At 73.9% G+C, this 114094-nt stretch carries 97 protein-coding genes (2 of these 97 only partly in view); 72 read left to right on the forward strand and 25 right to left on the reverse strand.

What is annotated here, in order from left to right; all coding sequences use genetic code 11:
• A protein-coding gene (locus ACFVUH_RS26110; protein WP_355365130.1) for an ATP-dependent DNA helicase crosses the window boundary here: on the forward strand, positions 1–1912 show its 3' portion. It extends 221 nt beyond the left edge of the window; only the last 1912 of its 2133 coding nucleotides appear in the window; the start codon falls outside the window, past its left edge; its stop codon occupies positions 1910–1912.
• Positions 1913–1989: 77 nt separating this feature from the next.
• Here ACFVUH_RS26110 and lexA read toward each other — a convergent pair whose 3' ends face one another.
• Positions 1990–2775 carry a transcriptional repressor LexA gene (lexA, locus tag ACFVUH_RS26115; protein WP_380279596.1) on the reverse strand — a complete coding sequence of 262 codons (786 nt, stop codon included), beginning with the start codon at positions 2773–2775 and terminating at the stop codon, positions 1990–1992.
• A 437-nt stretch (positions 2776–3212) separates the two neighbouring features.
• Between lexA and nrdR the strand changes: the two genes are divergently transcribed.
• The 7 genes from nrdR to ACFVUH_RS26150 all read left to right on the forward strand — a co-directional run bounded on the left by nrdR (position 3213) and on the right by ACFVUH_RS26150 (position 16085).
• Entirely contained in the window at positions 3213–3710 is a 498-nt protein-coding gene (gene nrdR, locus ACFVUH_RS26120; protein WP_355365127.1) for a transcriptional regulator NrdR, read from the forward strand.
• 215 nt (positions 3711–3925) lie between these two features.
• Positions 3926–6808, forward strand: a complete 2883-nt coding sequence (locus ACFVUH_RS26125) for a vitamin B12-dependent ribonucleotide reductase (RefSeq protein WP_387915621.1) — start codon at positions 3926–3928, stop codon at positions 6806–6808.
• 366 nt (positions 6809–7174) lie between these two features.
• The gene (locus ACFVUH_RS26130; RefSeq protein WP_387915622.1) at positions 7175–8599 is read left to right on the forward strand and encodes an ABC transporter substrate-binding protein; all 1425 of its coding nucleotides are present in this window, start codon (positions 7175–7177) and stop codon (positions 8597–8599) included.
• A gap of 226 nt (positions 8600–8825) precedes the next feature.
• Positions 8826–9818: a sugar ABC transporter permease gene (locus tag ACFVUH_RS26135; RefSeq protein ID WP_355365112.1), complete on the forward strand. Its 993-nt coding sequence runs from the start codon at positions 8826–8828 to the stop codon at positions 9816–9818.
• Positions 9815–10732 (forward strand): carbohydrate ABC transporter permease, encoded by a 918-nt coding sequence (locus ACFVUH_RS26140; RefSeq protein WP_387915623.1) that lies wholly within the window; start codon positions 9815–9817, stop codon positions 10730–10732. The genes ACFVUH_RS26135 and ACFVUH_RS26140 overlap by 4 nt, the downstream gene beginning before the upstream one ends.
• A 250-nt stretch (positions 10733–10982) precedes the next feature.
• Entirely contained in the window at positions 10983–14102 is a 3120-nt protein-coding gene (locus tag ACFVUH_RS26145; RefSeq protein WP_387915625.1) for an Ig-like domain-containing protein, read from the forward strand.
• Between the two features lie 255 nt (positions 14103–14357).
• Positions 14358–16085, forward strand: a complete 1728-nt coding sequence (locus ACFVUH_RS26150) for a DUF4153 domain-containing protein (protein ID WP_387915627.1) — start codon at positions 14358–14360, stop codon at positions 16083–16085.
• Between the two features lie 191 nt (positions 16086–16276).
• Here the strand turns inward: ACFVUH_RS26150 and ACFVUH_RS26155 are convergent, their stop codons facing one another.
• The gene (locus tag ACFVUH_RS26155) at positions 16277–17824 is read right to left on the reverse strand and encodes an MFS transporter (protein ID WP_387915629.1); all 1548 of its coding nucleotides are present in this window, start codon (positions 17822–17824) and stop codon (positions 16277–16279) included.
• Positions 17825–17985: 161 nt separating this feature from the next.
• Here ACFVUH_RS26155 and ACFVUH_RS26160 point away from each other — a divergent pair, with 161 nt between their 5' ends.
• The 3 genes from ACFVUH_RS26160 (at position 17986) to ACFVUH_RS26170 (ending at position 20415) form a co-directional block, all read left to right on the forward strand.
• Complete coding sequence (locus ACFVUH_RS26160) at positions 17986–18738, forward strand: TetR/AcrR family transcriptional regulator (RefSeq protein WP_387915631.1); 753 nt, start codon at positions 17986–17988, stop codon at positions 18736–18738.
• 146 nt (positions 18739–18884) lie between these two features.
• On the forward strand, positions 18885–19595 hold the full coding sequence (locus tag ACFVUH_RS26165; RefSeq protein WP_387915633.1) for a ribonuclease HII: 711 nt from the start codon (positions 18885–18887) through the stop codon (positions 19593–19595).
• A 100-nt stretch (positions 19596–19695) separates the two neighbouring features.
• Positions 19696–20415, forward strand: coding sequence for a hypothetical protein (locus tag ACFVUH_RS26170; protein ID WP_387915635.1), 720 nt, complete (start codon positions 19696–19698; stop codon positions 20413–20415).
• 193 nt (positions 20416–20608) lie between these two features.
• On the opposite strand, the gene ACFVUH_RS26175 is transcribed toward ACFVUH_RS26170, so the two are convergent.
• Together ACFVUH_RS26175 and ACFVUH_RS26180 are read right to left on the reverse strand one after the other, a co-directional pair.
• The gene (locus ACFVUH_RS26175; protein WP_355365091.1) at positions 20609–21202 is read right to left on the reverse strand and encodes a hypothetical protein; all 594 of its coding nucleotides are present in this window, start codon (positions 21200–21202) and stop codon (positions 20609–20611) included.
• Positions 21203–21710: 508 nt separating this feature from the next.
• On the reverse strand, positions 21711–23909 hold the full coding sequence (locus ACFVUH_RS26180) for a RecQ family ATP-dependent DNA helicase (protein ID WP_387915637.1): 2199 nt from the start codon (positions 23907–23909) through the stop codon (positions 21711–21713).
• A 231-nt stretch (positions 23910–24140) separates the two neighbouring features.
• On the opposite strand from ACFVUH_RS26180, the gene ACFVUH_RS26185 reads away from it, so the two are divergent.
• The gene (locus ACFVUH_RS26185) at positions 24141–25811 is read left to right on the forward strand and encodes a DUF4192 domain-containing protein (protein WP_387915639.1); all 1671 of its coding nucleotides are present in this window, start codon (positions 24141–24143) and stop codon (positions 25809–25811) included.
• A 133-nt stretch (positions 25812–25944) separates the two neighbouring features.
• On the opposite strand, the gene ACFVUH_RS26190 is transcribed toward ACFVUH_RS26185, so the two are convergent.
• Positions 25945–27261, reverse strand: a complete 1317-nt coding sequence (locus ACFVUH_RS26190) for an alpha/beta fold hydrolase (RefSeq protein ID WP_387915640.1) — start codon at positions 27259–27261, stop codon at positions 25945–25947.
• A 795-nt stretch (positions 27262–28056) separates the two neighbouring features.
• Between ACFVUH_RS26190 and ACFVUH_RS26195 the strand changes: the two genes are divergently transcribed.
• The 7 genes from ACFVUH_RS26195 to ACFVUH_RS26225 all read left to right on the forward strand — a co-directional run bounded on the left by ACFVUH_RS26195 (position 28057) and on the right by ACFVUH_RS26225 (position 38064).
• On the forward strand, positions 28057–30006 hold the full coding sequence (locus tag ACFVUH_RS26195; RefSeq protein WP_387915716.1) for a glycogen debranching N-terminal domain-containing protein: 1950 nt from the start codon (positions 28057–28059) through the stop codon (positions 30004–30006).
• Between the two features lie 139 nt (positions 30007–30145).
• On the forward strand, positions 30146–30904 hold the full coding sequence (locus tag ACFVUH_RS26200) for an NUDIX domain-containing protein (protein WP_355365076.1): 759 nt from the start codon (positions 30146–30148) through the stop codon (positions 30902–30904).
• Between the two features lie 228 nt (positions 30905–31132).
• The gene (locus ACFVUH_RS26205) at positions 31133–32788 is read left to right on the forward strand and encodes an ATP-binding cassette domain-containing protein (protein ID WP_387915643.1); all 1656 of its coding nucleotides are present in this window, start codon (positions 31133–31135) and stop codon (positions 32786–32788) included.
• A 3-nt stretch (positions 32789–32791) separates the two neighbouring features.
• Positions 32792–33697 (forward strand): hypothetical protein, encoded by a 906-nt coding sequence (locus ACFVUH_RS26210; RefSeq protein ID WP_355365070.1) that lies wholly within the window; start codon positions 32792–32794, stop codon positions 33695–33697.
• Positions 33698–33817: 120 nt separating this feature from the next.
• Entirely contained in the window at positions 33818–34750 is a 933-nt protein-coding gene (locus ACFVUH_RS26215) for a FadR/GntR family transcriptional regulator (protein WP_387915644.1), read from the forward strand.
• A 521-nt stretch (positions 34751–35271) separates the two neighbouring features.
• The gene (locus ACFVUH_RS26220) at positions 35272–36921 is read left to right on the forward strand and encodes an RNA polymerase sigma factor (RefSeq protein ID WP_387915646.1); all 1650 of its coding nucleotides are present in this window, start codon (positions 35272–35274) and stop codon (positions 36919–36921) included.
• A gap of 342 nt (positions 36922–37263) precedes the next feature.
• A complete protein-coding gene (locus ACFVUH_RS26225) occupies positions 37264–38064 on the forward strand; it encodes a S1 family peptidase (protein ID WP_387915718.1) in 801 nt (266 codons plus the stop codon).
• 191 nt (positions 38065–38255) lie between these two features.
• Here the strand turns inward: ACFVUH_RS26225 and ACFVUH_RS26230 are convergent, their stop codons facing one another.
• Positions 38256–38486, reverse strand: coding sequence for a hypothetical protein (locus ACFVUH_RS26230; protein WP_355365061.1), 231 nt, complete (start codon positions 38484–38486; stop codon positions 38256–38258).
• Between the two features lie 540 nt (positions 38487–39026).
• Between ACFVUH_RS26230 and ACFVUH_RS26235 the strand changes: the two genes are divergently transcribed.
• The 6 genes from ACFVUH_RS26235 (at position 39027) to ACFVUH_RS26260 (ending at position 46118) form a co-directional block, all read left to right on the forward strand.
• Positions 39027–41138 (forward strand): type IIA DNA topoisomerase subunit B, encoded by a 2112-nt coding sequence (locus tag ACFVUH_RS26235; RefSeq protein ID WP_387915648.1) that lies wholly within the window; start codon positions 39027–39029, stop codon positions 41136–41138.
• Between the two features lie 155 nt (positions 41139–41293).
• On the forward strand, positions 41294–41779 hold the full coding sequence (locus ACFVUH_RS26240; RefSeq protein ID WP_387915650.1) for a DUF1453 domain-containing protein: 486 nt from the start codon (positions 41294–41296) through the stop codon (positions 41777–41779).
• A gap of 30 nt (positions 41780–41809) precedes the next feature.
• Positions 41810–42979: a sensor histidine kinase gene (locus ACFVUH_RS26245; protein WP_387915652.1), complete on the forward strand. Its 1170-nt coding sequence runs from the start codon at positions 41810–41812 to the stop codon at positions 42977–42979.
• Complete coding sequence (locus ACFVUH_RS26250) at positions 42976–43704, forward strand: response regulator (RefSeq protein WP_387915654.1); 729 nt, start codon at positions 42976–42978, stop codon at positions 43702–43704. The genes ACFVUH_RS26245 and ACFVUH_RS26250 overlap by 4 nt, the downstream gene beginning before the upstream one ends.
• Before the next feature lie 126 nt (positions 43705–43830).
• Positions 43831–44331 carry a DUF485 domain-containing protein gene (locus ACFVUH_RS26255; protein WP_387915656.1) on the forward strand — a complete coding sequence of 167 codons (501 nt, stop codon included), beginning with the start codon at positions 43831–43833 and terminating at the stop codon, positions 44329–44331.
• Positions 44328–46118, forward strand: a complete 1791-nt coding sequence (locus ACFVUH_RS26260) for a cation acetate symporter (protein WP_387915657.1) — start codon at positions 44328–44330, stop codon at positions 46116–46118. Before ACFVUH_RS26255 ends, ACFVUH_RS26260 begins: the two co-directional genes overlap by 4 nt.
• A gap of 68 nt (positions 46119–46186) precedes the next feature.
• Here the strand turns inward: ACFVUH_RS26260 and ACFVUH_RS26265 are convergent, their stop codons facing one another.
• Positions 46187–47095, reverse strand: coding sequence for a sucrase ferredoxin (locus ACFVUH_RS26265; RefSeq protein WP_387915659.1), 909 nt, complete (start codon positions 47093–47095; stop codon positions 46187–46189).
• Positions 47096–47237: 142 nt separating this feature from the next.
• On the reverse strand, positions 47238–49688 hold the full coding sequence (locus ACFVUH_RS26270) for a DNA topoisomerase (ATP-hydrolyzing) subunit A (protein WP_387915661.1): 2451 nt from the start codon (positions 49686–49688) through the stop codon (positions 47238–47240).
• A 261-nt stretch (positions 49689–49949) separates the two neighbouring features.
• On the opposite strand from ACFVUH_RS26270, the gene ACFVUH_RS26275 reads away from it, so the two are divergent.
• The 3 genes from ACFVUH_RS26275 to ACFVUH_RS26285 all read left to right on the forward strand — a co-directional run bounded on the left by ACFVUH_RS26275 (position 49950) and on the right by ACFVUH_RS26285 (position 54228).
• On the forward strand, positions 49950–51305 hold the full coding sequence (locus ACFVUH_RS26275) for a M16 family metallopeptidase (RefSeq protein ID WP_387915662.1): 1356 nt from the start codon (positions 49950–49952) through the stop codon (positions 51303–51305).
• Positions 51306–51325: 20 nt separating this feature from the next.
• Positions 51326–52693, forward strand: coding sequence for a M16 family metallopeptidase (locus ACFVUH_RS26280; RefSeq protein ID WP_387915720.1), 1368 nt, complete (start codon positions 51326–51328; stop codon positions 52691–52693).
• Between the two features lie 341 nt (positions 52694–53034).
• Positions 53035–54228, forward strand: a complete 1194-nt coding sequence (locus ACFVUH_RS26285; RefSeq protein ID WP_355365030.1) for an RtcB family protein — start codon at positions 53035–53037, stop codon at positions 54226–54228.
• A 110-nt stretch (positions 54229–54338) separates the two neighbouring features.
• Here ACFVUH_RS26285 and ACFVUH_RS26290 read toward each other — a convergent pair whose 3' ends face one another.
• Positions 54339–54854 (reverse strand): MarR family winged helix-turn-helix transcriptional regulator, encoded by a 516-nt coding sequence (locus ACFVUH_RS26290; protein WP_355365027.1) that lies wholly within the window; start codon positions 54852–54854, stop codon positions 54339–54341.
• A gap of 130 nt (positions 54855–54984) precedes the next feature.
• Between ACFVUH_RS26290 and ACFVUH_RS26295 the strand changes: the two genes are divergently transcribed.
• The gene (locus ACFVUH_RS26295) at positions 54985–55701 is read left to right on the forward strand and encodes a DUF4386 domain-containing protein (RefSeq protein WP_355365024.1); all 717 of its coding nucleotides are present in this window, start codon (positions 54985–54987) and stop codon (positions 55699–55701) included.
• A gap of 355 nt (positions 55702–56056) precedes the next feature.
• On the opposite strand, the gene ACFVUH_RS26300 is transcribed toward ACFVUH_RS26295, so the two are convergent.
• Entirely contained in the window at positions 56057–56686 is a 630-nt protein-coding gene (locus tag ACFVUH_RS26300; RefSeq protein ID WP_355365021.1) for a helix-turn-helix domain-containing protein, read from the reverse strand.
• 182 nt (positions 56687–56868) lie between these two features.
• Here ACFVUH_RS26300 and ACFVUH_RS26305 point away from each other — a divergent pair, with 182 nt between their 5' ends.
• Positions 56869–57876, forward strand: a complete 1008-nt coding sequence (locus tag ACFVUH_RS26305) for a medium chain dehydrogenase/reductase family protein (protein WP_387915665.1) — start codon at positions 56869–56871, stop codon at positions 57874–57876.
• Positions 57877–58084: 208 nt separating this feature from the next.
• The gene (locus ACFVUH_RS26310; protein ID WP_355365015.1) at positions 58085–58354 is read left to right on the forward strand and encodes a hypothetical protein; all 270 of its coding nucleotides are present in this window, start codon (positions 58085–58087) and stop codon (positions 58352–58354) included.
• Between the two features lie 22 nt (positions 58355–58376).
• Here ACFVUH_RS26310 and ACFVUH_RS26315 read toward each other — a convergent pair whose 3' ends face one another.
• Positions 58377–59033: a response regulator transcription factor gene (locus ACFVUH_RS26315; RefSeq protein ID WP_355365012.1), complete on the reverse strand. Its 657-nt coding sequence runs from the start codon at positions 59031–59033 to the stop codon at positions 58377–58379.
• A 122-nt stretch (positions 59034–59155) separates the two neighbouring features.
• Positions 59156–60064 (reverse strand): histidine kinase, encoded by a 909-nt coding sequence (locus ACFVUH_RS26320; protein ID WP_355365009.1) that lies wholly within the window; start codon positions 60062–60064, stop codon positions 59156–59158.
• 361 nt (positions 60065–60425) lie between these two features.
• Between ACFVUH_RS26320 and ACFVUH_RS26325 the strand changes: the two genes are divergently transcribed.
• From ACFVUH_RS26325 to ACFVUH_RS26340, 4 genes are all read left to right on the forward strand, one after another.
• Positions 60426–61412 (forward strand): thiamine pyrophosphate-dependent dehydrogenase E1 component subunit alpha, encoded by a 987-nt coding sequence (locus tag ACFVUH_RS26325; protein ID WP_387915667.1) that lies wholly within the window; start codon positions 60426–60428, stop codon positions 61410–61412.
• Between the two features lie 22 nt (positions 61413–61434).
• Positions 61435–62412 carry a transketolase C-terminal domain-containing protein gene (locus tag ACFVUH_RS26330; protein ID WP_355365003.1) on the forward strand — a complete coding sequence of 326 codons (978 nt, stop codon included), beginning with the start codon at positions 61435–61437 and terminating at the stop codon, positions 62410–62412.
• A 98-nt stretch (positions 62413–62510) separates the two neighbouring features.
• Complete coding sequence (locus ACFVUH_RS26335; RefSeq protein ID WP_387915668.1) at positions 62511–63017, forward strand: quercetin 2,3-dioxygenase; 507 nt, start codon at positions 62511–62513, stop codon at positions 63015–63017.
• Positions 63018–63184: 167 nt separating this feature from the next.
• Positions 63185–63820: a TetR/AcrR family transcriptional regulator gene (locus ACFVUH_RS26340; protein WP_355364997.1), complete on the forward strand. Its 636-nt coding sequence runs from the start codon at positions 63185–63187 to the stop codon at positions 63818–63820.
• A gap of 162 nt (positions 63821–63982) precedes the next feature.
• Here the strand turns inward: ACFVUH_RS26340 and ACFVUH_RS26345 are convergent, their stop codons facing one another.
• The 4 genes from ACFVUH_RS26345 to ACFVUH_RS26360 form a co-directional block, all read right to left on the reverse strand.
• A complete protein-coding gene (locus tag ACFVUH_RS26345) occupies positions 63983–64855 on the reverse strand; it encodes an LLM class flavin-dependent oxidoreductase (protein ID WP_355364994.1) in 873 nt (290 codons plus the stop codon).
• A gap of 1 nt (position 64856) precedes the next feature.
• The gene (locus tag ACFVUH_RS26350) at positions 64857–65237 is read right to left on the reverse strand and encodes a SchA/CurD-like domain-containing protein (RefSeq protein WP_355364991.1); all 381 of its coding nucleotides are present in this window, start codon (positions 65235–65237) and stop codon (positions 64857–64859) included.
• Between the two features lie 62 nt (positions 65238–65299).
• Positions 65300–66214, reverse strand: coding sequence for an SDR family NAD(P)-dependent oxidoreductase (locus ACFVUH_RS26355; RefSeq protein ID WP_387915671.1), 915 nt, complete (start codon positions 66212–66214; stop codon positions 65300–65302).
• A gap of 61 nt (positions 66215–66275) precedes the next feature.
• A complete protein-coding gene (locus tag ACFVUH_RS26360; RefSeq protein ID WP_387915673.1) occupies positions 66276–67337 on the reverse strand; it encodes an amidohydrolase family protein in 1062 nt (353 codons plus the stop codon).
• A gap of 408 nt (positions 67338–67745) precedes the next feature.
• Here ACFVUH_RS26360 and ACFVUH_RS26365 point away from each other — a divergent pair, with 408 nt between their 5' ends.
• The 13 genes from ACFVUH_RS26365 to ACFVUH_RS26425 all read left to right on the forward strand — a co-directional run bounded on the left by ACFVUH_RS26365 (position 67746) and on the right by ACFVUH_RS26425 (position 77688).
• The gene (locus tag ACFVUH_RS26365; RefSeq protein ID WP_355364982.1) at positions 67746–68210 is read left to right on the forward strand and encodes a hypothetical protein; all 465 of its coding nucleotides are present in this window, start codon (positions 67746–67748) and stop codon (positions 68208–68210) included.
• A 90-nt stretch (positions 68211–68300) separates the two neighbouring features.
• Positions 68301–68756: an ester cyclase gene (locus ACFVUH_RS26370; protein WP_355364979.1), complete on the forward strand. Its 456-nt coding sequence runs from the start codon at positions 68301–68303 to the stop codon at positions 68754–68756.
• A gap of 62 nt (positions 68757–68818) precedes the next feature.
• Positions 68819–69151: a TcmI family type II polyketide cyclase gene (locus ACFVUH_RS26375; RefSeq protein WP_355364976.1), complete on the forward strand. Its 333-nt coding sequence runs from the start codon at positions 68819–68821 to the stop codon at positions 69149–69151.
• 102 nt (positions 69152–69253) lie between these two features.
• Positions 69254–69523 carry an acyl carrier protein gene (locus tag ACFVUH_RS26380; RefSeq protein WP_355364973.1) on the forward strand — a complete coding sequence of 90 codons (270 nt, stop codon included), beginning with the start codon at positions 69254–69256 and terminating at the stop codon, positions 69521–69523.
• Positions 69524–69525: 2 nt separating this feature from the next.
• Positions 69526–70017, forward strand: coding sequence for an SRPBCC family protein (locus tag ACFVUH_RS26385; RefSeq protein WP_387915676.1), 492 nt, complete (start codon positions 69526–69528; stop codon positions 70015–70017).
• Between the two features lie 5 nt (positions 70018–70022).
• A complete protein-coding gene (locus tag ACFVUH_RS26390) occupies positions 70023–70451 on the forward strand; it encodes a cupin domain-containing protein (RefSeq protein WP_355364967.1) in 429 nt (142 codons plus the stop codon).
• Entirely contained in the window at positions 70448–71734 is a 1287-nt protein-coding gene (locus ACFVUH_RS26395; RefSeq protein WP_387915678.1) for a beta-ketoacyl-[acyl-carrier-protein] synthase family protein, read from the forward strand. Before ACFVUH_RS26390 ends, ACFVUH_RS26395 begins: the two co-directional genes overlap by 4 nt.
• The gene (locus tag ACFVUH_RS26400) at positions 71731–72966 is read left to right on the forward strand and encodes a beta-ketoacyl synthase N-terminal-like domain-containing protein (RefSeq protein WP_387915680.1); all 1236 of its coding nucleotides are present in this window, start codon (positions 71731–71733) and stop codon (positions 72964–72966) included. Before ACFVUH_RS26395 ends, ACFVUH_RS26400 begins: the two co-directional genes overlap by 4 nt.
• Positions 72967–72999: 33 nt before the next feature.
• Positions 73000–73365: an antibiotic biosynthesis monooxygenase family protein gene (locus ACFVUH_RS26405; RefSeq protein ID WP_355364958.1), complete on the forward strand. Its 366-nt coding sequence runs from the start codon at positions 73000–73002 to the stop codon at positions 73363–73365.
• Between the two features lie 4 nt (positions 73366–73369).
• Positions 73370–74797, forward strand: coding sequence for an FAD-dependent oxidoreductase (locus tag ACFVUH_RS26410; protein WP_387915682.1), 1428 nt, complete (start codon positions 73370–73372; stop codon positions 74795–74797).
• Positions 74798–74877: 80 nt separating this feature from the next.
• Positions 74878–75276 (forward strand): nuclear transport factor 2 family protein, encoded by a 399-nt coding sequence (locus ACFVUH_RS26415; protein WP_355364953.1) that lies wholly within the window; start codon positions 74878–74880, stop codon positions 75274–75276.
• A 34-nt stretch (positions 75277–75310) separates the two neighbouring features.
• Positions 75311–76489, forward strand: a complete 1179-nt coding sequence (locus ACFVUH_RS26420; RefSeq protein ID WP_387915683.1) for an RCC1 domain-containing protein — start codon at positions 75311–75313, stop codon at positions 76487–76489.
• A gap of 149 nt (positions 76490–76638) precedes the next feature.
• A complete protein-coding gene (locus ACFVUH_RS26425) occupies positions 76639–77688 on the forward strand; it encodes an ArsR family transcriptional regulator (protein ID WP_355364947.1) in 1050 nt (349 codons plus the stop codon).
• Positions 77689–77867: 179 nt separating this feature from the next.
• On the opposite strand, the gene ACFVUH_RS26430 is transcribed toward ACFVUH_RS26425, so the two are convergent.
• Together ACFVUH_RS26430 and ACFVUH_RS26435 are read right to left on the reverse strand one after the other, a co-directional pair.
• Positions 77868–78620 carry a GNAT family N-acetyltransferase gene (locus ACFVUH_RS26430; RefSeq protein ID WP_387915685.1) on the reverse strand — a complete coding sequence of 251 codons (753 nt, stop codon included), beginning with the start codon at positions 78618–78620 and terminating at the stop codon, positions 77868–77870.
• A 170-nt stretch (positions 78621–78790) separates the two neighbouring features.
• Entirely contained in the window at positions 78791–79636 is an 846-nt protein-coding gene (locus ACFVUH_RS26435) for an SDR family NAD(P)-dependent oxidoreductase (protein ID WP_387915686.1), read from the reverse strand.
• Between the two features lie 219 nt (positions 79637–79855).
• Between ACFVUH_RS26435 and ACFVUH_RS26440 the strand changes: the two genes are divergently transcribed.
• The 11 genes from ACFVUH_RS26440 to ACFVUH_RS26490 all read left to right on the forward strand — a co-directional run bounded on the left by ACFVUH_RS26440 (position 79856) and on the right by ACFVUH_RS26490 (position 92735).
• On the forward strand, positions 79856–81511 hold the full coding sequence (locus tag ACFVUH_RS26440) for an MDR family MFS transporter (RefSeq protein ID WP_387915688.1): 1656 nt from the start codon (positions 79856–79858) through the stop codon (positions 81509–81511).
• 336 nt (positions 81512–81847) lie between these two features.
• Positions 81848–82822, forward strand: coding sequence for an NAD(P)-dependent oxidoreductase (locus ACFVUH_RS26445; RefSeq protein ID WP_355364935.1), 975 nt, complete (start codon positions 81848–81850; stop codon positions 82820–82822).
• A 31-nt stretch (positions 82823–82853) separates the two neighbouring features.
• Positions 82854–84485 (forward strand): PQQ-binding-like beta-propeller repeat protein, encoded by a 1632-nt coding sequence (locus ACFVUH_RS26450; protein WP_387915690.1) that lies wholly within the window; start codon positions 82854–82856, stop codon positions 84483–84485.
• Between the two features lie 77 nt (positions 84486–84562).
• On the forward strand, positions 84563–85192 hold the full coding sequence (locus tag ACFVUH_RS26455; protein ID WP_355364929.1) for an NAD(P)H-binding protein: 630 nt from the start codon (positions 84563–84565) through the stop codon (positions 85190–85192).
• 127 nt (positions 85193–85319) lie between these two features.
• Complete coding sequence (locus ACFVUH_RS26460) at positions 85320–85958, forward strand: NAD(P)-dependent oxidoreductase (RefSeq protein WP_387915692.1); 639 nt, start codon at positions 85320–85322, stop codon at positions 85956–85958.
• Between the two features lie 223 nt (positions 85959–86181).
• Positions 86182–86847 carry a DUF2269 domain-containing protein gene (locus tag ACFVUH_RS26465; protein ID WP_355364923.1) on the forward strand — a complete coding sequence of 222 codons (666 nt, stop codon included), beginning with the start codon at positions 86182–86184 and terminating at the stop codon, positions 86845–86847.
• Positions 86848–86860: 13 nt separating this feature from the next.
• Positions 86861–88069, forward strand: coding sequence for a sensor histidine kinase (locus ACFVUH_RS26470; protein WP_387915694.1), 1209 nt, complete (start codon positions 86861–86863; stop codon positions 88067–88069).
• A complete protein-coding gene (locus tag ACFVUH_RS26475) occupies positions 88066–88731 on the forward strand; it encodes a response regulator transcription factor (RefSeq protein WP_355364917.1) in 666 nt (221 codons plus the stop codon). Before ACFVUH_RS26470 ends, ACFVUH_RS26475 begins: the two co-directional genes overlap by 4 nt.
• Positions 88732–88981: 250 nt before the next feature.
• A complete protein-coding gene (locus tag ACFVUH_RS26480; RefSeq protein ID WP_387915696.1) occupies positions 88982–89371 on the forward strand; it encodes an SHOCT domain-containing protein in 390 nt (129 codons plus the stop codon).
• A gap of 38 nt (positions 89372–89409) precedes the next feature.
• Complete coding sequence (locus ACFVUH_RS26485) at positions 89410–90162, forward strand: ABC transporter ATP-binding protein (protein ID WP_355365251.1); 753 nt, start codon at positions 89410–89412, stop codon at positions 90160–90162.
• Positions 90159–92735: an ABC transporter permease gene (locus tag ACFVUH_RS26490; protein ID WP_387915698.1), complete on the forward strand. Its 2577-nt coding sequence runs from the start codon at positions 90159–90161 to the stop codon at positions 92733–92735. Before ACFVUH_RS26485 ends, ACFVUH_RS26490 begins: the two co-directional genes overlap by 4 nt.
• 72 nt (positions 92736–92807) lie before the next feature.
• Here the strand turns inward: ACFVUH_RS26490 and ACFVUH_RS26495 are convergent, their stop codons facing one another.
• Positions 92808–93089, reverse strand: a complete 282-nt coding sequence (locus ACFVUH_RS26495) for an HPr family phosphocarrier protein (RefSeq protein ID WP_355364908.1) — start codon at positions 93087–93089, stop codon at positions 92808–92810.
• 239 nt (positions 93090–93328) lie between these two features.
• On the opposite strand from ACFVUH_RS26495, the gene ACFVUH_RS26500 reads away from it, so the two are divergent.
• The 4 genes from ACFVUH_RS26500 to ACFVUH_RS26515 all read left to right on the forward strand — a co-directional run bounded on the left by ACFVUH_RS26500 (position 93329) and on the right by ACFVUH_RS26515 (position 98856).
• A complete protein-coding gene (locus ACFVUH_RS26500) occupies positions 93329–96142 on the forward strand; it encodes a GNAT family N-acetyltransferase (protein ID WP_355364905.1) in 2814 nt (937 codons plus the stop codon).
• A 93-nt stretch (positions 96143–96235) separates the two neighbouring features.
• A complete protein-coding gene (locus ACFVUH_RS26505; protein ID WP_355364902.1) occupies positions 96236–96835 on the forward strand; it encodes a DUF5998 family protein in 600 nt (199 codons plus the stop codon).
• Between the two features lie 146 nt (positions 96836–96981).
• Positions 96982–98166: a nucleotide pyrophosphatase/phosphodiesterase family protein gene (locus tag ACFVUH_RS26510; protein WP_355364899.1), complete on the forward strand. Its 1185-nt coding sequence runs from the start codon at positions 96982–96984 to the stop codon at positions 98164–98166.
• Between the two features lie 33 nt (positions 98167–98199).
• Complete coding sequence (locus ACFVUH_RS26515; RefSeq protein ID WP_355364896.1) at positions 98200–98856, forward strand: thymidine kinase; 657 nt, start codon at positions 98200–98202, stop codon at positions 98854–98856.
• 8 nt (positions 98857–98864) lie between these two features.
• On the opposite strand, the gene ACFVUH_RS26520 is transcribed toward ACFVUH_RS26515, so the two are convergent.
• Positions 98865–99614 carry a VOC family protein gene (locus ACFVUH_RS26520; RefSeq protein WP_355364893.1) on the reverse strand — a complete coding sequence of 250 codons (750 nt, stop codon included), beginning with the start codon at positions 99612–99614 and terminating at the stop codon, positions 98865–98867.
• A gap of 155 nt (positions 99615–99769) precedes the next feature.
• Here ACFVUH_RS26520 and ACFVUH_RS26525 point away from each other — a divergent pair, with 155 nt between their 5' ends.
• Entirely contained in the window at positions 99770–100630 is an 861-nt protein-coding gene (locus ACFVUH_RS26525) for a sulfurtransferase (protein WP_387915700.1), read from the forward strand.
• A 57-nt stretch (positions 100631–100687) separates the two neighbouring features.
• Here ACFVUH_RS26525 and sepH read toward each other — a convergent pair whose 3' ends face one another.
• Positions 100688–101764, reverse strand: a complete 1077-nt coding sequence (gene sepH / locus ACFVUH_RS26530; protein WP_355364887.1) for a septation protein SepH — start codon at positions 101762–101764, stop codon at positions 100688–100690.
• Positions 101765–102344: 580 nt separating this feature from the next.
• Between sepH and ACFVUH_RS26535 the strand changes: the two genes are divergently transcribed.
• On the forward strand, positions 102345–103187 hold the full coding sequence (locus ACFVUH_RS26535) for a hypothetical protein (protein WP_387915702.1): 843 nt from the start codon (positions 102345–102347) through the stop codon (positions 103185–103187).
• Here the strand turns inward: ACFVUH_RS26535 and ACFVUH_RS26540 are convergent.
• Together ACFVUH_RS26540 and ACFVUH_RS26545 are read right to left on the reverse strand one after the other, a co-directional pair.
• Positions 103184–104506: a D-arabinono-1,4-lactone oxidase gene (locus tag ACFVUH_RS26540; RefSeq protein ID WP_387915703.1), complete on the reverse strand. Its 1323-nt coding sequence runs from the start codon at positions 104504–104506 to the stop codon at positions 103184–103186. The two genes, ACFVUH_RS26535 and ACFVUH_RS26540, sit on opposite strands and share 4 nt — an antisense overlap.
• Before the next feature lie 92 nt (positions 104507–104598).
• Positions 104599–105867, reverse strand: coding sequence for an MFS transporter (locus tag ACFVUH_RS26545; protein WP_355364879.1), 1269 nt, complete (start codon positions 105865–105867; stop codon positions 104599–104601).
• A gap of 133 nt (positions 105868–106000) precedes the next feature.
• Between ACFVUH_RS26545 and ACFVUH_RS26550 the strand changes: the two genes are divergently transcribed.
• Both ACFVUH_RS26550 and ACFVUH_RS26555 read left to right on the forward strand, forming a co-directional pair.
• Positions 106001–107143, forward strand: a complete 1143-nt coding sequence (locus ACFVUH_RS26550) for a ferrochelatase (RefSeq protein WP_387915705.1) — start codon at positions 106001–106003, stop codon at positions 107141–107143.
• A 42-nt stretch (positions 107144–107185) separates the two neighbouring features.
• Entirely contained in the window at positions 107186–107989 is an 804-nt protein-coding gene (locus ACFVUH_RS26555) for an inositol monophosphatase family protein (protein ID WP_355365248.1), read from the forward strand.
• A gap of 200 nt (positions 107990–108189) precedes the next feature.
• On the opposite strand, the gene ACFVUH_RS26560 is transcribed toward ACFVUH_RS26555, so the two are convergent.
• On the reverse strand, positions 108190–108375 hold the full coding sequence (locus ACFVUH_RS26560; RefSeq protein WP_030301315.1) for a hypothetical protein: 186 nt from the start codon (positions 108373–108375) through the stop codon (positions 108190–108192).
• A 454-nt stretch (positions 108376–108829) separates the two neighbouring features.
• Between ACFVUH_RS26560 and ACFVUH_RS26565 the strand changes: the two genes are divergently transcribed.
• The 4 genes from ACFVUH_RS26565 to ACFVUH_RS26580 all read left to right on the forward strand — a co-directional run bounded on the left by ACFVUH_RS26565 (position 108830) and on the right by ACFVUH_RS26580 (position 112944).
• On the forward strand, positions 108830–109483 hold the full coding sequence (locus ACFVUH_RS26565) for a response regulator transcription factor (protein ID WP_355364871.1): 654 nt from the start codon (positions 108830–108832) through the stop codon (positions 109481–109483).
• Between the two features lie 94 nt (positions 109484–109577).
• A complete protein-coding gene (locus ACFVUH_RS26570) occupies positions 109578–110888 on the forward strand; it encodes a sensor histidine kinase (RefSeq protein WP_387915707.1) in 1311 nt (436 codons plus the stop codon).
• A 321-nt stretch (positions 110889–111209) separates the two neighbouring features.
• A complete protein-coding gene (locus ACFVUH_RS26575; RefSeq protein WP_387915708.1) occupies positions 111210–112190 on the forward strand; it encodes an acyl-ACP desaturase in 981 nt (326 codons plus the stop codon).
• Positions 112191–112644: 454 nt separating this feature from the next.
• Positions 112645–112944 (forward strand): DUF4193 domain-containing protein, encoded by a 300-nt coding sequence (locus ACFVUH_RS26580; protein ID WP_327681335.1) that lies wholly within the window; start codon positions 112645–112647, stop codon positions 112942–112944.
• Between the two features lie 255 nt (positions 112945–113199).
• Here ACFVUH_RS26580 and ACFVUH_RS26585 read toward each other — a convergent pair whose 3' ends face one another.
• Complete coding sequence (locus ACFVUH_RS26585; RefSeq protein WP_387915709.1) at positions 113200–113649, reverse strand: DUF3093 domain-containing protein; 450 nt, start codon at positions 113647–113649, stop codon at positions 113200–113202.
• Positions 113650–113734: 85 nt separating this feature from the next.
• Here ACFVUH_RS26585 and ACFVUH_RS26590 point away from each other — a divergent pair, with 85 nt between their 5' ends.
• Positions 113735–114094: the 5' portion of a PaaI family thioesterase gene (locus ACFVUH_RS26590; RefSeq protein ID WP_355364865.1), read on the forward strand. The gene runs 252 nt beyond the window's last position; only the first 360 of its 612 coding nucleotides appear in the window; it begins with the start codon at positions 113735–113737; the stop codon falls past the right edge of the window.

Here is a 114094-nt window from a genome sequence, read left to right on the forward strand (position 1 = left end):
CACGGGCACCGGAAAGTCCCTCGCCTACCTGGTGCCGGCGCTCGCCCACGGGGACCGCGTGGTGGTCGCCACCGCCACCCTGGCGCTGCAACGCCAGCTCGTCGAGCGGGACTTGCCGCGCACCGTGGAGGCGCTGCATCCGGTGCTGCGGCGCCGGCCGCTGTTCGCGATGCTCAAGGGCCGCTCCAACTACCTGTGCCTGCACCGGGCCAACGAGGGCACCCCGAGCGACGAGGGCGAGGGCCTGTTCGACCCGGTCGAGGCGATGGGCGGGCCGGCCGGCAAGCTCGGCCAGGAGGTGCTCCGGCTGCGCGACTGGGCGGACGAGACCGAGACCGGCGACCGGGACGACATGACCCCCGGGGTCTCCGACAAGGCCTGGGCCCAGCTCTCGGTCACCTCCAAGGAGTGCCTGGGCGCCAGCCGCTGCGCGTACGGGCAGGAGTGCTTCGCCGAGAAGGCGCGCGAGCGGGCCAAGCTCGCGGACGTGGTGGTCACCAACCACGCGATGCTCGCGATCGACGCGATCGAGGGCGCGCCGGTGCTGCCCGAGCACGGGCTGCTGATCATCGACGAGGCCCACGAGCTGGTCAACCGGGTCACCGGCGCGGCCACCGCCGAGCTGACCGTCGGCGCCGTGAACCGGGCGGTGAAGCGGGCCGCGCGGCTCGCCAACGAGAAGGCCGTGGACGCGCTGCAGGCCGCCGCCGAGAACTACCACGGCCTGATGGAGACCGCCCAGCCCGGCCGGGTCGAGGAACTGCCCGAGTACCTCGGGTACGCCGTCACCTCGATCCGGGACGCCGCCCGGCAGGTGATCACCTCGCTCGGCGAGACCAGGGACAAGGGGCTCAGCGACGAGGACGCCGTCCGCAAGCAGGCGATGGCCTCCGCCGAGGCGCTGCACGAGACCGCCGACCGGCTGCTCCAGGACTCCGAGTACGACGTGGTCTGGATCGAGCGCAGCGACCGCTACGGGCTGGGCACCGCCTCGCTGCGGGTCGCCCCGCTGAGCGTCTCCGGGCTGCTGCGGGAGGGCCTGTACAAGGAGCGCTCGGTGGTGCTCACCTCGGCCACCCTCAAGCTCGGCGGGGACTTCAACGGCGTGGCGGCCTCGGTCGGCCTGCCGTCCGAGGCCCGGCTGCCGGACGTCCGCACCCCGGGGGACAACCCTGAGGCCGCGGGCGAGGGCTTCGGCGACGAGCCGGTGCCGCACTGGCGGGGGATCGACGTCGGCTCGCCGTTCAAGTACCCCAAGCAGGGCATCCTGTACGTCGCCAGGCACCTGGCCGATCCCGGGCGGGACCCGGAACGGCCGGACATGCTCGACGAGTTGGCCGAGCTGATCGGCGCGGCCGGCGGGCGCACGCTGGGCCTGTTCTCCTCGATGCGGGGCGCCCAGAAGGCCGCCGAGGCGATGCGGGAGCGGCTGGACCACCGGATCCTGCTCCAGGGGGAGGACACCCTGGGCGAGTTGATCCGCGAGTTCGCCTCGGACGCGACCACCTGCCTGTTCGGCACGCTGTCGCTCTGGCAGGGCGTGGACGTGCCCGGCTCGGCCTGCCAGTTGGTGGTGATGGACCGGATCCCGTTCCCGCGGCCGGACGACCCGCTGATGAGCGCCCGGCAGAAGGACGTCGAACAGCGCGGCGGGAACGGCTTCATGGCCGTCGCGGCGACCCATGCGGCGCTGCTGATGGCGCAGGGCGCGGGCCGGCTGGTGCGCGCGGCGGACGACCGGGGTGTGGTGGCGGTGCTCGACCCGCGGGTGGAGACCAAGCGGTACGGAGGCTTCTTCCGTTCCTCGATGCCGGAGTTCTGGTACACCACGGACCGCAATCAGGTGCGCCGCTCGCTGGCGGCGATCGACGCCTCGGCGGCGCCGGTGCGGCCGGTGGTGAAGCGGGGCTGAGCCGGTCCGGAGGGGCTCCGCGCGGTCTGCGGGGAGCCCCTTCCTGTGGGCCGGGTTCCTGCGTGCGGGGGCGGGCGTCAGAGGCGGCGGAGGACCGCCACGACCTTGCCGAGGATGGTCGCGTTGTCGCCGTTGATCGGCTCGTAGGCCGGGTTGTGCGGCATCAGCCAGATCCGGCCGTCCTCGCGCTTGAGGCGCTTGACGGTGGCCTCGCCGTCGATCATCGCGGCCACGATGTCGCCGTTCTCGGCGACCGGCTGGCGGCGGACGGTGACCCAGTCGCCGTCGCAGATGGCCGCCTCGATCATCGAGTCGCCGCGCACGGTGAGCGCGAACAGCTCGCCCTCGCCGACCAGCTGGCGCGGCAGCGGGAAGACGTCCTCGACCGTCTGCTCGGCCAGGATCGGCCCGCCGGCGGCGATCCGGCCGACCAGCGGCACGTAGGAGGTGGAGGGGCGGCCGGCGGTCTCGGCGGTGTTCGGCCGGGCCACCTCGACGCCGCGGACCTCGTAGGCGCGCGGGCGGTGCGGGTCCCGGCGCAGGAAGCCCTTGCGCTCCAGCGCCATCAGCTGGTGGGCCACCGAGGAGGTGCTGGAGAGGCCGACGGCCTGGCCGATCTCGCGCATGGACGGCGGGTAGCCGCGCCGCTGCACCGAATCCCGGATGACCTCGATCACCCGGCGCTGGCGCTCGGTGAGGCCGGCCTCGTCGGTGCGGATGCCGGGCGGGCGGCCGGGCGCGGAGCGGGTCGGGGCGGGGTGGGCGTCGTCGAGCACGGGGGAGTGCTCGATGGGCTGGTCCGGAACGCGGCCGACGCCGGAAAGGCCCGGGCCCGGGGGGCGGTGGTCTTCGCTACGGTCCATGCTGTCCACACTCTGCTGATTCGTGGTGCGCTGCCCCACCTTGAGCTGGGAGTGTTCCTGCACCGGGATGGTGTTGCTTTCGACGGTGTTCACGGCGGCCCCTCTCGACGGCTGTCCTCTCCTTTTTCCAGCCCAACGCACCCCGTATCGAAAGGTTGCGCCAAACACACGTTCGAGTGAATTATTCGGGAGTTGGCTGACTCGATCAAGGCTTTGTTGTACATCGATTAAATGTTCGATCGGAAGGCGCTCCCGGAATCCTAGTCCGCGCCGACACGCCCATGGGTCTACTTCCCTCGCAGACCTAGATGTAGTGGCTACAGTCCTCTCCGTGGCCCAGTACTTGTGGTCGAGGCCTCAAGATCGGGTTGCGATCAGCGGCCCGGGATCGCATAGACTCGACCAGTCCGCACGTCCTGCCAGGGAGGGATCCTCAGGTGCACTGCCCCTTCTGCCGGCACTCCGACAGCCGCGTCGTCGACAGCCGGACCACCGAGGACGGCAGCTGCATCCGCCGTCGTCGGCAGTGCCCGGACTGCGGCCGCCGCTTCACCACCGTGGAGACGGCCGCCCTGATGGTCATCAAGCGCAGCGGCGTCACCGAGCCGTTCTCCCGGGAGAAGGTCATCTCCGGCGTCCGCAAGGCCTGTCAGGGCCGCCCGGTCACCGAGGACGCGCTCGCCCAGCTCGGCCAGCGGGTCGAGGAGTGCGTGCGGGCCACCGGCAACGCCGAGCTCACCACCCATGACGTCGGGCTGGCCATACTCGGCCCGCTGAAGGAACTCGACGTCGTCGCCTACCTGCGCTTCGCCAGCGTCTACCAGGCGTACGACGGACTGGAAGACTTCGAGGCCGCCATCGCGGAACTCCGCGCCGAGCGGCCCGCTCCCGAGGCGGACGGCACGCCCGTGCCCGTCGCCTCCGCCGCGCCCTAGCCGGCCCGGCCCCCCTCACCGGCCCCTTCCGGGGTCGGCAGCACCCCCGGCCCCTTCGAGGGCCGACGTGTGCCCGAAAACGGCGCACAGACCATGACAAATCGTGCGCGGTCGGCGGGGACTCCCGCCTGCCCGCACACCGGAAGAGCGAACCAGCCGTGCCCGGATTTTTCGGGGCACTCCGGGCGTTTGCCCAACCAGGAGGAGGAACAGAAGTGACAGACACCACGAGCGGTTCCGCACGCGGGTCGAAGTCCGACAAGACGGCGGCCAAGGGCGGCGCCGGCAAGGCCCCCAAGGGCGGCCTTCGGATCGGGCGCATCTACACCACTCCTGGCGTGCACCCGTACGACGAGGTCCGCTGGGAGCGGCGCGACGTCGTGATGACCAACTGGCGCGACGGTTCGATCAACTTCGAGCAGCGCGGCGTCGAGTTCCCCGACTTCTGGTCGGTCAACGCGGTCAACATCGTCACGTCCAAGTACTTCCGCGGCGCGGTCGGCACCCCGCAGCGCGAGTGGAGCCTCAAGCAGATCATCGACCGCGTGGTGCTCACCTACCGCGCCGCGGGGGAGAAGAACGGCTACTTCGCCACCCCGGACGACGCCGAGGTGTTCGAGCACGAGCTGACCCACGCCCTCCTCCACCAGGTGTTCAGCTTCAACTCGCCGGTCTGGTTCAACGTCGGCACCAAGCAGCCCCAGCAGGTCTCCGCCTGCTTCATCCTGTCCGTCGACGACTCCATGGAGTCGATCCTCGACTGGTACAAGGAAGAGGGGATGATCTTCAAGGGCGGCTCCGGCGCCGGCCTCAACCTCTCCCGGATCCGCTCCAGCAAGGAACTGCTGTCCTCCGGCGGAAACGCCTCCGGCCCGGTCTCCTTCATGCGCGGCGCCGACGCCTCCGCCGGCACCATCAAGTCCGGTGGCGCCACCCGCCGCGCGGCCAAGATGGTCGTGCTCGACGTCGACCACCCGGACGTCGAGGCCTTCATCGAGACCAAGGTGAAGGAGGAGGAGAAGATCCGCGCCCTGCGCGACGCGGGCTTCGACATGGACCTCGGCGGGGACGACATCACCTCCGTCCAGTACCAGAACGCCAACAACTCGGTCCGCGTCAGCGACGAATTCATGGCCGCCGTCGAGAACGGCACCGAATTCGGCCTGCGCGCCCGGATGACCGGCGAGGTCATCGAGACCGTCGACGCGAAGAAGCTCTTCCGCAAGATGGCCGAGGCCGCCTGGGCCTGCGCCGACCCCGGCATCCAGTACGACTCCGTCATCAACCACTGGCACACCTGCCCGGAGTCCGGCCGGATCAACGCGTCCAACCCCTGCTCCGAGTACATGCACCTGGACAACTCCAGCTGCAACCTCGCCTCGCTCAACCTCATGAAGTTCCTCCGCGACGACGACTCGTTCGACGCCGAGACCTTCGCCAAGGTCGTCGAGCTGGTCATCACCGCGATGGACATCTCGATCTGCTTCGCGGACTTCCCGACCGAGAAGATCGGCGAGACCACCCGCGCCTACCGCCAGCTGGGCATCGGCTACGCCAACCTCGGCGCCCTGCTGATGGCCACCGGCCACGCCTACGACAGCGAGGGCGGCCGTGCCCTGGCCGGTGCCATCACCTCGCTGATGACCGGTACCGCCTACCGCCGCGGCGCCGAACTCGCCGGTGTGGTCGGCCCGTACGACGGCTACGCCCGCAACGCCGCCCCGCACCAGCGGGTCATGAAGCAGCACGCGGACGCCTCGAAGGCCGCCGTCTCCTTCGACGACCTGGACGCCCCGGTCTGGGCCGCGGCCACCGAGGCCTGGGGCGACGTGCTCCGGGTCGGCGCGCAGAACGGTTTCCGCAACGCCCAGGCGTCGGTGCTCGCCCCGACCGGCACCATCGGCCTGATGATGGACTGCGACACCACCGGCGTCGAGCCGGACCTCGCGCTGGTCAAGTTCAAGAAGCTGGTCGGCGGCGGCTCGATGCAGATCGTCAACGGCACCGTCCCGCGCGCCCTCAAGCGCCTGGGCTACCAGGACGAGCAGATCGAGGCGGTCGTCGCCCACATCGCCGAGCACGGCAACGTGGTGGACGCTCCGGGCCTGAAGACCGAGCACTACGAGGTCTTCGACTGCGCCATGGGCGAGCGCTCGATCTCCCCGATGGGCCACGTCCGGATGATGGCCGCGATCCAGCCGTGGATCTCCGGCGCCATCTCCAAGACCGTGAACATGCCGGCCTCGGCGACCGTCGAGGACGTCGAGGAGATCTACTTCGAGGCGTGGAAGCTGGGCGTCAAGGCGCTCGCCATCTACCGCGAGAACTCGAAGGTCGGCCAGCCGCTCTCGGCCAAGAAGAAGGACGAGAAGGCCGAGGAGGCCCCGGCCGCCGCGGTCGAGAAGGTCGTCGAGTACCGCCCGGTCCGCAAGCGCCTGCCCAAGGGCCGCCCGGGCATCACCACCTCCTTCACGGTCGGTGGCGCCGAGGGCTACATGACCGCCAACTCCTACCCGGACGACGGCCTCGGCGAGGTCTTCCTGAAGATGTCCAAGCAGGGCTCGACCCTCGCGGGCATGATGGACGCCTTCTCCATCGCCGTCTCGGTCGGCCTCCAGTACGGCGTGCCGCTGGAGACCTACGTCTCGAAGTTCACCAACATGCGCTTCGAGCCGGCCGGTCTGACCGACGACCCGGACGTGCGGATGGCGCAGTCGATCGTCGACTACATCTTCCGCCGCCTGGCGCTGGACTTCCTGCCGTTCGAGACCCGCTCGGCGCTCGGCATCCACTCCGTCGAGGAGCGCCAGCGCCACCTGGAGACCGGGTCCTACGAGCCGCTGGAGGCCGAGGAGGAGCTGGACACCGAGACGCTCGCCCAGTCCGCCCCGGTGGCCCCCGCCGCCAGGCCGGCCGCCGCTGCGGCCCCGGCCGCGAAGGCCACCCCGGCCCAGGCCCACAACTCGACCGAGCTGATCGAGATCCAGCTGGGCCTGAACGCCGACGCGCCGCTCTGCTTCTCCTGCGGCACCAAGATGCGCCGCGCCGGCAGCTGCTACCTCTGCGAGGGCTGCGGCTCCACCAGCGGCTGCAGCTGACCCCGGCCCGCACCTCGCGGATGAGGTGAGCCACCGCTGAAGGCGGGGCGAGGACATGACGTCCTCGCCCCGCCTTCCGGCTTCCGGGCGCCGCTCTCCCACCCGGACCGGCTCGCGCCGGTGCGGGAGGGGAAGGTCGGCTGGGACGCGGTGGTGGAGGAGTCGCTCCGCTGGACGCCGCCGACCAGCAACTCCCGGGACACCCGGGAGCGAAGGGCGTTCCCGGACCTTGGCGGCGCGTGGCGGCTGCGTTAACGTCTTCAGATCGGCCGGCCGCCGCGTCCCTGTCGATCGTCCAACTCCTGCACAGCGCAATGTCGTTCCGTCGTACAGCCGAGCGTTCGCGCCCTGGCGAGGAGGACCGCGTTGACTCCCACCCCGACCGTGCCGCCCACGACCGCCCTGCCGCCCGCCGACCGCAGGCACCGGCGCCGCCCGCGCCGGCCGCTCGCCGCGGTGGCCCTGCTGGCCGCCGCCGCACTGACCGCGGCCTGTTCCAACAGCTCGGACAGCTCCGGAAGTTCGGGAGGGTCGGGCGACGGCCGGACCCTCTCCGCCGACTGCGCCGCCTACCAGCCGTACGCCGGGCACTCGGGCAGGACGGTGACGGTCTTCGCCTCGATCCTCAGCCCCGAGTCGGACAACCTGGAGAAGTCCTGGGCGGACTTCGTGAGGTGCACCGGCATCAAGATCAGTTACGAGGGCAGCAACGACTTCGAGTCCCAGCTGCCGGTGAGGGTGAGCGGCGGCAACGCCCCGGACTTCGCGATCATCCCGCAGCCCGGCCTGCTGGCGCAGATGGTCAAGAGCGGCAAGGTGGTCAAGCCGCCGGAGCAGACCGTGGCCAACCAGGGGAAGTGGAGCCCGGTCTGGAAGAGCTACGGCTCGGTCAACGGCACCTTCTACGCCGCGCCGATGAGCGCCAACATGAAGTCCCTGGTCTGGTACTCGCCCAAGGCGTTCAAGCAGGCCGGCTACACCCCGCCGAAGACCTGGGCCGACCTGATGGCGCTCAGCGACACGATCGCCAAGGCGGGTGGCGGCAAGCCGTGGTGCGGCGGCATCGCCTCCGGCACGGCCACCGGCTGGCCGGCCACCGACTGGCTGGAGGAGGTGGTCCTCGGCTCGTACGGCGGTGAGGTGTACGACCAGTGGGTGAACCACCAGGTGAAGTTCTCCGACCCGAAGATCGCCGCGGCGATGAAGACGGTCGCCGACTGGATGCAGAACCCGGCCTGGGTCAACGGCGGCTACGGCGACGTGAAGTCGATCGCCACCACGACCTTCCAGGACGCGGGCGCGCCGATCCTCACCGGCAAGTGCTTCATGCTCCAGCAGGCGTCCTTCTACAAGGCGCAGTGGCCCAAGGAGACCAGGATCGGCCCGGACGGCGACATCTTCGCCTTCCCGCTGCCGGCGGTGAGCCCGTCGGTGGCCAATCCGGTCGAGGGCGGCGGCGAGTTCCTCACCGCGTTCGCGAACCGGCCCGAGGTGCAGGCGGTGCAGAACTACCTGTCCAGCAGCGAGTGGGCGAGCAGCCGGGTGCGGACCGCGACCGGCTGGGTTTCGGCCAACCAGGGCGTGGACAAGAGCCTGTACACCGATCCGATCGACCGGATCTCCGCCGACGCCCTCACCGACCCGGCGGCGACCTTCCGGTTCGACGGCTCGGACCTGATGCCGGCCGCGGTCGGCGCCGGGCAGGAGTGGAAGTCGCTCACCGCCTGGTTCGCCGAGGGGCAGTCGATCCAGAAGACCGCCGCGGACATCGACGCCGCCTGGCCGCAGTAGCGGCGCGCGGCGCAGGACCACCTGCCGAAGGGCGGTGCGGGGCCACCCACCCGCACCGCCCGCCCCTCCCCGTGCTCCCGGCCCTCCCCGCACTCCCGAGCCTGCCGCCGCCCCCTGTCTCCGGCGTTCGCGGGCCTCGGGTCTCGGGTCTCGGGTCTCGGGTCTCCACACCTTCTGTTCCTCCCGGTTCCCCGTTCCGCCCTCCGTTGGGAAAGGACGTCCCGCCATGTCCCTCTCCGCCGGCGCCTGGGGCGACGCGATGGTCAAGTTCGGCAACGGCTTCGGAGCGATCGCCGGCTTCCTCGGCATCCTGTTGCTGGTCTTCCTGGTCGCCGGGCGCGCCTCCGGCCGGCTCGCCCGCCCGCTGGCCGTCCTGGTCCTGCTCGGTCCGGCCGTGGTGCTGCTGCTGGTCGGCCTGGTCGCGCCGCTGGTCCGCACGGTCTACCTGAGCTTCTACAGCGACGACAGCAGCCGGTTCGTCGGCGGCGAGAACTTCCGCTGGGCGCTGACCAACGACTCGGTGCGCGACGTCCTGGTCAACACCCTGCTGTGGCTGGTGATCGCCCCGCTGGCGGCCACCGGTCTCGGCCTCGTCCTGGCCCTGCTGGTGGACCGGATGCGCGGTCAGGCCGTCTACAAGTCGCTGCTCTTCATGCCGATGGCGATCTCGCTGGTCGGCGCCTCGATCATCTTCAAGTTCGTCTACGAGTCGCGCGATCCCTCGCAGCGGCAGATCGGCCTGCTCAGCCAGGTGGCGATCACGCTCGGCTGGGACGATCCGCCGAACTGGCTGCTCTCCCAGCCGCTCAACACCTTCCTGCTGATGGCCGTCATGGTGTGGGTGCAGACCGGCTTCGCGATGGTCGTGCTCTCGGCGGCGATCAAGGCGATCCCGGACGAGGTGACCGAGGCGGCCCGGCTGGACGGCGCCCGGGGCGTGCGGCTGTTCTGGTACGTCACCGTGCCGATGATCCGCACCACCGTGGTGGTGGTGCTGACCACGGTGATGATCACCACGCTGAAGGCCTTCGACATCGTCCGCACCATGACCGGCGGCAACTTCGGCACCCAGGTGCTGGCCAACGAGATGTACTCGCAGTCCTTCGTCCAGTTCAACACCGGGCGGGGCAGCGCACTGGCGGTGCTCCTCTTCCTCGCGGTGCTGCCACTGGTGGCCTACAACATCCTCCAGCTGCGCAAGGAGCGTGCGGTCCGATGAGCGTACGGCGCGACGGCAACGCCGTCCGGAAGGCCTTCTCCTCCCCACTCGGCTCGGTCTTCGTGATCGCGGTGACGGTGCTGTGGACCGTTCCCACGCTCGGTTTGCTGGTCACCTCGCTGCGCCCCAAACAGGACGTCACCGCCGACGGCTGGTGGAACGCCCTGCTCCAGCCGGACCTCGGCCTGGACAACTACCACACCGTGCTGTTCGAGGGCGGCTCCGGCGTCTCCACGGGGCTGATGCCCTTCCTGGTGAACTCGCTGGCGATCAGCGTGCCGGCCACGGTGTTCCCGCTGGTGCTGGCGGCGATGGCCGCGTACGCGCTGGCCTGGGTGCGGTTCCGGGGTAGCGACACGCTGTTCTTCGTGATCTTCGCGCTCCAGGTGGTGCCGATGCAGATGGCGCTGATCCCGCTGCTCCAGCTGTTCTCGGGCGGGGCGCACCTGGGCCCGCTGACACTGCTGCCGGCGCTGGACCTCAAGGGCACCTACGCGCCGGTCTGGCTGGCGCACACCATGTTCGCGCTGCCGCTGGCGACCTTCCTGCTGCACAACTTCATCGCCCAGCTGCCGCGCGACCTGATGGAGGCGGCGGTGGTGGACGGCGCCTCGCACATGAAGATCTTCCGCTCGATCGTGCTGCCGCTCTGCACCCCCGCGCTGGCCTCGTTCGCGATCTTCCAGTTCCTCTGGGTCTGGAACGACCTGCTGGTGGCGCTCACCTTCGCCGGCGGCACGCCGGAGGTGGCGCCGATGACGGTCCGGCTGGCGCAGCTGTCCGGCTCCTTCGGCGGGCGGTGGGAACTGCTCACGGCGGGGGCGTTCCTGTCGATCGTGATCCCGCTGGGGGTGTTCTTCGCGCTCCAGCGGTACTTCGTGCGCGGGCTGCTGGCCGGGTCGGTCAAGGGGTGACCCCGGCTCCGTCCGGGCCGGGTCGGGCGTTGCCCCGGGGGGCGTCGGGGTTCACGCCGTTCGATGGCGAATGTGGTGATTCTGTGGACACGGCCGACGGGCAACCGGTACACCGTTAGGGAGTTGGCCGAGATGACACAGGGGGGCGGTCATGGCGGACGCGGGTGCCGGCATACGCGCACGAGCGGGTACGGGCGGCGCGGGCAGAGGTGGAGACCGAGGCAGGGGCGGTTCGTGGCGGCGGCGGGCGGTGGGACTGCTCGCGGCGCTCGCCACCGCGGCGGCGCTGGCCACCGGACCGGGCGCGCCCCCGGCGGCGGCCGCCACGGCGACGCTGGGTGCCACCGAGGCCGGCGCCCGTACCGACACCGCCGACTCCCACTACCTCAACGCCTCGCGCTACGTGACCGGTTCGTCGGGCGGCACGGTCAGCAGCATCTCGGTGTACGTGGACAGCGTGGACGCCGCGCCCAACGACCGGTTCCAGACGGCGATCTACCAGGACAACGGCGGCAGTCCGGGGGCGCTGCTGGCGAGCAGCGACACCGCGACCCTCACCGGGCCGGGCTGGAACAGCGCCCCGGTGACGGCCACCCTGGCCGCCAACACCCCCTACTGGCTGGCCTACAACACCAACGGCTCCGGCCCCACCGTCAACAACCTGCGCTACGCCCCGGGCGGCACCAGCGCCTACGGCAACGCCGGCCAGCCCTTCGGCAGCTGGCCGGCCACCGCGGGCCCGGTCACCACGATCGCCACGAGCTTCTCGATCCACGCCACGTACACCACCGCCGAGGTGGCCCCGTCCGATCCGGCCCCGGGCGCCGGGCCGGGCGCGGAGGGCCCGATCCTGCTGGTCACCAGCCAGGCCAGTCCGTACAGCCGCTACCTGGCGGAGATCCTCAAGGCGGAGGGCCTGAACGCCTACCGCCAGGTGGACGTCTCCGCCGTCACCAGCGCCGTACTGGCCTCCGCCGATGTGGTGCTGCTCGGCGAGATGCCGCTCACCGCCGCCCAGGCGAACCTGTTCAGCACCTGGACCACCGCCGGCGGACAGCTGGTGGCGATGCGCCCGGACAAGCAGCTCGCGCCGCTGTTCGGGCTCACCCCGGCGTCCGGTACCCGCGCCGACGCCTACCTCAGGGTGAACACCGCGGCCGCGCCCGGCGCCGGGATCACCGGCGACACCATGGGCTACCACGGCGCCGCCGACCTCTACACGCTGAACGGCGCCACCGCCGTCGCCACCCTGTACAGCGACGCGGCGACCGCGACCGCCAATCCGGCGGTCACCCTGCGCACGGCCGGCCGCGGCCGGGCCGCCGCGTTCAGCTACGACCTGGCCAAGTCGGTGGTGCAGACCCGCCAGGGCAACCCCGCCTGGGCCGGCCAGCAGCGCGACGGTGTCGACGGCTACGAGGCCAGCGAGATGTTCTTCGGCACCGGCGGCCAGCCGGACTGGAACGACCTGGACAAGGCGCTGATCCCGATCGCCGACGAGCAGCAGCGGCTGCTCGCCAACCTGCTCACCCAACTGGCCTCCGGCGAGAAGCCGCTGCCCCGGTTCTGGTACTTCCCGCGCGACGTCAAGGCCGTCGTGGTGATGACCGGTGACGACCACGGCGTCGGCGGCACGGCCGGCCGCTGGGACGGCTACCTCGCGCAGAGCCCGCCCGGCTGCTCGGTCGCCAACTGGGAGTGCGTGCGCGGCTCCTCGTACATCTACACGGACGACCCGCTCACCCCGGCCCAGGCCAAGGCGTACAGCGACCAGGGCTTCGAAGTCGGCGTGCACGTCACCACCGACTGCCGCCCCTGGGGCAGCACCGCGGTCCTGCAGGGCTACTACCGCGACCAGTTGGCCGCCTGGCGGGCCAAGTACCCGAACCTGCCGAACCCGTCGAGCAGCCGCACGCACTGCGTGGAGTGGGACGACTGGGCCACCCAGGCGAAGACCAAGCTGGCCAACGGGATCCGGCTGGACACCGACTACTACTTCTACCCGTCGAGCTTCACCCAGGACCGGCCCGGCTACTTCAACGGCACCGCCCAGATCATGCGCTTCGCCGACACCGACGGCAGCGTCATCGACGAGTACCAGGCCACCACCCAGCTCACCGACGAGTCCGGCCAGTCGTACCCGGGCACCGTCACCACGCTGCTCGACGCCGCGTACGGCGCCCAGGGCTACTACGCGGCGCTGACCGCCAACATCCACACCGACTTCGCCGCCTCCGCCGCGTCGGACGCGGTCGTCGCGGCGGCCAGGGCGCGGGGCGTGCCGGTGGTGTCCGGCCGGCAGATGCTCACCTGGCTGGACGGGCGCAACGGCTCGGCGTTCGGAAAGCCGGCCTGGCACCCGAGTGCCCCGGGCGGGGGCTCGCTGACCTTCGACATCACCGGCGGGGCCACCGGGCTGCGCGCCATGCTGCCGTTCAACGCGGCCGCCGGCACGCTCACCGGGATCACCTCCGGGGGCCGCCAGGTGCAGTACCGGGTCGAGACGGTCAAGGGCGTGGCGTACGCGTTCTTCGACGGCGCGGCGGGCTCGTACACGGCCGACTACGGCCACGACGACACCGCGCCGACGGTGCTCGGCACCACCCCGGCCGCCGGGGCGAGCGGGGTGGCGCCGGGCACGGCGGTGCGGTTCTCCTTCGGCGAGCCGCTGGACCCGGTGAGCGTGACCGGCGGGTCCGTCACCCTGCGGCCCGCCGCGGGCGGCGCGGCCGTCGCGGGGACGGTGGGCTACGACGCGTCGACGGCGAGCGTGGTGTTCACCCCGGGCGCCCCGCTGGCGCTGACCACCGGGTACACCGCGACCGTCCAGGGCGTGCGGGACCTCGCCGGGAACGCGCTGGCGGGTCCGTACGCGGTCTCGTTCACCACCGGGGGAGCGGAGCCGCGCACGATCGGGAACACGGCGGTGGGCTCGCTGATCGACGACACCGACTCCAACCACCTGAACGGCAGCCGGGTGACCACCGGGGCCGACCCGGTGGCGCTCACCTCGCTGAGCGTGCACGTCGGTCCGGTCGGCGCTGCGCCCGCCAACCGGTACCAGCTGGCCGTCTACACCGACGAGGGCGGTTCGCCCGGGGCGCTGGTCGCCAGTACGGGGACCGGCACGCTGACGGCCAACGCCTGGAACTCGCTGCCGGTGGACCTCACGCTGAGCGCCCGCACCTCGTACTGGTTCGTCTACAACAGCAACGGGGCGAGTTCCACGGTCAACAACATGAACTACTCGACGGGTGCCGCCGGGCAGGGCGCGTACAGCAACACGGTGGTGCCGTTCGGCACGTGGCCGGCGGACTTCGGGCCCTCGGTGAAGGACTCGTTCCGGTACTCGCTGTTCGGGACGTACTGAGCGCGCGGCGGCGCTGACCGGGCCGGCGCCGAAGGGCTCTGAGCGCTGCTCAGGAGTGCGCCGGGACACCGGACCCGGTTCTGTCACAGGGGTGTGACGGAGCCGGGTCCGATGTTTTTGAACTTGTTCAGAATGGTCTACAGTCGGCATCGGCCGCGGTGCCCGGTGCCTTCACCGGTGTGGTTCCGCGTGCTCGTCGGCGGACCGCCCGGAGGGTGGCTTCCGCACGCCCACCCGACCATTGAGGGGGAAGCCATGTCCGGATTCAGCCCGCCCGCCGCGGACGGAGTGCCGCCCGGCGCCGGCGCCGGGGCCGGGGCCGGGGCCGTGCCCGGGGCCGCGCCGGGTTCCGTGCCCGGGGCCGCGCCGGGTTTCGGGCCCGCCTCCGGCTACGGCCCCGGCGTTGGACACGGCCCCGGCTACGGCCCCGCTCCCGGCGCCGGACCGTACCGGGCGCCCGGTACGCCCGCGCCGCAGCCGTTCGCCTGGCTGCGGCCCGGCGACCCGGACAAGAAGGCCCCGGCCACCGGCCGGACGGTGCTGGCGGCGGTGCTGGCCGGCCTGCTCACCTCCTGGCTCCTGATCGACGGACTCGGCGTCAACCTGCTGCTCTGCGCGGCGTTCACCGCCGCCGGTGCCGGGATCGCCGCCCGCGCGGCCGGCCGCCGGCTGCGCGTCTGGACCGTCGTGTGGAGCGCGGTGGCACTCGCCCTGCTCGCCGTCCCGGCGCTGTACGAGGCCGGCCGGCCGGTGCTGCTGAGCACCGTCCTGGCCCTCGGCCTGGCCTCGCTGGCGCTGCACGGCGGGCGGCGCTGGAGCGGTGTCCTGCTCGCGCTGCCGGGCGTGCTCTGGCAGCTCGTGCCAGCCCTGGTGTGGGCGCGGGCGAGCCTGCGGGCCCGCGGCGGGAACAGCCGCGCCCGAGTGGTGCCGGTGCTCAAGGGGGTCGTCGTGGCGGCCGTGCTGCTGGCCGTCTTCGGCGCCCTGTTCGCCGGCGCCGACGCCGCCATGGCCGACGTCCTCGGAAGCCTGGTGCCCAGCCTGGACCTCGGCCGGCTCCCCGCCCGGGTGGCCCTGTTCGTGCTCGGTCTGGCGACCGCGCTGGGCTTCGCCCACATCGCGGCCGGCCCGCGCCGCTGGGACCGCACGCGGGTCCGGCCGGGCCGCGCCAGGGGCCGGCTGGAGTGGGCCGTGCCGCTGGTCGCGCTGAACCTGATGTTCGGCGCCTTCGCGGTGGTGCAGGGTGTGGTGGTGCTCGGTGGCGGCGAGTCGGTGCTGGAGCGCACCGGGATGAGCCGCTCCGAGTACGCCCGGCAGGGCTTCTGGCAGCTGCTCGCGGTCACCGTGCTGGCCCTGGTGGTCGTCGCGGTCGCCAGGCGCTGGGCGCCGCGCGGGACCGGGACCGACCGCCGGCTGGCGCGGTCGCTGCTCGTCGCGCTCTGCCTGCTCACCCTGGTCGTGGTGGCCTCGGCGCTCGGCCGGATGTGGTTCTACGTGGACGCCTCCGGGCTGACCACGCTCCGGCTCTGGGTGCTGGCGGTCGAACTGTGGCTGGGGGTGGTCTTCCTGCTGCTGGTCGCGGCGGGCCTGACCCCGTCGGCCGGCTGGCTGCCCCGCGCGGTGGTGCTCAGCGCGGCGCTGGCCGCCGCCGGGTACGGGCTGATCGGGCCGGACGCCCTGGTCGCGGAGCACAACGTGGCCCGCTTCGAGCGGACCGGGCAGATCGATCTGCGCAACGTCCGCGGCCTCTCGCCGGACGCCGTCCCGGCCCTGGACCGGCTGCCGGGCGACTACCGGATCTGCGCGCTGAACGTCGTCGCCGCCGACCTGGCGCAGGACGGTCCGGCCCCCTGGTACGCCACCAGCCTGGCCGGGGCGCGGGCCCGGGGCATCCTCACCGATCGCCCGGCGGCGGACCGCCTCTCGGACGGGAAGAACGCCTGCGACCGGGTCGGGCTGCTCCCCGGCCGCACCTTCGGCGGCTGAGCCCGGCCGGGGAACGGTGCGGGGGACGGCGGAGCGGGGGACGGGGGACGGCGAGGGCCGGCCGGGAGCGTGCTGCTCCCGGCCGGCCCTCGCCCGTCCGGTCCGCCTCCCCCGGGAGGGCGGCCGATCGGTGCGTCGTGACGTCGGTGCGCCGTGACGTCGGTGCGTCGTGAGGTCAGTTCATCGTGTGGTCAGTGCAGCGCGACGCCGGCGGTGTCCGACGGCAGGTCGGCGGCCTTGGCCTTGACGACGACGACGGCGACCACGAAGGCGAGGCCCGCCATCACGGCGCCCACGATGAAGCCGTGCGAGATGCCCTGCGCGAGCACCTCGTTGGCCGCGGCGGTGCCCTTGGGGAACTCCTGCTTCTCCATCAGCCAGGCCTTCTGCTCCGGCGTGGCGGTGGCCATGAAGCCGGGCAGCTGCGCCTTGGCCTCGCTGGTCGCGTAGTGCGCGAACACCGTGGTCAGGATCGACAGGCCGAGCGAACCGCCGATCTGCTGCATGGAGTTCAGCAGACCGGAGGCGGCACCGGTCTCCTGGCCGGAGACGCCCGCGACGGAGAGCAGCATCACCGGGACGAAGGTCAGGCCCATGCCGAAGCCGAAGACCACCGTCGGGCCGAGGATCCCGTCGACGTAGCCGCTGTCCGCGTCCATGAAGGTCAGCCAGGAGAGCCCGACGGCGACCAGCAGCGCGCCACCCGCCATGAACGGCTTCGGGCCGTACTTGACCTGCAGGCTGGAGGCGAGCTGGGCGGCCACGATGATGGACGCGCTGATCGGCATGAACGCGAAGCCGGCCTTGAGCGGGCTGTAGTCCAGCGGGCCCTGCACGAAGAGGGTGATGTAGAAGAAGATGCCGAACATGGCGGCGGCCACGCAGAGCATCATCACCAGGCCGCCGGTGCGGTTCCGGTCGGCGAACAGCCTGAGCGGGGTGATCGGCTGCGCGGTCCGGCGCTCGATGATCACGAACGCGACCAGCAGGATCACACCGGCGGCGAAGGAGCCGAGCGTCAGCCCGTCCTTCCAGCCGTCCGACGCGGCGCGGATGAAGCCGTAGACCAGGCCGACCAGGCCGAGCGTCGAGGTGAGCGCGCCGGGCAGGTCGAAGCGGCCCGGGTGGCGCTCGGACTCGGCGATGTAGCGCGGCGCGGCGAAGGCGATGAGCACCGCGATCGGCACGTTGACGAAGAAGACCCAGCGCCAGTCGAGGTACTCGGTCAGCACACCGCCGGCCAGCAGGCCGATCGCGGCGCCGGAACCGGCCACCGCCGAGAACACGCCGAAGGCCCGGTTGCGTTCGGGTCCTTCGTCGAAGTTGGTGGCGATCAGGGCGAAGGCCGTCGGTGAGCAGATCGCGCCGCCGATGCCCTGGAGCGCGCGGGCGGCCAGCAGCATGCCGCCGTCCTGCGCGAAGCCGCCGAGCAGCGAGGCCAGGCCGAACAGCAGCGTGCCGGCGATGAAGACCCGGCGCCGGCCGAGGATGTCGCCCGCGCGTCCACCGAGCAGCAGCAGGCCGCCGAAGGTCAGGGTGTAGGCGTTGATCACCCATGACAGGTTGGTGGTGGAGAAGTCCAGGGCGTCCCTGATCTGCGGCAGGGCGATGTTCACGATGGTGGCGTCGAGCACCACCATCAACTGCGAGGCCGCGATGACGGTCAGGGTGATGCCCTTGTGCGTGCTGCGGCCACCTTGCGGTGCAGAGTTCTTGCTGAGCGTGTCGGAGATAGCCAAGTTGATGCCCCCTGCTGGCTATTGCTTCGTATGCTGCGGACCTTGGGGTCCGGCGCGGCCCGTCGGCGTCCCGCGGGCTATGAAGGAACGGAATCGTTCACTAATGTGGACGATAGCGTTGGCGAGATTATGAACGCAAGCGTTCCTTAGGGTTGGTGACAATGGATCAGTTGGTGCGGCGCCAGGCGGCGGACCGCTCGGGCGGTCTCCCGGTGGCTCTTCCGGCAGGTCTCCCGGCAGCTCCTCCGGTCGGCCGGTCGGCCGGTCGGCCGGCGCAACGGGGATCCGAGGCCCCGCGGGCCGCCTGCCCCGTCCAGGTCGTCGCCGAGGCCCTGGGGCGGCCGGGTCGGCGGCGAGGGAGGGAGCTGGAGGCGGCGATCTTCGAAGCGGCGCTCGATCAGCTCACCTCCGGCGGATTCGCGCGGCTGACGATGGAGGGGGTCGCCGGTGCCGCCCGGACGGGGAAGGCCGCGCTGTACCGGCGGTGGGCGTCCAAGGTGGAACTGGTCATCGACGCCCTGGACTCCACTCTGCCACGCCCCACCGACACCCCCGCCCTCGGGTCCGCCCGAGCCGAACTGCACCACCTCGTCGAGAGTTTCGTCTCCGTCACGAGCTCCCGGGCGGGTGGCGCGGTGAGCGCGCTGATGGCCGAGCTGGACCACGACCAGGCCGAGTTGTTCAAGGACTTCATCGCCCAGCGGATGCTGGAGCCGACCAAGGCCGTGATCCTGGCCATCCTCCGCCGGGGCGCCGAGCGCGGCGACGTCCGGCCGGGCGCGGCCACCCCGCTGGTCGCCGACGTCGTTCCGGCGATGCTGCTGTACCGGATCAAGGTGTGCGGCCGCCGGACCGGCCCCGAGTTCGTCGACCAACTGGTCGACGAGGTGCTGGTCCCCTTGATCCGCCCCTGAGGCCGCTCCGGTCCCGGGGCGGGGCTGTGCCGGCCCGGGGCGGTGCCGGGCCGGGCCCCGGGGGTGCGACGGTGTGACGTCGACGCCACCCGGGCGCGCCGACGGGTGGCATAGGCTGGAGTCCGACCAGCTGAACGGACCCCATCATGCCCATCGTCCCGCCGACACACTCCGTCGAGCGCTCGCTGCGCCGCGCCGGCGCCAAGGTCGTCGTCGGCCTCGACGAGGTCGGGCGCGGCGCCTGGGCCGGGCCGGTCACCGTGGGCGCGGCCGTCACCGGCCTGCGCCGGCCCCCGGAGGGCCTGACCGACTCCAAGCTGCTCACCGAGCTCCGCCGCCGCGCGCTCGCGCCCGTGCTCGCCGACTGGGTCACCGCGTACGCGCTCGGCCACGCCTCGGCGCTGGAGTGCGACGAGCTCGGGATGACCGCCGCGCTGCGGCTGGCCGCCGTCCGCGCGCTGGAGGCGCTGCCGGTGGAGCCGGACGCGGTGATCCTCGACGGCAAGCACGACTACCTCGGCGGCCCCTGGCGGGTGCGCACGGTGATCAAGGGCGACCAGTCGTGCATCTGCGTGTCCGCCGCCTCGGTGCTCGCCAAGGTCCACCGCGACGGTCTCATGGCCGATCTCGGCGAGCAGTGCCCCGAGTACGGGTTCGCCGACAACGCCGGCTACCCGTCCCCGGTCCACCGGGCCGCGCTGGAGGAGCTCGGTCCGACCGAGCACCACCGCCTCTCCTGGTCCTATCTCGACGGGCTGCCCCGGTGGCGCCACCTGAAGCGGAGCCGGACGGTTCCCGGACCCGGCGGCGCGGGCTCCGCGGAGCCCGTCGGCGAGCAGCTCGCGCTCGGTTTCTGACGGTACGTCTGGAAACTCCCCGGGGCGCCGGTGGGGCCCGCGGTGCCCAAGGGGTGGGGCGCCCGTGCGCGCCCGACCGGCATTTGATAGATATCCGGGTATGCCTGTCTTCCCCGAGGAGCCGGAGATTAACGAGAGCCTCCCGGGCCCCGGCGTTCCCAGCCCCCGCGAGTCGGACGCACAAGCCCTCCGCGTGCCCGCCACCGGCGGCGCGACCACCGCCGTACCGTCGGCCGTCGGAGCCGTGCCGGCCCCGGCCCCGGTGCCGGGCCCCCGCCCCGCACCGCCGCGGCCGGCAGCGCCGCGTACGGCGGCCGCGCGGGCGGACCGTCCGGGGCCTTCGCCGCGCCCGAACCCGATCCCCAAGCCCACCCCTCCGCGACCCGCGCCCCGCCCGGCGTCGGTCGAGGTCCGGCACGTCCCCGCCACCGAGGCGGAGGCGCTGGACCGCGCGGACGAGACCGTCGACCAACTGCTGGACTCCGGCCGCGACCCCGGCACCGTCCTGGTGCTGACGGTCGGCGCGGCGCACCCCTGGCAGCAGCACGAGCTGACCTTCGGCGAGGAGCGCTACTGGGCGCAGCTCGCCGAGGGCGGCGACGTGTTCTATGCCGACGCCGAGCTGACCCGCCCGGCCCGCCGACCGGTCGTCGTGCTGGCCGTCAACGGCGGTCCGGCCGACCGTGCCGCGGCGGCGTACGCCAAGGCGCTGCGGCACGCGGAGGCGCTGCTGGTGGTCTGCGGCGGAGCCGCTCCGGCCACCGCCGGTGCGTCGCGCGCCGCGACCGGTGCTTCGGCCCCCCGCAGGCAGTCCGCCTGACACCGGCGGGGGGCCCGGCGGTCCTGACCGCCCGGGAGGCCCGACGACCATCCCGGCCCGGCACCCCTCGTGGTGCCGGGCCTCGGCGTTCCCGCCGCGCGCCGACGGGTGCGCGGGGCCGGGGCCCGGTCACGGGTGTCGGCGGTGGGCCGTGCCGGACCGCGGGCGGGCCGACGAACGGTCAGCGGGTGCGTCAGGCGGTGCCGGTGCGCCGGGCCGTTTCGATCGCCGCGACCCGGGCCGGCCCCCACGGGCGCTCGGACTGGCGGGACCGCGGGGAGCGCTCGCCGCGCTGCGGCAGTTCCGTCACGGTGTGGACCGGCCCCTCCGCCCACGAACCCGCGTGCGGATTGCGTCCGCTCCGTCCGTCGCCGAGGATCTGCCAGCCGGCCGGGGTCAGCGCGACATACGCTCCGCAGCGCAGCCCGTGCAGGCCGGCCGCGTCCCGCAGCGCCCACATCCAGGCGCCGTCCTGCTCCGTCCAGCCGGCCGAGCCCTCGCGGCAGCTCAGCAGGACGGCCGTCCGCTTCGGGGCGGGCAGTCGCAGATCGTGCGGGGTGACCTGGCGCAGGTGGGTGAGGATCGCGTTGCGGTGCAGCCAGCCGTCCGTGTCGTGCGGCCAGGGCGCGAACGAGGCCGAGGCGGTCACCCGGTGCAGCGCGTCCAGGACGGCGACCACCACCGTGCCGGGCTGCGGCAGATGGCGCCGGTGCAGTTCCAGGACGAATTCGCGGGGATCGCGGAGCAGCGGGATCCCCGAGGCCGTCCAGGTCTCCAGATCGAGCACCCGTCTGAGGGCCGAACTCCGGACGAGGGGATACTGACCTCGGTCGGTTCCGCTGATCACGGCCCTCCTTCCCGACCCGCGGGTGCGCGGGTGCCTGCGTACGCCAGAGGCATGGTCCAAAGGACCAGGCTCCGGGTACGGTCCAATTCTCAGGGCAGATGGGGTTGAGCGGCAATGATGAAATGATGAACGCCGCCCGAAAGCCAACGTTCTGCCGGATATATTCCACGGCCGCCCGGAACCGGCCCGGCCGTCGCCGGACCGTGCTCCGGCCGGACCACGGGGCGCTGCGAAGCCTTCCGGACAACTCCGCCCCTCCTTTTCCGCGACGATCTCCCGGTGGTCTCCACGCCGCCCGGTCGACGGTTCCGGCCGGGTACGGAGAGATGGACGAGAACCTGTGATTACTCCGATCGGGTGCGGCGGTCCTGCGAGGTGGTGCTGCGACGCGGCCTGGTGATGCGGTCCCGCTCCGGCCGGTGCCGCGTCCGGTCGTGCGGGGAGGCGGTCAGCCCTGGACGCCCAGCACCAGCGGCAGCACCGCGCCCGCCCCGGCGCGGCGCAGCAGCCGGGCGGCCACGGTGACCGTCCACCCGGAGTCCACCAGGTCGTCCACCAGCAGCACCGGCCCGCCCGCGGCCGCCACCGCCGACGCCGTCTCCGGCGGGAGGGTCAGCGCGCCCGCCACCGAGTTCAGCCGCTGGGCGCTGTTGCTGCGCGAGCCGTGCGGCGGCTGCCCGGTCGCGTACTCGATCCGCCCGAGCAGCGGCAGCCGCCCGATCTCGGCGATCCTGGCCCCGAGGCTGCCGACCAGCTGCGGCCTGGTCGAGGAGGCCATCGTCACCACGCCGACCGGCCGCTCCAGCCGGGCACCGTCGGTGGCCGCCGGGCCGGCCCAGCCACCCGGCCCGCGCGCCCAGTCGGCCAGCACGGTGACCAGGGCGTCCACCACCTCGCCGGGGACGGGCCCGTCCGGGGCCTGGTCGGCGAGCAGCGAACGCAGCCGGGTGCCCCAGCCGATGTCCGAGAGGCGGCCGAGCGCCCGGCCCGTCTCGGCCTGCTCGCCCGCCGGGATGCGGCCCTTGAGCGGGACGCCGAGCGCGTCCATGCCGGTGGGCCAGAGCCGGCGCGGCTCGAAGCCGACGCCCGGCCGGCCGAGGGCGGCGCGGGCGGCCTCCAGGGCCTGCGTCGAGACCTCCGGTCCGTGCAGCGGCCCGGCGCAGTTGTCGCACCGACCGCAGGGCGCCGCCTGCTCGTCGTCCAGCTGGCGGCGCAGGAACTCCATCCGGCAGTCGCCGGACGCCGCGTACTCGCGCATCGCCCGCTGCTCGGCCTCCCGGGAGGCGGCCACCTTGGCGTAGCGGGCGGTGTCGTACTCCCAGCTCCGGCCGGTGGCCGTCCAGCCGCCCTTGACCCGCCGGACGGCGCCGTCCACGTCGAGGACCTTGAGCATGGTCTCCAGCCGGGTGCGGCGCAGGTCCACCCGGGGCTCCAGCGCGGCGGTGGACAGCGGCCGGCCGGCCTCGGCCAGCGCGTCGATCGTCCGGCGGACCTGCTCCTCGGGCGGGAAGGCCAGCGAGGCGAAGTAGCGCCAGATCGCCTCGTCCTCGCGGCCGGGCAGCAGCAGCACCTCGGCCCGGTCGACCCCGCGCCCGGCCCGGCCGACCTGCTGGTAGTAGGCGATCGGGGAGCTGGGGGAGCCGAGGTGGACGACGAAGCCGAGGTCCGGCTTGTCGAAGCCCATGCCGAGGGCGGAGGTGGCGACCAGCGCCTTGACCCGGTTGGCGAGCAGGTCGGCCTCGGCGGTGCGGCGCTCGGCGTCCTCGGTGCGGCCGGAGTAGGAGGCCACCGGGAAGCCGCGCTCGCGCAGGAAGGCGGTGACCTCGTCGGTGGCGGCGACCGTGAGGGTGTAGATGATGCCGGAGCCGGGCAGCCGCTCGAGGTGGTCGGCGAGCCAGGCCAGCCGGTGCGCGGGGTCGGGCAGGGTCAGCACGCCGAGGGTGAGGCTCTCGCGGTCGAGCGGGCCGCGCAGCACGAGCGCGTGCTCGTCGCCCGTGCCAGTGCCGAGCTGCTCGGCGACGTCGGCGGTGACCCGGGAGTTCGCCGTGGCGGTGGTGGCCAGCACCGGGACGCCCGGCTGGAGCTCGGCGAGCATGGTGCGCAGCCGGCGGTAGTCGGGGCGGAAGTCGTGGCCCCAGTCGGAGATGCAGTGGGCCTCGTCGACCACCAGCAGGCCGGTGGAGGCGGCGAGCTTGGGGAGCACCTGGTCGCGGAAGTCCGGGTTGTTCAGCCGCTCGGGGCTGACCAGCAGGACGTCCACCTCCCCGGCGGCGACCTCGGCCTGCACGGCGTCCCACTCGTCGGTGTTGGCGGAGTTGATGGTGCGGGCGTGGATGCCGGCCCGGGCCGCCGAGTCCACCTGGTTGCGCATCAGGGCGAGCAGCGGCGAGACGATCACCGTCGGACCCGCGCCGCGGGCCCGCAGCAGGGCGGTGGCGATGAAGTAGACGGCGGACTTGCCCCAGCCGGTGCGCTGCACCACCAGGGCCCGGCGGTGGTCGACGACCAGGGCCTCGATGGCCGTCCACTGGTCCTCGCGGAGGGTGGCGCCGGGGCCGGCCAGCTCGCGCAGGACGGCCTCGGCCCGCGTCCGGACCTCGGCGCGGTCGGCGGCGGTGGCGGTGGTGTGGGTCTTCGGCTGCTGCATGGCCCCCATGTAACCCCGAGGAACCGACAAGGGGCGAACGGCGGCGGGTGCGGAGCGGGCGAAGCCGGGAGGTGTTTCATCCGTTCTTCTGCTGAACGGCAGCCGATTTTCCCCCGGAAGAGTGGCTCGACGATAGGCCGATCGAGGGAGGAGATATTCACAGGCCGGGTTTATCCACAGATCCGGAAGAATTTTCCAGGAGCTCCGGGGAATTGCGGCAGCCTTCCGCCCATGACCGACGAACCCATCGCGCTCCCCTTCGGCGACGGCCCCGGTGGCCGTCCGATCACCATGCGGGGCCCGGCCGACATGGCCGAGGCGCTGCCCTACCTGCTCGGCTTCTTCCCCGACGACAGCATTGTCGCGGTCGGCCTCCAGCCGCCCGGCCTGCACCAGGGCGGGGTGATCCGGCTGGACATCCCCGAGTCGGCCGAGGAGTGGCCGGCCGCCGCCGAGGAGACGGCCGCCCTCCTCGTCCGGCTCTCCGAGCGGCAGGACCGACGGCCGGTCCAGGTCCTCCTGTACCTCTGCCAGGATCCCGCCGGGCCGCAGCCCGGCGGGGAGTACGGCCCGCCGGTCGCCGAACGGCTGCGACCGCTCGCGGAGCGGTTGCAGCAGGCCTTCGAGAGCCGCGGTGTGCGGGTCAAGGAGTCGTTGTGCGTCTCGGCGGACCGCTGGTGGTCCTTCCTCTGCACGCGGGAGGGCTGCTGCGATCCGGCGGGGCACCCGATCCACCGCACGCCCGGCCCCGGCCCGGTCGCGGTGGCGGCGACCGTCGCCGGCCTGGCGCCGCGCGGCAGCCGCAAGGAGATCCTGGCCGCCCTGGCCCCGCTCGGGCCGCCCGGTGCGGACGCCGTGCGCGGCGCCCTCGCCCGGGCCGGGGCCGGGCCGTCGCCCGGGCGGCGGCTGTCGCTCGACCGGCGGGAGCACGCCGCGCTGCTCGACGCGGCCGTGGCCGAGTTCATGGCCGGAGCCACCGAACTCGACGAGGAGCGGACGGCGCGGCTGCTGCTGGCGCTCCAGGACCGGATCGTCCGGGACCGCGCGGCCGAGTACGCCAGACCGGACGAGCTCGCGTCCGCCCAACGGCTCTGGCGCTTCCTGGCCACCCGCTGCGTGGCGCCCTACGAGAGCTGTGCCGCGCCGCCGCTCACCCTGCTGGCCTGGACCTCCTGGGTCGCGGGGGACACCGCCACCGCGCGCGTGGTGCTCGGCCACACGCTCCGCCGCCACCCTTCCTACCTGCTCGCGCAGCTGCTGTACGAGTCGCTGAACAGCGGCTTCTCGCCGGACACGCTGTTGACGAGCGTGGAGACGGAGCGCCGTCGCCGCACCGAGCGGGAGGCACGGGAGGAGCAGCAGCGGGCGGTCGAGCAGGCGGCCGGGGACCGGGCGCCGGAAGCCGATCCGGACCCCGAGGGCGATCCGGAACGGGAGTCCGGGCCCTCGTCGGGTCCCTCCCCGGCGCCGGCGCCCGCCGCGGAGGGGCCCGCGCCCGGGAAGGTGCGTCGCCGTGGCCGTCGACGGCGCGGCCGTCCGGCGGTGGCGGGTACCGAGGGTGCGGCGGGCACCGCGGAGGCGGCCTCCGACGGGCCCGCGGGCCCCGGCCGCCCGGCCGGGGTGCCGCCCGGGCGGGAGGGCACGGGCGGTGACCCCTCGGGTGGCCGAGGCACCGGGACGGCCACCGCGCGGGCGCGGTGCGCGGCGGTCGGTGTCCGCCCGGGCGCCGCTCCGGCGCCGGGCTGCCGGGCCCAGGACCGCCGGAGTGCCCTCCGCACGGCACGGTTCGCCCGCCCGATCCCCCGGCCGGTGCCCTGCCCGTCGTCCGCGGCGGTGGGCGGCTGCCGGCGGGGCTGCTTCCGGGGCGTGTGCGGAGAGGGGGCGGAGCGTCGTGGCCGCTGACGTCCTGGCGATCGCGGCGGGTGGGCCGGGCCCGTCCGGCCGCCACCGGAGCGGCTTCCCCGACCGTCCCGCCGGGCGGCCGGGGAAGCCCCGGCCGGGCCCGTTCCGCCCGGTGGCCGGTGCTGGTGACGCGCTACGCCTCGCCGCGCGCCATCGCGATCAGGCGGTCGAGCACCTTGCCCCCGCTGACCCGCAGGCCGTCGTGCTCCCACTCGTTGGTGATCCAGGTCCGCAGCCCCCGCACGGCCCGCGCGGTCTGCAGCGAGTCGGCGGTGTCGACGTACATGTCGTCGTGGTACACGGCCGCCACCACCGGCACGTCGTTGGCGGCCAGCCGCTCGGGGTCGTAGAGGTCGGGCCAGTCGGTGCGGGCGGCCAGCAGCTCCGCGGTCTCCTTCAGCAGGCGCAGCGCCGGGTCGGTGTCGAACATCCAGGGGTAGATCATCTCCCCGGTGAACAGCACCGGCGCGCCGGACTCCAGCGCGGCCCGGGCGTCGAACTCCGGGAACTCCGCGCGAACGCGTGCGGCGGACCAGCCGGTGCCGGCCGGGTCCACCGAGCGCTGGCCGTAGATCGACTCGTGCAGGACGGCGTAGAGCGGGCCCTGCGCGAAGGAGAGCTGCGCCTGGGTGCCGGCGAGGAAGGTGTCGGAGAGCTCGGGGCCGGCCGGGCCCTCCACCCAGGCCTCCTCCAACAGGTAGTGGAGGGTCCCGGAGCCGCTGCCGCCGCCGAGCAGCAGCCCGAGCGCCTGGAACGCCTCGACGGTGAGCCGGCCGCCGTCGGGCAGGTCGGCGGGGGCGTCGGCGAGGTGCGCGGCGATCCGCCGCACCGCCTCGACGTCCTGCGGGAAGCGCGCGTAGTGGCCCTCGTTCTTGCGGACGACGCGCGGGTAGGCGGCCCGGTAGACGTCGTCGGCGGAGCTGCGCAGGCCGGCCAGGCCACCGGTGATGAAGGCCTGGTCCAGTCCCTCGGGAGCGATGGAGAGGTAGGTGAGGGTGCAGAAGCCGCCGAAGCTCTGACCGAGCACGCTCCACCGGCGGTCGTCGCCGAGCAGCCGACGGCGGATCAGCTCGGCGTCCCGCACGATCGAGTCGGCCCGGAAGTGCGCCAGGTAGTCCGCCTGCTCCTCGGCGCCGCCCCGCCGGGCCAGCGTCTGCCGGGTCGCGGGGGTGGACCGCCCGGTGCCGCGCTGGTCGAGCAGCAGCACCCGGTGGTCGTCGAGCGCGCGATCCAGCCAGCCGTCCCGGCCGAGCGGGCGGCCGGCCTTGCCGCCCGGGCCGCCCTGGAGGAACAGCAGCCACGGCAGACCGGTGTCCCCGGTGCGGTCCGCGGCGACCACCTCACGGGCGTACACCTCGATCTGCTCGCCCTGCGGGGCGGCGTGGTCGAGCGGCACCCGGAAGACGTGGTCGGTGAAGGCAATCCCGGGCAGCCGGCTGGCGGTGGACATACAACTCCTCGGTCTCTGCTGGTCACAGCGGTCGCGCCGGCCCCGGCCGGGGTTGCCGGTGACGGGGCCGCGACCACCGCACCGTATCCTGACCGCGGCCCGGGGCCGCCCCGGCGGCCACCGCCCGCGACCGCCCACCCGGCGGCCCGTGCGGCCGGGCGCGACGGACCGGCAGCGGCAGCGGTCCGGCCGGCGGCCACGCCGCTCGGGCCGGCACCGGTGCCCGGTCGACCCGGCGGGCGTGACCTGCCGCCGGTCTCCGGCGTTCACTCCGGGGGCCTTGTGCCGGCGCGCCGACAGCCCCGCGGGGAACGGGCGCCGGTGCCGGACCAGGGTCCGGCGTCGTCACCGGCGCGGGCGGGCCGAGGGGTCCGGCGGTGTGCCGGGCGGTACGGCGGCGGCCGGGTGCGACGACGCCCGGCGGCGAACGACGCGGGGCCGGTACCGATTCGGTACCGGGCGCCGCTTGGCACGGCCCGGCACCGGGTACGGCCAGACACGGCACAGCGGCCGGCGGGGTGTCCGCCGACCCGACACCAGCACGCACGCGATCGAACATGCTCGCGGCCCACCGGCCCTGACCGGCCACCGGACCGCCGAGGGGAGGAGAGTCCGGTGACCGCGATCAGGCCACCACAGGCCACGCCGGCCGAGAGTGTGGTCGGCGCGCCGAGACCGGTCGGCCGGCCGGAGCAGGCCCAGCCGGCCGGCCCCGGCGTCCCGGCCCGGCCCGCGCCGCCGCGCCCGCAGCCGGCCGCCACCCACCACGCGGTGCTCTGCGTGAACGCGCCCGCGATGGCGGCCTCGGGTCCCGACGGCCAGCTGCGCGGACACGGCCTGCACGGCTTCTACCGCTCCGGGGTCCGGGTGGTCGCCCGGATGGAGCTTCGCCTCGGCGGGGTCGAGCCGCTTCCGCTCCAGGGCACCCTGACCTCGGCGGCCCAGGCCCGCTTCCTGGGCGCCGTCCGCCTCCCCGGCGACCTCGACCCGGACCCGGCGCTCACCGTCGAGCGGGTGCGCCACGCCGACGGCGTGGAGACCGTCACGGTGCGCAACGCCGGCAGCCGTCCGGCCCGGCTGCCGCTGGAGATCGCCCTCGCCACCGACCTCGGCCCGGTCGGCGAGATCGCCGCCGGCCACCGCCCCCCGGACCTGCCCGGCCAGGTGCAGTCCGCGGGGCTGCGCTGGGCGGGGCACACCCACAGCGCCACGGTCAGCGCCCAGCCCTCGCCGCACGCCGTGCTGGCCGGGGCCGGCGTGCTGCGCTGGGACCTGGAGGTCCAGCCGGGCGCGCGCTGGTCGGTCGAGCTGCGGGCCGTGCTGGAGGCCACGGCGCCCGCCCCGCGCCCGCCGGGAGGCCGCGGCGCCGGGGTCCCGCTGCCGTGGGCCGAGCCCGAGGTGCGCTGCGACGACCCTCGCGCGGGGCTGGTGGTGTCGCGTTCCCTGGACGCCCTCGGCGGGCTGCTCTTCGCCGACCCCGACCGCCCCACCGACCTCTACCTGGCCTCCGGCGCGCCCTGGCGGTTCGGCCTGGCCCCGGCCGACGCGCTGTGGGCGGCCCGGCTGACCCTGCCGCTCGGCACCCGGCTCGCCGCCGGCACCCTGCGGGCCCTGGCCCGCCGTCAGCAGCCCGCCGGCGCACCCGGCCAGGGCCCCCGCCGCCCCGACGGGCTGCTCCCCGGCGCGCTGCGGCACGGCGGCCCCGAGCTGCCGCCGACCTGCACCGCCACCGAGGCGACCCTGCTGTTCGTCACCGTGCTGGCCGAGGCCTGGCGCTGGGGCCTGTCCCGGGCCGAGGTGGCCGAACTCCTCCCGGCCGCCGAGCGCGCGCTCGGCGCGCTGCGCGAAGGCCTGGTGGACGGCTTCGTCACTGACCTGAGCCGCCCCGTCGAGGAGCGGTCGGCCCACCCGGTGCCGGCCCGGGCCGAGGTGCAGGCCCAGGCGCACCGGGCCGCGCTGCACGGCGCCGAACTGCTGGAGGCCTTCGGACGGCCCGGTGCCGAGGAGTGGCGCGGCTGGGCGACCGCCCTGCGCGGCCGGTTCCGCGACCGGTTCTGGGTGGACGACCTCTCCGGCGGCCGCCCCGCCGCCGGGCTCGCCCCGGGAGGCCAGCCGCTGCCCGCCGTCGCCGCCTCCCTGGTCCACCTCCTCGACCCGGGCCTGGCCGCCGACGGGGGCCGGCACGAGAGCCTGCTGGACCGCGAGCAGACCAGGCTGCTCGCCCAGCGGTTGGCCGCGCCCGAGCTCGACAGCGGCTGGGGGCTGCGCACGCTCAGCGCCAAGTCGCCCCGGTTCAACCCGCTGGGCCACCGCAGCGGGGCGGTGCGCGTCCACGAGACCGCCCTCGCCGTCGCCGGGCTCGCGGAGGCCGGTCACGAGAACGAGGCCGGGGCCTTGCTGGAGGGCCTGCTCGCCGCCGCCGCCCACTTCGAGGGCCGGCTGCCCGAGATGTACGCGGGGGAGCAGTGGACGCCCGGCAGCCCGCCGGTGCCGCACCCCGGGGCCTGCCGGCCGGCGGCGGTCTCGGCTGCCGGGGCCGCGCACGCGGTGTTCGCGCTCGCCGGCGTCCGGCCGGACGTCCCCGGCGGGCGGGTGCTGGTCCGCCCGGCCAGCACGGCGCCGCTCGGGGAACTGGAACTGACGGGGCTGCGGGTGGCCGGCGAGCCGTTCTCGGTGAGGGTCAGCCGGATCGGCGTGGCGATGGTCGAGGAGGCCTCCGCCGAGCTCCAACTGGTGGCCCGCTGACGCTGTCCCCGCCCCCACCGCCCGGGCGCGGGCCGGACTCCACCGGCCCGCGCGGGGCGGACGGCGTGAACGGACCGCCGCAGTACGGCCCGTCCGCGGGCCTGTGCTTATCGTCAGAGAGACGACTATGATCGTCGCCATGTCGCGTTATGACCCGTCGGCCTTCCCGCCCTTCGCTGTCACGGTCGACCTGGTCGTGCTGACGGTGCGCGAGCACGCGCTCTGCGCCCTGCTGGTCCGTCGGGGCGAGCCGCCCTACCAGGGCTACTGGGCGCTCCCCGGGGGATTCGTGCGCCCCGACGAGGGACTGGCCGAGGCCGCTTCGCGGGAGCTGGCCGAGGAGACCGGTCTGCGCGCCTACTCCGCCCCCGGCCACGACGCGGCCGGGCCCGGCACCGCCGGCGCCCACCTGGAACAGCTCGCCACCTACGGCCACCCGCAGCGCGACCCCCGGATGCGGGTGGTCAGCGTGGCCTACCTGGTGCTCGCGCCCGACCTGCCGACCCCGCGCGCCGGCGGCGACGCCAGCGGCGCCCGCTGGGCCCCGGTCACCGAACTCCTCGGCCCGAACCAGGTCGACGGCGTCCCGCTCGCCTTCGACCACGGGCTGATCCTGGCGGACGGGGTGGAGCGGGCCCGCTCCAAGATCGAGTACTCCTCGCTCGCGACGGCCTTCTGCTCGGCCGAGTTCACCGTCGGCGAGCTGCGCCGGGTCTACGAGGCGGTCTGGGGCGTGGTCCTCGACCCGCGGAACTTCCACCGCAAGGTGACCGGCACCCCCGGCTTCCTGCTGCCCTCCGGCGGGACGACGACCCGTCAGGGCGGACGCCCGGCCCAGCTGTTCACCTCCGGCGGGGCCAATGTGCTCAACCCGCCGATGCTGCGCCCGGAGTCCTGAGCCGCCGCGCCGGGAGCCCTGAGCCCCTCGCGGCCGGTGGTCCGAACGTCCAGGTCGCAGGATCGGATTGTCCCCTGATCGGGTGAGGTGTGCGGGCGGTGGGCCCGTGCCGCTCCCGTAATGCCCGGAATCGCCGCCGTGGCCCCCTAATGTGCTGGCGCGGAACCGTACCGGCGCGATCCGGCGCCGCGCGGAGCAGGTCGGCCGAGGGCATGGGAGCAGCCAGCGATGATCCAGATCACCGGACTGACCAAGGTCTACCGCCGGGGCGTTCCACCGGCGCTCCTGGACCTGACCTTCGACGCCCGCCCGGGTGCGGTGACGGCGCTGCTCGGTCCCGAGGGAGCGGGCAAGTCGACCGCGCTGCGGCTGATGCTGGAACTCGAACGCGGCCGGGGCGTCACGCTCTTCGCCGGCCGGACCTACCGCCGGCTGCGGCGGCCCGAGCACGAGGTCGGCGTGCTCCTCGCCGGAGCGGGCGGTGCGCCGGTGGCGGCGGAGACCGTCGGACACCCCGACCGGAAGGCCCGGGGACACCTCAGGATGCTGGCCGCGGCCGTCGGGGTGCCGACCCGGCGGGCCGACGAACTGCTGGAACAGACCCGGCTCGCGGCCGTCGCCGACCAGCGACTGCGCACCTTCTCGCCCGGGATGCACCGCCGGCTCGCGCTCGCCGCCGCGCTGCTCGGCGAGCCCGGCACGCTGCTCCTGGACGCGCCCACCGAGGGGCTCTCCCCGCGCAACGTGGAGTGGTTCCACTCCTTCCTGCGCTCGTTCGCCGCCGCCGGCGGCACGGTGCTGGTCACCACCCGCACCCCGCAGGAGGCCGCCGCTCTCGCCGACCGGGTGATCACCCTGGACGAGGGCCGGATGGCGGCCGACCAGCCGGTGCCGGAGTTCCGGCGCACCAGGCTCAGCCCCGAGGTCGCCGTCCGGGGACCGCAGATGGCCCGGCTCGCCGATCTGCTGGCGGGCCACGGCGCGCAGGTCCGCCGGGACGGCGGGGCTGGGCTCGCGGTGGCCGGGATCGGCCGGACCGAGATCGGCGAACTCGCCTACCGGCACGGCATCCTGCTGCACGAGCTCGCCGACCGGGTGGTCGAGCAGCCCGCCCCCAGGGCCGCCCTGCCGGCCGGCTCCGGACGGTCGGGCCACCTCCGGACGCAGGCCGGGCCCGCGCCGGCCCGGCCGTCGAAGCCCCGGGCGGCGGGGGACGGGGCCGAGGAACGGCCGGGCGACCGGGCCACGGCACCGGCGACGGCAGCGGTGATGGCAGCGGTGATGACACCGGCGACGGCCGAGCGGACGACGGCGATGCCGGTGGTCCGGCCGCCGGCGGAGGAACCGGTGCCGGAGGGAGCGGCGCCGGAGAAGACGGTTCCGGAGAAGGCCGCGACGGTGATGCGGCGGGGCGCCGTCGATCGGGAGCGGGACCCGGCGCCCACCCTCGCGCTGCCGGTCGCGGCCCCGGCGGGCCTCTCGGCCGCGACCGCGCTGTCGGCGCTGACCGCCCGCAGCGGGATCAGGGCCGTCCCCCGGCGCGCGCCCGCCGAGAGCGGGCGGGCCCTGCCGGCGGCCGGTGGCGGTGGGCGGCGCGAGGAGGAGGGCTCGCCGGTCGTCGCCGTCGACCGGCTCTTCCGGGACGGGCTGACCGGCCTCGTCCGCCCGGCGGACGGCCGCCCCGGCGAGGCCACGGACCTCAGGGCGGACGACACCATCCGCCTGGGCCGCGTCGCGCACCCGCCCGCCGCGCACCCGCCGGTCACCCGGCCGCCCGCCGTACAGCCCCCCGTCGCGAAGCCGCCCGCCGCCCGTCCGGCCACCGAGCAACTGCCCGCCGAGGCCCCCGTCGTTCCCCTGACCTCTGACCTTCGGAGCGAGTGAACCGTGCGAGTTCTGGCATACGAGCTGCGCCGGGTGCGCGGCCTGCGTTCGACCTGGCTGCTGCTCGGCCTGGTGCTGATCGCCGACGCCGCGGTCGCGGGCGTGCTGGCGAACCGGACCGCCGACGGCGAGCTGGACGGTGCGGCGGCGGTGCGGCTGCTGACGGCGGCGGTCCCGCTGGTGCCGCTGCCGTTCGCGGCGCTGGGGGCCGGGCTGCTGGGCGCGCTGTCGTACGGGCACGAGGTCCGGCACCCGGGGCTGGCGGCCTCCCAGGTGGGCTGTCCGCGCCGGGTGCGGATGCTGGCGGGCAAGCTGCTGGTGACCGGCGCGGTCGCGGCGCTGCTGGCGCCGCTGACGCTGCTGGTCGACGCGGTGACCGTGCACTTCGCGCTGCCGGCCGGGGTGGCGGTCGAGGCCTGGTCGGACCCGGACGCGCTCTCCGGGCGGGTCGTACGGGTGCTGGCCCGGGCCGGTCTGGGCGGGGCGGACGCGCTGCCGGGGGCGCTGGCGCCGCTGGCCCTCGGGGCCGGCCACGGGACGCCGGCCGCGCTGCTGGCGTTCGTCCTGCTGGTGGTCGTGGCGGCCTGGACCGGGGTGCTGGCCGCCGCGCTGACCCGCAGCACGGTCGCCGGGATGCTGCTGCTCTGCGCGCTGCCGCCGCTGCTGGAGTCCGGGGTGACGCTGCTGCTGCGGTGGACCGGGACGCCCTGGCCGGCCCGGGCGGCGGAGCTGCTGCCGTTCCACTCCGGGATCGAGTGGGCGTACGGATGGGTGTACGGCGGGGGCCGCCGGGTTGCGGCGGGCGGTTCGGTGCTGTCCGATCCGGCGCTGCTGGCCGCGGTGACGGCGCCGGCCTTCGTATTGCTGCTGGTCACCCTGGCGGTGCAGGTCAGACGCCGCGCGCTGTGACTCCCGGCCCGCCGGGGGCGGTTCGTCTGCGGTTCGTCAAGATCGACCAAGGGTGACCGCAATGCGTGCTTCGCCCTGATAAGAAGTCAATTATCCAGTCACGGTCGATCACCCTTTCGTGTGCTTTTCACGAGAATTCTCAAGCTGCGCCCGCCGATCGCCGACAAAGGACCTGTGAACACCCTTGCGCACCCCACCATGACCCCCGCCCGTTCCGTCGACGGGGCCATCTCCGGCCCCGCCGACCTGGACCGCTTCTCCTACGCCGACCGGCCCACCCCGCCGGCGCCCCGCTGGGAGGGCGCCGAGTCGGACCTCGCCCGGGTCGGCCGCAAGACCACCAGCAGCCGCGGCCGCGGCCTGCACGGCCAGCTCGTCCAGCAGCTCGGCCAGATGATCGTCTCCGGCGACCTCGGCGCCGACCGGCCGCTCGTCCCCGAGGAGATCGGCCAGCGGTTCGAGGTCTCCCGCACCGTCGTCCGCGAATCGCTGCGGGTGCTGGAGGCCAAGGGCCTGGTCAGTGCCCGCCCCAACGTCGGCACCCGGGTCCGCCCGGTCAGCGACTGGAACCTGCTCGACCCGGACATCATCGAGTGGCGCGCCTTCGGCCCGCAGCGCGACGAGCAGCGCCGGGAGCTGTTCGAGCTCCGCTGGGCGATCGAGCCGCTGGCCTCCCGGCTCGCCGCCGGGCACGGCCGGGAGGACGTCCAGCAGCGGCTGGCCGAGCTGGTCGAGATCCTGGGGCACGCCTGCGCCCAGGCGGACCTCGCCACCTACGCCCGGGCCGACGCCGAGCTGCACGGGCTCGTCCTGCAGCTGGCGGGCAACCGGATGCTGGAGCACCTCTCCGGGATCGTCGCCTGCGCGCTCCAGGTGTCCGGCGGTCCGGCCACCTCCTGCGAGCGGCCCTCGGAGCCCTCGGTCGGGCTGCACGCCCGGCTGGTGGACGCGCTCGGCACCGGTGACGGCACCGCTGCCGAGACCGCGATGCGGGCGCTGCTCACCGTCCACCCCGAGATCGAGCCCTCCGTCCCGGCACCCCGGGAGCACTGAGCGGACCGTTCGGCGACCGGGCGCCGCACCTCGGCCCCGCGACCCGTCCACGGACCGCCCCGTCATGATCCGTCCGACCGAGACCCTCCCCGCGGCCTTACGCCGCCCCCTCCGCGACCCGGGCCCTCCGGCTGCCGCCACGGTGCAGCCGGGGGGCCTCCGCGTTTTCACCGGCGGCCGCCGACGGAGCCGAATGTCGTGTCCATGGAGAATGGTTGGTGCGCGGGTGGGGGATGATGGAAGTCGGCCCCGGGCCGCGGGGCGCCGTCCGGTGTGACCCGCGACACGAAGGCCATGCGTAACACTTGACGAGTAGCAGCGATGTGTCCTGAGCGGAAGCAGCTCCGGAATACCCCAACATGTCAGAATGCTGTGTTGGTCTGCGGCGCTGCTGCCGTCCTGCAAACCCAGTCCTCAAGCCCGAGTCGGTCGGAATCGACACCGCGTGCCCGACGCGCGTTTTCCTTCCCCGCCCGCTCGGGCGGCCGGTACGGGTTCGAGTCCACTCATCGTCCGAGAGGTTGTTCGTGTCGGCCAGCACATCCCGTTCGCTTCCCCCCGAGATCGCCGAGTCCGCGGCTCTGCTGGCGCTCATCGAGCGGGGCAAGGCCCAGGGGCAGATCGCCGGTGACGACGTGCGCCAGGCGTTCGAGGCGGACCAGATCCCGGTCACCAAGTGGAAGAACGTCATGCGCAGCCTCAACCAGGTTCTGATTGAGGAGGGGGTGGATCTCATGGTCAGCGCGGCCGAACCGGCCGGCGCCAAGCGCAAGAGCGTTGCCGCCAAGAGCCCCGCCAAGCGCACGGCGACCAAGGCGGTCACCACCCGGACCCCGGCCGCTCCGTCGGCCCCGACCAAGCCGCCCGTGCGCATCGCGCCCGGTGCGACCATCTCCACCCCGGCGGTCGCGGCCGCCGCGGCGCCGGTCGGCACGGTGTCCGCGGAGATCACCTCCGCCGCGACGGCCCCGGCCGCCGAGGCGAAGGCCGCGCCGGCGAAGAAGGCGGCCCCGGCCAAGAAGGCCGCCGCCAAGAAGACCGCCGCGCCGGCCAAGAAGGCCGCCGCCAAGAAGACCGCCGCCGGCAAGACGGCCAAGGGTGACGAGGAGCTGCTCGGCGAAGAGGAGCTGCTGGAAGAGGTGGCCCTGCCGGGCGACAAGCCCGGTACCGAGGGCGACGCCCCGGAGGAGGAGTCGGAGGGCTTCGTCCTCTCCGACGACGACGAGGACGACGCGCCCGCCCAGCAGGTCGCCGTCGCCGGTGCCACCGCCGACCCGGTCAAGGACTACCTGAAGCAGATCGGCAAGGTCCCGCTGCTCAACGCCGAGCAGGAGGTCGAGCTCGCCAAGCGGATCGAGGCCGGCCTGTTCGCCGAGGACAAGCTCTCGGCCGCCGACAAGCTCGCCCCCAAGCTCAAGCGCGAGCTGGAGATCATCGCCGAGGACGGCCGCCGCGCCAAGAACCACCTGCTGGAGGCCAACCTCCGCCTGGTCGTCTCGCTGGCCAAGCGCTACACCGGCCGCGGCATGCTCTTCCTGGACCTCATCCAGGAGGGCAACCTCGGTCTGATCCGTGCGGTCGAGAAGTTCGACTACACCAAGGGCTACAAGTTCTCCACCTACGCGACCTGGTGGATCCGCCAGGCGATCACCCGCGCGATGGCCGACCAGGCCCGCACCATCCGCATCCCGGTGCACATGGTCGAGGTCATCAACAAGCTGGCCCGCGTCCAGCGCCAGATGCTCCAGGACCTGGGCCGCGAGCCCACTCCGGAGGAGCTGGCCAAGGAACTCGACATGACCCCGGAGAAGGTCATCGAGGTCCAGAAGTACGGTCGCGAGCCCATCTCGCTGCACACCCCGCTGGGCGAGGACGGCGACAGCGAGTTCGGTGACCTCATCGAGGACTCCGAGGCGGTCGTCCCGGCCGACGCGGTCTCCTTCACCCTGCTCCAGGAGCAGCTGCACTCGGTGCTGGACACCCTGTCCGAGCGCGAGGCGGGCGTGGTCTCGATGCGCTTCGGCCTGACAGACGGTCAGCCGAAGACGCTGGACGAGATCGGCAAGGTGTACGGGGTCACCCGTGAGCGCATCCGCCAGATCGAGTCCAAGACCATGTCCAAGCTGCGCCACCCGTCGCGCTCCCAGGTGCTGCGCGACTACCTGGACTGATCACCCGCTGGACTGATCACCGGTACCGGTCACCGGTACCGAACGGAAGGCCCGGAGCCCTGCGCTCCGGGCCTTCCGGCCGTTCGGGGCGGGTCGACGTCAGCGTCCGGGTGGCCGTTGTCGCTCGTCCGGGTGGTGGTTCGGCGGTGATCGGTCGCGGATCGTAGCCGGTCACCTACGCTGTGCCGGTTGCCTGCTGCCGAGCCACCTGGAGCCACGGTGTCGCCCACCCCGGACCGTCCGGACCGCGTCGATCCACCGACCCACGCGCCCGCCGCGGCGCCCGTCGCACCCGCGGCCGCGGGCCCGGTGTCCCGGCGGCGCCGGGCCGCCGCCCTGGCGATGCTGGCCGCGCTGCCCGCGCCGCTGCTCGCCCTCGGCCCGTCCGCGCCGGCCGCCCAGGCCCGGCCGCAGGGCCGGATCGTCGGCGGCGGGGCGGTGACCACCGGCGACCACCCGTGGATGGTCGCGCTGTCCAGCCGCCAGCAGTTCGGCTCCGGCCGCTCGGGCCAGTTCTGCGGGGGAGCGCTGGTCACCCCGACCAAGGTGGTCACCGCGGCGCACTGCTTCTACGACGAGTCCAGCGGGCGCCGGGTGGAGCGGCCCGGTCTGCGGGTCGTGGTCGGCCGGGACGACCTGCGCGGTTCGGCCGGCCGCGAGGTGGCGGTGCGCACCGTCTGGGTCCACCCCGACTACTCCTTCACCACCAACATGAACGACGTGGCGGTGGTCACCCTGACCGAGGCGCAGAGCGGTCCGGTGATCGACCTGGTCGGCCAGGGCGAGACGGAGCCCTACCGGCCGGGGACCAGGGCGCAGGTGTACGGCTGGGGGGACACCACCGGCCGCGGCGACTACTCGCCCGCGCTGCGCAGCGTGGACGTGCCGGTCATCCCCGACCAGGCGTGCGCCCAGGCCTACCCGGGCGGCCCGGAGGGGCGCTTCGACGCCCGGGGCATGGTGTGCGCGGGTGAGCAGCGGGGCGGCAAGGACGCCTGCCAGGGGGACAGCGGCGGACCGCTGGTGGTCGCCGGCCGGCTCGCCGGGCTGGTCTCCTGGGGGACCGGCTGCGCCGAGGCGGAGCATCCGGGCGTCTACACCCGGATCGCCTCGGTGGCCGACGCGGTGCGTTCCGCTCTGTAACCGTTCGGGCACCGGGTGCCGACCCCTCCGGGCCGCGCCCGGGACGCGGGCGGGGCGGCGGGTGGAGCCGGTCCGGGAACGACGAAGCCGGACGACCGGCCCCCGGAGGGGCGGTCGCCCGGCTCACCCGGTCACGCGCGGTGCGGTACCGGACACACAGCTCGACGCTGGTTGCTGTTTGGCGCCTCGGATCAGCGCTCGTCGTCGTCGGCCGTGGCGGACGTGCTGCCCAGGCGGCCGCTCTCGTCCTGTATCTCCACGGCGATCTTCTTGAGCTCGGGCTCGAACTTCCGGCCGTGGTGGGCGCAGAAGAGCAGCTCTCCACCGCTGGCGAGTACGACGCGCAGGTAAGCCTGGGCGCCGCAGCGGTCGCAGCGGTCAGCCGCGGTCAGCGGGCTCGCAGGTGTCAGAACAGTAGTCACGTCGCCTCTTCTCTAGCTCGACGAGCTGTCGTACCAGGGTCAACATCCAACCAGGCCGAAAACGTTCCCGCTCGTGGCTTTTCTTCTCTGAGGATTCTGCTGTGTTGATGAGGACGTGCCCCGGGGGCCGGTGGTTCATGCGTACCGAATCCCAGGATCCGCCCGTCGCTCGAACGCCCGATCGGAACCGGGTGCCGGAGTCCGCGTAGCATAATCCTCTGCTGGGTTGGAGCATAAGCCCCGTCCCGGGCCCCGGTAGCCTGCATAACGGCAGTTCCGGAGCCTGTGCCCGGTCCCACGGTCCGCCAGGAGCGGTGGTACCGGGAGGAGATGGAGCCCCGGCGACCCGAATCCGGCACGGTCCTTGTTCGCGCAGCGCGTACAAGCTGCGCGGGACGGGCCCGCCGTGCTGTGCACCCAGCGGAGGGGTGCGCACACGCAGGGGAAGCGGCTGTCGGTGCGGCGTGCTGCACTGGCGGACGGTTCCGGACACGTCCGGATGTGACCGATGAGACAGAACTTGACCGAGGAGAGTGCCGCGTGAGTGCCGAAACGACCGTGCCGTCCGCTCTGCTGGCCGGCGACGACGGTTCCAACTACACCGCTCGGCACCTGCTCGTCCTGGAGGGCCTGGAGGCGGTCCGCAAGCGCCCCGGCATGTACATCGGCTCGACCGACAGCCGTGGCCTCATGCACTGCCTCTGGGAGATCATCGACAACTCCGTCGACGAGGCGCTGGGCGGCTACTGCGACCGGATCGAGGTCGTGCTGCACGAGGACGCCTCGGTCGAGGTCCGCGACAACGGGCGCGGCATCCCGGTGGACGTCGAGCCGAAGACCGGGCTCTCCGGCGTCGAGGTCGTGATGACCAAGCTGCACGCCGGCGGCAAGTTCGGCGGCGGCTCCTACGCGGCCTCCGGCGGTCTGCACGGCGTCGGCGCCTCCGTCGTCAACGCGCTCTCCGCCCGCCTGGACGTGGAGGTCGACCGCAGCGGCCACACCCACGCGATCAGCTTCCGCCGCGGCACCCCCGGCATCTTCACCGAGTCCGGGCCGGACGCCCCGTTCGAGCCGGCCAACGGCCTGACCAAGGCCCGCAAGGTGCCCAAGACCCGCACCGGCACCCGGATCCGCTACTGGGCCGACCGGCAGATCTTCCTCAAGGACGCCCGGCTCTCCCTGGAGCACCTGCACGCCCGGGCCCGGCAGACCGCCTTCCTGGTGCCCGGCCTGACCATCGTCGTGCGTGACGAGCGTCTCACCGAGAGCGAGAAGGTCGAGGAGAGCACCTTCCGCTTCGACGGGGGCATCGCCGAGTTCTGCGAGTTCCTGGCGCCCGACAAGCCGATCTGCGACGTGCTGCGGCTGAACGGCGAAGGCACCTTCAAGGAGACCGTGCCCGTCCTGGACGAGCTCGGCCACATGACGCCGACCGAGGTCACCCGGCACCTCGGGGTGGACATCGCGCTGCGCTGGGGCGCCGGTTACGACACCACGCTGCGCTCCTTCGTCAACATCATCGCCACCCCCAAGGGCGGCACCCACGTCACCGGTTTCGAGCGCTCGCTGGCCAAGACGGTCAACGAGGCGCTGCGCGCCGCCAAGCTGCTGCGCGTCGCCGAGGACGACATCACCAAGGACGACGCCACCGAAGGCCTCACCGCCGTGGTCACCGTCCGGCTCGCCGAGCCGCAGTTCGAGGGCCAGACCAAGGAGGTGCTCGGTACCTCGGCGGCCAACCGGATCGTCGCGGCCGTCGTCGCCAAGGAGCTCAAGGCCTTCCTCACCTCCGGCAAGAAGGACGAGAAGGTCCAGGCCCGGGCGGTGCTGGAGAAGGTCGTGGCTGCGGCCCGCACCCGGGTCGCCGCCCGCCAGCACAAGGAGGCCCAGCGCCGGAAGACCGCGCTGGAGACCAGCTCGCTGCCGGCCAAGCTGGCCGACTGCCGCAGCGACGACGTCGACCGCAGCGAACTCTTCATCGTCGAGGGCGACTCCGCGCTCGGCACCGCCAAGCTGGCCCGCAACTCCGAGTTCCAGGCCCTGCTGCCGATCCGCGGCAAGATCCTCAACGTGCAGAAGGCGTCCGTGAGCGACATGCTCAAGAACGCCGAGTGCGCGGCGATCATCCAGGTGATAGGGGCCGGTTCGGGCCGCACCTTCGACATCGACCAGGCCCGCTACGGCCGGGTCATCTTCATGGCCGACGCCGACGTCGACGGCTCGCACATCCGCTGCCTGCTGCTGACGCTGTTTCAGCGCTACATGCGGCCCATGGTCGAGCAGGGCCGGGTGTTCGCCGCCGTGCCGCCGCTGCACCGGATCGAGCTCACCAACCCCAAGCGCGGGCAGGAGAAGTACCACTACACCTACTCGGACGCCGAGCTGCGCTCCACCCTGCTGGAGTTCCAGCGCAAGGGCCTGCGCTGGAAGGACCCGGTCCAGCGGTACAAGGGTCTCGGTGAGATGGACGCCGACCAGCTGGCCGAGACCACCGTGGACCCGCGCCACCGCACGCTGCGCCGGATCAACCTGGGCGACCTGGAGCAGGCCGAGAAGGTCTTCGACCTGCTGATGGGCAACGACGTGGCGCCGCGCAAGGAGTTCATCGTGGACTCGGCGGCCACCCTGGACCGCTCGCGCATCGACGCCTGAGCCGTCCCGGCGCCGGAAGGGCCCTCCACCCGCGGGTGGAGGGCCCTCGTGCGTCCGTTCCACCTGCCGTCCACCCGGGCGCCGATGCGCCGCGGGCGCCGGATCCGTAGCGTCAAGGAGGTCAGCCGGATCAGCCTCCCGGACGGAGAAAGCCGATGTCTGCCCAGGTCAACGCCGCTCTGGTGGTCGTGGTGATGCTGCTGGTGCTGCGGCGCCAGATGAGCGCCCGGCGGCTGGACACCGAACGCCGCTTCTGGGTGCTGCCGGTGGTCCTCGGCGCGGTCGCGCTGCGTGACCCGCAGCTGCTCGACCACCGGGACACCGCGTGGTCCGCCGTGCTGGTCGGCTCCGGGCTGCTCGCGGTGCTCGCGGCGGGCTCGGTCTGGGGCTGGACGGTCCGGATCTGGCGGGATCCGGACGGGGCGCTCTGGGTCCGGGGCACCGCGGCGACGCTGGCCGCCTGGGGCGGGCTGATCGCGATCAGGTTCGGTCTGTTCGGGATCGGGGAGGTCCTGCACCTGCACCAGTCGAGCAGCGCGCTGCTGCTCGGGCTGGCGGTCCTGCTGCTGGTCCGCACGCTCGTGGTGAACTGGAGGGCGCGGGCGCTGGAGCCCCCGGGGCGGGCGACCGAGTCCTGCTGACCGTCGTCGTGAACTCACCGGGAGGAACGTTTGGCCGAGGGGTACTGGACCCGCTGGCCGGCCCATGAGGGGCTGCGGCACGACGCCGAGAGCCGGCCGCGGCGGATCCTCACCGCGCTCGGCCGGCTCGTCGTCCTGGTGAGCGTCTGCTGGGGGACGTTCGCCGGCGGCAGGTACAGCGGCTGGGCGATGGTGGCCGGGGCGGTCGGGCTGGTCGCGGCGGTCGGCCTCGCCGCCGGCTACCTGCACGCCAGCCGGGAGCAGTGGGCGACGCGCTCGTACCTGCTGGCCGCCGGGGTGTTCGTGGCCGCCTGGCTGGCCAACTGGGGGAAGGCCTACCTGCTCTCCGACGTGCTCTGGTACGGACTGGCGGTGACCGCGCTGATCCGGCTGCCGGTCGGGCCGGCGCTGATCGTGGCCGGGGCCTCGCTCGGCTCGTACGCCGCGGTGAGCTGGGCGAGCTGGCTGAGCATCACGGCCACCGCCGGCGGACTGGTGCTGCTCGGCCACCTGCTGCGGCTGGACACCGAGGCGCGCGGCACCGCGCGCCGGCTGCTCGACCGGGAACGGGCCGCCCGGGCCGCCGAGGCGGAGAGCGCCGCGCTCGCCGAACGGGCCAGGATCGCCCGGGAGATCCACGACGTGCTGGCGCACAGCCTCTCCGCCCAGCTGGTCCACCTGGAGGCGGCCCGGCTGATGCTGGACTCCGGCACCGACCGGGAACGGGTCCGGGAGCGGGTGGTGGCGGCGCGGCGGATGGCGCAGGACGGGCTGGCCGAGACCCGGCAGGCGCTGTCCGCGCTGCGCGGCGAGTTCACCCCGGTCGGCGAGTTCCTGGTGGAGCTGACCGGGGTGGAACGCGCGGCGTTCGGGGTGAGCGGGACACCGCGTCCACTGGCCGCCGAGGCGGGGCTCGCGGTCCGGCGCACGGCGCAGGAGGCGCTGACCAATGTGCGCAAACACGCCCCCGGCGCGCGCTGCACGGTCGAGCTCCGCTATCTGACGGACGAGGTGGAGCTGGAGGTGCGCGACCAGCGCGACCAGCGGGCCGGACGGGCCGGGGCGCCGGGCGAACTGGCGGCCAGCGGCGGCGGGTACGGTCTGCTGGGAATGCGCGAACGCGCGGAACTGCTCGGCGGCACCCTGCTGGCGGGCCCGCACGAGGGAGGATGGCGCGTGCTGCTGCGGGTGCCGGCATGACGGGGCCGAGGGACGTCAGGGTACTGGTCGCGGACGACCAGACGGTGGTCCGCGAGGGGATCGTGATGCTGCTCGGGCTGCTGCCCGGGATCGAGGTGGTCGGCTCGGCGGCGGACGGCGAGGAGGCCGTCGCGCTGGTGGCCCGGCACCGGCCGGACGTGGTGCTGATGGACCTGCGGATGCCCCGCTGCGACGGGGTCGAGGCGACCCGGCGGATCCGCGCCGGGTACCCGGGCACCGAGGTCGTGGTGCTCACCACCTACGCGGACGACGACTCCCTGTTCCCGGCACTGCGGGCCGGGGCGCGCGGCTACCTCACCAAGGACGCGGGCGCCGAGGAGATCGCCCGGGCGGTCGCGGACGTCCGTTCGGGGGCGGCCGGGCTCTCGCCGCAGGTGCAGCTGAGGCTGCTGGAGCGGCTGGCGGGCGACGCCCCGGCCGCGCCGGAGTGGGATCCGGGTGCCGGAGCGGGTCCGGCACCGGCTCCGGCACCGGGTCCGGCACCGGCGGCGGAGGGGCTGCCGGCCGGGCTGACCGCGCGGGAGGCGGAGGTGCTGGGGCTGATCGCCCAGGGGCTCTCCAACACCGAGATCGCCCGGCGGCTGTACGTCAGCCCGGCCACCGTGAAGACCCACATCAACAACCTGTTCGCCAAGACCGGCGTGCGGGACCGGGCGCAAGCGGTCGCGTACGCCTTCCGACACGGAATCACCGGGTCTCCGTAGTAGTCGGATGAGCGTCTGTCGGATCATCGATCACCTCATCGAGTGAACGTATCTGCGTTGGGAGTTTGGGGAGTTGTGGCGCCCCCATCATGGTTCGCGTCACAACCCCCCGGTCCAGGAGCAGCCGTGCCACAACAGCAGACGAGAAACCCCGAGCCGGGAGGGCAACTGGACTGGTGGGCGCCGACTCCGGTGATCCCGCCGGAGCCGGCAGCCGTGCCGGAGTCGGTGCTCGTGCCGGAGCCCGTGTTCGTGCCGCAGCCGCTGCTCGCACCGGAGCCGTTGCCCGCGTCGGAGCCCGTGCCGGGGCCCAGCAGCATCGAGGTGTACCGGGCCGTCCAGCGCAGCGCGGCCTTCCAGCGGATCCGCCACAGCTACCGGACGTTCGTGTTCCCGGTCAGCGGCGTCTTCCTCGCCTGGTACCTGCTCTACGTGGCCGCCCAGGCGGCGGCGCCCGCGCTGATGCGCACGCCGGTCGCCGGCCCGGTCAACGTCGCCTGGCTGCTCGGTCTCCTGCAGTTCGCCACCACCTTCGTGCTGGCCTGGCTCTACGCCCGCAACGCCCGCACCAAGCGCGACCGGGCCGCCCTGTCGCTGCGCTGGGACACCCAGGACCAGCTGCGATGAGGACCTCCACCCCGCCCCCCGTCGCCCCCGCCGGGGACCACCACGCCCTGGCCGTGGTGCTCTTCGCCGTCGTCGTCCTGGTCACCCTGGGCATCACCTTCTGGGCCGGTCGCCGCGGCAGCGCCGCCGAGGACTTCTACGCCGGCGGCCGCGACTTCACGCCGCTGCAGAACGGCTTCGCGCTCTCCGGCGACTACCTCTCCGCCGCCTCCTTCCTCGGCGTCGCCGGGCTGATCGCGCTGTACGGGTACGACGGCGTGCTCTACAGCATCGGCTTCCTGGTCGCCTGGCTGGTGGTGCTGATGCTGGTCGCCGAACTGGTCCGCAACGCCGGCCGCTACACCCTGGCCGACGTGCTGGCGCTGCGGTTGCGCCGGCGCAAGGTCCGGGCGGCGGCCGGCGGCGCCAGCGTGGTCGTCACGCTGTTCTACCTGGTCGCCCAGATGGTCGGCGCGGGCAGCCTGGTCGCCCTGCTGCTCGGTACCAACAGCGCCCAGGCCCGCACCTGGACCATCGTGGCGGTGGGCGGTCTGATGATCGTCTACGTCACGATCGGCGGCATGCGGGCCACCACCTGGATCCAGATCGTCAAGGCGTTCATGCTGGTCGCCGGCTCGGTGGTGCTGACCGTGCTGCTGGTGGTCCGCTTCCACGGGGACGTCGCCGAGCTGATGCGGCAGGCGGCACAGCACAGCGGCGCCGGGCAGCGCTACCTGGAGCCCGGGCTCAAGTACGGCAAGAGCTTCACCAGCCGGCTGGACTTCTTCAGCCTGGGCCTGGCCCTCGTGCTGGGCACGGCCGGTCTGCCGCACATCCTGTCCCGCTTCTACACCGTGCCCACCGCGCGGGCCGCCCGCCGCTCCACGATGTGGGCGATCGGACTGGTCGGCGGCTTCTACCTGATGGCCATCGCCCTGGGCCTCGGCGCCACCGCGCTGATCGGCTCGGCCGAGGTCCGGCAGGCCAACTCGGCGGGCAACACCGCCGTCCCGCTGCTCGCCCTGGTGCTCGGCGGCGGCAACGGCTCCACGGGCGGGGTGGTGCTGTTCGCGCTGATCTCGGCGATCGCCTTCGCCACCATCCTGGCGGTGGTCGCCGGGCTCACGCTGGCCTCGTCGGCGGCGTTCGCCCATGACATCTGGGCGGGAGCCTGGCGGGGACGGCCGCGCGACTCACGCGGCCCGCGCGGTTCACGGGGCTCGCGCGGCGGGCGCGGGCGGCGCGCCGCGGTCCCGGCCTCCCGGCGGTCACGCCGCGGGGCGGACGACGGGGACGGACCGGATGCCGGTCCGTGGACCGGCGGGGCGGAGACGGAGGCGGACGGCGCGTCGGCGGTCGCCGAGCACAAGGAGGTCCTGGTCGCGCGGATCGCGGCGGTCGGGATCGGTGCGGTGGCGATCGTGCTGAGCCTCTTCGCCCAGCAGTTGAACGTCGCCTTCCTGGTCGGCCTGGCCTTCGCCGTCGCCGCCTCGGCCAACCTGCCGGTGCTGCTCTACAGCCTGTTCTGGCGGCGGTTCACCGCCCGCGGCGCGGTCTGGGCGGTGTACGGCGGGCTGGTTCCGGCGGTGGTGCTGGTGGCCTTCTCGCCGGTGGTCTCCGGCACCAAGGTGGCGCTCTTCCCCGGGATGGACTTCCACTGGTTCCCGCTGGAGAACCCGGGCATCGTCTCCATTCCGCTCGGCTTCCTGGCAGGCTGGATCGGCACCCTCACCTCGCCCGAGCCGGCCGACCCGGACCGGTACGCCGAGCTGGAGGTCCGCTCGCTGACCGGGGCCGGGGCGGTCTGAGCGACCGAGGAACGAACGACCCCCGGCGGGCATCCGCCGGGGGTCGTCCGTTCGTCACCGAGGGTCCGTCAGAGCTCCCGGAGGGAGACGACCTCCATCCGGGACGGGGTGGCCGGGGCCTTGCCGCAACTCTCCGGGCGGGCCGGCTCGCTGACGCCCTCGACCACCTCGGCCTCCCAGGACCGGCCGTCCTCGTGCCGGACCCCGACCCGCCAGCGGCCCGCACCGTCCGGCCGCTGCGCCACCGTGAGAGCCTCGGCCCCGGTCTCGCCGGTGGCCAGCCGCACGGCGTGGTCGGCCGCCTGGCCCGGGCGCTCCCAGCCGGAGCAGCCGCGCGACCACTCCGGCACCATGTGGCCGGACGCCGTCGCCGCCAGCACCTCCTTGGCGGACTCGGCGGTGAGCCGGCCGTACGCGTAGCCGTACGGCAGCACCAGCATGGTGGGGGAGAAGCGGTGGCCGCCCAGGTGGGTCACCTCCCACACCTCGCTGTGCCCGGCGGCGGCCAGGTCGGCGGCGAGCGGGCGGCCGAGCAGGGCGCAGCAGCGGTCCCGGCGGCCGTTGGTGCACACCAGGGCGATCGGGCCGCCGACGTGCGGTGCGCCGAGGCCGCCGTGGTCGCCGGCGCCCAGCGCCGCGAAGTCGAGGGCCAGCAGCTCCGCCGGGTCCGTCACCGCGTGGCGGCGCACCCAGCTGCGGCCGGCCGCCGGGACGGTGTGCGCCACGAGCACCTCGTGCCGGGCCGTCGGCAGGCAGTCCGCGTGCCGCCCGGGCCGGCGGATCAGCGCCACCCGCACCCCGGTGCCGGCGGCCGCGGCATCGAGCGCGCGCCCCACCTCCGGGTCCAGATGGCTCTCGCCGAGCGCCTTCGCGCCCCACGGGCCGTTCTGCTCGACCAACAGCCAGGTCGTCGCGGTCGCGGCGGTGGCGGCCAGCGGCTCCGACAGTTCACGCGACAGCGTCGCACAGGTGCTCACCCCGGTAAGGCTACCCTTGCCCGCCGATCGGGGCGCGGTCGCCGGGGAGGGGAGGACGGCGGGCCGGTGGGGCGGCGCCGGGAATGCCGCAGGGGCGCCGGAACGGGGAGGTCCGGCGCCCCTGCGGGGGAGTGGGGGTGGGTCAGGCGGGGCCGGCGACGGTGCCGATCGGGGCGGTGACGGGGGTGCCGGAGCCGTCGCGGCGGGGGTCGCGGTCGGGGAGGTCGACCGGGGCGCCCTTGGCGGTGGCGGCACGGGCCGGGGCCGGGCCGGCCCAGGCGAAGGCGAGGGCGTCCTCGCCGCGCAGGAAGCGCTGGCAGCGGACGCCGCCGGTGGCGCGGCCCTTGCGCGGGTACTGCTCGAAGGGGGTGACCTTCCAGGAGGACTGGTCCTCGCCGGCGAGCGTGCCGGAGGTGCCGGCGACCGAGACCACCACCGCGTCGGCGGCCGGGTCGACGGCGGTGAAGGAGAGCACCCGGGCGCCGTCGGCGAGCTTGATGCCGGCCATGCCGCCGGCCGGGCGGCCCTGCGGGCGGACCTGTCCGGCGGGGTAGCGCAGCAGCTGGGCGTCGGAGCTGATGAAGACGAGGTCCTCCTCGCCGGTGCGCAGTTCGACCGCGCCGACCACCTCGTCGCCGTCCTTGAGCGCGATCACCTCGAACTCGTCCTTGTTGGCGGGCCATTCGGGGACCACCCGCTTGACGACGCCCTGGACGGTGCCCAGCGCCAGGCCGGGGGAGGACTCGTCCAGGGTGGTCAGCGAGAGGACCCGCTCGTCGGCCTCCAGCCGGAGGAACTCGGTGACGGCGGCGCCGCCGGCCAGCGTCGGCGAGGGGGTGGGCGGCAGCGCCGGCAGGTCGATGACCGGCAGTCGCAGGACCCGGCCGGCCGAGGTGACCACGCCGACGTCGGCACGGGCGGTGGTCGGTACCGCGGAGACGATCACGTCGTGCTTGGCGCGCTTCTCGGAGAGCTCGAACGGCTCGCCGTCGGCGGTGCGGGCGAGCAGGCCGGTGGAGGAGAGCAGCACCCGGCACGGGTCGTCGGCGACCTCCAGCGGGACGGTCAGCGAGGCGGCCGGCGCGGCGCCGGCCTCCAGCAGGACGGTGCGCCGCTCGGTGCCGAACTGCTTGGCGACCGCGCCGAGTTCGCCGGAGACGACGCTGCGCAGCTTGCTGTCGGACTCCAGGATCTCGGTCAGGTCGGCGATCTCGGAGATCAGCTTGGCCTGCTCCTGCTCCAGCTCGACCCGGTCGAAGCGGGTGAGCCGGCGCAGCGGGGTGTCGAGGATGTACGCGGTCTGCGTCTCGGACAGCGAGAAGCGCTCCATCAGGCGCTCCTTGGCCTGGGCGGCGTTGTCGCTGGACCGGATGATCGCGATGACCTCGTCGATGTCGACCAGCGCGACCAGCAGGCCCTCGACCAGGTGCAGCCGCTCCTGTCGCTTGCGGCGGCGGAAGTCGCTGCGCCGGCGGACCACCTCGAAGCGGTGGTCGACGTAGACCTCCAGCAGCTCCTTGAGGCCGAGGGTGAGCGGCTGGCCGTCGACCAGCGCCACGTTGTTGATGCCGAAGGTCTCCTCCATCGGCGTCAGCTTGTAGAGCTGCTCCAGCAGGGCCTCGGGCACGAAGCCGTTCTTGACCTCGATGACCAGGCGCAGGCCGTGCTCGCGGTCGGTGAGGTCCTTGACGTCCGCGATGCCCTGGAGCTTCTTCGCGTTGACGAGGTCCTTGATCTTGGAGATGACCTTCTCCGGGCCGACGTTGTACGGCAGCTCGGTGACCACGATGCCCTTGCGGCGGGCGGTGACCGCCTCGATGGTCGTGGTGGCGCGGATCTTGAAGGTGCCGCGGCCGGACTCGTAGGCGTCCCGGACGCCGGAGAGGCCGACGATCCGTCCGCCGGTGGGCAGGTCCGGGCCGGGGACGAACCGCATGAGGGTGTCGAGGTCGGCGTTCGGGTGCTTGATCAGGTGGCGGGCGGCGGCGACGACCTCGGAGAGGTTGTGCGGCGGCATGTTGGTGGCCATGCCGACGGCGATCCCGGTGGCGCCGTTGACCAGCAGGTTGGGGAAGGCGGCCGGCAGCGCGAGCGGCTCCTGCTCGCTGCCGTCGTAGTTGGGGCCGAAGTCGACGGTCTCCTCGTGGATCGACTCGACCATGGCCATCGAGGCGGCGGTGAGCCGGGACTCGGTGTAGCGCATCGCGGCCGGCGGGTCGTCGTTGCCGAGCGAGCCGAAGTTGCCGTGGCCGTCGATCAGCGGCAGCCGCATCGAGAACGGCTGGGCCATCCGGACGACCGAGTCGTAGATGGAGGCGTCGCCGTGCGGGTGCAGCCGGCCCATCACCTCGCCGACCAGGCGGGCGCACTTGACGTGGCCGCGCTCCGGGCGCAGGCCCATCTCGTTGGCCTGGTACAGGATGCGGCGGTGCACCGGCTTGAGGCCGTCCCGGGCGTCCGGGAGGGCCCGGGAGTAGATGACGGAGTAGGCGTACTCGAGGAACGAGCCCTGCATCTCGTCCACGACGTCGACGTCGAGGATGCGCTCCTCGAAGTCTCCGGGGGGCGGGGTCTGCGAACTGCGGCGGGCCATCGCGGCGGGGCTCCCTTACGTCTCGCTTGCGTCTCGTCCACGTCTCGTCGGCGCGGTTGTCGCCGGGGCTGTCGGCGGTTCTGTCAACAGGGCTCGGCGCCCCCATTGTGGACCCTCCCGCCGACAGTCCCGGCCAGCGCCCCTCTTCCGCCCCTGGCGAACGCCCCGTCCGCGCGGACACATCCGCGCGGTCCGCGCGTTGCACCACAATGGGGGACGCCACACGAACCCCGACTTCGACGACGGGAAGGACCCGAGCGCATGGCCAACCCGGCCCCCGCCTCCCAGCGAGGCATCGCCATCACCGAGCACCGCCTGGCCAATGGCCTGCGCGTCGTCCTCTCCGAGGACCACCTGACCCCGGTGGCCGCGGTCTGCCTCTGGTACGACGTGGGCTCCCGGCACGAGGTGAAGGGCCGCACCGGGCTGGCCCACCTGTTCGAGCACCTGATGTTCCAGGGATCCGCCAACGTCTCCAACAACGGGCACTTCGAGCTGGTCCAGGGCGCCGGCGGTTCGCTCAACGGCACCACCAGCTTCGAGCGCACCAACTACTTCGAGACCATGCCGGCCCACCAGTTGGAGCTCGCGCTCTGGCTGGAGGCGGACCGGATGGGCTCGCTGCTGGCGGCCCTCGACGAGACGTCGATGGAGAACCAGCGCGACGTGGTGAAGAACGAGCGCCGCCAGCGGTACGACAACGTGCCCTACGGCACCGCGTTCGAGAAGCTGACCGCGCTGTCCTTCCCGGACGGCCACCCCTACCACCACACCCCGATCGGCTCGATGGCCGACCTGGACGCGGCCACCCTGGAGGACGCCCGGGCGTTCTTCCGCACCTACTACGCGCCGAACAACGCGGTGCTCTCGGTGGTCGGCGACATCGACCCCGAGCAGGCCGTCGCCTGGGTGGAGAAGTACTTCGGCAGCATCCCGGCGCACGACGGCAAGCAGCCGCCGCGCGACGGCAGCCTGCCGGAGACCGTCGGCCGCGAGCTGCGCGAGCTGATCCGCGAGGACGTGCCGTCCCGCGCGCTGATGGCGGCCTACCGGCTGCCGCACGACGGCACCCGCGAGGCGGACGCCGCCGACCTGGCGCTGACCATCCTCGGCAGCGGCGAGTCGAGCCGGCTGTACAACCGGCTGGTCCGCCGGGACCGCACCGCCGTCGCGGCCGGCTTCGGCCTGCTGCGGCTGTCCGGTGCGCCGAGCCTGGGCTGGCTGGACGTCAAGACCTCGGGCGACGCCACCGTCGAGCAGATCGAGACGGCCGTCGACGAGGAGCTGGCCCGCTTCGCGGCCGAGGGGCCGACCCCGGCCGAGCTGGAGCGCGCCCAGGCGCAGATCGAGCGCGAGTGGCTGGACCGGCTCACCACGGTGGCCGGCCGCGCCGACGAACTCTGCCGCTTCGCCGTGCTGTTCGGCGACCCGAAGCTGCTGAACGACGCCCTGCCCAAGGTCCTCGACGTCACCGCCGAGGAGGTGCGGGAGATCGCCGCCGCACGGCTGCACCCGCAGAACCGGGCGGTGCTGGTGTACGAGCCGACCCCGGCCGAGGACACCGCCGACGACACCGCTGCCACCGCCGAGACCGACGAGGAGGGCGCCGCCGTATGAGCACCGAGTACGTCCCCGCCATGACCTTCCACCCGCAGCCCCAGCCCGGCACCCCCAGCCCGTGGGCGTTCCCGGCACCGGAGCGCGCCGCGCTCGGCAACGGCATCACCGTGCTGCACTGCCACCGCCCCGGCCAGCAGCTGGTGGCCGTCGACGTGCTGCTCGACGCGCCGCTCGCGGCCGAGCCGGAGGGCGTGGACGGCGTCGCCTCGATCCTGGCGCGGGCGTTCAGCGAGGGCACCGACACGCTGACCGCCGAGGAGTTCGCGGCCGAGCTGGAGCGGGCCGGCGCGACCCTGGACGCGCACGCGGACCACCCGTGCATCCGGGTCTCGCTGGAGGTCCCGGCCTCCCGGCTGGCCCGCGGCCTGGACCTGCTGGCCGCCGCGCTGGGCAGCCCGGCGCTGCCGGAGGACGAGATCGAGCGGCTGGTCGCCAACCGGCTGGACGAGATCGTGCACGAGCAGGCCAACCCGGCCCGGCGGGCCGCCAAGGCGCTGTACGCCGAGCTGTTCGACGGCGCCGACCGGCTGTCCCGGCCGCGGGCCGGCACCGCCGAGACGGTCAAGACGATCGACCGGGCCGCCGTCCGGGCGTTCTACGAGGCGCACGTGCGGCCCGCCACCACCACCGTGGTCGTCGTCGGCGACCTCACCGGCACCGACCTGCCGGCCCTGCTGGAGTCCACCCTGGGCGCCTGGAAGGGCTCCCCGGCCGAGCCGAGCGCGCACGCGCCGGTGACCGCCGACGACACCGGCCGGGTGATCATCGTGGACCGGCCCGGGTCGGTGCAGACCCAGCTGCTGATCGGCCGGATCGGTCCGGACCGGCACGACCCGGCCTGGGCCGCGCAGATCCTCGGCACCTACTGCCTGGGCGGCACCCTCACCTCCCGGCTGGACCGGGTGCTGCGCGAGGAGAAGGGCTACACCTACGGCGTGCGGGCCTTCGCCCAGCCGCTGCGCTCGGCCGCCGACGGCAGCGGGCGCTCCCTGCTGGCGATCAGCGGCTCGGTGGACACCGCCTCCACCGCCCCGGCGCTGGCCGACACCTGGACCATCCTGCGCACGCTGGCCGCCGAGGGGCTCACCGACGCGGAGCGCGCCGAGGCGGTGCAGTTCCTGGTCGGCGTGGCACCGCTGAAGTACGAGACGGCGGGCTCGGTGGCCGGCACCCTGGCCGACCAGGTGGAGCAGCACCTGGCCGACGACTTCCAGGCGGAGGTCTACCGGCAGCTGGCCGAGCTGCCGACCGCCGCCGCCACCGAGGCCGTGGTCAAGGCCTTCCCGCCGGACCGGCTGGTCACCGTCCTGGTCGGCGACGCCTCGGCGTTCGCGGACCGGGTGCGGGAGCTGGGCATCGGTGAGGTCACCGTGATCGGCGCCTGACCCGGCACGGGCGGCCAGGGGCCCGGTGGAGCGTTCCGACGCTCCGCCGGGCCCTTTGCCGTCGTGCGCCGTCGTGGCGTTAATTCCCTTGCACGGGACGCGCGGTGCGTGGGTAGATATCCCCCGGCAACCGGTGCACACACGGAGAGGAGGCGGTCACCATGCGGGTCGAGCCATTCCAGCGGCGCTCCCCGAGACTGTCCTCCCGATGCCCCTTGGCCGCCTGAGCGCCGCCAACCCCTGACATCCCCGCGTCGCGCCGGGTCTCTCTTCGCGCGGCATCCCCCCGTGGCGGCTCCCCGCCTAGGCTTGAACCGTCCGACCTTGGAGGTCGTTGAACCATGTCGTACACCGAGGTACCCGGCGTCCGGGTCCCGATCCGGATGTGGACCGATCCGGCCACCGTCGAGGGCCAGGCGATGCAGCAGCTGCGCAACATCAGCTCGCTGCCCTGGCTGCACGGGCTCGCCGTGATGCCCGACGTCCACCTGGGCAAGGGCGCGACGGTGGGTTCGGTGATCGCGATGCGCGGCGCCGTCTGCCCGGCGGCGGTCGGCGTGGACATCGGCTGCGGGATGAGCGCGGTGAAGACCTCGCTCACCGCGCAGGACCTGCCGGACGACCTGTCGCGGCTGCGCTCGCGGATCGAGCAGGCCATCCCGGTCGGCCGCGGCCTGCACGGCGAGCCGGTCGACCCGGGCCGGCTGCACGGCGTCCCGACCGGCGGCTGGGACGACTTCTGGCAGCGCTTCGACGCGGTCGCGCCCGAGGTGAAGTGGCGCCGGGAGCGGGCGGCCCAGCAGATGGCGACGCTCGGCGGCGGCAACCACTTCATCGAGGTGTGCGTCGACGACACCGGCGCGGTCTGGCTGATGCTGCACTCCGGCTCGCGCAACATCGGCAAGGAGCTGGCGGAGCACCACATGGGCGTGGCCCAGTCGCTGCCGCACAACCAGGGGCTGATCGACCGTGACCTCGCGGTGTTCGTGGCGGACACCCCGCAGATGGCCGCGTACCGGCAGGACCTCTTCTGGGCGCAGGAGTACGCCAAGCGCAACCGGGCGCTGATGATGGCGCTGTTCCAGGACGTGGTCCGGCGGGAGTTCCCGCGGGCGAAGGTCGCCTTCGACGAGGTGATCAGTTGCCACCACAACTACGTGTCGGAGGAGCGCTACGACGGTGTCGACCTGCTGGTCACCCGTAAGGGTGCGATCCGGGCCGGGGACGGCGACTACGGGATCATCCCGGGCTCGATGGGCACCGGCTCGTACATCGTCCGCGGGCTGGGCAACGAGGCGTCGTTCAACTCGGCCTCGCACGGTGCCGGGCGGAAGATGAGCCGCAACGCCGCGAAGAAGCGGTTCACCACGCAGGACCTGGCCGAGCAGACCAAGGGCGTGGAGTGCCGCAAGGACGCGGGGGTGGTGGACGAGATCCCCGGCGCGTACAAGCCGATCGAGAAGGTGATCGAGCAGCAGCGGGACCTGGTCGAGGTCGTGGCGCACCTGAAGCAGGTGGTGTGCGTCAAGGGCTGAGGCCCGGTTCCCCGCGATGAAGCCCCCGGCCGTCCGGCCGGGGGCTTCGGCATGCCGCCGGTGTGCCGTCCGTGTGCCGTCGGCGTGTTCCGGTCCGCCGCCGGGCGCGTTCAGACCCCGTCGCGCTTCGGGTTGAGCCGCCGGTAGCCGGGGTGCACCCCGGCGGTGAGGTGCTGGGCCTCGGCGATGCGGCGCAGCAGCTCCGCCAGGGCGATACGTTCCTGCGGCTCCAGGCCCGAGCAGATGGCCTCCTCGTGGGCGAGCGCCGCCTCGGCCAGCCCGCGCATCGCCTCCTCGCCCTTGGGCGCGAGGTAGAGGTCCTGGAACCGGCGGTCCTTGGGGTTGCGCCGGCGCTCGACCAGTCCGCGCGCCTCGATGGCGTCGACGAAGGCCACGAACCGGCTGGGGGACATGCCGAGCCGCCGGGCGAGCTCCTGCTGGTGCTGGCCGGGGGACAGCGCGACCGACCGGAGCAGACCGGCCTGGGCCGGGGTGAGGTCCAGCTCGGCGACCCGTCGGGCGAAGGCCTGGGCGGCGTGTTCGCCCAACTGGGAGAGGAGAAAGGCGACCTGGGCTCCCTGTGGGCCCGTGTGCGCGATCGGGGCGGGGTCGGGAGGTTCGGTCATGAAAACACGATAGCAGTGGACAATGATGTCCCGGGGTGAACTATTCTGGTTTTGGAACTACCGGCGCCGGTGCCGATCCGTTCGGCGCCGCGCCGGGCCCCAACGACCCGTTCTCGACTGGAGCGCCCCCATGACCACGACATCAGCGGTGCCGGCCGCCTCCGCCCGGCGTTCGCAGTCAGGACCGCCCTTGCTGCTGCCCGCCGTGGCGTTCGCGGCATTGATGGTGGTGTCCATCGTGCTGGCCCGGCAGACCCCGCTGCCCACCGATTCGGCAGCCGACACGCTCGCCTACTACAAGGACCACGCGACCGCCGCGAAGGTCTCCGGGACGCTGCAGTTCGGCGCCTCGCTCCCGCTGGCGGTCTGGGCCGCCATCGTCTACCAGCGGCTGCGCCGGCTCGGCGTGGTCGCGCCCGGCCCCGGCATCGCGCTGGTCTCCGGGGTGCTCGCCGCAGCGTCGATGGCGCTGTGCGGGCTCACCGTCTGGGCCGCCTCCCGGGCCGGTGACCTCGGCGACGCGCCGCTGGCCCGTTCGCTGGCGGACCTGACCTTCGCCTCCGGCGGCCCCGGGCACGTCGTCCCGTTCGCCGTGATGCTGGCCGGTGTGGCGGTGCCGATGCTGCTGCTCGGCTTCGGGCCGAAGGGCTTCGCCTGGGCCGGTCTGGTGCTCGCCGGGATCGGCGTGCTCGGCACCCTGGCGCTGCTCTCGACCAGCCTGGGCTTCTTCCTGCCGATCGCCCGCTTCGGCGGTCTGATCTGGCTGATCGCGGCCAGCGTGATCCTGCCGAAGCAGCGCCTGCCGCGCCGCACCGCCGCCTACGAGGCGGAGGCGGAGACGGTCTGAGACGGTCCGGGCCGGCCCGGACCGGTGCGAACCGGTCCGGGTCGGCCGGGATGACTGCTCCGGTGCGGTGACGGCCCGGACCCCCCGTTGGTGGTGCTCCGGGGGTGGGGCCGCCCGGGCCGGGGGAGGGCGACGGGTCGCGGCGCCGGGAGGCGCGGCGGACCGGTCGCGACCGAGCGGGCCGCTGGGCTCGTGAGGAAAAGGGAAGGCGGCGCGGCGGTGTCCTGGGGAGGAAGGCCGCCGCGCCGCCGGCCGTCGTACGGCGGGTGGTGCGTCCGGGTGCGGGTGTGAGTGCGGGCGCGGGCACGCGGGAGGGGCGAGGGGCCCCCGGTGCGCGTGGGGAGGCGCCCTGCCGTCAGGCCGCCGCGAGGCGGCGGTCGAGAACGGCGAGAATCAGCTCCTCGATCCGGCGGGCCACCGCGGCGCTGTCGCCCTCCGGGCCGGCCAGCAGATCGAAGCTCTCGAAGCTGGTCAGCATGAAGAGCAGTTCCACCAGCTCGTCCAGCTCCGCCTCGCCGACCTCGGCGTCGCGGTCGGCGAGCAGCCGGCCGAGCACCACCTGGAGGCCGCCGCGCCGCCGCTCGCCGCGGCTCTGCAGCGCGGTGTCGAGCTCCGGGTCGAGGATGCCCAGGCCGCGCAGTCGCCGCAGCGCGACCCGGCCGGAGGCGTAGAAGCCGGTGAGCACGTCGAGGATGGCGGTGAGCGCCTCCCGGCCGCTGGGCGCCATGAACGCCGCGGGCATCCTGGCCATTCCGCCGCGCTGGGCCAGGTCGTCGAAGAGCGCCTCCAGGAGGCCGGTCTTCGAGTCGAACTGGTAATAGACGGTCATCCGCGCCACTCCGGCGGTCTTGGCGACGGCGTCCATGCTGAACGAGGCCGGGCCCTTCTCCCCGGTGAGCAGCTCGCAGGCCGCCTCCAGAATGCGGGTGCGGGTCTGTTCGGCGGCTACCTGGCGTTGGCCGGCTCGGTACTGGCGTGGGCTCATGGGCTGTTGACGTCTCCTGAGGCGGGTGCTATGACATTCATTGTACACTCAGTCTATATAAAAATGCGGGGGCAGGGAACGGTCCGGCACGGACCGTCTCCCGGACCCGCCCCCGCGGAGGACCGGCGCCACTCCCACCAACGACATCTCTCCACGCGGAGGCCACGATGAGGTATCGCCATGTGAGTGTGCCGAGGATCGGCGGAGCCGAGGTCCTGAGGCTGTCCAGTGACGAGCTCCCGGCCCCGACCGTCGGTCAGGTCAGGGTCCGGGTGCTCGCCGCCGGCGTCTCCTACGGTGACATTCTGCTCCGTGCCGGTGTCATCCCCGGCGGGCCCAAGCGCCCCTTCACTCCCGGATACGACCTGGTGGGGGTGGTGGACCAGGTCGGACCGGGCACCCGGGCCCCCGAACCGGGACAGCGGGTGGTCGCGCTGGTGCGCAGCGGTGGCTACGCGGAGTACGCGCTCGTCGCCGCCAACCGCCTGGTCCCGCTGCCCGACGGGGTCGACCCGGTCGAGGCCTCGGCGCTCGCCCTCAACTACTTCATCGCCCAGCAGATGCTGCACCGGGTGGCCGAGGTCCGGCCCGGCGGGACGGTGCTGGTGCACAGCGCGTCCGGCGGCGTCGGCACCGCCTTCCTGGAACTGGCCGGGCTCGCCGGGGTCACCGTGTACGGCACCTGCTCCGCCGCCCGGGCCGAGCAGGTGCGCGCGCTCGGCGGGCGTCCGATCGACCGTGCCGAGGACTTCCTGCGGGTGGTGCGCGGACTGCCGGGCGGCGCGGTGGACGCGGTCTTCGACCCGATCGGCGGCCGGCACTTCATGCGCTCGTACCAGGCGGTGCGGCGCGGCGGCGTGATGGTCGGCTTCGGCCAGAACGCCGCGCTGCGCGGGACCGACCGGCGGGACCTGCTGACCGGCGCCCAGGGGTTCCTGGGCGGCATCGTGCTGCCGAAGCTGATCCCGGACGGGAAGCGGACCCTGTTCTACAACGCCTGGAGCCTGGAGAAGTCCCACCCGGCCGCGTACCAGCAGGACCTCGCGACCGTGCTGGAGCTGCTGCAGAAGGGGCTGGTCAGCCCGCGGGTGGGCCGCACCATGCCGCTGGACGAGGCGGCGGACGCGCACCGCGCGATGGAGAGCGCGGCCGTCACCGGGAAGATCGTGCTGGTCCCGGCCACCGCCTAGCCGGTCGCGACCCGGCGCGCGCCACCGGCCAGGGGGCGCGCGCCGGCCGCCGGGCTTCCGTCCCCGGGGCAGGGCCCCGTGACCGGGGACGGGGCAGGAAAGGTTCCCAGCGTGTTGGGGATTCCCGACCCATGACGGTGGGACGGCCGGTCCGCAGGATGGCCGTAGCACCGCTTCCCCCCGCTGCCGTCCCGCCGGAGGCCCTTCGATGCGAACCGCCCTGCACCGCGCCCACCGCCGTCTCCTGCTGCGCCGGTGGGCGCGGCGGACCGGCCGCTACCTGGCGGACGGGCTGATCTGGCTCGGACTGGCGATGGGGGCGCTCACCTCGCCCTCCGCCCTGCCGGGGGCGCGGAAGCCGGAGGACGTGCTGCCGCCGCCGGGGGTGCCCGAGTGGCATCCGGAACGGACCGGGCCGTCTCCCGCGCCGCTGACCAGGCGCGAGGAGGAGCTGTGGGCACTCCTGCTGGAGCGCTGACCGGCGCCGCGGGCCCGCCGGCTCAGTTGCCGAGGCCGGCGCGCCGGGCCCGGACGGCCGCCTCGGCGCGGTCCGCGACCTGGAGCTTGCTGAAGATCCGGGAGAGGTAGTTGCGCACCGTCTTCATCGAGAGGCCGAACTCATTGGCGATGTAGGCGTTGTTGCGGCCGTCCGCGAGCATGGTGAGCACCGCCATCTCCCGGGGGGTGAGGTCGGGGAACGGCTCGCGCTCGGGGGCCGGCCGGCGGACCTGCGCCAGCAGGTGGGCGGCGGCCTCCGGGCCGAACAGCGCCCCGCCCTGGCTGACCGCGGTGATCGCCCGGCGGACGTCGTCCAGTCCGGCGCCCTTGACCAGGTAGCCGCGGGCGCCGGCCCGGACGGCCGCGACGATGGAGTCGTCGTTGTCGTCGGCGGTCAGCATCACCACCGCGACCCGAGGGTGGCGGGCGAGCAGGGTCCGGGTCGCCTCGATGCCGTCGGTGCCGGGCATGCCGATGTCCATCAGTACGACGTCGGGCGCGAGCCGCTCGACGGCGGAGAGCACGTCCGCCCCGCTGGACGCTTCGCCGACCACCGTCAGGGAGTCGATCCGGTCCAGGAGTTGGCGTAAACCCGCCCGAAACAGCTCGTGATCGTCGACGACCAGGATGCGGAGGTTTCGGGGCGCGACCGGGTCCATGGGGGCTCCTAGGGGAGGATGAGGGAACGCGTGGAACACGCGGGAGACCGGGGGCGGGCGCGGGTCGGTCGGGCACGGACTCCGCGACGGCCCCGGGACGGGGAGGGAGGGCCTGGAGCGGGTCAGTCGAGCAGGGTGGCGCCGTCGACCAGTGCCGAGTGCGGCAGCCGGATCCGGACCGCGGTGCCGTGCGGGGTCCGGGCCGACACCGAGAAAACACCGCCGAGTTCTTTGGTGCGGACGCACATCGACGGAAGACCGATTCCGCGGTCGGCGTCCGCGGAAATGCCGATCCCGTCGTCCTCGATCGACAGGTCGAGGCCGCTTCTGCCGACCGATGCGGAGATCCGGCAGACCGACGCCCGCGCGTGCCGGGCGACATTGGCGACGGCCTCGCCGGAGATTTTCTTCAATTCGGTCTGGACGTCGGCCGGGAAATCGTCCAGGACGGTCGGCAGCTCCGTGACGAACCGCAGCCGGCCGGCCCCGGCCTCCTCGAAGGCGTGGACCTGCCGGTCCAGGAACTGGCGCAGCGTTCCGGCGGACTCGAGGGTCCGGGGCTCGGAGCGGTCGAGGTCCCGGATCACCTGGCGGACGTCGGCGATGGCGGTGCTGACGTCCTCCCGGGCCTGGGCCAGCAGGGCCGGTGCCAGCTCGGCGTCGCCGTTCAGGTTGAGGCCGGCCAGTTCCATCCGCATGTGCAGCGCGGCCAGCCGGGGAGCCAGTGAGTCGTGCAACTCCCGCCGGAGGCGGCGTCGTTCGTCGAGTCGGGCGGCGGCGTCCGGACAGCCGGACTCCGCATCGGCGGCCGCGGGCGCGGCCGTGGCGGCAGCCGGGCGGCGTGGCTGGGAAGGCGGCAGACCGGCCGCGCCGAGGCCGGTGACCAGTCCGAGCAGGGTGCTCACCAGCCGGCCGATCCGGTCGGAGGTGTTCCGTTCGCCGCGTGTGGTGAGCGCTGCCGCGCCACCCATGGCCAGGTTGGTCGGTCTTCGGTCGTCCCTGCCGGAGGGTTTGAGTATCTGGTCCAGCATGGTTCCTGAGATCCCCCCGTCGCTCGCGTCTGACCCACTGTGCACGGGCGTTTCCTGGCGCGGGGAAATGGAATTCCTCGGGCATGTCCGAAAATCGGCACGGCGGACCCCTCGCTATCGGTCCGTCGCACGTTTCAATGCCGTGATCCCAATCCACCCGAGACAAGACCTTAGGCGCGCCGTTGCACGGGGCGCAAGGGTGGGCGAGTCGGGCGGGGGAGGGGGCGGTGACGGATTCGGACACTTGGTTGCACCCATGTGAGTGAGCACTTACCCTCATGGAGTCGGGCCACAGCACGACCGGCGAACGAGGCGCGCGGCGCCCCGCCGGCGTCCCCCGGAGAGCCGAGGAGGCGACCCCATGGGCACATCCCGCACCACCGATCTGACGCTCAATCAGATCGCCGAGATCTACCGGACGATGAGCGTGATCCGGGCCTTCGAGGACCGCCTGCACGGCCTGGCGAAGAGCCTCCCGGGCGCGGTCCACCTCTACAGCGGGCAGGAGGCCGTCGCCGCCGGCGTGTGCGCGGCCCTCGCCCCCGACGACTACCTCGCGAGCACCCACCGCGGCCACGGCCACGCCATCGCCAAGGGCTGCGACGTCGAGGCGATGATGAAGGAGCTGCACGGCCGGCCGGACGGGATCTGCGGCGGCAAGGGCGGCTCGATGCACATCGCGGACTTCGACCGCGGCATGCTCGGCGCCAACGGCCTGGCCGGCGGCGGCGTCCCGCTCGCCTGCGGCGCGGCGCTGACGGCACGCCAGCAGGGCACCGGGCAGGTCGCGGTGGCCTTCACCGGCGACGGCGGCGCCAACCAGGGGGCCGTGCTGGAGAGCCTGGTGCTCGCCCGGATGCTCGACCTGCCGGTGATCTTCGCCGTCGAGAACAACGGCTACGCCCAGGCCACCCCCGCCGACCGGCACTTCTCCGGTACCGACATGGCCCAGCGCGCGGCCGGCTTCGGCATCCCCGGCGAGGTGGTCGACGGCTACGACGTGCTCGCCGTGCACACCGCCACCACCGAGGCCGTGCGCCGCGCCCGGGCCGGCGAGGGCCCGACCGTGCTGGAGTTCCGGGCCGAGCGCTTCCACGGCCACATGGAGCTGTGGGACGACCAGTCCTACCGCCCGGGCGCCGACCCGGAGCGGCTGCGCACCGAGTCCGACCCGCTGCTGCTGCTCCGCTCCCGGATCGCCGACGGCACCGTGGCCGGACCCGCCGCCTTCGAGCTCGACCGGATCGACCGGGACGCCACCGCGCTCGTCGAGGCCGCGGTCGTGGCCGCCGCCGAGCCCTTCACGGCCGACCCGCGCAGCCTGCTCGACCACGTCTACACCCGCTGACCGCCCCGGAGGAGGGATCCACGTGCGCACCATCACGTACCAGCAGGCGATCGGCGAGGCGCTGACCCAGCAGATGCGCTTCGACCGCTCGGTGGTCCTCATGGGCGAGGACAGCACCAACGCCTGGGGCCCGACCAAGGGCCTGCACCTCGAATTCCCGGACCGCGTGCTCGACATGCCGATCACCGAGGCCGCCTTCGTCGGCGCCGCGGTCGGTGCCGCCGCGACCGGCCTGCGCCCGGTGGTCGACCTGCTCTTCGTCGACTTCGCCACCGTCTGCTTCGACCAGATCGCCAACCAGGCGGCCAAGTTGCGCTACATGGCCGGCGGGCGGATCTCGGTCCCGCTGGTGCTGCGCGCGATGTGGGGCACCGGCCTGCGCCGCGGCGCCCAGCACTCGCAGGCGCTGCACCCGCTCTTCGTGCACCTGCCCGGCCTCAAGGTGGTCGCGCCGTCCAGCCCGTACGACGCCAAGGGGCTGATGGCGCAGGCACTGGTGGACGACGACCCGGTGCTGTTCCTGGAGCACAAGATGCTCTACTTCGTGCCCGGCGGGGTCCCCGAGGAGCCGTACGCGATCCCGTTCGGCTCGGCCAAGGTGGTCCGGCCCGGGACGGACTGCACGGTGGTCGCGATCGGCCGGATGGTCTCGGTCGCGCTCGCCGCCGCCGAGCAGCTCGCCGCCGAGGGCGTGCAGATCGAGGTGATCGACCCGCGGACGCTGTCCCCGCTGGACACCTCGACCATCTACGGCAGCGTGGAGCGCACCGGGCGGCTGGTGGTGGTCGACGAGGCCCACCCCCGGTGCAGCCTGGCCACCGACATCGCCGCGCAGGTCGCGCAGGACCGCTTCTCGGCGCTGCGCGGGCCGGTCAGGATGGTCACCGGGCCGCACGCGCCGGTGCCGTTCAGCCCCGAGCTGGAGGACGCCTTCGCCCCGGGGCCGGACCAGGTGGCGGCCGCCGTGCGGGCCACCGGGCTGGTGCGGAGCGCGGCCTGAGCGCCGCACCGCCGCACCGTCGCACCGACGATCCATCAGCTTCCGTACCGCTGTGCTGCCGGGCCCGGGTCCGGGCCCGCCGACCGAGGAGGAACCGAGTGACGTCCCAACCGTTCGTGAAGCAGCCCGACGAGGGCCGCGCCATCTGGCACGTGGGCGCGCTGCTCAAGTTCAAGGCGACCGGCGCCGAGACCAACGGGCAGTTCTGGCTCGCCGAGCAGCTGTCCCCGGCGGGCTACGCCTCGCCGGTCCACCTGCACACCCGCGAGGACGAGTTCTTCATCGTCCAGGAGGGTGAGATGGTGCTGCGGATCGGCGACGACGAGCACAAGGTCAGCCCGGGCGCGACGGTCTTCGCGCCGCGCGGCATCGCCCACCAGTACCGGGTGGAGACCGAGGGGACCAGGTTCCTGGTGCTGGGCACCCCGGCCGGGTTCGAGGAGTGGTTCTTCCGGACCGGCGAGCCGGCCACCAGCCTGGAGCTCCCGCCGCCGCTGCAGGGTCCGCCGGACTTCGCCCGGCTGCTCGGCGCGCTGGAGCCGCTCGGCGTGCAGCTGATCGGGCCGCCGCCCGGGCCGGGCGGGCCCGCCGGGCCGCCGCGCTGACCGGTGCCGCCGCTTCCTTCGCCGGCCCCGTCGCCCTTCGCGGGCGGTGGGGCCGGCGTGCTGGTCGAAACCTGTGAGCGGGCACTCACCTGCACGCTATCCTTCGGGTACCCCTCCGCAGCCGCGGACCGGTTCGCAACCGGCCGCCCCGTTCCCTCGGAGCCTTCATGAGTATGCGCGAGCAGATCGTCGACGCCGCCGAGCGGGTGATCCGGGACCTCGGCCTGGCCCGCTGCACCACCAAGGAGATCGCCGAGGTGGCGGGCTGCTCCGAGGGCACCATCTACCGGCACTTCCGCAGCAAGGAGGACGTCTTCCTGGCCGTCCTCGCCGAGCGGCTGCCCGGCCTGCTGCCGGTGCTGCGGGCGCTGCCGGAGGAGGTCACCAGCGAGGGCGAGGTCCGGGCGGCCCTGCAGCAGGTGGCCGAGGAGGCGCTCGCCTTCTACCGGGAGTCGATGCCGATGCTGCTGTCGGTCTTCGCCGAACCCAAGCTGCTCGACCGCCACCGGGAGTGGATGCAGGCCAACAACGCGGGGCCGCACCGGGCCGCCGAGCTGCTGGCCGACTACCTGCGGCGGGCACAGCGGGCCGATCTGGTCAGCCGGGACGCCGACCCGGTGGCGGCGGCCCAGCTCCTGCTCGGCGCCTGCTACCTGGCCGCCTACGGGGGCGTGTTCGCCAGCCCGGCCGGCGGTTCGGAGGCGCTGCGCGAGGCCGAGGCCTTCGTCCGCCAGCTCTGGCGTACGCTCGCCCCGGTCGACCGCCCCGCGGCGCCCGCGAAGGGCCGCGGCAAGTCCCGCTGAGGCGGGTGACCCTCCCCGCCCCGGCGGCGGGAGGGCGAAGAGCGGCCCGCCGCCCGGTGAGCAGTACCGGGCGGCGGGCCTTCGCCTCGGGAGGGGCCGGCGGCGCAACGGCGGAGGGGCGGACGGCTGGATGCCGTCCGCCCCTGCCCGTCGTACCTCGGTTCAGCCCTGGAGCCCCAGGACCTGGGCCGCCGCCGTGACCTGGCCGAGGTCCCCGGCGCACGGCATCAGCAGCAGCTCGTCGCAGCCCGACTCGGCGTACTTGCCGACGATCCCGCGCAGCTTGCCGGGGTTGTCGGCCGCACCGCGCAGGATGTGGTCGACGAACGGCCCGGCGTCCCGGTAGTAGGACCGCAGATAGCCCTCGGTGTGCTTGCCGGCGTCCTCGCCGAGCGCGAAGTACGCCAGCGCCACCAGCCGCGGCGCCCCGGTCCGCCCCTCGGCGGCCCACTGCTCGCGCAGTGCCTGGGCGCCCTGGGCGAACATCACCGGTCCGGTGCCGCCGCCGATCCAGCCGTCGGCCAGCCGGGCCGCCCGCCGCAGCGCGGCCGGCGAGTGCCCGCCCAGGATCAGCTCGGGCCCGTCCGGCCGGACCGGGGCCGGGCCGACCGCCGGCTCCCGGCCGGACTGCGCGTCGGCCCAGTGCCGGCGCAGCTCGGCCACCTGGGTGCCGGTCCGGGCGCCGCGGCCGGTCTTCTCGACCTGCCCGACCTCGAAGTCGTCCTGGCGCGAGCCGACCGCCAGGCCGAGGGTCAGCCGCCCGCCGGAGAGCCGGTCCACGGTGGCCGCCTGCTTGGCCAGCAGCGCGGTGTTGGCGCGCAGCGGCGAGATGAGGATGCTGGTCGCCAGACCGATCCGCCCGGTCACCGCGGCGGCGGCGGCCAGCGTGGTGAGCGGCTCCCAACTGGTGTGCACCAGGCGGTCGATGGTGCCGAGGGTGGAGAACCCGGCCTCCTCGGCGAGCCGGGCCCAGGCGACCACGTCGGCGCCGGCCGCGCCGGCCAGCGAGGTCGGCAGTCCGATTCCGACCTTCATCTCACTCACCCTCGATCGGCTGGTCGTGGCGGCGGGAGAGCACGTTCTCCATCGAGGCCAGCCGGAAGAAGGCCTGTGCGCCCTCCCGGCTGGTCATGTCGCGGGGAACGGCGAGGTGCTTCTCCAGCTCCCGCTCGAACTCGCGGACGGCGGGCTGCTGGCTCATGTGCGCGGCCACCAGCGGCAGCGGGCCCTCGATCTCGATCACCCGGACGGCCAGTTCCCGGCCCACGAAGGCCTGGGTGCCGAGGAGCTTGCCGACCACGGTGCCGTCGGGCGCCTTGACGTCGAAGTCCGGGCGGCCGCTCTTGCGGAAGAGGTCCTTGACGATGTCCTCGCTGCCCGGCAGCAGCGGGTAGTACAGCGCGTGCCACGTGCTCATGGATCGTCTCCTGACGGTTCGGGGCCGGGCTCGGCCCGTCGGTGGGTGGGAAGGCGCGGGGGTCACTGGCTGGCGGTGACGCCGCCGTCCACGTACAGCACCTGGCCGGTGACGAAGCCGGCCCGCGGCGAGGCGAGGAAGGTGACGGCGTCCGCCACCTCGTGCAGTTCGGCGGTGCGGCCGAGCGGGATCCGGCCGAGCACCATCCGCATGAACTCCGGGTTGCCGGCGTTCTCCTGGACGAAGTCGGTGCGCACGAAGCCGGGGGCGACGGCGTTCACCGCGATCCCGTGCCGGCCCCATTCGGCGGCCAGCTGCTTGACCAGCAGGTCCAGGCCGGCCTTGCTGGCGCCGTAGGCGCTGAAGCCGCGCCGGGCGCCGAACTTGCCGCGCACCGAGGAGAGGTGGACGATCCGGCCGCCGCCGGCCGCGATCATCGCCCGGCCGACCGACTGGGAGAGCCAGAAGGCGCCCAGCAGGTTGGTGTCGACGATGGTGCGCCAGTCCTCCTCGGAGATGGTCTCGGCGCCGACGGTGACCAGCGCGCTGGCGCAGTTCACCAGGACGTCGATGCCGCCCCAGTCGGCCGCCACCGCGTCCACCAGCCGGTCGACGTCGGCGCGGTCGGCGACGTCCACGGCGTGCGGGGCGACCGTGCCGCCGCGGGCGGCCAGCGGGTTCAGCCGTTCGGCGGCCTCCTCGGCCTTCTTCAGCGAGCGGCCGGCGACGGCGACCTTGGCGCCCTGGGCGGCGAGGTCCGCCGCCACGGCCGCGCCGATGCTGCCGTAGCCGCCGACCAGCAGGACCCGGCAGCCGAGGAACTCCCGTTCGGCCGGGACGCGTTCGGGCGCGGGCCGGGGCGGTGCCGCGGCCCCGGGCGGGCCGCCGATCCCCGGGGGTGGGCCGCCGACGCCCGGGGGTGGTCCGCCGAAGCCCTGGGGCGGGCCGGGCGGTTGGGTCGGTGCGGCTGCCGTCATGGCAGCACCTCCCTGTCGCGTGTCGGTGTGTGCGGATGTTCTGACGGAACGTCAGAAGTGCTCAGGCTGCGGCGGACGAGCCCGGCAGGCCGAACAGCTCGGCGGCGTTGTCGTGCCGGATCCGCGCGACGGTGGCGGCGTCCAGGCCGAGGCCGTCCAGCCGGGCCAGCGACGCGTCCAGTGGCGCGCTCATCGGCGGGGAGTCGGTGCCGAACATGACGTTGCCGGCCCCGAAGGCGTCGACGGCGGCGGCCACGGCCCGCAGGCTCGGGGTCGCGGTGTCGACGTACACCCGGCGCAGCGCCTCGGCGAGCGGCGGTACGGCGGGCCCGCCCGGCCCGCCCGGCCCGGCCGTCCCAGGTCCGCCGGGACCGCCGGGGCCGCCCGCTCCGGGCCCGCCGACCCCCGGGGGCGGCCCGCCGGGGCCGCCCCCGGGAGCGCCGCCCGGCCGCCCGAAGGTGACCGGCATCCGCCGGGCCAGCTCCAGCCGCTCCAGCAGCAGCGGCAGCCCGCCGCCGCAGACCGGGGCGACGATCCGCAGCTCCGGGTACTTCTCCAGCCAGCCGGCGAACAGCACCGCCGCCGTCCCGAGCGTGACGTCGCACGGCCGGGCGATCTGCTCGACCAGCCGCAGGTCGTCCAGTTCCCCGGCCCCGGCCGGTTCGGCCGGCGGGTGCAGCATCACCGGGGTGCGGTACTGGGCGGCCATCGCGAAGAAGGCGTCGGCCTGCGGGGTGTCCAGGAACCGTCCGGCGACGGAGGAGTTGACCATCAGACCGACGAATTCGTCCTGCTCCAACCGCTTGGCGGCGGCGGCGAGTTCGGCGTCGGATCCGAGCGGGTTGGTGTAGACGTAGCCGCGCAGCGCGGTGGGCCGGGCGCGGACCTGCTCGCCGAGCCAGTCGTGGAAGCGTTCGAGGGTGTCCAGCGGCTGGCGGTAGTTGTCTAGGCCGGGCGTGCGCACCATGGTGCCCGCGCCGACGGGACTGCCGACCAGGGACGTGGTGATCCCGGCCGCCGCCTTGAGCTCCACCATGCCGTCGACGTCGGCGAGGCTCGGCGGCATGGGGAAGCGGCGGAAGAGTTCGGGCGACGTGATGTGGCCGTGCACATCGATCGTCATCGGCTCGGCACCTCCTGGGACGGCCGCCGGCCGGTCGGCGCGGCGGGGGTGGTCACGGGCCCCGGGCACTCGGTGAGTGAGTGCCCGCTCGCACCGTAGGGTGCGGTCGGTGGGCGCGTCAACACGGCCCGGCGGTCGGCTGGTTGGTGCAACGAACGGACTGGGCGAACCGCCCGGGACGGCCGGGATTCGGTCCGTGGGCGGCCGGGCGACGTCCCAGCCCGGTGGAGACGGATGCCTCCTGACACTGGGACCGCCCGGCGGCAAGGATGAGGCGGCGGGGCGCCCCGGGGGCCGAGATGCCCCGGTCCCCGGGGTCCCGCTCTCTCGAAGTGGGCGACCCCGCCCCGGTCCGCCGCACCGTCGCGGTGGACGTCCCGCGATCCCCGATCGATTCGAGGAATCGATATGAAGGACATGAAGGACAACACGGACACCTGGCTGGTGACGTCGTCCAGCGTCCAGCTCGGCACCTTGTGGATCATGAAGACCTCGATCCTGCCGATGCTGAACTCGCTGCCCTACGACCGGTACGTGAACACCTGCCAGCTCATCGACATGCACGTGTTCCACCCGATCGCCTTCTGGAACGGCCTCGCCACCGCCGCCGTCGGCGCGACCAAGGCGGTCCGTTCGGAGAACAAGGTGGCCAAGGTGCTGTACGCGGCCGGCACCGTCGGCATGGCGACCGTCGCGGTCGCCTCCGAGGGCGTCAACCGCCCGATCTGGCGCCAGATCGAGCGCTGGAGCCCGTACCGCGACAGCGACGCCGCGTGGCGCGGCAAGCGCCGCCGCTGGCACCTGGCGCACGAGACCCGGACCATGGGCGCGATCGGCGCCGCGGCCTGCTTCGTGCTCGCCTCGCTGCTCTGACCCGATCCTCCAGCCGCTCCCTCCGTCCCCGGACCCGCCCCCGCCCCCGGCCGTGTGCCGGCCGGGCCGTCCGCCGAGAAAAGGACTGTCATGACCTCGTCCACCGAGAGTGCGGTGGAGGCCAACAAGGCCCTCATCCGCGACCTGACCGAGCGGGCGTTCAACGACGGCGACCTCGCCGCCATCGGCGACCGCTTCGCCGAGGACTACGTGGTGCACGCCCCCGGCCTGCCCCCGATGCCGCCCGGCCCGGACTCCTTCCGCCAGGCCGTGCTGCTCTGGCGCAACGCCTTTCCGGACGTCCATGTGACCGTCGAGGACGTGGCCGGCGACGGTGACCGCGTCTACGCCCGGTTCACCACCCGCGGCACCCACCAGGGGCAGCTGTTCGACATCCCGCCCACCGGCAAGCCGGTCACCGTGCACGAGATGTCGTGCCACCGGGTCGTCGACGGCCGGGTCGTCGAGTCCTGGATCGGCGACAACGTGCCCCGGATCCTGCTCGACATCGGCGCCATCCAGCCGGTCGGCCGCCCGCAGCACTGAGCGGCCCGCGGCCTCACGGCCCAGCAGCCCCAACCACCCGAACCAGCCCGAGGGGAGTCCGCATGCACCGCACCCTGATCATCGCCCGGATGGTGCCCGGAGCGGAGGGCGACGTCGCCCGCGTCTTCGGCGAGTCGGACGAGACCGAACTGCCCCGGCTCGCCGGCGTCACCCACCGCTCGCTGTACCTGCTCGGCGACGCCTACGTCCACCTGCTGGAGACCGACGACCCCGGACCGGAGGCGGTCGAGGCCGCCCGCCGGCACCCGGAGTTCGGCCGGGTCAGCGAACGGCTCACCCCGTTCATCTCCCCCTACCTGCCCACCTGGCGTTCGCCGCAGGACGCGGTCGCCCGGTGCTTCTACACCTGGGAGCCCGGCAACGGCGGTCGCTGAGCCCGCCCTCCGTCGGCGGCGCCGGCCGACCCGGGGCCCGTTCACCCCGGCCGGCCGTGCGGCCCAGGAGCAGTCCCTACACCGGAGAAAAGAGGCAGCACCATGACCGACCACCAGGCCGGCGGGACGACCGTCGTCGTCACCGCGGCGGAGATCGAGAACGTCCTCATCACCAGCGCCGGCGCGGCGCCGGACGTCTTCGAGGGTTCCCGGCACGTCCCCCTGGAGGAGCTCGGCCTCGACTCGCTCGCCGTTCTCGAGCTGGAGGCGGTGATCGCCGACCGCTACGGCCTGAAGGTCCCGGACGGCGCCGTCGCCCTCAGTGTCGACCAGATCGTCGCCGAGCTTCAGACCGCCGGGGCGGTGGGCTGAGGATGGCCGGGCACACCGAGAACAGCATCGTCATCCAGGCCCCGCTCAAGCTCGTCTGGGACGTCACCAACGACGTCGCCGGCTGGCCGGAGCTGTTCACCGAGTACGCGTCCGCCGAGATCGTCGAGCGGCGCGGCGAGACCGTCCGCTTCCGGCTCACCATGCACCCGGACGAGGAGGGCCGGATCTGGAGCTGGGTCAGCGACCGCACCGTCAACGTCGCCGACCGCACCGTCCACGCCCACCGGGTGGAGACCGGCCCGTTCGCCTACATGCAGATCCACTGGCGCTACGAGGAACTGCCCGGCGGCGGCACCCGGATGACCTGGATCCAGGACTTCGCGATGAAGCCCACCGCCCCGGTCGACGACCAGGGCATGACCGACCGGCTGAACACCAACTCGCCCGTCCAGCTGGAGGTCATCAAGGCCAAGGTCGAGGCCCTCGCCGCCGACCCGAACGCCGCCGACCCGAACACCGCCGAGAAGGAGTGAGCACCGTGGCCGCCAGGAACATCCGCATCATCGCCGCCGACGACGTCCCCGCCAACCGCAAGCGCGGCGGCGAGACCCGCGCGGTGCTCTCACCCGGCACCGTCGGCTCGACCTCCGGCTTCATGGGGATCGCCCGGCTCCAGCCGGGGGAGCGGATCAGCGAGCACTACCACCCGTACAGCGAGGAGTTCCTGCTCCTCATCCGCGGCGAGCTGACCCTCGACCTCGACGACAAGCCCTTCGAGCTGTTCGCCGGCCAGGGCCTGGTCATCCCCAAGGACGTCCGGCACCGGCTGCGCAACACCGGCTCCGAGGAGGCCTTCGCGGTCTTCCACCTCGGCCCGCTGGCACCGTCCCCCGAGCTCGGCCACGTCGACACCGAGGACGGCCCGGGGACCACGGCGGACGCCCACATAGTGCTGGGGGAACGATGACCGCCTTCCCCGCCACGGGCGCCCGCCGGGTGGTGGTCACCGGGATCGGCGTGGTGGCGCCCGGCGGCACCACCCGGGAGACCTTCTGGGACCTCATCACCTCGGGCCGCACCGCGACCCGCCGGATCTCCGCCTTCGACGCCTCGGCGTTCCGCTCGCAGATCGCCGCCGAGGCCGACTTCGACGGCGCCGCCGCCGGACTGACCCCGCTGGAGCTGCGCCGCGCCGACCGCTACGTGCAGTTCGCGCTCGCCGCCTCCCAGGAGGCGGTGCTGGACGCCGGCCTGGAGCTCGACGAGCGCACCCGGGAGGCCACCGGCGTGGTGCTCGGCTCGGCGGTCGGCGGCACCATCGTCCTGGAGGACGAGTTCGTCGTCGCCAGCGACTCCGGCCGCAACTGGCTGGTGGACCCGGACGTCACCAGCCCGTTCCTCTACCAGGGCCTGATCCCCAGCAGCCTGGCCGCCGACGTGGCGGTGCGGCACGGGGCGCACGGCCCGGCGGTGGTCGTCTCCACCGGCTGCACCTCCGGCATCGACGCCATCGGCCACGCCTACCAGCTGCTGCTGGACGGCGAGGCCGAGGTGATGATCACCGGGGCCTCGGACTCGCCGATCTCCCCGGTCACCGTCGCCTCCTTCGACGCCATCAGGGCCACCACCCCGGACAACGACGACCCGGAGCACGCCTCCCGGCCGTTCGACCGGGACCGGCACGGCTTCGTGCTCGGCGAGGGCTGCGCGGTGCTCGTCCTGGAGGAGCTGGAGCACGCCCGCCGGCGCGGCGCCCGGATCTACTGCGAGGTGGTCGGCTACGCCAACCGCGGCAACGCCTTCCACATGACCGGCCTGCGCCCGGACGGCCTGGAGATGTCCGAGGCCATCAACGACACCCTGCGCCAGGCCCGCTTCAACCCCGAGGACGTCCGCTACATCAGCGCCCACGGCTCCGGGACCCGCCAGAACGACCGGCACGAGACCGGCGCCTTCAAGCGCTCGCTCGGCCACGCCGCCTACGGGGTGCCGATCAGCTCGATCAAGTCGATGGTCGGCCACTCGCTGGGCGCGATCGGCGCGATCGAGATGGCCGCCTGCGCGCTGGCCGTCGAGCGCGGGGTCGTCCCGCCGACCGCCAACTGGCAGAACCGCGACCCGGAGTGCGACCTCGACTACACCCCCAACACCGCCCGCGAGGTGCGGGTGGACGCGGCGCTCTCGGTCGGCAGCGGCTTCGGCGGCTTCCAGTCCGCGATGCTCTTCGCCAAGCTGGGGAGGGGCCGATGAGCACACGGCGCGCGGTCATCACCGGCATCGGCGTGGTCGCGCCGAGCGGCATCGGCAGCGAGGCGCACTGGAAGACGGTCTGCGGCGGCGAGAGCCGGATCGGCCCGATCACGCTCTTCGACGCCGGCCCGTACGAGACCACGCTGGCCGGCGAGGTCCCGGACTTCGACGTCAACCGCTACGTCGAGCGCCGGCTCCAGGTGCAGACCGACCGGTGGACCCACCTCGCCTACGCGGCGGCCGAACTGGCCCTCGGCGAGGCCGAGCTGGACCCGTCCACGGTCGAGCCCTACAAGCTCTCGGTGGCCCTGGCCAGCTCCTCCGGCGGCAACCAGTTCGGCCAGCGCGAGCTCCAGCGGCTCTGGCAGCCGGACACCTCGCGGACCGTCGGCGCCTACCAGTCCATCGCCTGGTTCTACGCCGCGACCGTCGGGCAGCTGGCCATCCGGCACCAGGCCAAGGGCCCGTCCAGCGTGCTCGTCTCGGAAGGCGCCGGCGGCCTGGACTCGCTGGCGCACGCCGCCCGGCTGATCCGCCGGGGCGCCGACGTGGTGCTCGCCGGCGGCACCGAGGCACCGCTCGGCCCGTACGCGCTCGCCTGCCAGCAGCGCAGCGGCCGGCTGTACACCGGCACCGACCCGGCCGCCGCCTACCTGCCGTTCGACGAGCGGGCCGGCGGTTACGTGCCCGGCGAGGGCGGCGCGGTGTTCATCGTCGAGGACCTGGAGCACGCGCTCGCCCGCGGCGCCAGGATCCGCGCCGAGATCGCCGGCTGGGCCGCCACCCAGGACGCCGTCGCCGCCACCCGGACCGCCACCGGCTCGGTCCGCCAGTACGCCCGCGCGCTCGGCACCGCGGTCGAACGGGCCGGCCTCACCCCCGGGGAGGTCGACGTCGCCTTCCCCGACGCGGTGGGCGTGCCCGGCTACGACCGCACCGAGGCGCAGGCGCTGCGCGCGGTGTTCGGCCCGGCCGGCCCGGCCGCCGTCACCACCCAGAAGCCGCTCACCGGCCGGCTCTACCAGGGCGGCAGCGCCCTGGACGCGGCCACCGCCGTGCTCGCCATGGACTACGGCCTGATCCCGCCCTCGGCGGGCCCGGCCCGCCCGGCGGACGGCTGCGACCTGCCCTTCGTCCGCGAGGAGCAGGCCACCGAGGTGCGCACCGCGCTGATCGGCGCCCGCGGCTTCGACGGCTTCAACAGCGCCGTCCTGCTGCGCGCCCACGGCTGACCCGATCACCCACCGACCCGGAAGGAGACCGCCATGCCGGTCGTCGAGGGCGCGGCACAGGGCCGCGTGCTCTTCCTCATCACCGTCAAGGAGGAGCGCCGGGAGGACTTCCTCGCGGCGTACGAGCAGATCCGCCACCTGGTCGCCGAGGGCGTCCCCGGGCACCTGCGCGACCAGGTCTGCCAGTCCTCCACCGACCCGGAGCAGTGGCTGATCACCAGTGAGTGGCGCTCGCTGGAGGACTTCGTCGCCTGGGAGCGGACCGAGGAGCACCGGGACCTGGTGCGCCCGATGCGCGAGTGCTTCAGCGAGGCCAGGTCCATCCGTTTCCACATCAAGGCCGAGACCTCGCGGGACACCCCGCGGGCGGGCCTTTCCACTGCTACCACCGCGGGGTGAGGTCATGACACGGACAGTGATCATCGGCGGCAGCGTCGCCGGCCTGGTGGCCGCGCTGGCGTTCGCCGACCTGGGGCACGACATCACGGTGCTGGAGCGGGACGCCAACGAGGCTCCGGACACCGTCGACGACGCGCACGGCGACTGGCAGCGGCCGACCGTGCCGCAGCTGCACCACTCGCACGCGTTCGGCTCGCTCGGCACCAACCTGCTGCGCGACCGGCTGCCGTCCGTCTACCAGGCGCTGGTCGGGGCCGGCGCCCGGGAGATCGAGCTGGGCAGGGCCATGCCGCCGACCCTGGCCGACAAGACGCCGCACCCGGCCGACGCCGAGCTGCGCATGCTCGGCAGCCGGCGCACCACCTTCGAACTGATCCTGCGGCAGGAGGCGCTGCGCAAGCCCGGCATCTCCTTCCGCCGGGGCGAGACGGTGCGCGGCCTGACCGTCGCCGACCGCGGACCGGCCCGGGTGACCGGCGTGGTCACCAAGGACGGCCGCACCGTCGGGGCCGACCTGGTGATCGACGCCAGCGGCCGCCGCTCGCAGGGCCACGAGTGGCTGCGCGAGCACGGCCTGGCCGAGCCCGAACTGGTCGCGCACAGCGCCGACATCACCTACTACACCCGCTACTACCGGGCGCTCGGACCGCGCCCGGTGGGCCCGCTCAACCGCGGCTTCGGCGCCGGCGGGCTCTGGGACCACTACACCGGCGTGATGTTCCTCGGCGACAACAACACCTTCGCCATCTCCTTCGGCATCCTGCCGGACGACGCCGAGCTGAAGCAGATGCGCGCCGAGGACGTCTTCACCGCGGTGGTCCGGGCCACCCCGCTGCTCGCCCCCTGGGTGTCGCCGGAGGCCTCGGTGCCGATCTCGCCGGTGCACGCGATGGGCGGCCTGGACAACTCGCTGAAGCTGTACGGCCAGGACGCGCAGCCGGTGCCCGGCTTCCTGCCGGTCGCCGACGCGGTCTGCACCACCAACCCCTCGTTCGGCCGCGGCGTCTCGCTGGCCATCGCGCACGTGCTCGGGCTGGCCGACCTGGTGCGCGAGCACCCGGAGCCGGACGCCGAGCAGGCCGCGCTGGCGGCCGGCCTGGCCGGGCGGACCTTCCGCCCGTGGTTCGAGGACGCCGTCCGCAACGACGCGGGCCGCGCCCGGCTCTGGCGGGCCACCGTGGCCGGCCAGCAGCTGCCGCCGCTTCCGCCGGACGTGCTCACCTTCGGGACGGTCGCCGAGGCGGCCGCCACCGACGAGGTGGTCTGGCGCCGGCTGGTCCGCACCATGATGTCGCTCGACAACCCGGCCGGCCTGTACGAGGACGAGGAGATCCGGCTGCGGGTCAAGCAGGCGGTCGCGGGCTCGCCGCCGCCGTTCCCCGCCCCGGACCGGGCCACCCTCGTCGACATCGTCCGCCGCGCCGCGGTCTGACGCCCCGTCGGAAACCGGTTCCGCCGGAACCCCTTTCGGTACCGACCAGCCCCGCACCGCACCAGCACAGGAGGAGAGTCATGAAGGTCGTCGACCACCCGAACGCCAAGCTCATGGAAGCGGTCTACGCCGCCTTCACCGTGGGCGACGTGCAGAAGGCGGCCAGCTACTGGACCAAGGACTGCGTGCACTACTACCCGGGCACCAGCGAGCTGTCCGGCGCGCACGAGGGCATCGAGTCCGCGCTGGCCTTCGCCGGCCGGATGTTCGAGATCTGCCAGGGCCGCATCCAGATGGAGATCCACGAGATCGGCGCCAGCGACTCGTTCGCCTTCGCCACCGTGTTCACCCGCTACGAGCGCGAGGGCAGGAGCCTGGAGATGCCCTTCGTCAACGTGGCGCGCATCCAGGACGGCCTGATCGCCGAGTTCTGGACCTACCCCGAGGACCAGTACGCCGTCGACCGGTTCTGGGCCTGACCGCCCCCCGACGATCGAGAGAGGTCGCATCACCATGGCAGGCATCATCAGCAGTTGGGGTGACAACACCAACGGCCAGCTCGGCGACGGCGGGACCGTCAGCCGGAGCACCGCGCAGGAGATCAAGGGCCTGGAGAACGTCGTCCGGGTGGCGGCCGGCAGCGGCCACGCGCTGGCCCTCACCGGCGACGGCGAACTCTGGGGCTTCGGCCGCAACGCCTTCGGCCAGCTCGGCGACGGCTCCACCGAGAACCAGGCCACCCCGGTGCGCACCGTCGGGCTGCCCGGCCGGGTCCGCGCGGCCGGCGCCGGCGGCGGCCACAGCGCCGCCCTGCTGGAGGACGGCACCGTCTGGGCCTGGGGCGCCGGCTTCTTCTGCGCGCTCGGCGAGGCCAACTTCGGCGTGCAGCCCGTGCCGGTCCGGGTCGAGGGCCTGGAGGACGTCGTCGACCTGGCGGTCGGCGGCGCCCACAACCTGGCGCTCAAGGCCGACGGCACCGTCTGGTCCTGGGGCCGCGACGACCGCGGCCAGCTCGGCGACGGGCCCGGCTCGACCCGTGAGGGCCGGATCGTCCGCTCCTACATGACCGCCTCCTTCGACTGCCGGCCGCGCCCGGCCGTCGTCGAGGGCCTGGAGCCGGCCGTCCGGATGAGCGCCGGCGGCGGCCACAGCATGGTCGTGCACGCCGACGGCACCGCCTCGGTCTGGGGCTTCAACGACCGCGGCCAGCTCGGCGACGGCACCACCGTCGACCGTGCCGCCCCGCAGAAGGTCGCCGGCCTGCACTCGGTCACCCAGCTGGTCGGCGCCTACCACCACACGGTGGCGCTGCTGGCCGACGGCACCGTGTGGGCCTGGGGTCTCAACGACGGCGGCCAGCTCGGCGACGGCACCACCGCCGACCGCGCGGTGCCGGCCCCGGTGCCCGGCCTGACCGGCGTCAAGGCGGTGGCGGCCAGCGGTGGCGGCACCGACGCGGCCCCCGGCAACGGCGGGCACGCGCTGGCGCTGCTGGCCGACGGCTCGGTGCGGGGCTGGGGCTGGAACAACTGGGGCCAGCTGGCCGCCGGGCAGGTCCAGATCGTCCCCACCCCGACCCGGATCGCGCTGGCCGGTCCGGCGGTGGGCCTCGCGGCCGGCGGCGAGATCCCGCCGACCAACAAGTTCATGGCGAACCCGGGCGGCGGCTTCGCCTTCGCCCTGCTGGGCTGAGCCCGGCCCCGTGCGAACGCCGGGCGGCCCCGGCCCGTCCAGGGCCGCCCGGCGCGGGCCCGTCCGGCCCGACCACCCATGACCGCTGACCCCTCGGGCCGGGGGCGCCCGTCCGCCCCGGCCCGGTCCCCGCAGGGAGGCCTCACCCCATGACCGCCGTTCCCCAGACCGCCCCTGCCTCGGCCGGCGCGGTGTTCCTCTCCGAATTGATGTTCCCGTCCACCCCGCGCTGTCTGGCCCTGGCCGCCGAGTTCAAGATCGCCGAGCTGCTCGCCGACGGCCCGCTGCCGGCCGCCGAGCTCGCCGAGCGCGCCGGGGTGGCCGCCGGCCCGCTCGCCAAGGTGCTCGGGCTGCTGAGCGAGGACGGCGTCTTCGAGGAGACCGAGCCCGGTGTCTTCGCCAACACCGCGCTGTCCGAACTGCTCCGCCCCGGTGTGCCCGGTTCGATGGACGCGATGGCCCGGATGGTCGGCGCCGAGTGGCTCTGGTCCTCCTGGGGCGCGCTGGACCACAGCCTGGAGACCGGCAAGCCCGGCTTCGAGAAGGTGCACGGCACCGCGCTCTGGCCCTGGCTGCAGCGCAACCCGGCCGCCGCCGCGACCTTCAACCAGGCGATGACCGACTTCACCGACGCACTCGCCGACGCCCTGGTCTCCGCGTACCCCGACTTCGCCGGGGCCGGCGCGGTCTGCGACCTCGGCGGCGGGCAGGGCACCTACCTGGCCGCGATCCTGAACGCCTACGAAGCCGTCGGCCGCGGCGTGCTGGCCGACCTGCCGAGCGTGATCGAGCAGGCCCGCACCCAGCCGGACGTCGCCAAGCTGGCCGAGCAGGGCCGGCTGGAGTTCCAGCCGGTCGACTTCTTCGCCGGGGTCCCGGCCGGGATCGGCACATACGTCACCAAGCAGGTCTGGCACTCCTGGCCGGACGAGGCGCTGGTGCGGCTGCTGCGCCGGTGCCGCGAGGCCTCGCCGGGCGCCCGCTTCGTCGCGGCCGAGCTGGTGCACCGCGAGGGCGTGCCGCGGTTCGTGAAGAACTTCGACCTGGTCATGCTGGTGACCATGAGCGGTGAGGTGCGGACCGAGGCGCAGTTCGCCGAGGTCTTCCGGCGCGGTGGCTACCGGCTGAACCGGGTGGTGTCGACCGGGACGGCCTTCTCGCTGCTGGAGGCCGTGCCGGACCCCGACCCGCTGGACTGACTCGGCGGAGCGGCCGGCGGCCCAACCACCGGCCGGAACGGCGCCGGCCCGGGCCCCGGAATTCCCGGGGCCCGGGCCGGTTCCCCGGCCGCCCCGGAAAACCCGGAAAACTCGGAAAAGGGGCCCGGATCCTTCCTGGATCCGGGCCCGTGGGTGTTTTTCCGGGAAATCCCCGGGGATCAGTCGAAGCGGTATTCCGAAAGGCCCCCGACGGGCCGGAAGCCGAGCGACGTGAAGAGCCCCTGGACGGCCGTGTTGGCCTCGCCGAGCACCGCCAGACCGGTCAGCCCGTCCGCACGTTGCCCGGTCACCGCCTCGGCGAGCAGGGCCCGGACGTAGCCGCCGCGGCGGGCCTCGGGCCGCGAGTACACCGGGTTGTAGCGCACCACCCCGGCGACGGCGGCGGTCCGGCCGACCGCGGCGACCGGCTGCCCGTCGTCCTCCCAGACCCGCAGCAGGCCGCCGGCGATCTGGCCCTGGACCGAGCGCCGGGCGATCTCCCGGCTGAGCCGGGCGCCGTGCGCGGCCTCCAGGCACCAGTCGGTGAGCAGCTCCAACTCCTCGGTCCTGGCGGCCCGGGACCGCCCGGACGGGGCGGGCCGTTCGTTCGGCGCGGCCGGACCGTCCAGGCACAGCACGAGTTCGCGCCGGTCCGCCCGGGCCGGGCGGCCGGTGGTCCTGGACCAGGCCTCGGCGAAGGCGCCGGACGCCGGGTCCGAGCCGATCACGCCGGGCAGCGGGTCGGGGCCGGCGCCCAGCTCGGCGCCCAGGGCGGCCGCGGCGGCGGCCGGCATGCCGCTCAGCACGACCAGGTGCGGGGGAGTGAAGGCCGCCGCGCCGACCACCGGGCCGCCGTCGGACGCGGGGTCCTCGATGCGGCTCCAGTTGGTCGGCGGGGCGGTCGGCGGCCGGAATTTCGCCGCTGCCAGCATGGTCAGCAGGATGGAATTCTCGACCGGGTTGCCAGCAATCCACTCACCGGTTTCGGATATGAACTCTTCGGTGTTCCTTGTGGTTTTCACGAGCATATCGAAAAAATACTCGGAGGGTGGATTGCTGGCAATGGGTGGTACGCCGGGAACCGCCCGTGGACGGTGTCGGGTCAGTTGGCGCCCGGGCGTCCGGCGCCCGGAGCGCCCCCCGGAGCGCCCTGGCCGGGGCCGCCCTGGCCCTGGCCCGGAGCGCCGCCGCCGGGCCGCCCCATCGTCCCGGCCGTGACGCCGGCCGTCATGCCGCCCTCCAGCCCGAACAGCGAGCCGGTGACGAAGCTGGCCGCGTCGCTGCCGAGGAAGACCACCGCGTTGGCGACCTCCTCCTCGGTGGCGATCCGGCCCAGCGCGGTGGCCGCCCCGGCCCGCTCCAGCGCACCCGGCTGGCCGCCGACCCGCCGGCGGAAGTCCTCGGTGTCCACCGGCCCGGTGATCAGCGCGTTCACCCGGATGCCGGCCGGGCCGGCCTCCAGCGCGGTGGCCCGGGTCAGGCCGACCACGCCGTGCTTGGCCGCGGTGTACGCGCCCAGGCCGAAGGCGGTGCCCTGGACGCCGGCGGTGGAGGCGTTGTTGATGATGCTGCCGCCGCCGTTCGCCCGCATGACGGCGATCTCGTGCTTGAGCGAGTGGTAGGTGCCGATCAGGTTGACGGCGATCACCTGGGTGAAGGCGTCCGCCGGGACCCGGTCCAGCGGGCCGAACGCCCCGCCGCCGCCCGCGTTGTTGAAGGCGATGTCCAGCCGGCCGTGTCGCTCGACCGTGGTACCCACCAGCCGGGCGACGTCATCCTCGACGGTGACGTCGGCGGCGATGAACTCCGCCTGTCCGCCCTTCTCGCGGATCCGCTCCACGACGGCGTTGCCCAGCTCGGCGCGGCGGCCGGAGACCACCACGTGCGCCCCCGCGGCGGCCAGGGCGGCGGCGGCGGCCGCCCCCATGCCCGAGGTAGAACCGGTCACGAGCGCGATCTTTCCCTGCAGTTGACTCATCGTTAGCTGCCCCTCCGGGCGGCCGGTGGTCGCCCTTGACGTTGGCCCTTGACGGCTAATTTTGATTGTATAGTCTATACGAATTCAAGCTTGGAGCAAGGACTCCGAGCCGGCGAGCGCCTCCTCGAGGAGTACCCCATGAGCGCCCCGTACGCAGCACCAGCCCCGGAAGTGCCACGTAAAACCTTCTTGACGATCTTCGCTGCCCTGGTGCTTGCCATGTTCCTGGCAGCCCTGGACCAGACGATCGTGGCGACGGCCCTGCCGACCATCGCCGGTGACCTCGGCGGCGTGACCCACCTGTCGTGGGTCGTCACCGCCTACATGCTGGCCGCCACCGCGGCCACGCCGCTCTGGGGCAAGCTGGGCGACCTCTACGGCCGCAAGCTGATGTTCCAGTCGGCCATCACGATCTTCCTGCTCGGCTCGGCGCTGTCCGGGATCTCCGGCAACATCGGCCAGCTGATCGGCTTCCGCACCCTCCAGGGGCTCGGTGCGGGCGGCCTGATGGCGCTGGCCATGGCCCTCATCGCGGAGCTGGTCCCGCCGCGCGAGCGCGGCAAGTGGCAGGGCTTCGCGCAGTCCTGCTTCGTGGTCGCCGGCGTGGTCGGCCCGCTGATCGGCGGTGCCTTCGTCGACCACCTGTCCTGGCCGTGGATCTTCTACATCAACCTGCCGATCGGCGTGGTCGCGCTGCTGGTCGTCAGTTCGGTGCTGAAGCTGCCGGTCCGCAAGCAGCAGAAGCAGCTGGACTACCTCGGCTCGGCGCTGCTCAGCGGGGCCATCGTCTCGGTGCTGCTGGTCTCGGTCTGGGCCGGCGACCAGTACGCCTGGGGCTCGGTGCAGATCATCGGCCTGCTGGTGCTCGCGCTGCTGCTGCTCGGCGCCTTCGTCTGGCAGGAGAACCGGGCCGGCGAGCCGGTCGTCCCGCTGGCGCTGTTCAAGGACCCGGTGGTCCTGGTGGCCACCCTCGGCCTCTTCCTCACCTCGGTCTCGCTGTTCGTGGCGACCGTCTACACCCCGCTCTTCCTCCAGATCGCCAACGGCGACAGTGCCACCGAGTCCGGTCTGCTGCTGGTCCCGATGATGCTCGCCACCGTGGCCAGCCTGACGCTCTCCGGCAAGGTGGTCGAGAAGACCGGGAAGTACAAGCTGTTCCCGATCGTCGGCCTGCTGGTCATGGCGGTCGGCCTCTACCTGATGTCGACGCTCAAGGCGGACTCCCCGCAGGTCTCCGCGGGCGTCTTCCTGGCGGTCTTCGGCCTCGGTTTCGGTCTGGTCACCCAGGTCCTCATCGTGGCGGTGCAGAACTCCGTCGAGATGCGGCAGCTGGGCGTGGCGACGGCCGCGGCGAACTTCTTCCGCTCGCTCGGCGGTGCCATGGGTGTGACCATCTTCGGCGCGATCCTCAACTCGCAGCTGCGTGACTGGCTGCCCAAGAAGGTTCCGGCGGACGCCCTGGAGCGGCTCGGTACGGATGGTCTGCTGACCGCGCCGGCCAAGGTCCGGGCGCAGGCGCCGCCGGTGCGCGACGGTGTCGCCGCCGCACTGGCCGAGTCGCTGCACGTGGTCTACCTGATCGGCATGGTCATCGCGCTGGTCGGTGCCCTGGTGGTGGTCTTCCTCCAGGAGCGGCCGATGCGCGCGCCGATGGGCGCGCCCGGCGGCAAGGGCCCCGGTGGCCCGGGCGGCCCCGGCGGTCAGCAGCAGGGCCAGGGCGGCGGCCAGTGGCAGGGCCAGGGCCAGGGTCAGGGCGCCCCGGCGGGCCAGGCCGGCCAGCAGGGTGCCCCGGGTGCCCAGCCCGGCTCCGCGGCCGGCGGGCGACCGGAGACGGCGACCGGCTGACCGTCGCGGCCGGCCCGTACGGTCGGGCGGATCGGCGTTCGCCACCGCTGCCCCTCCTCCCCCACCGTTACCCCCGGCGGTGGGGGAGGAGGCCTGTTCGGACCGTTCCCGGTCGCTCCAGGGCCTCCGGGAACGGGAGTTGACGGCGCCTCAGTGAACGATGCGGCTCGAAACGGACGTCGGAAGCCATCGCGGAGTGAGTGTTCACCCGCTAGGCTGGATAGGCAGTCGGCACCCCGGCCGCGGTGGGGCGGGGTGTCTGGCACGGCCTTCCCCGCCGCACTCCGAGCGCCGGGAACCCGGCGCGACCAGCCCACCAGGAAGCGGGTCGACTCCATGGCCGACATACCCAGCCAGCGGCGTGCACTCTCCCGGGACCTCCCGCCCGCCGCCACCCCCGGCATACCCCCGGCGACCAGGATCGGTGTCATCGGTCTCGGTGTGATGGGCGGCGGGATGGCCTCCCGGCTGCTCGACCAGGGCCACCGGATCGTGGTCCACAACCGCACCCCCGAGCGCACCGCGCCGTTCGCCGCCCGCGGCGCGGAGGTCGCCGCGACCCCGGCCGAACTGGCCGCGCGGGTGGACGTGGTGCTGCTCAGCCTCGCCTCCGAGGCGGCCGTCGAGGAGCAGCTGTTCGGCACCGGCGGGGTGCTGGAGACGCTGCCCGCGCACGGCATCGTGATGGACACCAGCACCGTCTCCCCGGACTTCGCCCGCACGGTGGCCGAGCGGGTCGCCGGGCGCGGCCGCAGCTCCGTCGACGCCTGCATCATCGGCAACGGCCAGCACGCCAAGGACGGCGAACTGCGCTTCATGGTCGGCGGATCCGCCGAGACCTTCGAGCGGCTGGGCCCGGTGCTGGAGCCGCTCGCCAAGGAGATCCGCCACCTCGGCCCGAGCGGCCTCGGCGCCACCGCCAAGGTCATGCTCAACGTGCTGATGGGCGTCGAGATGCAGGTGCTCGCCGAGTCCGTGACGCTGGCCCAGCGGGCCGGCATCGACCGTGAGCTCGCCCTGTCGATGATCAGCGAGAGCGGCTTCAGCTCGCCGGTGATGCGCTACAAGGCCGGCGTGATGCGCCGCCGGGCCTACGGCGAACCGCAGTTCAGGCTCGACCTGATGCGCAAGGACCTCCGGCTGGCCACCGCCGAGGCCGATCGCCTGGGCGTCGACACCCCCGTCTGCGACGCCACCCACGACACCCTCGTGGCCGCCGCCGAGGCCGGCCTCGGCGAGCTGGACTGCGCCGCCGTGCTTTCCCACGCGGAGGCCGCCGCCGGCCTGGCCGGCACCCCGGACCGTACGTGAACCACTCGCCCTCACCGAGGAGTTGATCCACGTGTCCCAACCCAGACGGCCCCGGATAGCCGGCTTCGGCACCAGTCTGGTGGCCCTGCTGACCGCCCTCGTCCTGCTCGCCGCCACCAATGGCGCCGGCGCCGAGGACACCGAGGCCCGCCCGCGATCCGGCGCCTGGAGCAGCTGGCAGTTCGACCCGGCCGGCAGCCGGTTCAACGGCCAGGAGTACCGGATCACCCCGTCCAACGTCGCCAACCTCGACCTGAAGTGGGCCTTCGGCCACGCCAAGGTCCCGGGTGTCTTCCTCGGCAGCCAGCCCGCCGTGGTGGACGGCACCCTGTACGTCGGCGGCGTCGAGGGCACCTTCCACGCCCTGGACGCCCGGACCGGCGCGACCCGCTGGACCTTCGACGTCGCCCCGGTGGCCGGCGCGCACTCCACCAGCAGCCCCGACCCGGTGCGCAGCAGCCCGGCCGTCGAGGGCAACACCGTCTACTTCGGCGACAACCGCGGCTACCTCTACGCGCTCGATCGCTGGACCGGTGCGCTGCGCTGGTCGCTGAAGCTCGACGACCACCCGCAGGCCCAGATCACCAGCTCGCCGCTGGTCTACAACGGCCAGGTCTACATCGGCATATCCAGCCGGGAGTCCGGCGCCACCTTCGACCTGACGTACCCCTGCTGCACCTTCCGCGGCTCGGTCGTCGCCGTCGACGCGGCCACCGGGCAGCTCACCTGGCGGCACTGGACCACCCCCGAGCCGCAGCTGGTCGGCACCTGGCCGAACGGCGCCAACCGCTACGAGCCCTCCGGCGTCGCCGTCTGGAGCACGCCGGTGATCGACCGGGAGAGCGGCACCGTCTACGTCGGCACCGGCCAGAACTACAGCGGCGCGGCCGGTGACACCGACTCGCTGCTCGCCCTGAACGCCGCCACCGGCGCCGTCCGCTGGCGCGCCCAGGAGGTCTTCCCGGACACCTTCACGGTCGCCTGCGGCATGGCCGGCGCCGACGCCTACTGCCCCAGCAAGGCCAACGGCACCGACCACGACTGGGACTTCGGCGCCAGCGCCAACGTCTTCAGCATCGGCAACCGGCGGGTGGTCGGCATCGGCCAGAAGAACGGCGTCTACCACGTCTACGACGCGCTGACCGGCGCCAAGGTGTGGGACCGCGCGGTGGTCGCCAACCCCAACACCCAGGGCGGCAGCTCGGGCATCCAGTGGGGCACCAGCTACGACGGGACCCGCCTCTACGTCGCCACCTGGTTCGCCAACCCCGGCACCCTGTACGCGCTCGACCCGGCGACCGGCGCGATCCTCTGGCAGACCGAGAGCCCGGCCGACGGCTGCCAGTGGGGCGGCTCGGCCGCCAACCCGGAGCTCTGCCAGCGCGGCTTCACGCCCGCGGTGAGCAGCAGTCGCGGCCTGGTCTACGAGGGCGACGCGGACGGCAAGATGCGGGTCTTCTCGGCGAGCACCGGCGCGGTGCTCTGGCAGTACGACGTGGTCCGCGACTTCACCACGGTCAACGGCGTTCCGGCGCACGGCACGGCGCTCTCCGGCGGCGGTGGCGCGGTGGTCGCCGACGGCATGCTCTACGTCCAGGCGGCGTACTACCCGCAGTACCCGAGCGCCTCGGGCGGCGCGCTGCTCGCGTTTTCCCTACGGTAGGACCCGTCGGTGTAAGAGAAGGTCAACTCACGGCCGGCGGCACGAAGTTGCCGCCGGCCCCGGCAAGGAGGAAAGTCATGGAGATCGTCGTGGTGGGAGCGGCCGGCCGCACCGGTCGGCTGCTGGTCGAGAAGGCCCTGGAGAACAAGCACGGCGTCACCGCCCTGCTGCGCGACCCGGCCAAGCTGCCGGTCGAGCACGAGCGGCTGACCAAGGTGCGCGGCGACGTGTTCGACGTCGACTCGCTGACCGGTCCGCTGGCGGGCAAGGACGCCGTGGTGGTGTCGCTGGGCGTGACCAGCCGCACCACGACGACGGTGTTCTCCGAGGGCGTGCGCAACGTCATCGCGGCCGCCCGGACGGGCGGGGTGCGCCGGCTGGTCACGATGTCCTCGGCGGGCTTGGAGACCAAGCACCTGCCGGCGATGCAGCGCTTCGTCGCCGAGTTCGTGGTGGACCGGGTCTACCGGAACATCCACCTGGACCTCGGCCGGATGGAGGACGAGGTCGAGTCCAGCCCGCTGGACTGGACGATCGTCCGGGTGCCGATGCTCACCGACGGGCCGGCCACGCCCAACTACCAGGCGGTGGTGGGCGGCCACCTCCCCAAGGCCTCGCGCGTCGCCCGGGCGAACGTCGCCGACTACATCGTCACCCATCTGGATGACCCGGCCACCTACGGCCGGCGCGTCGAGGTGGCCAACTGATGACCCCCGGTGGCGGCCGGCCCGCCCGCGGCACGTCCGCGGCGCGGGCCGGCCGCGCTCCGCACGGCCACCGCTGACCGAGCGACCGAGGAACCGAGGGTCCCAGGGATCAAGGGGGAAACGCACCGTGAACATCGTCGTCTTCGGCGCGACCGGCGGCACCGGCCGCCACTTCCTGGAGCTGGCCGCCGCGGCCGGGCACTCCACCGTCGCCTTCGCCCGCGACCCGCTGGCCCTGGCCGACGCCCGGCCGACCACCATCCGGCAGGGTGACGTCCTCGACCCGGAGGCGGTCGCCCGTGCCGTCGAGGGCGCGGACGCGGTGGTCTCCGCGCTCGGCATCGGCTACAGCCGGGCCGACACCACCGTCTACTCCGCCGGCACCGGCCACATCCTCAAGGCGATGCACGCCGCCGGGGTGGCCCGGGTGCTGTGCGTCTCCACCACCAGCATGAGCCCGGCGCCGTGGAGCGCCGCCCCGCTGCAACGGGCGCTCACCTCCTGGGTGCTGCACCCGATGCTCCGCCGGCCGTACGCGGACATGGCGCGGATGGAGCGGGTGCTGCTGGCCGACACCGACCTGGACTGGACGCTGGTCCGGGCCGCCCGGCTCACCGGCGGCCGGGCCCGCGGCCGCTACCGCACGGCCGCCGGGCGGCGACTGCCCGGGGCCTGGTCGATCTCCCGCGCCGATCTCGCGCACTACCTGCTCGGCGCGCTCGGCGACCCGGCCGCCCGGCGCGCGGTCGTCGAGATCGCGTACTGACCGCTCGTCCACCGACCGCCGACCACGGCCGCCCGGCCGTCCGTACTCAACGAGCGGTACGGGCGGCTACTCCCGCGGTGCGATGCCCGGCCCCCGCGGACCGGGCAGAGTGGGGAGTGATCCCGCGGATCACCCAAGCCGTGGGCCGGCGGCCGCACACCATCCACCCCGGTGGCCGCCGGCCCGTGGCCCGCGTCGCCCCTCGCCCTCCGGAGCACAGCCGATGCCCACACCTCCTGGTCCGCCCGCCGCCGACACCTCCGCGCCCCCGACCGGGGCCACCGCGGGGGAGCCGCCGGTGGCCCCCGACGCGCCCCCGGCCGACCGCGCCGGGCGCCTGCGGCTGCCCCGGCACGCCCGCCGGGTCTGGCTGGTCGTGCACGTCGCCTTCTCGGTCGGCTGGCTCGGCCTGACCGCGGGCGTGCTCGCCCTCGGCATCGCCGGCCGCTTCTCCGACGACCCCGACACCGTGCGTGCCGCCTACCTGGCCCAGCAGATCTTCGCCGACTGGCTGCTGATCCCGGTCAGCCTGGTCTCGCTGCTCTCCGGAGTGCTGCTGTCCCTCGGCACCACCTGGGGCCTGCTGCGGTACCGCTGGGTCGCCACCAAGTTCTGGCTCACCCTGGCCGCCACCCTGGCCTCGATCTTCGCGCTGCGCGCCTTCATCCACGACGCGGCCGGCCAGGTCGCCGCCGGCACCGTCCCGCCGGACGGCCGCGCCCCGCACGTCCTGGTCATCGCCCCCTCGGTGGCCCTGACCATCTACCTGGTCGCCACCGTGCTCTCCGTGGTGAAGCCCTGGGGGATGACCAAGCGCGGCCGGCGCCTCGCCGCCGAGGCCCGCGCCGCGCGCACCAAGCGTCCCGCCGCCGCGGCGCCGGGGCGGTGAACCTCCTCCGTACATGAGCACCGACCACTACCCCTACGGCGGACCGCCGTGGACCAGGCCGTCCTGGACGCGGGTCTCCGCGCTCCTGGCCGCCCTGGTCCAGGTGGTCGGCTCCACCGCCGCCGCCCGCCAGCAGCCGGACCGGGCCGCGCTGGACGCCGCCGGGTACGCGCTGCTGCTGCTCGGCCCGGCCCTGCTGCTGCTGCGCGAGCGCTACCCGGGCCCGGTGGTGGCCGCCGTCACCGCCGTCACCACCGGCTACCTGCTGGCCGGCTACCCGTACGGCCCGGTCTTCCTCAGCCTCGGCGTCGCCGTCTACGGCGCGCTCGCGCGAGGCTGCCGCCGGTGGGCCTGGATCTCGCTGGGCGCCGGCTACCTGGTCCATCTGTCCAGCTCCCACCTGCTGCCGCACGACTGGCAGCGCGCGCCCGGGCCCGGCCCCAGCTGGTGGCAGGAGGCCGGGGCCGCCGCCTGGCTGCTGCTGGTCCTGGCCGGCGCCGAGATCATGCGCAACCGCGGCGAACAGCTGGCCGCCCGCCGGCTGGCCCGGCGGCAGGCGGAGGAGAACCGGGCCGCCGAGGAACGGCTGCGGATGGCCCGCGAACTGCACGACATCCTGGCCCACTCGATCTCGGTGATCCACCTGCAGGCCGGGGTCGCCCTGGAGCTCATCGACGAGCACCCCGACCAGGTCCGCGCCGCGCTGACCGTCATCAAGGAGACCAGCAAGGAAGCGCTGGGCGAGGTCCGCCAGGTGCTCGGGACCCTGCGCGGTCCGGACGGCCAGGCCCCGCGCACCCCGGCCCCGGGGCTCGCCCGGCTGCCCGAACTGGTCACCCAGGCCGGCCACGCCGGGCTCACCGTCACCATCGAGACGGCCGGTACGGCCCGGCCGCTGTCCACCCAGGTGGAGCTGGCCGCCTTCCGGATCGTCCAGGAGGCGCTCACCAACGTCATCCGCCATTCGGCCGCGCGCACCGCCACCGTTCTGATGGACTGGTCCTCCCCGCGGGGGCTGCTGCTCCGGGTGGACGACCCGGGCCCGGCCGCCGGCGGTGAGGGCGGCGGCTCCGGCAACGGCCTGGTCGGCATGCGCGAGCGGGCCGCGGCCTTCGACGGCGAGCTGACCGCCGGACCGCACGGCGGCGGCTTCCGGGTGCGGGCCTGGCTGCCCGACCCGGCGGGGGAGGGCACGGCGAGCGAGAAGGGGCGGTCGGGATGATCGAGGTACTGCTGGCGGACGACCAGGTCCTGGTCCGGGCGGGCTTCCGGGCCCTGCTCGACGCCCAGCCCGACATCGAGGTGGTCGGCGAGGCCGACGACGGCGAGGCGGCCGTCCGGCTGGTGGAGGAACTGCGGCCGGACGTCGTGCTGATGGACATCCGGATGCCCGGCACCGACGGCCTGGAGGCCACCCGGCGGATCTGCAGCCGCCCCGAACTGGCCGCCGTCCGGGTGGTGGTGCTGACCACCTTCGAGCTGGACGAGTACATCTTCGAGGCGCTGCGGCTGGGCGCGGCCGGGTTCCTGGCCAAGGACACCGAGCCCGCCGACCTGCTGCGGGCGGTACGGGTCGCCGCCGTCGGCGACTCGCTGCTCTCCCCGGGCGTGACCCGCCGGCTGATCGACGAGTTCGCCAGCCGCTCCCGCGAGCCCGCCGCGAGCGAGCGGCTGCTGGCCTCGCTCACCGACCGCGAGCGCGAGGTGCTCACCCTGGTCGGCATGGGCCTGAGCAACGACGACATCGCCCGCCGCCTGGTGGTCAGCCCGCTCACCGCCAAGACGCACGTCAGCCGTGCCATGGTGAAGCTCGGCGTCCGCGACCGCGCCCAACTGGTCGTCCTCGCCTACGAGTCCGGCCTGGTCCGCCCCGGCTGGCTGTGAAGGGCCGCTCGCCCGCGCGCTGACCGGGTCCGGGCCGGGGCGGGGGCTCGCCGGCCGGGTGCGGCCCGGGGCGGACCGGGAGCAGCACCGCCCCCGCCCCGTACTCCCCGCGTCGTACCCCCGGTGCCGCTCCCCGGAGGACGCGCCGGCCCCCCTCCCGGCGGGACGCTCGTGGTGGCCTCGGGAACGGTCCGGGGCCGGAGCGCGGCCCCCGTCCGAACCCGCGGGGCCCACCGAGGAGTTGACCGACATGCAGAGCACCGCACTGCTAGCCGACACGATCTGCCGGGACGGCTGGGGCCCGTGGAACGGGGGCGGCCCGGGCCCGTGGTTCCTGCTCTTCCCGCTGTTCTGGCTGCTCGTCCTGATCACCCTGTTCACCGTGCTGCGCCGCCGCGGCTGGGGCCGGCGCGGGCCGTGGGGCCCGCCGTGGGCCGGCCAGTGGGGCGGCCCGTGGGGCGGTGGCCCGGGCTGGCGCGGCGGCTGGCCGGGCGGTCCGGAGGGCCCGCTGGCGAGCCTGGCCCGCCGGTACGCCGACGGTGAGATCAGCGAGGAGGAGTACCGCACCCGCCGGGACACCCTGATCGAGCACCTGCAGGACCCGGGTGACACCAAGCCGGGCCAGGGCGGTGCCAAGTGACCACCTTCCCGGTCCTCGACCTGGTCGACACCGACCGGATGGCCGCCCGGGTCACCGAGGCGGTCAAGGTCTACGGGATAGGCCGCACCGAGGTGCGCGCCCTCGACCACGTGACCGTCGGCTTCCCGGCCGGCCGGCTCACCGCGATCATGGGGCCGTCCGGCTCCGGCAAGTCCACCCTGCTGCACTGCGCGGCGGGGTTGGACCGGCTGACCGCCGGCACGGCGATGATCGGCGACACCGAGCTGGAGAACCTCAACGACCGCCGGCTGACCCTGCTGCGCCGGGAGCGGATCGGCTTCGTCTTCCAGTCCTTCAACCTGGTGCCGGTGCTCACCGCCCGGGAGAACATCACGCTGCCGGTCGACCTGGCCGGCGGCGAGGTGGACCAGGCGTGGGTGGAGACCCTGATCGACGCGGTCGGGCTGCGGGAGCGGCTCGACCACCGGCCGAGCGAGCTCTCCGGCGGCCAGCAGCAGCGGGTCGCGCTGGCCCGGGCGCTGGCCGGCCGCCCCGAGGTGGTCTTCGCGGACGAGCCGACCGGCAACCTGGACTCCCGCACCGGTGCCGAGGTGCTGGAGCTGATGCGCCGCGCGGTGGACGAGATGGGCCAGACGGTGGTCATGGTCACCCACGACCCGACCGCCGCCGGCTACGCGGACGAGGTGCTCTTCCTCGCCGACGGCCGGCTGGTGGACCGCATGGAGCGACCCACCCCGGCCGGGGTGCTGGACCGGATGAAGGCCTTCGACCACGCTCCCGCGGCCGCACGGGGAGGCGTCGGTTCATGAGTAGCAGCGCCACCGCCACCCTGCGGATCAGCCTGCGCTCGCTGTCCGCGCACAAGCGGCGGCTGGCCGGGACCTTCACCGCGATCCTGCTCGGGGTGGCCTTCCTGTCCGGCACGTTGGTGCTCGGCGACACCCTGCGCGGAAGTTTCGACACCCTCTTCACCGACGCCAACCGCGGCACCGACGCGGTGGTGCGCAGCGCCGACGTGATGGACACCGAGAACACCTTCGGCGGCGTACGGGCTCCGGTGGACCTGGCGCTGGCCGACCAGCTGCGCCAGGTGCCCGGGGTGGCGGCGGCCGAGCCGGCGATCCAGGGCTCCGGCCAGCTGATCGGCAAGAACGGCAAGGCGGTGGGCGGCCAGGGCCCGCCCACCCTGGCCGGCTACTGGCAGACGGACAGCGGGCTCAACCCGTACCGGCTGGCCGAGGGCCGGGCGCCGCAGCGGCCGGGGGAGGCGGTGATCAACCGGGGCGCGGCCAAGGCCGGGGAGCTGAAGCTGGGCGACACGACCATCCTGCGCGCCCCCGACCCGGTGACGGTCACCATCGTCGGCATCGCGACCTTCGGCGCCAAGGCCGACGGCATGGGCCAGAACACCTGGACCGGGCTGACCCTGGAGGACGCCGAGCGCTACCTGACCCCGAAGGGGCAGGGCCAGGCCACCTCGATCCAGTTCCGGGCCGAGAGCGGGGTCTCCCAGCAGCAGCTGGTGACGGCGCTGTCGGCGAAGCTGCCGTCCGGCCTGGAGGCGGTGACCGGGACGAAGATCAGCGAAGAGGCCACCAAGCAGGTGTCCAGCCGCTTCCTGACCATGTTCACCACCCTGCTGCTGGTGTTCGCGGGCATCGCCCTGCTGGTGGCGACCTTCACCATCCACAACACCTTCGCCATCGTGGTGGCCCAGCGGACCAGGGAGAACGCGCTGCTCCGCGCGCTGGGCGCGGCGCGCGGCCAGGTGCTGGCGGCGACCCTGGCGGAGGCCGTGGTGGTCGGCGTGGCCGCCTCGGTGGCGGGCCTGCTCGGCGGGATCGGCGTGGCGGCGGGGCTGAAGTCGCTGTTCAAGGTGATCGGCTTCAACCTGCCGACCGGCGGCCTGGTGATCAGCGCGCTCTCGGTGGCGCTGCCGCTGCTGGTGGGCACGGTCACGGCGGTCGCCTCGGCCGTCGCGCCGGCCGTGCGGGCCGGCCGGACGGCGCCGCTGGCCGCGATGCGGGCGGTGGCGGTGGACGGCGCGGCGGCCGGCCGGGCCGGCCGGATCCGCTGGATCGTCGGCGCGCTGCTGGTGGCGGCCGGGGTGGCCGGTACGGTCGTCGGCGCGACCAACGGCCCGTCGGTCGGGCTGACCGCGGGCGGGGCGGTGACCACGCTGCTCGGCGTGGTGGTGCTCGGCCCGGTGTTCGCGACCTACGTGGTGCGGCTGCTGGGCGCCCCGCTGCCGAGGCTGCGCGGTATGCCGGGCGTGCTGGCGGAGCGCAACGCGGCCCGCAACCCGAAGCGGACGGCGGCGACGGCGAGCGCGCTGATGGTCGGGGTCACCGTGGTCTCGCTGTTCACCGTCTTCGGTGCGTCGATCAAGGCGACCATGGACGACACGGTGAGCAAGACCTTCGCCGGGGACCTCGCGGTCTCCACCGGCGGTTTCCGCGGCGGCGGGCTGAGCCCCAAGCTGGCGGACGCGGTCGGCGCGCTGCCGGAGGTGAGCCAGAGCGTGGGCCTGGGCCGCGGCGTGGCCCGGGTGGACGGCCACGGCCGGACCCTGGACGTCACCGATCCGACCCGGCTGGGCGGCATCGTCGACCTCGGCCGGGTGGACGGCTCGCTGCAGCTGGGCACCGACGGCCTGGCGGTGTCCCGCAGCGAGGCCGAGAAGCAGGGCTGGCAGGTGGGCAGTTCGGTGCCGGTGCGGTTCAGCGACGGCGTCGAGTCGGCGTTCACCGTGAAGGCGCTCTACCAGGGCGCCGGCGAGCTGACCGGTGACTACCTGGTCACCCGGGAGGCCTGGGCCCCGCACCGCGGCCAGGACACCGATTCGCTGGTGGCGGTCGCGCTGAAGGACGGGGTGTCGCTGTCGGCCGGCAAGGCGGCGGTGAAGAAGGCGGTGGAGCCGTTCGGCGCCCCGGACGTGCAGACCAGGTCGGAGTACGCGAAGAGCGCCGCCTCGGTGGTCGACATCATGCTGTCGGTGGTCTACGCGCTGCTGGCGCTCGCGGTGCTGATCGCGCTGCTGGGCATCGCCAACACGCTGACCCTGGCGGTGCACGAGCGGACCAGGGAGCTGGGCCTGCTGCGCGCGGTCGGCCAGACCCGCGGCCAGCTGCGGGCGATGGTGCGCTGGGAGTCGGTGCTGGTGGCGATGTTCGGCACCATCGGCGGCCTGGGCCTGGGGGCGTTCCTCGGCTGGGCGCTGGTGCGGGCGGCCGACACCGAGGGGACGGGCAGCTTCGCCGTCCCGCCGCTGCAGCTCACCGTGGTGCTGGTGGCCGGACTGGTGGCGGGTGCGGTGGCCGGGCTGCGGCCGGCCCGCCGGGCGGCCCGGCTGGACATCCTGCGGGCCATCGCGGCCGGCTGATCCGCCGCGGACACACCGGAGCCCGGGCCCCCGACCAACGGGGCCCGGGCTCCGGACGTGTGCGGTGTGCTCTCAGGCGGCGGCGGGCAGCTCGTCGAGGCCCTCCGAGACCAGCTTGGCCAGGCGGTCCAGGGCCTGGTCCGCGCCCTCGGCGTCGGAGGCCAGCACGACCTCGTCGCCGCCCTGCGCGCCGAGCGCGAGCAGGCCGAGCATGGAGCCGGCGTTGACCGGGTTGCCGCCCGGCTTGGTGATGGTGATCGGCACGCCGGTGGCCGCGACGGCCTTGACGAAGACGGAGGCGGGACGGGCGTGCAGGCCCTCGGCCCAACCGATGGTGACGCGGCGCTCAGCCATGAGACGTGCCTTTCGGTAAAGCTGGTCACGGCCGTGATGGGGGAAACGGACGTGTTGTCTAGACCAGTGTTGCACGCAGCCCCCGCCCGCGAACCGCTGCGTTCGGGAGTTGTGATTGTTTCTTTCAGGGCCATAAACGGCGCATAATCCCCGTTCAGCGGCCCTGTCCACGCTGCGTCCACCCTGCCGGGAACGCACGCCCGGCGCCATTCGGCTCGCCGCCGGATAACCTGACGGTCGTGGACGACTCTGCGGTAGCGCGATCCGAGCCGGAGTACCCCCAGCACTGGGAGGCCGACATCCTGCTGCGTGACGGCGGCACGGCCCGGATCCGGCCGATCACCCCCGCCGACGCCGGCCGGCTGGTCGAGTTCTACGAACAGGTCTCCGACCAGTCCAAGTACTTCCGCTTCTTCGCGCCCTACCCGCGGCTCTCCGACAAGGACGTCCGCCGCTTCACCCACCACGACTTCGTCGACCGGGTCGGCCTCGCCGTCGTCGTCCGCGACCGCTTCATCGCCACCGTCCGCTACGACCGGATCGACCACGACGGGCGCCCCTCCGAGACCGGCACCGACGCCGAGGTCGCCTTCCTGGTCCAGGACGCCCACCAGGGCCGCGGCGTCGCCTCCGCGCTGCTGGAGCACATCGCCGCCGTCGCCCAGGAGCGCGGCATCCGCCGCTTCCAGGCCGAGGTGCTGCCGGAGAACCGCAAGATGGTGAAGGTCTTCACCGACGCCGGGTACGTCCAGCGCCGCAGCTTCGCCGACGGCGTCGTCCACCTGGAGTTCGACCTCGAACCCACCGCCGCCTCGCTCGCCGTCATGCGGGCCCGCGAGCACCGGGCCGAGGCCCGCTCCGTCCAGCGGCTGCTCACCCCGCGCTCGGTGGCGGTGATCGGCGCCTCCCGCCGCCCGCAGACCGTCGGCCGGGCCCTGCTGCGCGACCTGCTCACCGGCTTCGCCGGCGACGAGCGCCCGGTGCACGCGGTCAACCGCAACGCCCCGCCCGGCACCGAGCTGGACGGCGTCCCGGTGCACCGCTCGATCCTGGACGTCCCCGGCCCGGTCGACCTCGCGGTGATCGCCGTCCCCGCCTCCGCCGTCCCCGAGGCGGTCGCCGAGTGCGGCGCGCACGGCGTCCAGGGCCTGGTGGTGGTCTCCGCCGGCTACGCCGAGACCGGCCCCGAGGGCCGCGACCGCCAGCGCGCCCTGGTCCGCCAGGCCCGCGCGGCCGGCATGCGGGTGATCGGCCCCAACGCCTTCGGCCTGATCTCCACCGACCCCGAGCGGCCGCTCAACGCCTCGCTCGCCCCGGTGCTGCCCGCCCGCGGCGGCTTCGGCGTCTTCTGCCAGTCCGGCGCGATCGGCGTCGCCCTGCTGGAGGCCGCCCACCGGCGCGGCCTCGGCATCTCCTCCTTCGCCTCGGTCGGCAACCGCGCCGACGTCTCCGGCAACGACTTCCTCCAGTACTGGGCCGAGGACCCGGCCACCGACGTCGTCCTGCTCTACCTGGAGTCCTTCGGCAACCCCCGCAAGTTCACCCGGATCGCCCGCCGGCTCGCCCAGGCCAAGCCGGTCGTCGTGGTCAAGGGCGCCCGCCACACCGGCAGCCTGCCGCCCGGCCACGCCGTCCCGGCCACCGCCACCGGCCTCAAGGACGCCACCGTCGACGCCCTCTTCCAGCAGGCCGGCGTCACCCGGGTGGAGACCATCACCGAGCTGTACGACACCGGCGAACTGCTCGCCCTCCAGCCGCTGCCGCCCGGCGACCGGGTCGCCGTGATCGGCAACTCCGACTCCCTCGGCCTGCTCACCCACGACGCCTGCCTCTCCGCCGGCCTGCGCCCGCGCACCCCCGTCGACCTCACCACCGCCGCCACCGGCGAGAACTTCCGGATCGCCCTGGACACCGCGCTCGGCGACCCCGGGGTGGACGCGGTGATCGCCGTCGCCATCCCGCCGATCGGCACCTCCGCCCACGCGTTCATGGGCGGCCGGCTCACCGCCCCCGACGACCCCGAGCTCGGCTCCGACGACCCGGAGATCGCCGCCGCCCTGCTGGACGCCGGCGAGCGCGCCCGCGCCGCCGGCAAGCCGCTGCTCCTCGCCCACCTGGCGCTCACCGACCTGCCCGGCCGGCTGCGCCCCGGCGGCATACCCGCCTACCCGGCGCCCGAGCGGGCCGTGCGCGCCCTCGCCCACGCCGTCCACTACGCTGACTGGCGCCACCGGATGGCCGCCGCCGAGGAGACCGCCCGGGTCCCCGAACTCGACCGGATCGACGAGGCCGGCGCCCGCGCCCTGGTGGAGGCCGCGCTCTCCACCCGCGCCGCGGTGGCGGCCCGCACCCAGCCCGGCGGCGCCCGGATCACCCTGCCCGACGCCGACGCCGCCGCCCTGCTCGCCCGCTACGGCGTCGACGTCTCGCCGACCCTGCCCGCCCCCGACGAGGAGAGCGCGGTGCGCGCCGCCGCCACCCTCGGCTACCCCGTCGCGCTCAAGGCCACCGCCCCGCACCTGCGCCACCGCCCCGACCTCGGCAGCGTCCGGCTCGACCTGACCGGCGAGCCCGGCCTGCGCCGCGCCCACCAGGAGCTGGACGCCCTGCTCGGCGGCGCCGCCCAGGCCGAACTGGTGGTCCAGCGGCTCGCCCCGCGCGGGGTGGACACGGTGATCGGCGCCACCGTCGACCCGGCGGTCGGCGCGATCCTCTCCTTCGGCCTGGCCGGCGCCCCCGCCGAACTGCTCGGCGACGTCGCCCACCGGCTGGTTCCGGCCACCGACCAGGACGTCGCCTCGCTGGTCCGCGAGGTCCGGGCGGCGCCGCTGCTGTTCGGCTGGCGCGGCGCCGAGGCGGTCGACACCGACGCCCTGGAGGAGGTCCTGCTGCGGGTGTCCCGGCTGGTCGACGACCTCCCGGAGGTCGCCTCGGTGGATCTCGAACCGGTGGTCGTCGCCCCGCACGGACTGGCGATCCTGGGGGCGCGCGTACGGATCGCACCCCTGCCGGTCCGCAGCGATCTGGGCCCGCGCGCCATGAGCACGCTGTAACCTTCCTTGGTTGCGTCCGGACCGCGGGCGCCGTTGTCCGAAGCTCGGCGCCGCGCCGCCCGCTTCGTCGGCGGACCATGCCAGGATGGAGTTATGGCGAAGACCGGTACCACCACCACGCAGGACCTGCGTTCCGCGATCGAGCGCAGCGGCTACTACCCGGCCCTGGTGTCCGAGGCGGTGGAGTCCGCGGTGGGTCCCGAGCCGATCACCTCCTACCTGGTGCACCAGGAGACCACCTTCGACGCCAACGAGGTCCGCCGGCACGTCACCGTGCTGGTGCTGACCCCGACCCGCTTCGTGGTGAGCCACACCGACGAGCAGACCGGTGACGCCGGCAGCCCCGCCGTGCCGCTGGCCACCACCTCCACCGAGAGCGTCCGGCTGGACCGGATCAACTCCGTGGTGGTGAGCCGGATGGTCGCCAACCCGGAGACCTACACCCCGGGCACGCTGCCCCGCGAGGTGGTGCTGACCATCGGCTGGGGCGCCGTCCAGCGCCTCGACCTCGAACCGGCCGGCTGCTCCGACCCCAACTGCGAGGCGGACCACGGCTACACCGGCTCGGCCACCGCCGACGACCTGTCGCTGCGGGTCAGCGAGGCCGGCGACGGCCCCGAGACGGTCGCCCAGGCCCTGGTCTTCGCCCGGGCCCTGTCCGAGGCGACCATTACCAACGGCCCCCGGGTCTGATCCGCGCCGCCGTCCAGCCCCGCAGTACCGTGCTGCGGTCCGGTACCGCCGCCACGCCCCGCCGCCACGCACCGACCCGCGCCGTCCGGACGCCGCCCCCGCCCGCCCGGACCGTACCGGCCAGCCAGGAAGCCACCTCCGCCACCATGCCCTTCGCCCCCGACGGCCACGACGCCTTCGAGCTCCTCGACCCCGCCACCGCCCCCGCGCCCCCCTACGGCACCGGATCGCTCTGCGACCTGCTGCCCTCGGTGGCGGCCGGCCTCGGCGTACCCGGCTTCGAGGCGGCGCTGCCGCTGGCGCCCGCCGACCGCGCGGTGGTCTTCCTCGTCGACGGCCTCGGCTGGGAACTGCTGCTGCGCCACCCCGAGTACGCGCCGTTCCTCTCCTCGCTGACGGCCGGCTCGCTCGGCGGCACCGGCCGGCCGCTGACCGCGGGCTTCCCGTCCACCACCGCCACCTCGCTGGCCTCGGTCGGCACCGGCACCCCGCCCGGTCTGCACGGCCTGGCCGGCTACACGGTGGCGGTGCCCGGCGCCGGCCACCTGATGAACCAGCTCCGCTGGCAGCCGCACACCGACCCGGGCAGCTGGCAGCCGTACCCGACCGTCTTCGAGCGCGTCGACGCCGCCGGGGTGGCCACCGCCCAGGTCTCCTCCCCGCTGTTCGCCCAGACCCCGCTCACCCGGGTGGCGCTCTCCGGCGGCACCTTCCTCGGCCGCACCACCGGCGAGGAGCGGATGGACCGCGCCGCCGCCTGGCTGGCCGAGCACGACCGCGCACTCGTCTACACCTACGTCAGCGAACTGGACGGCGCGGGCCACCGCTTCGGCGTGGACTCCGACGAGTGGCGGATGACCCTGGACGCGGTCGACCGGCTGGCCCGCCGGCTGGCCGAACAGCTGCCCCCGCGCTCGGTGATGTACGTCACCGCCGACCACGGCATGATCGACATCGCCCCCGAGGACCGGATCGACTTCGACGAGGACTGGGAGCTCGGCGCCGGCGTCGCCCTGCTCGGCGGTGAGGGCCGGGCCCGCCACGTCTACGCCGTCCCCGGCGCCGCCGCCGACGTGCACACGGTCTGGAGCGAGGTGCTCGGCGACCGGATGTGGGTGGCCACCCGCGACCAGGCGATCGAGGCCGGCTGGTTCGGCCCCGCCGTGGACGACCGGGTCTACCACCGGATCGGCGACGTGGTCGCCGCCGCCCGCGACGACATCGCGATCACCGCCTCCCGCAACGAGCCCGGTGAGTCCGCGATGATCGGCCTGCACGGTTCGATGACCCCGGTCGAGCAGTTCGTGCCGCTGCTCGAATTCCGCCGCTGAACTCCCTTGATGTGAAAGGCCCTTGCACCACCCATGGCTGAACTGGTGTTCTTCTCCGGCACGATGGACTGCGGCAAGTCGACGCTCGCGCTCCAGATGGACCACAACCACGCCGCCCGCGGTCGGCAGGGGATCATCCTCACCCGCGACGACCGTGCCGGCGCGGCCACCATCTCCAGCCGCCTCGGCCTGCGCGCCGACGCGGTCGAGGTGGGCGACGACTTCGACTTCCACGCCCATGTGGTGCACCGGCTCTCGGCCGGCGGCCGGGTCGACTACCTGATCTGCGACGAGGCCCAGTTCTTCACCCCCGGCCAGATCGACCAGCTCGCCCGGGTCGTCGACGAACTCGACATCGACGTCTACACCTTCGGCATCACCACCGACTTCCGCACCCGGCTCTTCCCGGGCTCGCAGCGGCTGATCGAGCTCGCCGACCGGGTCGAGGTGCTCCAGGTGGAGGCGCTCTGCTGGTGCGGCGCCCGGGCCACCCACAACGCCCGTACCGTCGGCGGGGTGATGGTGGTCGAGGGTGCCCAGGTGGTGATCGGCGACATCTCGGTGCGCCAGGACGAGATCGGCTACGAGGTGCTCTGCCGTCGTCACCACCGCCGCCGGCTCACCGCCGCCACCGCCCGCGCCGCCGTGCTCTCCCCGGACGTCCTCCCCTTCGAGGAGCAGCAGGCCTGAGGCCGGCGCTAGCTCGTCTCCAGCACCGAGAAGTGCCCGCCGCGCGGGTCGGCCAGCCGGGCCGCGCGGCCACGCGGCGTCGGCTGCGGCTCCACCAGCACCCGGCCGCCCAGCTCCACCGCCCGGCGCGCCGTCAGCTCCACGTCGGCGACGGCGAAGTGGCTGCGCCAGCGCGGCGGGTGGCCGCGCAGCTCGGCGTCCCGCCGGATCCCGGCCACCGGCCGGCCGCCGACCATCAGCGCCGAGCCGCCGTCGGCCTCCGCCACCGGCACCCCGAGCACCGCGCGGTAGAAGACCGCCGCGCCGTCCGGGTCCGGGGTGAGCAGCTCGACCCAGGCCGGTCCGCCCGGCTCGCGGCCGGCTTCCCGGCCGAGGTGCTCCTCGCCCTGCCAGAGTCCGAAGACCGCCCCCGAGACGTCCGCCGCGATGGCCAGCCGTCCGGCCCGTTCCGCCTCCAGCGGCCCGACCGCGACGGTCCCGCCGCACTCCCGCACCAGCTGGGCCGAGCGGTCCGCGCTGTCCACCGCGAAGTAGGTGGTCCACTGCACCGGGAAGCCCGTCACCGAGGACACCCCGAGCCCGGCCACCGGCTCCTCGCCGAGCCGGGCCCGCACGTACGTGCCGAGCTGCGCCGGTCCCGGGGTGAACGTCCAGCCGAGCAGTTCGCCGTAGAACGCCCGGGCTCCGGGCAGATCGTCGGTCATCAGGCTGACCCAGCACGGAGTGCCCTGGGCCAGCCGGAGTGTCAGCGCGGACATGACAGGTCTCCTCGGGGGGCGGACGGCGCACGAAACGGCGCAGTGAGGGTGATGCTTCCACCGTGGCGCGCGTCGAACCCTCGGGCCGCGCGGAAAGTCCGGCAAAGACCGCACAAAGAGCACCGGTGCGGTCGCCCTGCGCCAGAATGTCCGCCATGACCACCCTTCACGATGACTCCCCGCTGGTGTCGGTGACCGGCCTGCGGGAGGCGCTCGCCTCCGCCCGTCCGCCGGTCCTGCTCGACGTGCGCTGGCAGCTCGGCGGCCCGCCCGGCATCGAGGACTACACCGCCGGCCACCTGCCCGGCGCGCACTTCGTGGCCCTCGACACCGACCTCGCCGCCCCGGCCGGCCCGCCCGGACGCGGCGGCCGCCACCCGCTGCCCGACCCGGAGGAGTTCGGCGCCGCGCTGCGCCGTTCCGGCGTCTCGGCCGACCGCCCGGTGGTGGTCTACGACGGTGCCACCGCGATGGCCGCCGCCCGCGCCTGGTGGCTGCTGCGCTGGGCCGGCCACCCGGACGTCCGGGTGCTGGACGGCGGCTTCGCGGCCTGGCGGGAGGCCGGACTGCCGGTCGTCACCGAGGTGCCGCCCGCCGGGGACGGTGACTTCAAGCCGGTGCCGGGGCAGCTGCCGGTGACCGACGCGGACGGCGCCGCGGCCTGGGCCCGGGAGGCGCTGCTGCTGGACGCCCGGGCGGGGGAGCGCTACCGGGGCGAGACCGAGCCGATCGACCCGCGGGCCGGCCACATCCCGGGCGCGCTCTCCGCGCCGACCACCGAGAACGTCGGTCCGGACGGCCGCTTCCGGCCCGCCGCCGAACTCGCGGCCCGCTTCCGGGCGCTGGGCGCGGGCGAGCGGGAGACCGCCGTCTACTGCGGTTCCGGGGTGACGGCCGCCCACCAGATCCTGGCCCTCGCGGTCGCCGGCCTGCCGGCCACCCTCTACCCGGGTTCCTGGAGCGAGTGGTCGAGCGACGAGGGCCGCCCGGTCGCCGTCACCGACCAGCCGGGCTGAGCCCGGACACGCCGAAGGGGCGGACGGCCACGGCCGTCCGCCCCTTCGTTCTCGCGCCTACTCCTGCTTCTTGCGCCGGCTGCCGAAGACGATCTCGTCCCAGCTCGGCACGGTGGCCCGGCGCCCGGGCCGGACGCCGTCCGCCTCGGCCTGCCGGTCGGTGGTGCCGACCAGCCGGTCCCGGTGCGGAGCGACCGCGCGCGGCATCAGGATGTCCGCGTACGCCGAGCCCGCGCCGACCGCCGGGGCGGCGGCCGCCGGCTCCTCCGCCTCCTCGGCCACCTCGGCGGGCACCGGCTCGATCGGCGGCGGCGCGCCGACCGCGAGGTCGCCGCGGAAGGCGGGCACCACGTCCAGCAGGCTGGTCAGCGAGTCGCGGGCCTCGGCCGTCGCCTCGCGGGACTCCCGCACCTCACGGGCCGACATGATGCGGTCCGCCGACGGCCGGTCGATCATCGGGCGCGGCGGCCGGTCCTGGGGGAGCCGGGCGATCCGCGGGATGAACGGGAAGACCGACTCCTCCTCGCGCTCGACCGATTCACCGATCAGCGCCCGGGCCTCGTCGTCGTTCGGCTGGACCAGCCGCCGGGGCGGGTCGTACGTCCACGACGCGCTGCGGCCCTCGCCGTCGGCCCGGTAGGAGAGGATGACCTCCCAGGTGCCGTCGTCGCGCCGCCAGGAGTCCCAGCGCTCGGTCTCCTTCTCCGCGCCGCGCAGCGCCAGCCGCTCGGCCACCGCCTCGCCCAGCTGCGGGCCGGGGGCCTCGCCGTGCCGGCGGATAGCGGTCTTGCGGGCCCGCTCGGCCATGAAGGCGCGCTCGGCCAGCACCGGACCCTCGAAGCGGCGGACCCGGTCGACGGAGATGCCGGCCGCCTGCGCGACCTCCTCGGCGGAGGCACCGGCTCGTATCCGCGCCTGGATGTCCCGGGGGCGGAGGTGGCTCTCGACCTCGATCTCGATCTGGCCGAGGCGCGGCCGGTCACCACGGATGGCGGCGCGCAGCCGCTCATCGATGGGAAGGGTGTACTCCGTGCTGTCGGCAGCCTTGAGCACCAGCCGTGTGCCGTCGTTGCTGACGGCCACAACCCGCAGTTCGGGCACGGTTACCTCCCGGGTGGTGCCTGCCGACGTCACCTGCGTCGCTGCTCCCGTACTGAGTGTGGCCTGCCCACTCGCGACTGGCCACAACCTTGCTGAGTTCCCCGGCGTGTCGGGCTCACGCCCGTCCACGCCGCTGTGGCACGGTTGCCTTTTTGCCACGCCATCCGACGGCGTCGCGCCTGGGTGTCCCGGCCGTCCTCGCACGCGCAGTGTCGCGACGATCCGGGACGGGCGTCGCCGTGCGTGCCTGTGCCGTAGCTCTTCGTCGAGCTGCCGGTTGATGGGCAGTCGACAAGTCGACCCGGGCCTCAGGCTTTACGAACAGTACTCCATTCGTGGCATCCAAAGGGGCGGCTCGCCGCTCAAGTCTCCCGCGATTCACGGGAATCTCAAGAGCACGCGACCCCAATGGCCGAGGATCGACCGGTGAACGGTGATCATCTTCACATATATCTCTCGCGCAGAACCGCATTTTCGACCCTTGTGTCCTTCTTTGTGCAAGATGGAGTGACTTGTTCGAAGGACAGTCGTACTGACTCGAGGGATGTTGATGCCGCAGGTGAAGCCCGCCCCGGACGGAGCCGAGGAAGGTCGCAGGCGAATTGATCTGAGTGTGGCTCAGGTCGCCGCCAGCGCACTGGCCACCGTGGTGGGGGCGGTGCTCGCGTCCGAACTCGGGGTCTATGGAACCATTCTCGGCGCGGCGGTGGTGAGCATCGGCGCCACCACCGGCAGCGCGGTGTTCCAGCACGTCTTCAAACGCACCGGCGAACAGTTGCGCGGCGCCGTGGACCGGACCGCCGGGCCGGGACAGTTGGCGAACGGACTGCGTCAGGCGCCGGAGCCGGTTCCGGGGGAGGGGCCGCCGCCCTCGGCACAGTGGAACGCGCCGCAGGTGGTCCGGGCGCGTCGGCGGTGGACCTGGAAGTCGTACGCGGCGGTCTCGGCGCTGGTCTTCACCCTCGCGATGGTGCCGATCCTCGCCTTCGAGGTGGCGACCGGGCAGCCGGTGTCGGCGACCGTCAAGGGCGGGTCGGGCACCGGTACCTCGATCGGTGGCCGGGTCGACCGGAAGCCGACCGTCCCACCGGGTGACGCGCCGTCCTCCGGGCCCGCCTCGGTGCCCTCGCCGTCGGCCGGCCGGGACGGCGGCGCCTCCGGGCGGCCGAGCCCCGACACGCGCCCGGGTGCGGAGAGCGGCGAGCCGTCGGCCTCCCCGTCGACCGGTTCCGGTGCGGGGGCGGGAACGGAGCCGTCCGCGAAGCCCTCCGCGCGCCCCAGCGGCGAGCCGTCCGCCCCGTCCACGCCCCCCGCGTCCACCACGCCCTCCGCGCCGGCCGGGGACGGGGCCGCCTCCGCGAAGCCGTCCGGCGGCGCCACCCCGAAGCCCCCGGCCCCGACCACCGCGGTCGAGCCGCCAGCCGCCCCCGCCGCTCCGAGCGGGGCGGCCGGCTAGGCGCCGAGCACCCGGCGCAGGTGGTCGTTGCCGAAGCGGCGGTCCGGGTCCAGTTCGTCGCGCAGCGCGGTGAACTCCGCGAAGCGCGGGTACACCCCGGCGAGGTACTCGGCGTCCCGGGTGTGCAGCTTGCCCCAGTGCGGGCGGCCCCGGTGCTCGGTCATCAGCCGCTCGACCGCCGTGAAGTACCCCTGCTCGGCGGTGCCCCGGTAGAGGTGGACGGCGATGTAGACGGTGTCCCGGCCGTGCGCGGTGGAGAGCCAGACCTCGTCGGCCGGGGCGAACCGCACCTCGACCGGGAAGCTGATCCGCCAGCCGGAGCGCTCGACCATCGCCCGCAGCTCGCGCAGCACCTCGCCGGCCGCCGCGCGCGGCACCGCGTACTCCATCTCGATGAAGCGCACCTTGCGCGGGCTGGTGAACACCTTGTACGCGGTGTCGGTGTAGCTGCGGTCCGACCAGGCGCGGCTGGCCAGCGAGGCGATGGCCGGCACCGAACCGGGGAAGCGGCGGCCGACCCGGCAGGCTCCCTCCCAGACGGTGTTGGAGAGGAAGTCGTCCTCCAGCCACTCCTTGAAGCGGGGCAGCGGCGCGGCCGGGCCCTGGCTGCGGTTGTTCCGCTTGGTGGAGCAGCGGTCGGTGTGCGGGAACCAGTAGAACTCGAAGTGCTCGTTGACGGCGGTGAGGTCGTCCAGCCGCTCCAGCACCTCGTCGAAGCGCATCGGCTGCTCGTGCGCGGTGAGCAGGAAGGCCGGCTCGACGCCGAGGGTGAGCGCGGTGATCACGCCCAGCGCGCCGAGGCCGAGCCGGGCGGCCTCGAAGAGCCGCGGGTCCTCGGTGGGGGAGCAGCGCCGGATGCTGCCGTCGGCGAGCACGATCTCCAGACCGCGGATCTGGGCGGCGAGCGAGCCGGAGTCCCGGCCGGTGCCGTGCGTGCCGGTGCTGGTGGCGCCGGCCACGGTCTGCACCTCGATGTCACCCATGTTGGTGAGCGACAGGCCCGCCGCGTCCAGCAGTCGGTTGAGCCGGTGCAGCGGCAGTCCGGCCTCGACCGTGATCGTGCCGTTCTCCCGGTCGATCTCGCGCACGGCGGTCAGCGCGTGGGGGCGGACGAGCACGCCGTCTCCGGCGGAGGCGATCGCGGTGAAGGAGTGGCCCGAACCGACCGCCTTCACGGTCCGGCCCTGGTCTGCGGCACGCAGGATCTCCTTGGCCAACTCCTCCGCGGTGCCGGGGGTGACCACCCGGGCGGGCGCGGCGCTCTGGTTGCCCGCCCAGTTGGTCCAGCGGGTGCGGGTCGCGGTACTGGCCTGGGGCATTGCGGCGCCTCCTGCTCCGTGGCCGAACGGCGTCGGCTCACCTCGGTCCCTACCCGCGGGTAGGCCACGGGTAGGGAGGAGGGTAAGTCAGGTCACCGTTCGAGGTCCACGGTTTGGGCCGAGGCCGGGGCGGCCTCCCCGACGGTCTCGCCGGCGGCCAGTCCGGCCCGCAGCCGGCCGAGCCCGGCGACCGCGACCAGCACGCCGAAGGCGCCGGCGGCCACCGGCACCCAGTAGCCCGCCGCCGCGCCGGACGCGTCGACCACCCAGCCGCCGGCCGAGGAGCCGACCGCGACACCCAGCGCCAGCCCGGTGGTCGTCCAGGTCATGCCCTCGGTCAGCTGGGCGGCCGGCACCAGCCGCTCGACCAGGGCCATCGCGGTGATCAGGGTGGGGGAGATGGCGATGCCGGCGATCAGCAGCGCGCCACCGACCGCCACCAGACCGCCGACGCCGTTCACCGTCTCGGCGAGCAGCAGCAGCGGGACCATGCTGACGGCCATGAACACCACGCCGACGAGGAAGCGCACCGGCATCGACCCCCTCGGCTTGAGGGCACCGAAGACCACGCCGGCCACACAGGAACCGAGCGCCCAGAGCGCCAGGATCGGACCGGAGGTGGCGCCGTGGCCCTGCGCCTTGGTGAACGCGACGGTGACCACCTCGACGGAGCCGAAGATCGCGCCGGTGGACACGAAGGTCAGGATCAGCGCCTGGAGGCCCCGGTTGAGGATCACCGGACTGCCGGCGTGGCGGGCGGCCGGATGGACCGGCGGCTCGGTGGAGCGCTGGGCGGCGAACAGGGCCACGCCCACGGCCAGGAACACGCCGGCGAGCAGCACGCCGGCCTCAGGGAAGACCGCGGTGGCCAGCGTCACCGAGAGGATCGGGCCGACGATGAAGCAGATCTCGTCGACCACCGCCTCGAAGGAGTAGGCGGTGTGCAGCTTCGGCGCCTCCTCCCGGTACAGGTGCGCCCAGCGGGCCCGCACCATCGCCCCGGTACTCGGCATCACACCCATCCCGGCGGCGAACACGAAGAGCGTCCAGACCGGCGCCTCGAACCGGGCGGACAGCAGCAGGCCGATCGCGGCCACGACGGTGATCGCGGTGGCCGGCAGCACGATCCGGCGCTGCCCGTGCCGGTCCACCATCCGGGACACCTGCGGACCGAGGATCGCCGCGGACACCGCCATCGTCGCCGAGACCAGACCGGCGACCCCGAAGGAGCCGCGCAGCTCGGAGAGCATCGTGACGATGCCGATGCCCGTCATGGAGATCGGCAGCCGGGATATGAACCCGGTGGAGGAGAAGGCCAGACTGCCGGGGGAGGCGAAGATCTGGCGGTAGCTGGACAGCACGGGGGAGGCTCCGCAGGGGGTAAGGAACGTTGCTGGCAAAGACAGCCTACGAACCTTGGCAAACGGTATTTTTCCGGGCACCCGGAGCCGGCCCGGGCCCGGCCCCCCTGTGCGCAGTGGCAGGATCGGAGCCATGTCCGACGCGCGCAACACCTCCCGCACCGGCGCCGCCCCGTACGACGCCCTGCTGCTGCTCTCCTTCGGCGGGCCCGAGGGCCCCGAGGACGTCGTCCCCTTCCTGGAGAACGTCACCCGCGGCCGCGGCATCCCCAGGGAACGGCTCCAGGAGGTCGGCAAGCACTACTTCCTGTTCGGCGGCGTCAGCCCGATCAACGGGCAGAACCGCGAACTGCTGGCCGCGCTGCGCGAGGACTTCGCCGGGCACGGCCTCGACCTGCCGGTGTACTGGGGCAACCGGAACTGGGCGCCGTACCTGGTCGACACCCTGCGCGGGATGGTCGCCGACGGCCGCCGCCGGATCGCCGTGCTGGCCACCAGCGCCTACGCCGGATACTCCGGCTGCCGCCAGTACCGGGAGAACCTCGCCGACGCGCTGGCCGCGCTGGCCGCCGAGGGACTGCCGGAGCCGCGGGTCGACATGCTGCGCCACTTCTACAACCACCCCGGCTTCGTCGAGCCGATGATCGACGCCACCACCGCCGCCCTGGCCCGGCTGCCCGAGGAGGTCCGGGCCGGCGCCCGGCTGGCGTTCACCACCCACTCGATCCCGGACACCATGGCCGAGACCTCCGGCGCCCCCGACGACCCGGCCCGCGGCCGCCCCGGCGGCGCCTACGTCGCCCAGCACCTGGAGGTCGCCCGGCTGGTCGCCACCGCCGTCGCCGAGCGCACCGGCGTCGCCGACCGCCCGTGGGAGCTGGTGTACCAGAGCCGCAGCGGGGCCCCGCACATCCCCTGGCTGGAGCCGGACATCTGCGACCACCTGGAGGCCCAGCGGGCCGACGGCGCCCCGGCCGTGGTGATGGTCCCGATCGGCTTCGTCTCCGACCACATGGAGGTCAAGTACGACCTGGACACCGAGGCGGTGGCCAAGGCCGCCGAGCTCGGCCTGCCGGTCGCCCGGGCCGCCACCGTCGGCGCCGACCCCCGGTTCACCGCCGCCGTCCGGGAACTCGTCCTGGAGCGGGCCGCCGCCGAGCGCGGCGAGCCGGTGAGCCGCTGCGCCCTCGGCACGCTCGGCCCCAGCCACGACGTCTGCGCCGTGGCCTGCTGCCCCAACCCGCGCGCCCCCCGCCCGGCCGCCGCCGAGCGCTGACCCGTTCCGCCCCCGGAGGAGATCCCCGTGTCCAGCCCCGCCGTGCCCGATCCCGCCCTGCTCGACGAACTGCTCGACGTCGCCCTGGACGCCGCCCGCCGGGCCGGCACCCTGCTGCTGGAGGGCCGGCCCGCCGACCTCGGTGTCGCGGGCACCAAGAGCAGCCCGGTCGACGTGGTCACCGAGATGGACCTGGCCTCCGAGAAGCTCGTCCTGGAACTGATCACCGCCCGCCGGCCCGAGGACGGCTACCTGGGAGAGGAGGGCGCCGAGCGGCCCGGCACCAGCGGCGTGCGCTGGGTCGTCGACCCGCTCGACGGAACCGTCAACTACCTGTACGGACTTCCCTCCTGGGCGGTCAGCGTGGCCGCCGAGCTGGACGGGCGCGCGGTGGTCGGGGTCGTGTACGCCCCGGCGCGCGGCGAGCTGTTCCAGGCCGTGCTCGGCCGGGGCGCCCAGCGCGACGGCCGCCCGATCGCCGCCCGCCCGGCCCCGCCGTGGGGCCAGGCGCTGATCGGCACCGGCTTCGCCTACGTCCGGGAGGTGCGGGTCCGGCAGGCCGAGGTGGTGCTCGGGCTGATGTCCGAGGTGCGCGACATCCGGCGGGCCGGCGCCGCCGCCGTGGACCTCTGCGACGTCGCCGCCGGCCGGCTGGACGGCTACTACGAGCGCGGGCTGGCCCCGTGGGACCGGGCGGCCGGCTGCCTGATCGCGGCCGAGGCCGGCGCCCTGGTCGGAGGCCGCCCCGGGCGGGGCGCGGACGGCGAGCTGACGGTCGCCGCCGCCCCCGGCGTCTACGAGCCGCTCCAGGAGCGGCTGGCCGCGCTGAACGCCTGGGCGGACTGAGCCCGCGGCCGGGCCGGACACATCGAGGGGCCCGTTTCCCGACCGCCGGTGCGGTCGGGAAACGGGCCCCTTGCGGATGATCTGGACGACTCTCCGGGCGACGAAGAGCCCTGACATACGGGGGATGCCAGGGCCTGGGTTTCGCACGGCCCCCACAGGGCCGCTGGTGCCGGAGATCCGGCGACGGGTCGGACTGGGGATCAGGCGGCGGTGCGGTGGCGCTCCAGCACCGTGTCCACGCCGTGCTCGGCGGCGAGACGGCGCAGATCGTCCAGCTCGGACTGTTCCACCTCGGCGAGGAACTCGTCCCCGGCCTCGATCGCGCGGTGCAGGTCCTGCTCGGCATTGGCGATGCGCTGCAGGATTCCGGCGGTGAAGGCGTCCATACGGGCCCCCTTACTGTGTCGGACGTGCACGGTCGTGCGCCCCCCGCCCCGGGGTGACGGCGGCCAGCGGAAGCATCCGGTCCGGGTGGCGTACCTCTCCGGACGGACGCGGAGACGGCCCTCGGCCGCTCCCGGTGACTCCCCTGCCCCAGGGCCGGCGCGGATGAACGCACGGCGGGTGGGTGCGATCGGCTCAGAAACCGGATCGCGGGTGTGCGGATGTCCTCCCCGCCCCGGGGGCCGGGAAACCTCCGGACGGAAGAAAGTTGCCTGCGTCACATTCCAACCGGACTGCTTCCGCCGCGAACCACGCCCGTGCGCGCCCGGCGCCGCCCGCGGGCAGCCGTCCTCCGGGGCAGCTTATCGCTGCCTTACCGCCGGACCAGGCAGGATGGAGGCAGCGTCGGAGCCGTGCGTCCGCTTCCCGGGCCGGCCTGAAGAAGGGACAACCACCGTGCGGGTTCTCGTCGTCGAGGACGAGCAGCTGCTCGCCGAGGCAGTGGCCACCGGTCTGCGCCGCGAGGCGATGGCCGTCGACGTGGTCTACGACGGGGAGGCCGCGCTCCAGCGCATCGCGGTCAACGACTACGACGTGGTCGTGCTCGACCGCGACCTGCCGCTGGTCCACGGTGACGACGTCTGCCGCAGTGTGGTCGAGCAGGGGCTGGCCACCCGGGTGATCATGCTGACCGCCTCCGGCGACATCAGCGACCGGGTCGAGGGCCTGGAGATCGGAGCGGACGACTACCTTCCGAAGCCGTTCGCCTTCAGCGAACTCGTCGCCCGGGTCCGCGCCCTGGGCCGCCGCGCGACCGTCCCGCTGCCCCCCGTCCTGGAACGGGCCGGCATCTCGCTCGACCCCGGCCGCCGCGAGGTGATCCGCGACGGCCGACCCGTCCAGCTCGCCCCCAAGGAGTTCGCCGTCCTGGAGGTGCTGATGCGGGCCGGCGGCGCCGTCGTCTCCGCCGAGCAGCTGCTGGAGAAGGCCTGGGACGAGCACACCGACCCGTTCACCAACGTCGTGCGCGTCACCGTGATGACGCTGCGCCGCAAGCTCGGCGACCCGCCGGTGATCGTCACCGTCCCGGGTTCCGGCTACCGGATCTGACCGGACCCCGCGGCTCCGAACGGAACCCGCGGTCCCGCCAGGAACCGGCCCCCACCCACGCGCCCGCCCCGGCGGACGCCCCGAGAGGACCATCATGACCACCCCGCCCTCCGCCGGCGGGCCCTCCGGCGCGCCCACCGGCGGGCGCGCCATGCCCAATCGGCCCGTACCGCCGAAGCCCGCCCACCCGCCGCGCGCCCCCCGGCTGCACTCCTCGCACGACACCTACGTGCCCGGCGACGGCATGCTCGCCTGGCTGCCGTTCCGCCCCACCATCCGGATCCGGCTCACCCTGCTCTACGGCGGGATGTTCCTGATGGCCGGCGTGGTGCTGCTGCTGCTGATGTACGTCTTCGTCAAGCAGGCCCTGCGCGACGTCCAGCCGCCGCCCTTCGACTTCGGGCCCTCGGGCGCCCGGGTGAACGGCGCCTGGATGAGCACCGACCAGTTCAACCAGTACCTCGCCAACATGCACACCCTGAAGTCGGACAGCGCGCTCAACACCCTGCTGCGCAAGTCGCTCACCATGCTGGTCTGCCTCGCCGTGATCGCCTTCGCGGCCGGCTACGCGATGGCCGGCCGGGTGCTGCGCCCGCTCGGCCGGATCACCCGCACCGCCCGCGAGGTGGCCTCCTCCGACCTGCACCGGCGGATCGAGCTGGACGGCCCGGACGACGAGCTCAAGGAGCTGGCCGACACCTTCGACGACATGCTGGAGCGCCTCGACCGCTCCTTCGACTCCCAGCGCCGCTTCGTCGCCAACGCCTCGCACGAGCTGCGCACCCCGCTGGCGATCAACCGCACCCTGCTGGAGGTCCAGCTCTCCGACCCGCAGGCCTCGCCCGACCTCCAGCAGCTCGGCAAGACCCTGCTGGCCACCAACGAGCGCAGCGAACAGCTCGTCGAGGGCCTGCTGCTGCTCGCCCGCAGCGACAACGAGCTGACCGACCGCCGCCCGGTGGAGTTCTCCGAGGTCGCCACCCGGGCCCTGGAGCAGACCAGGGCGGAGGCCGGCCGGCGCGAGGTCGACCTGCGCGCCTCGCTGCACCCGGCGACGGTCTCCGGCAACGGCGTCCTGCTGGAGCGGATCGCGCTCAACCTGCTGCAGAACGCCGTGCGCTACAACGCCCCGGACGGCTGGGTCGAGATCACCACCGCCCCGGTGCCCGGCGGCGGCGAGCTGGTGGTCTCCAACACCGGACCGGTGGTGCCCGGCTACGAGCTGGAGCACATCTTCGAGCCGTTCCGCCGGGTCAAGGGCGCCGACCGGACCCGCAGCGACAAGGGGGTCGGCCTCGGCCTCTCGATCGTCCGCTCGGTGGTCCGCGCCCATAACGGCACCATCGAGGCCACCCCGCGCGCCGGCGGCGGCCTCACCATGCGGGTGCGCATCCCGGCCGGGTGACCGGCCTCCTGACACACCGGGCGCCCTCCCCTCCGGGCGGATGCTCCCCGGGCCTCCGCGGCCCCGTCACGGCCCTTCTCGGGGCCATGGTGGGGCTGCTGCGCCGTCCGGGTGAGCGAAGTCCGTGCGCCGACCGTTTCCAGCCGCCCCCGCCAGGCCCGTCAAGACGACATAAGGCCTGGCGGGGGCGGCTTGTCATTTCCGGCCCGGGCAACTTACGGTGTCGTAACCTACGCGACCGTAAGTGCCGTCCGAACGGACTCCGGCGTACCCGTCCAACGCGCCCGTACCGCGCGTGCCCGTCCCCCAGGAGCCAGCCCCGTGACCATCGCCCCCGCGCAGCGCAGCACCTCGCCCGGTTCGAGCGCCTGGACCGACACGCGGCTGATCCTGGCCCTGGAAGAGGTCGTCGAGAAGGAGCTCAACCGGCACCTCAAGGTCGCCAAGGACTGGATGCCGCACGAGTACGTCCCGTGGAGCCGGGGCCGCGACTTCGACGGCGTGCTGGGCGGCGAGGCCTGGGAGCTCGGGCAGTCCAAGGTGACCCCGCTCGGCCGGGTCTCGCTCGTGGTCAACCTGCTCACCGAGGACAACCTCCCCAGCTACCACCACGAGATCGCGACCATGTTCGGCCGCGAGGGCGCCTGGGGCGAGTGGGTCCACCGCTGGACGGCGGAGGAGGGCCGGCACGGCATAGCCATCCGCGACTACCTGCTCACCACCCGGGCCGTCGACCCGAACGAGCTGGAGCGGGCCCGGATGGCCCACATGTCGGACGGCTTCTCGTCCGACAACGCGCACAGCATGCTGCAGTCGGTCGCCTACGTGGCCTTCCAGGAGCTCGCCACCCGCATCGCGCACCGCAACACCGGCCACTTCGCCGGCTGCCCGCTGGCGGACCAACTCCTCGCGAAGATCGCCAACGACGAGAACCTGCACATGGTCTTCTACCGGAACCTGCTGAAGGCCGCCCTGGAGATCGCCCCGGACCAGGCCATGCGCGCCGTCGCCGACGTGGTGACCAACTTCCGGATGCCCGGCCACGGCATCCCCGGCTTCGAGCGGGCCGCCGCCCAGATCGCCCTCGGCGGCGTCTACAACCTGCGCATCCACCACGACGACGTGCTGCAGCCGGTGCTGCGCCACCTCAAGATCATGGAGCTGGACGGCCTCGGCCCGGACGGCGTGCAGGCGCAGCAGGAGCTGGGCCTCTTCCTCGACGGGCTGGAGGCCCAGGCGGCCAAGTTCGAGGAGCGGCAGGCCGCGCTGCTGGCCCGTCGCGCGGCCCGGCGGCAGGCATAGGGGCTTGGGCGGATTTTCCACGGTTTGCCCGGGGTGGCGACGAACGTGAGCAAGCTCACACCGTGTCGCTCCTCGGGATCGGCCGACGCCGGAGAGTGATCAAGCCGCCGGCCCCTCCGATCGCCGTCCGTGAGTGGGACGGCGACCGGAGACGGGTCGGAGGGTTGGCCTCCCGCCCAGGTGGGCAAGGGAATTGGCGGGCGCACCGAGGAGCTTCGCTCACGGAGCATGTCCAGCATGTGGTCACTCGTGCCCCGCGACGATGGCCCTGCGTGAAGCCCCGAACGCCCGAGTGGATCACCCCAACGGACCCCTGGCTGAGTGTCGATTGAGTAACGGGGCTTGAAGTAAGGCAAAATCTCCGCCTCGGGTCGGGCACAAGACCGACCCCCCATGCGTTACGTGCGCTGGAGATACCGCACACACCGCACAACCCGGAGGGGGAGAGCGAAATATGGCTACCGACTACGACACCCCACGCAAGACCGACGACGAGCTCAACGAGGACAGCATCGAGGAGCTCAAGGCCCGCAGGAACGACAAGGGCGGCAGCTCGGTCGACGTCGACGAGTTCGAGGCGGCCGAGGGCATGGAGCTCCCCGGCGCAGACCTCTCGAACGAGGAGCTCTCCGTCCGGGTGCTGCCGCGGCAGGCCGACGAGTTCACCTGCATGAGCTGCTTCCTGGTCCACCACCGCAGCCAGCTGTACAGCGAGAAGAACGGCAACCCGATCTGCCGGGACTGCGGCGCCTGAGATCCAGGGCGGTCATGACTCGGGCCTCGCGGTGTTCGCGAGACCGGTGCGACGCCCCTTCCGGCCCCGGGCAGCGGGGCCGGACGGCAGCTCCGGCGTCCGTCGTGACGGACGCACCAGTCATACGGTCGGATGGAAAGCGTTTCCAGGAAACGCGAAGGGACGGTACCGCCCAGGCGGTACCGTCCCTTTCCGTTCGGTCGTCTTCGGCTCCGTCCCGACCTGCCCCGACCGGGCCCGCTGCCCGGCCGGTCCTCAGGCGCGGGCGTTGCGGCGGGCCTCGTCCAGGGCCTCCGCCAGCTTCATCGGCGAGCGGGTCGAGAGATAGAGGTACGGCGTCGGGTCCGTCGGGTCGCTCACCTCGACCCGCAGCGCCGTCGGCACGTAGCTGCGCAGCAGCATGAAGGCCCGCGGGTCGGCCTTCGGCCCGCGCCAGGCGGCGGCGTCCGCCGGGCCCAGGGCCTGAGCGGCGCCGAGGGCGTCCACCGGGATCCGGGCCGGGCCGGCCACCAGCGAGCCCTGGACCACCCGGATCCGGGCCGAGCCGTAACTGCTGATCGCGGCGGCGCCGGCGGCGATGCCGACCACCAGCCCGACCAGCGCGCCCACCGCGCTGAGGCGCAGCAGGATCAGGGCGAGGGTGAGGCCGATCACGACCGGGAACAGCCACCAGGAGCGCGGCACGGTGAGGCGTTCGTCGTACATGCCCTCCATTGTGGGCGCCATGACGGCGGCGCCCGGACGCAACCCCCGTCCGGGGCCCGGCTACCGCTCGGTAGGGTGGGGCGGCGTGACCGGTTCGACTGCCCCCACCGCGCCCGCCGCCCCCACGACCCCCACCACGCCGCCGCCGGAGGCCGTCCTCCCGCCGCGCGCCCCCGAGGCCCCCGCCCCCGGCACCCGGCTCGGCTCCCACTACGAGCACTGCTTCGGCTGCGGCCCGCAGCACCCCGGCGGCCTGCGGATCGACGCGGTGGCCGGCGAGGGTCTCGACGTCACCGCCGAGTTCACCGTCCGCCCGGAGCACCAGGGCGGCCCCGGCCTGGCCCACGGCGGCCTGCTGACCACCGCCATGGACGAGACCCTGGGAACGCTCAACTGGCTGCTGCACGCCCCCGCCGTCACCGGTCGGCTGGAGACCGACTTCCTC

This window comes from Kitasatospora sp. NPDC058032, from assembly GCF_042885845.1.
In the GTDB taxonomy this organism is placed as follows: domain Bacteria; phylum Actinomycetota; class Actinomycetes; order Streptomycetales; family Streptomycetaceae; genus Kitasatospora.

What these genes read in the sequence shown, in the direction of transcription:
- ACFVUH_RS26135 (WP_355365112.1), top strand. Translation starts at nt 8,826, where the DNA reads ATGTCCCTCTCCGCCGGCGCCTGGGGCGACGCGATGGTCAAGTTCGGC.
- ACFVUH_RS26190 (WP_387915640.1), bottom strand. Translation starts at nt 27,261, where the DNA reads ATGTCCACCGCCAGCCGGCTGCCCGGGATTGCCTTCACCGACCACGTC.
- ACFVUH_RS26415 (WP_355364953.1), top strand. Translation starts at nt 74,878, where the DNA reads ATGAAGGTCGTCGACCACCCGAACGCCAAGCTCATGGAAGCGGTCTAC.
- ACFVUH_RS26570 (WP_387915707.1), top strand. Translation starts at nt 109,578, where the DNA reads ATGACCACCCCGCCCTCCGCCGGCGGGCCCTCCGGCGCGCCCACCGGC.
- ACFVUH_RS26295 (WP_355365024.1), top strand. Translation starts at nt 54,985, where the DNA reads ATGACCACGACATCAGCGGTGCCGGCCGCCTCCGCCCGGCGTTCGCAG.
- ACFVUH_RS26275 (WP_387915662.1), top strand. Translation starts at nt 49,950, where the DNA reads ATGGCCAACCCGGCCCCCGCCTCCCAGCGAGGCATCGCCATCACCGAG.
- ACFVUH_RS26170 (WP_387915635.1), top strand. Translation starts at nt 19,696, where the DNA reads ATGCCTGTCTTCCCCGAGGAGCCGGAGATTAACGAGAGCCTCCCGGGC.
- ACFVUH_RS26310 (WP_355365015.1), top strand. Translation starts at nt 58,085, where the DNA reads ATGCGAACCGCCCTGCACCGCGCCCACCGCCGTCTCCTGCTGCGCCGG.
- ACFVUH_RS26360 (WP_387915673.1), bottom strand. Translation starts at nt 67,337, where the DNA reads ATGACGATCGATGTGCACGGCCACATCACGTCGCCCGAACTCTTCCGC.
- ACFVUH_RS26580 (WP_327681335.1), top strand. Translation starts at nt 112,645, where the DNA reads ATGGCTACCGACTACGACACCCCACGCAAGACCGACGACGAGCTCAAC.
- ACFVUH_RS26225 (WP_387915718.1), top strand. Translation starts at nt 37,264, where the DNA reads ATGCTGGCCGCGCTGCCCGCGCCGCTGCTCGCCCTCGGCCCGTCCGCG.
- ACFVUH_RS26240 (WP_387915650.1), top strand. Translation starts at nt 41,294, where the DNA reads ATGTCTGCCCAGGTCAACGCCGCTCTGGTGGTCGTGGTGATGCTGCTG.
- ACFVUH_RS26180 (WP_387915637.1), bottom strand. Translation starts at nt 23,909, where the DNA reads ATGCAGCAGCCGAAGACCCACACCACCGCCACCGCCGCCGACCGCGCC.
- ACFVUH_RS26260 (WP_387915657.1), top strand. Translation starts at nt 44,328, where the DNA reads ATGAGGACCTCCACCCCGCCCCCCGTCGCCCCCGCCGGGGACCACCAC.
- ACFVUH_RS26195 (WP_387915716.1), top strand. Translation starts at nt 28,057, where the DNA reads ATGGCGGCCTCGGGTCCCGACGGCCAGCTGCGCGGACACGGCCTGCAC.
- ACFVUH_RS26430 (WP_387915685.1), bottom strand. Translation starts at nt 78,620, where the DNA reads ATGCTGGCAGCGGCGAAATTCCGGCCGCCGACCGCCCCGCCGACCAAC.
- ACFVUH_RS26160 (WP_387915631.1), top strand. Translation starts at nt 17,986, where the DNA reads ATGGATCAGTTGGTGCGGCGCCAGGCGGCGGACCGCTCGGGCGGTCTC.
- ACFVUH_RS26205 (WP_387915643.1), top strand. Translation starts at nt 31,133, where the DNA reads ATGATCCAGATCACCGGACTGACCAAGGTCTACCGCCGGGGCGTTCCA.
- ACFVUH_RS26280 (WP_387915720.1), top strand. Translation starts at nt 51,326, where the DNA reads ATGACCTTCCACCCGCAGCCCCAGCCCGGCACCCCCAGCCCGTGGGCG.
- ACFVUH_RS26350 (WP_355364991.1), bottom strand. Translation starts at nt 65,237, where the DNA reads ATGAGCACGTGGCACGCGCTGTACTACCCGCTGCTGCCGGGCAGCGAG.
- ACFVUH_RS26505 (WP_355364902.1), top strand. Translation starts at nt 96,236, where the DNA reads ATGGCGAAGACCGGTACCACCACCACGCAGGACCTGCGTTCCGCGATC.
- ACFVUH_RS26270 (WP_387915661.1), bottom strand. Translation starts at nt 49,688, where the DNA reads ATGGCCCGCCGCAGTTCGCAGACCCCGCCCCCCGGAGACTTCGAGGAG.
- ACFVUH_RS26150 (WP_387915627.1), top strand. Translation starts at nt 14,358, where the DNA reads ATGTCCGGATTCAGCCCGCCCGCCGCGGACGGAGTGCCGCCCGGCGCC.
- ACFVUH_RS26340 (WP_355364997.1), top strand. Translation starts at nt 63,185, where the DNA reads ATGAGTATGCGCGAGCAGATCGTCGACGCCGCCGAGCGGGTGATCCGG.
- ACFVUH_RS26480 (WP_387915696.1), top strand. Translation starts at nt 88,982, where the DNA reads ATGCAGAGCACCGCACTGCTAGCCGACACGATCTGCCGGGACGGCTGG.
- ACFVUH_RS26395 (WP_387915678.1), top strand. Translation starts at nt 70,448, where the DNA reads ATGACCGCCTTCCCCGCCACGGGCGCCCGCCGGGTGGTGGTCACCGGG.
- ACFVUH_RS26470 (WP_387915694.1), top strand. Translation starts at nt 86,861, where the DNA reads ATGAGCACCGACCACTACCCCTACGGCGGACCGCCGTGGACCAGGCCG.
- ACFVUH_RS26315 (WP_355365012.1), bottom strand. Translation starts at nt 59,033, where the DNA reads ATGGACCCGGTCGCGCCCCGAAACCTCCGCATCCTGGTCGTCGACGAT.
- ACFVUH_RS26290 (WP_355365027.1), bottom strand. Translation starts at nt 54,854, where the DNA reads ATGACCGAACCTCCCGACCCCGCCCCGATCGCGCACACGGGCCCACAG.
- ACFVUH_RS26345 (WP_355364994.1), bottom strand. Translation starts at nt 64,855, where the DNA reads ATGAAGGTCGGAATCGGACTGCCGACCTCGCTGGCCGGCGCGGCCGGC.
- ACFVUH_RS26475 (WP_355364917.1), top strand. Translation starts at nt 88,066, where the DNA reads ATGATCGAGGTACTGCTGGCGGACGACCAGGTCCTGGTCCGGGCGGGC.
- ACFVUH_RS26490 (WP_387915698.1), top strand. Translation starts at nt 90,159, where the DNA reads ATGAGTAGCAGCGCCACCGCCACCCTGCGGATCAGCCTGCGCTCGCTG.
- ACFVUH_RS26285 (WP_355365030.1), top strand. Translation starts at nt 53,035, where the DNA reads ATGTCGTACACCGAGGTACCCGGCGTCCGGGTCCCGATCCGGATGTGG.
- ACFVUH_RS26185 (WP_387915639.1), top strand. Translation starts at nt 24,141, where the DNA reads ATGACCGACGAACCCATCGCGCTCCCCTTCGGCGACGGCCCCGGTGGC.
- ACFVUH_RS26140 (WP_387915623.1), top strand. Translation starts at nt 9,815, where the DNA reads ATGAGCGTACGGCGCGACGGCAACGCCGTCCGGAAGGCCTTCTCCTCC.
- ACFVUH_RS26560 (WP_030301315.1), bottom strand. Translation starts at nt 108,375, where the DNA reads ATGGACGCCTTCACCGCCGGAATCCTGCAGCGCATCGCCAATGCCGAG.
- ACFVUH_RS26165 (WP_387915633.1), top strand. Translation starts at nt 18,885, where the DNA reads ATGCCCATCGTCCCGCCGACACACTCCGTCGAGCGCTCGCTGCGCCGC.
- ACFVUH_RS26355 (WP_387915671.1), bottom strand. Translation starts at nt 66,214, where the DNA reads ATGACGGCAGCCGCACCGACCCAACCGCCCGGCCCGCCCCAGGGCTTC.
- ACFVUH_RS26520 (WP_355364893.1), bottom strand. Translation starts at nt 99,614, where the DNA reads ATGTCCGCGCTGACACTCCGGCTGGCCCAGGGCACTCCGTGCTGGGTC.
- ACFVUH_RS26495 (WP_355364908.1), bottom strand. Translation starts at nt 93,089, where the DNA reads ATGGCTGAGCGCCGCGTCACCATCGGTTGGGCCGAGGGCCTGCACGCC.
- ACFVUH_RS26420 (WP_387915683.1), top strand. Translation starts at nt 75,311, where the DNA reads ATGGCAGGCATCATCAGCAGTTGGGGTGACAACACCAACGGCCAGCTC.
- ACFVUH_RS26380 (WP_355364973.1), top strand. Translation starts at nt 69,254, where the DNA reads ATGACCGACCACCAGGCCGGCGGGACGACCGTCGTCGTCACCGCGGCG.
- ACFVUH_RS26300 (WP_355365021.1), bottom strand. Translation starts at nt 56,686, where the DNA reads ATGAGCCCACGCCAGTACCGAGCCGGCCAACGCCAGGTAGCCGCCGAA.
- ACFVUH_RS26445 (WP_355364935.1), top strand. Translation starts at nt 81,848, where the DNA reads ATGGCCGACATACCCAGCCAGCGGCGTGCACTCTCCCGGGACCTCCCG.
- ACFVUH_RS26405 (WP_355364958.1), top strand. Translation starts at nt 73,000, where the DNA reads ATGCCGGTCGTCGAGGGCGCGGCACAGGGCCGCGTGCTCTTCCTCATC.
- ACFVUH_RS26370 (WP_355364979.1), top strand. Translation starts at nt 68,301, where the DNA reads ATGACCTCGTCCACCGAGAGTGCGGTGGAGGCCAACAAGGCCCTCATC.
- ACFVUH_RS26585 (WP_387915709.1), bottom strand. Translation starts at nt 113,649, where the DNA reads ATGTACGACGAACGCCTCACCGTGCCGCGCTCCTGGTGGCTGTTCCCG.
- ACFVUH_RS26465 (WP_355364923.1), top strand. Translation starts at nt 86,182, where the DNA reads ATGCCCACACCTCCTGGTCCGCCCGCCGCCGACACCTCCGCGCCCCCG.
- ACFVUH_RS26400 (WP_387915680.1), top strand. Translation starts at nt 71,731, where the DNA reads ATGAGCACACGGCGCGCGGTCATCACCGGCATCGGCGTGGTCGCGCCG.
- ACFVUH_RS26385 (WP_387915676.1), top strand. Translation starts at nt 69,526, where the DNA reads ATGGCCGGGCACACCGAGAACAGCATCGTCATCCAGGCCCCGCTCAAG.
- ACFVUH_RS26485 (WP_355365251.1), top strand. Translation starts at nt 89,410, where the DNA reads ATGGCCGCCCGGGTCACCGAGGCGGTCAAGGTCTACGGGATAGGCCGC.
- ACFVUH_RS26375 (WP_355364976.1), top strand. Translation starts at nt 68,819, where the DNA reads ATGCACCGCACCCTGATCATCGCCCGGATGGTGCCCGGAGCGGAGGGC.
- ACFVUH_RS26365 (WP_355364982.1), top strand. Translation starts at nt 67,746, where the DNA reads ATGAAGGACATGAAGGACAACACGGACACCTGGCTGGTGACGTCGTCC.
- ACFVUH_RS26525 (WP_387915700.1), top strand. Translation starts at nt 99,770, where the DNA reads ATGACCACCCTTCACGATGACTCCCCGCTGGTGTCGGTGACCGGCCTG.
- ACFVUH_RS26410 (WP_387915682.1), top strand. Translation starts at nt 73,370, where the DNA reads ATGACACGGACAGTGATCATCGGCGGCAGCGTCGCCGGCCTGGTGGCC.
- ACFVUH_RS26510 (WP_355364899.1), top strand. Translation starts at nt 96,982, where the DNA reads ATGCCCTTCGCCCCCGACGGCCACGACGCCTTCGAGCTCCTCGACCCC.
- ACFVUH_RS26250 (WP_387915654.1), top strand. Translation starts at nt 42,976, where the DNA reads ATGACGGGGCCGAGGGACGTCAGGGTACTGGTCGCGGACGACCAGACG.
- lexA (WP_380279596.1), bottom strand. Translation starts at nt 2,775, where the DNA reads ATGGACCGTAGCGAAGACCACCGCCCCCCGGGCCCGGGCCTTTCCGGC.
- ACFVUH_RS26320 (WP_355365009.1), bottom strand. Translation starts at nt 60,064, where the DNA reads ATGCTGGACCAGATACTCAAACCCTCCGGCAGGGACGACCGAAGACCG.
- ACFVUH_RS26200 (WP_355365076.1), top strand. Translation starts at nt 30,146, where the DNA reads ATGTCGCGTTATGACCCGTCGGCCTTCCCGCCCTTCGCTGTCACGGTC.
- ACFVUH_RS26540 (WP_387915703.1), bottom strand. Translation starts at nt 104,506, where the DNA reads ATGCCCCAGGCCAGTACCGCGACCCGCACCCGCTGGACCAACTGGGCG.
- ACFVUH_RS26455 (WP_355364929.1), top strand. Translation starts at nt 84,563, where the DNA reads ATGGAGATCGTCGTGGTGGGAGCGGCCGGCCGCACCGGTCGGCTGCTG.
- ACFVUH_RS26550 (WP_387915705.1), top strand. Translation starts at nt 106,001, where the DNA reads ATGTCCGACGCGCGCAACACCTCCCGCACCGGCGCCGCCCCGTACGAC.
- ACFVUH_RS26325 (WP_387915667.1), top strand. Translation starts at nt 60,426, where the DNA reads ATGGGCACATCCCGCACCACCGATCTGACGCTCAATCAGATCGCCGAG.
- ACFVUH_RS26425 (WP_355364947.1), top strand. Translation starts at nt 76,639, where the DNA reads ATGACCGCCGTTCCCCAGACCGCCCCTGCCTCGGCCGGCGCGGTGTTC.
- ACFVUH_RS26515 (WP_355364896.1), top strand. Translation starts at nt 98,200, where the DNA reads ATGGCTGAACTGGTGTTCTTCTCCGGCACGATGGACTGCGGCAAGTCG.